102 protein-coding genes, 2 tRNA genes and 4 pseudogenes (1 of these 108 cut by a window edge) are annotated in these 114,645 nt (G+C 63.9%); 63 read left to right on the top strand and 45 right to left on the bottom strand.

What is annotated here, in order from left to right; genetic code table 11:
• Positions 1–483 carry the 5' portion of a bifunctional tRNA (5-methylaminomethyl-2-thiouridine)(34)-methyltransferase MnmD/FAD-dependent 5-carboxymethylaminomethyl-2-thiouridine(34) oxidoreductase MnmC gene (mnmC, locus tag OKW38_RS18845; protein WP_429362655.1) on the bottom strand. 1,485 nt of this gene lie to the left of the window's left edge, so only the first 483 of its 1,968 coding nucleotides appear in the window; the start codon lies at positions 481–483; its stop codon lies beyond the left edge, outside the window.
• 230 nt (positions 484–713) lie between these two features.
• On the opposite strand from mnmC, the gene OKW38_RS18840 reads away from it, so the two are divergent.
• On the top strand, positions 714–911 hold the full coding sequence (locus OKW38_RS18840) for a hypothetical protein (protein ID WP_090802341.1): 198 nt from the start codon (positions 714–716) through the stop codon (positions 909–911).
• Between the two features lie 18 nt (positions 912–929).
• Positions 930–1,208 carry an HU family DNA-binding protein gene (locus OKW38_RS18835; protein WP_018418891.1) on the top strand — a complete coding sequence of 93 codons (279 nt, stop codon included), beginning with the start codon at positions 930–932 and terminating at the stop codon, positions 1,206–1,208.
• A gap of 147 nt (positions 1,209–1,355) precedes the next feature.
• Here OKW38_RS18835 and OKW38_RS18830 read toward each other — a convergent pair whose 3' ends face one another.
• Complete coding sequence (locus OKW38_RS18830) at positions 1,356–2,654, bottom strand: GTP-binding protein (RefSeq protein ID WP_429362654.1); 1,299 nt, start codon at positions 2,652–2,654, stop codon at positions 1,356–1,358.
• Between the two features lie 145 nt (positions 2,655–2,799).
• Entirely contained in the window at positions 2,800–3,243 is a 444-nt protein-coding gene (locus OKW38_RS18825) for a lytic transglycosylase domain-containing protein (RefSeq protein WP_187612245.1), read from the bottom strand.
• 497 nt (positions 3,244–3,740) lie between these two features.
• Between OKW38_RS18825 and gspD the strand changes: the two genes are divergently transcribed.
• The 3 genes from gspD to gspF are packed head-to-tail and all read left to right on the top strand — an operon-like array spanning position 3,741 to position 8,870.
• On the top strand, positions 3,741–6,131 hold the full coding sequence (gene gspD / locus OKW38_RS18820) for a type II secretion system secretin GspD (RefSeq protein WP_429362652.1): 2,391 nt from the start codon (positions 3,741–3,743) through the stop codon (positions 6,129–6,131).
• Positions 6,128–7,648, top strand: a complete 1,521-nt coding sequence (gene gspE / locus OKW38_RS18815; RefSeq protein ID WP_429362650.1) for a type II secretion system ATPase GspE — start codon at positions 6,128–6,130, stop codon at positions 7,646–7,648. Before gspD ends, gspE begins: the two co-directional genes overlap by 4 nt.
• 4 nt (positions 7,649–7,652) lie before the next feature.
• Positions 7,653–8,870, top strand: coding sequence for a type II secretion system inner membrane protein GspF (gene gspF / locus OKW38_RS18810; protein WP_090802334.1), 1,218 nt, complete (start codon positions 7,653–7,655; stop codon positions 8,868–8,870).
• Positions 8,871–8,943: 73 nt separating this feature from the next.
• Here the strand turns inward: gspF and OKW38_RS18805 are convergent, their stop codons facing one another.
• On the bottom strand, positions 8,944–9,357 hold the full coding sequence (locus OKW38_RS18805) for a hypothetical protein (RefSeq protein WP_429335533.1): 414 nt from the start codon (positions 9,355–9,357) through the stop codon (positions 8,944–8,946).
• 134 nt (positions 9,358–9,491) lie between these two features.
• On the opposite strand from OKW38_RS18805, the gene gspG reads away from it, so the two are divergent.
• From gspG to OKW38_RS18765, 8 genes are all read left to right on the top strand, one after another.
• Positions 9,492–9,956, top strand: a complete 465-nt coding sequence (gene gspG / locus OKW38_RS18800; protein WP_429362648.1) for a type II secretion system major pseudopilin GspG — start codon at positions 9,492–9,494, stop codon at positions 9,954–9,956.
• Positions 9,957–10,145: 189 nt separating this feature from the next.
• On the top strand, positions 10,146–10,673 hold the full coding sequence (locus OKW38_RS18795) for a GspH/FimT family pseudopilin (RefSeq protein ID WP_409259081.1): 528 nt from the start codon (positions 10,146–10,148) through the stop codon (positions 10,671–10,673).
• Positions 10,674–10,725: 52 nt separating this feature from the next.
• Positions 10,726–11,118 (top strand): type II secretion system minor pseudopilin GspI, encoded by a 393-nt coding sequence (gene gspI, locus OKW38_RS18790; RefSeq protein ID WP_090805517.1) that lies wholly within the window; start codon positions 10,726–10,728, stop codon positions 11,116–11,118.
• Positions 11,096–11,770 (top strand): PulJ/GspJ family protein, encoded by a 675-nt coding sequence (locus OKW38_RS18785; RefSeq protein ID WP_429362646.1) that lies wholly within the window; start codon positions 11,096–11,098, stop codon positions 11,768–11,770. Before gspI ends, OKW38_RS18785 begins: the two co-directional genes overlap by 23 nt.
• A 1-nt stretch (position 11,771) precedes the next feature.
• On the top strand, positions 11,772–12,887 hold the full coding sequence (gene gspK / locus OKW38_RS18780) for a type II secretion system minor pseudopilin GspK (RefSeq protein ID WP_090802326.1): 1,116 nt from the start codon (positions 11,772–11,774) through the stop codon (positions 12,885–12,887).
• A 28-nt stretch (positions 12,888–12,915) separates the two neighbouring features.
• Positions 12,916–14,325: a type II secretion system protein GspL gene (gene gspL, locus OKW38_RS18775; protein ID WP_429362644.1), complete on the top strand. Its 1,410-nt coding sequence runs from the start codon at positions 12,916–12,918 to the stop codon at positions 14,323–14,325.
• The gene (locus tag OKW38_RS18770; protein WP_090802323.1) at positions 14,322–14,825 is read left to right on the top strand and encodes a type II secretion system protein M; all 504 of its coding nucleotides are present in this window, start codon (positions 14,322–14,324) and stop codon (positions 14,823–14,825) included. The genes gspL and OKW38_RS18770 overlap by 4 nt, the downstream gene beginning before the upstream one ends.
• A 28-nt stretch (positions 14,826–14,853) precedes the next feature.
• A complete protein-coding gene (locus OKW38_RS18765; protein WP_429335535.1) occupies positions 14,854–15,633 on the top strand; it encodes a type II secretion system protein N in 780 nt (259 codons plus the stop codon).
• Positions 15,634–15,771: 138 nt separating this feature from the next.
• On the opposite strand, the gene OKW38_RS18760 is transcribed toward OKW38_RS18765, so the two are convergent.
• Together OKW38_RS18760 and OKW38_RS18755 are read right to left on the bottom strand one after the other, a co-directional pair.
• On the bottom strand, positions 15,772–17,376 hold the full coding sequence (locus OKW38_RS18760) for an efflux transporter outer membrane subunit (RefSeq protein ID WP_429335536.1): 1,605 nt from the start codon (positions 17,374–17,376) through the stop codon (positions 15,772–15,774).
• A 277-nt stretch (positions 17,377–17,653) separates the two neighbouring features.
• Positions 17,654–18,052 carry a hypothetical protein gene (locus OKW38_RS18755; RefSeq protein WP_429362642.1) on the bottom strand — a complete coding sequence of 133 codons (399 nt, stop codon included), beginning with the start codon at positions 18,050–18,052 and terminating at the stop codon, positions 17,654–17,656.
• 258 nt (positions 18,053–18,310) lie between these two features.
• Between OKW38_RS18755 and OKW38_RS18750 the strand changes: the two genes are divergently transcribed.
• Together OKW38_RS18750 and OKW38_RS18745 are read left to right on the top strand one after the other, a co-directional pair.
• Positions 18,311–18,817 carry a MarR family winged helix-turn-helix transcriptional regulator gene (locus OKW38_RS18750; protein WP_018418907.1) on the top strand — a complete coding sequence of 169 codons (507 nt, stop codon included), beginning with the start codon at positions 18,311–18,313 and terminating at the stop codon, positions 18,815–18,817.
• Positions 18,818–19,028: 211 nt separating this feature from the next.
• Positions 19,029–20,591 (top strand): DHA2 family efflux MFS transporter permease subunit, encoded by a 1,563-nt coding sequence (locus tag OKW38_RS18745; RefSeq protein WP_429362641.1) that lies wholly within the window; start codon positions 19,029–19,031, stop codon positions 20,589–20,591.
• 51 nt (positions 20,592–20,642) lie between these two features.
• On the opposite strand, the gene OKW38_RS18740 is transcribed toward OKW38_RS18745, so the two are convergent.
• The 4 genes from OKW38_RS18740 to ada form a co-directional block, all read right to left on the bottom strand.
• On the bottom strand, positions 20,643–21,158 hold the full coding sequence (locus tag OKW38_RS18740) for a hypothetical protein (RefSeq protein WP_429335538.1): 516 nt from the start codon (positions 21,156–21,158) through the stop codon (positions 20,643–20,645).
• Positions 21,159–21,381: 223 nt separating this feature from the next.
• Positions 21,382–22,998, bottom strand: coding sequence for a glutamate--cysteine ligase (gene gshA / locus OKW38_RS18735; RefSeq protein ID WP_429362640.1), 1,617 nt, complete (start codon positions 22,996–22,998; stop codon positions 21,382–21,384).
• A 213-nt stretch (positions 22,999–23,211) separates the two neighbouring features.
• A complete protein-coding gene (locus OKW38_RS18730; protein WP_429362639.1) occupies positions 23,212–24,132 on the bottom strand; it encodes a DNA-3-methyladenine glycosylase family protein in 921 nt (306 codons plus the stop codon).
• Positions 24,129–25,319, bottom strand: coding sequence for a bifunctional DNA-binding transcriptional regulator/O6-methylguanine-DNA methyltransferase Ada (gene ada, locus OKW38_RS18725; protein ID WP_429362638.1), 1,191 nt, complete (start codon positions 25,317–25,319; stop codon positions 24,129–24,131). Before ada ends, OKW38_RS18730 begins: the two co-directional genes overlap by 4 nt.
• A 463-nt stretch (positions 25,320–25,782) precedes the next feature.
• Here ada and OKW38_RS18720 point away from each other — a divergent pair, with 463 nt between their 5' ends.
• Positions 25,783–26,208: a VOC family protein gene (locus OKW38_RS18720; RefSeq protein ID WP_018418913.1), complete on the top strand. Its 426-nt coding sequence runs from the start codon at positions 25,783–25,785 to the stop codon at positions 26,206–26,208.
• Positions 26,209–26,252: 44 nt separating this feature from the next.
• Here OKW38_RS18720 and OKW38_RS18715 read toward each other — a convergent pair whose 3' ends face one another.
• Both OKW38_RS18715 and OKW38_RS18710 read right to left on the bottom strand, forming a co-directional pair.
• Positions 26,253–26,807, bottom strand: a complete 555-nt coding sequence (locus tag OKW38_RS18715) for a YaeQ family protein (protein ID WP_429363785.1) — start codon at positions 26,805–26,807, stop codon at positions 26,253–26,255.
• Between the two features lie 142 nt (positions 26,808–26,949).
• Entirely contained in the window at positions 26,950–27,927 is a 978-nt protein-coding gene (locus tag OKW38_RS18710; RefSeq protein ID WP_090802307.1) for a LysR family transcriptional regulator, read from the bottom strand.
• A 170-nt stretch (positions 27,928–28,097) separates the two neighbouring features.
• On the opposite strand from OKW38_RS18710, the gene OKW38_RS18705 reads away from it, so the two are divergent.
• The 4 genes from OKW38_RS18705 to araH all read left to right on the top strand — a co-directional run bounded on the left by OKW38_RS18705 (position 28,098) and on the right by araH (position 33,442).
• Positions 28,098–29,546, top strand: a complete 1,449-nt coding sequence (locus OKW38_RS18705; RefSeq protein ID WP_429362636.1) for an aldehyde dehydrogenase family protein — start codon at positions 28,098–28,100, stop codon at positions 29,544–29,546.
• Between the two features lie 160 nt (positions 29,547–29,706).
• Positions 29,707–30,711 (top strand): arabinose ABC transporter substrate-binding protein, encoded by a 1,005-nt coding sequence (locus tag OKW38_RS18700; RefSeq protein ID WP_429335542.1) that lies wholly within the window; start codon positions 29,707–29,709, stop codon positions 30,709–30,711.
• Positions 30,712–30,803: 92 nt separating this feature from the next.
• Positions 30,804–32,363: an L-arabinose ABC transporter ATP-binding protein AraG gene (gene araG, locus OKW38_RS18695; RefSeq protein WP_429362634.1), complete on the top strand. Its 1,560-nt coding sequence runs from the start codon at positions 30,804–30,806 to the stop codon at positions 32,361–32,363.
• A gap of 74 nt (positions 32,364–32,437) precedes the next feature.
• A complete protein-coding gene (gene araH / locus OKW38_RS18690; RefSeq protein ID WP_429335544.1) occupies positions 32,438–33,442 on the top strand; it encodes an L-arabinose ABC transporter permease AraH in 1,005 nt (334 codons plus the stop codon).
• A 251-nt stretch (positions 33,443–33,693) separates the two neighbouring features.
• On the opposite strand, the gene sap1 is transcribed toward araH, so the two are convergent.
• Complete coding sequence (sap1, locus tag OKW38_RS18685; protein ID WP_018418921.1) at positions 33,694–34,032, bottom strand: surface attachment protein Sap1; 339 nt, start codon at positions 34,030–34,032, stop codon at positions 33,694–33,696.
• A 621-nt stretch (positions 34,033–34,653) separates the two neighbouring features.
• On the opposite strand from sap1, the gene OKW38_RS18680 reads away from it, so the two are divergent.
• A complete protein-coding gene (locus OKW38_RS18680) occupies positions 34,654–34,833 on the top strand; it encodes a hypothetical protein (RefSeq protein WP_090805511.1) in 180 nt (59 codons plus the stop codon).
• A 204-nt stretch (positions 34,834–35,037) separates the two neighbouring features.
• Here the strand turns inward: OKW38_RS18680 and OKW38_RS18675 are convergent, their stop codons facing one another.
• Both OKW38_RS18675 and OKW38_RS18670 read right to left on the bottom strand, forming a co-directional pair.
• On the bottom strand, positions 35,038–35,463 hold the full coding sequence (locus OKW38_RS18675; RefSeq protein ID WP_090805510.1) for an HIT family protein: 426 nt from the start codon (positions 35,461–35,463) through the stop codon (positions 35,038–35,040).
• Between the two features lie 102 nt (positions 35,464–35,565).
• Positions 35,566–36,501 carry a GlxA family transcriptional regulator gene (locus OKW38_RS18670; protein ID WP_090802301.1) on the bottom strand — a complete coding sequence of 312 codons (936 nt, stop codon included), beginning with the start codon at positions 36,499–36,501 and terminating at the stop codon, positions 35,566–35,568.
• Between the two features lie 175 nt (positions 36,502–36,676).
• Between OKW38_RS18670 and OKW38_RS18665 the strand changes: the two genes are divergently transcribed.
• Positions 36,677–37,516: an SDR family NAD(P)-dependent oxidoreductase gene (locus tag OKW38_RS18665; protein WP_429362632.1), complete on the top strand. Its 840-nt coding sequence runs from the start codon at positions 36,677–36,679 to the stop codon at positions 37,514–37,516.
• A gap of 29 nt (positions 37,517–37,545) precedes the next feature.
• Here the strand turns inward: OKW38_RS18665 and OKW38_RS18660 are convergent.
• Positions 37,546–38,650 (bottom strand): annotated as a pseudogene (locus OKW38_RS18660) (diguanylate cyclase).
• A 284-nt stretch (positions 38,651–38,934) separates the two neighbouring features.
• Here OKW38_RS18660 and OKW38_RS18655 point away from each other — a divergent pair.
• Complete coding sequence (locus tag OKW38_RS18655; protein ID WP_429362630.1) at positions 38,935–39,264, top strand: ecotin precursor; 330 nt, start codon at positions 38,935–38,937, stop codon at positions 39,262–39,264.
• A gap of 99 nt (positions 39,265–39,363) precedes the next feature.
• On the opposite strand, the gene OKW38_RS18650 is transcribed toward OKW38_RS18655, so the two are convergent.
• The 3 genes from OKW38_RS18650 to mnmE all read right to left on the bottom strand — a co-directional run bounded on the left by OKW38_RS18650 (position 39,364) and on the right by mnmE (position 42,539).
• Complete coding sequence (locus OKW38_RS18650) at positions 39,364–39,525, bottom strand: hypothetical protein (protein WP_167368611.1); 162 nt, start codon at positions 39,523–39,525, stop codon at positions 39,364–39,366.
• A 266-nt stretch (positions 39,526–39,791) separates the two neighbouring features.
• Complete coding sequence (locus tag OKW38_RS18645) at positions 39,792–40,961, bottom strand: tyrosine-type recombinase/integrase (protein ID WP_429362629.1); 1,170 nt, start codon at positions 40,959–40,961, stop codon at positions 39,792–39,794.
• 183 nt (positions 40,962–41,144) lie between these two features.
• A complete protein-coding gene (gene mnmE / locus OKW38_RS18640; protein ID WP_090802291.1) occupies positions 41,145–42,539 on the bottom strand; it encodes a tRNA uridine-5-carboxymethylaminomethyl(34) synthesis GTPase MnmE in 1,395 nt (464 codons plus the stop codon).
• 382 nt (positions 42,540–42,921) lie between these two features.
• Here mnmE and OKW38_RS18635 point away from each other — a divergent pair, with 382 nt between their 5' ends.
• Positions 42,922–43,329 carry a helix-turn-helix domain-containing protein gene (locus tag OKW38_RS18635; RefSeq protein WP_018418931.1) on the top strand — a complete coding sequence of 136 codons (408 nt, stop codon included), beginning with the start codon at positions 42,922–42,924 and terminating at the stop codon, positions 43,327–43,329.
• 137 nt (positions 43,330–43,466) lie between these two features.
• On the opposite strand, the gene yidC is transcribed toward OKW38_RS18635, so the two are convergent.
• The 4 genes from yidC to rpmH form a co-directional block, all read right to left on the bottom strand.
• A complete protein-coding gene (gene yidC / locus OKW38_RS18630) occupies positions 43,467–45,125 on the bottom strand; it encodes a membrane protein insertase YidC (RefSeq protein ID WP_429335550.1) in 1,659 nt (552 codons plus the stop codon).
• A 30-nt stretch (positions 45,126–45,155) separates the two neighbouring features.
• On the bottom strand, positions 45,156–45,386 hold the full coding sequence (gene yidD / locus OKW38_RS18625) for a membrane protein insertion efficiency factor YidD (protein ID WP_167050029.1): 231 nt from the start codon (positions 45,384–45,386) through the stop codon (positions 45,156–45,158).
• Between the two features lie 112 nt (positions 45,387–45,498).
• A complete protein-coding gene (locus OKW38_RS18620; protein ID WP_429362627.1) occupies positions 45,499–45,978 on the bottom strand; it encodes a ribonuclease P protein component in 480 nt (159 codons plus the stop codon).
• A gap of 19 nt (positions 45,979–45,997) precedes the next feature.
• On the bottom strand, positions 45,998–46,132 hold the full coding sequence (rpmH, locus tag OKW38_RS18615) for a 50S ribosomal protein L34 (RefSeq protein ID WP_004198824.1): 135 nt from the start codon (positions 46,130–46,132) through the stop codon (positions 45,998–46,000).
• Positions 46,133–46,515: 383 nt separating this feature from the next.
• On the opposite strand from rpmH, the pseudogene dnaA reads away from it, so the two are divergent.
• From dnaA to OKW38_RS18595, 4 genes and pseudogenes are all read left to right on the top strand, one after another.
• Positions 46,516–48,115 (top strand): annotated as a pseudogene (gene dnaA, locus OKW38_RS18610) (chromosomal replication initiator protein DnaA).
• Between the two features lie 530 nt (positions 48,116–48,645).
• A complete protein-coding gene (gene dnaN / locus OKW38_RS18605; RefSeq protein ID WP_090802283.1) occupies positions 48,646–49,749 on the top strand; it encodes a DNA polymerase III subunit beta in 1,104 nt (367 codons plus the stop codon).
• 114 nt (positions 49,750–49,863) lie between these two features.
• Complete coding sequence (gyrB, locus tag OKW38_RS18600) at positions 49,864–52,335, top strand: DNA topoisomerase (ATP-hydrolyzing) subunit B (RefSeq protein WP_090802282.1); 2,472 nt, start codon at positions 49,864–49,866, stop codon at positions 52,333–52,335.
• Between the two features lie 493 nt (positions 52,336–52,828).
• On the top strand, positions 52,829–53,824 hold the full coding sequence (locus OKW38_RS18595; RefSeq protein WP_429362626.1) for a dienelactone hydrolase family protein: 996 nt from the start codon (positions 52,829–52,831) through the stop codon (positions 53,822–53,824).
• Positions 53,825–54,280: 456 nt separating this feature from the next.
• Here OKW38_RS18595 and OKW38_RS18590 read toward each other — a convergent pair whose 3' ends face one another.
• A complete protein-coding gene (locus OKW38_RS18590; protein WP_429362624.1) occupies positions 54,281–55,162 on the bottom strand; it encodes an AraC family transcriptional regulator in 882 nt (293 codons plus the stop codon).
• Between the two features lie 328 nt (positions 55,163–55,490).
• Here OKW38_RS18590 and OKW38_RS18585 point away from each other — a divergent pair, with 328 nt between their 5' ends.
• Positions 55,491–56,885, top strand: coding sequence for an ethanolamine ammonia-lyase subunit EutB (locus OKW38_RS18585; protein ID WP_429362622.1), 1,395 nt, complete (start codon positions 55,491–55,493; stop codon positions 56,883–56,885).
• Positions 56,882–57,673, top strand: a complete 792-nt coding sequence (eutC, locus tag OKW38_RS18580; protein WP_429362621.1) for an ethanolamine ammonia-lyase subunit EutC — start codon at positions 56,882–56,884, stop codon at positions 57,671–57,673. Before OKW38_RS18585 ends, eutC begins: the two co-directional genes overlap by 4 nt.
• Before the next feature lie 31 nt (positions 57,674–57,704).
• Here the strand turns inward: eutC and OKW38_RS18575 are convergent, their stop codons facing one another.
• Positions 57,705–60,023 carry a heavy metal translocating P-type ATPase gene (locus tag OKW38_RS18575; RefSeq protein WP_429362620.1) on the bottom strand — a complete coding sequence of 773 codons (2,319 nt, stop codon included), beginning with the start codon at positions 60,021–60,023 and terminating at the stop codon, positions 57,705–57,707.
• An 81-nt stretch (positions 60,024–60,104) separates the two neighbouring features.
• On the opposite strand from OKW38_RS18575, the gene cadR reads away from it, so the two are divergent.
• The 6 genes and pseudogenes from cadR to OKW38_RS18545 all read left to right on the top strand — a co-directional run bounded on the left by cadR (position 60,105) and on the right by OKW38_RS18545 (position 65,471).
• The gene (gene cadR, locus OKW38_RS18570; protein WP_090802273.1) at positions 60,105–60,536 is read left to right on the top strand and encodes a Cd(II)/Pb(II)-responsive transcriptional regulator; all 432 of its coding nucleotides are present in this window, start codon (positions 60,105–60,107) and stop codon (positions 60,534–60,536) included.
• 122 nt (positions 60,537–60,658) lie between these two features.
• Positions 60,659–60,859 (top strand): hypothetical protein, encoded by a 201-nt coding sequence (locus tag OKW38_RS18565; RefSeq protein WP_429362619.1) that lies wholly within the window; start codon positions 60,659–60,661, stop codon positions 60,857–60,859.
• Positions 60,860–60,882: 23 nt separating this feature from the next.
• Positions 60,883–62,286, top strand: a complete 1,404-nt coding sequence (gene dbpA / locus OKW38_RS18560) for an ATP-dependent RNA helicase DbpA (protein ID WP_090802270.1) — start codon at positions 60,883–60,885, stop codon at positions 62,284–62,286.
• Positions 62,287–62,627: 341 nt separating this feature from the next.
• Positions 62,628–63,782, top strand: a complete 1,155-nt coding sequence (locus OKW38_RS18555; protein WP_429362618.1) for a pyridoxal phosphate-dependent aminotransferase — start codon at positions 62,628–62,630, stop codon at positions 63,780–63,782.
• A 64-nt stretch (positions 63,783–63,846) separates the two neighbouring features.
• Entirely contained in the window at positions 63,847–64,641 is a 795-nt protein-coding gene (locus OKW38_RS18550) for an ABC transporter substrate-binding protein (RefSeq protein WP_090802267.1), read from the top strand.
• A 141-nt stretch (positions 64,642–64,782) separates the two neighbouring features.
• Positions 64,783–65,471: pseudogene (locus OKW38_RS18545) on the top strand (AraC family transcriptional regulator).
• Positions 65,472–65,511: 40 nt separating this feature from the next.
• On the opposite strand, the gene OKW38_RS18540 reads toward OKW38_RS18545, so the two are convergent.
• Entirely contained in the window at positions 65,512–66,099 is a 588-nt protein-coding gene (locus OKW38_RS18540; RefSeq protein WP_090802265.1) for a LysE family translocator, read from the bottom strand.
• Between the two features lie 494 nt (positions 66,100–66,593).
• Here OKW38_RS18540 and OKW38_RS18535 point away from each other — a divergent pair, with 494 nt between their 5' ends.
• Positions 66,594–68,051 (top strand): sensor domain-containing diguanylate cyclase, encoded by a 1,458-nt coding sequence (locus tag OKW38_RS18535; RefSeq protein WP_429335560.1) that lies wholly within the window; start codon positions 66,594–66,596, stop codon positions 68,049–68,051.
• Positions 68,052–68,165: 114 nt separating this feature from the next.
• Here the strand turns inward: OKW38_RS18535 and traT are convergent, their stop codons facing one another.
• Entirely contained in the window at positions 68,166–68,453 is a 288-nt protein-coding gene (gene traT / locus OKW38_RS18530) for a complement resistance protein TraT (protein WP_429362617.1), read from the bottom strand.
• 121 nt (positions 68,454–68,574) lie between these two features.
• On the opposite strand from traT, the gene OKW38_RS18525 reads away from it, so the two are divergent.
• Genes OKW38_RS18525 through OKW38_RS18515 form a run of 3 tightly spaced genes read left to right on the top strand, consistent with a single transcriptional unit; the run spans position 68,575 to position 70,330 of the window.
• Positions 68,575–69,402: a TIGR04255 family protein gene (locus tag OKW38_RS18525; RefSeq protein ID WP_429362615.1), complete on the top strand. Its 828-nt coding sequence runs from the start codon at positions 68,575–68,577 to the stop codon at positions 69,400–69,402.
• On the top strand, positions 69,402–69,797 hold the full coding sequence (locus tag OKW38_RS18520) for a hypothetical protein (RefSeq protein WP_429362613.1): 396 nt from the start codon (positions 69,402–69,404) through the stop codon (positions 69,795–69,797). The genes OKW38_RS18525 and OKW38_RS18520 overlap by 1 nt, the downstream gene beginning before the upstream one ends.
• Positions 69,798–69,802: 5 nt before the next feature.
• Positions 69,803–70,330, top strand: a complete 528-nt coding sequence (locus OKW38_RS18515) for a hypothetical protein (RefSeq protein WP_429362612.1) — start codon at positions 69,803–69,805, stop codon at positions 70,328–70,330.
• 331 nt (positions 70,331–70,661) lie between these two features.
• Here the strand turns inward: OKW38_RS18515 and OKW38_RS18510 are convergent.
• A tRNA-Lys gene (locus OKW38_RS18510) sits at positions 70,662–70,737 on the bottom strand.
• Positions 70,738–70,938: 201 nt separating this feature from the next.
• Here OKW38_RS18510 and OKW38_RS18505 point away from each other — a divergent pair.
• Together OKW38_RS18505 and OKW38_RS18500 are read left to right on the top strand one after the other, a co-directional pair.
• Positions 70,939–71,343 carry a PaaI family thioesterase gene (locus OKW38_RS18505; protein ID WP_187612114.1) on the top strand — a complete coding sequence of 135 codons (405 nt, stop codon included), beginning with the start codon at positions 70,939–70,941 and terminating at the stop codon, positions 71,341–71,343.
• A gap of 75 nt (positions 71,344–71,418) precedes the next feature.
• Positions 71,419–72,297, top strand: a complete 879-nt coding sequence (locus tag OKW38_RS18500; protein WP_429362610.1) for a patatin-like phospholipase family protein — start codon at positions 71,419–71,421, stop codon at positions 72,295–72,297.
• 54 nt (positions 72,298–72,351) lie between these two features.
• On the opposite strand, the gene OKW38_RS18495 is transcribed toward OKW38_RS18500, so the two are convergent.
• The gene (locus OKW38_RS18495) at positions 72,352–73,365 is read right to left on the bottom strand and encodes a D-2-hydroxyacid dehydrogenase family protein (RefSeq protein ID WP_187612112.1); all 1,014 of its coding nucleotides are present in this window, start codon (positions 73,363–73,365) and stop codon (positions 72,352–72,354) included.
• 387 nt (positions 73,366–73,752) lie between these two features.
• Here OKW38_RS18495 and OKW38_RS18490 point away from each other — a divergent pair, with 387 nt between their 5' ends.
• On the top strand, positions 73,753–75,609 hold the full coding sequence (locus OKW38_RS18490; RefSeq protein WP_429362608.1) for a phosphoenolpyruvate carboxykinase (GTP): 1,857 nt from the start codon (positions 73,753–73,755) through the stop codon (positions 75,607–75,609).
• 12 nt (positions 75,610–75,621) lie between these two features.
• On the opposite strand, the gene OKW38_RS18485 is transcribed toward OKW38_RS18490, so the two are convergent.
• Complete coding sequence (locus tag OKW38_RS18485; RefSeq protein ID WP_429362606.1) at positions 75,622–75,891, bottom strand: hypothetical protein; 270 nt, start codon at positions 75,889–75,891, stop codon at positions 75,622–75,624.
• A gap of 60 nt (positions 75,892–75,951) precedes the next feature.
• On the opposite strand from OKW38_RS18485, the gene OKW38_RS18480 reads away from it, so the two are divergent.
• Positions 75,952–77,058 carry a LysR family transcriptional regulator gene (locus OKW38_RS18480; protein WP_090802249.1) on the top strand — a complete coding sequence of 369 codons (1,107 nt, stop codon included), beginning with the start codon at positions 75,952–75,954 and terminating at the stop codon, positions 77,056–77,058.
• Between the two features lie 195 nt (positions 77,059–77,253).
• Here the strand turns inward: OKW38_RS18480 and OKW38_RS18475 are convergent, their stop codons facing one another.
• From OKW38_RS18475 to dprA, 3 genes are all read right to left on the bottom strand, one after another.
• Positions 77,254–79,920: a DNA topoisomerase III gene (locus OKW38_RS18475; protein ID WP_090802248.1), complete on the bottom strand. Its 2,667-nt coding sequence runs from the start codon at positions 79,918–79,920 to the stop codon at positions 77,254–77,256.
• Between the two features lie 309 nt (positions 79,921–80,229).
• Positions 80,230–80,607 carry a thioredoxin family protein gene (locus OKW38_RS18470; protein ID WP_018418960.1) on the bottom strand — a complete coding sequence of 126 codons (378 nt, stop codon included), beginning with the start codon at positions 80,605–80,607 and terminating at the stop codon, positions 80,230–80,232.
• A 101-nt stretch (positions 80,608–80,708) separates the two neighbouring features.
• Entirely contained in the window at positions 80,709–81,938 is a 1,230-nt protein-coding gene (dprA, locus tag OKW38_RS18465) for a DNA-processing protein DprA (RefSeq protein ID WP_429362604.1), read from the bottom strand.
• Between the two features lie 277 nt (positions 81,939–82,215).
• On the opposite strand from dprA, the gene def reads away from it, so the two are divergent.
• From def to OKW38_RS18395, 14 genes are all read left to right on the top strand, one after another.
• A complete protein-coding gene (gene def / locus OKW38_RS18460) occupies positions 82,216–82,719 on the top strand; it encodes a peptide deformylase (RefSeq protein ID WP_090805503.1) in 504 nt (167 codons plus the stop codon).
• 30 nt (positions 82,720–82,749) lie between these two features.
• Entirely contained in the window at positions 82,750–83,745 is a 996-nt protein-coding gene (gene fmt, locus OKW38_RS18455) for a methionyl-tRNA formyltransferase (RefSeq protein WP_429362602.1), read from the top strand.
• A gap of 116 nt (positions 83,746–83,861) precedes the next feature.
• Complete coding sequence (locus OKW38_RS18450; protein ID WP_429335568.1) at positions 83,862–84,503, top strand: LysE family translocator; 642 nt, start codon at positions 83,862–83,864, stop codon at positions 84,501–84,503.
• A gap of 105 nt (positions 84,504–84,608) precedes the next feature.
• On the top strand, positions 84,609–85,466 hold the full coding sequence (gene htpX / locus OKW38_RS18445; RefSeq protein WP_018418965.1) for a zinc metalloprotease HtpX: 858 nt from the start codon (positions 84,609–84,611) through the stop codon (positions 85,464–85,466).
• A 199-nt stretch (positions 85,467–85,665) separates the two neighbouring features.
• A complete protein-coding gene (rsmB, locus tag OKW38_RS18440; RefSeq protein WP_429362600.1) occupies positions 85,666–87,105 on the top strand; it encodes a 16S rRNA (cytosine(967)-C(5))-methyltransferase RsmB in 1,440 nt (479 codons plus the stop codon).
• A complete protein-coding gene (locus OKW38_RS18435; protein WP_090802240.1) occupies positions 87,102–87,701 on the top strand; it encodes a DUF4390 domain-containing protein in 600 nt (199 codons plus the stop codon). Before rsmB ends, OKW38_RS18435 begins: the two co-directional genes overlap by 4 nt.
• Positions 87,691–90,117 (top strand): sensor histidine kinase, encoded by a 2,427-nt coding sequence (locus OKW38_RS18430; protein WP_187615131.1) that lies wholly within the window; start codon positions 87,691–87,693, stop codon positions 90,115–90,117. The genes OKW38_RS18435 and OKW38_RS18430 overlap by 11 nt, the downstream gene beginning before the upstream one ends.
• Positions 90,118–90,807, top strand: a complete 690-nt coding sequence (gene esaR / locus OKW38_RS18425) for a response regulator transcription factor EsaR (RefSeq protein ID WP_184051110.1) — start codon at positions 90,118–90,120, stop codon at positions 90,805–90,807.
• 93 nt (positions 90,808–90,900) lie between these two features.
• Positions 90,901–90,976 (top strand) — tRNA-Phe (locus tag OKW38_RS18420).
• A 395-nt stretch (positions 90,977–91,371) separates the two neighbouring features.
• Positions 91,372–92,103 (top strand): 7-cyano-7-deazaguanine synthase QueC, encoded by a 732-nt coding sequence (gene queC / locus OKW38_RS18415; protein WP_090802235.1) that lies wholly within the window; start codon positions 91,372–91,374, stop codon positions 92,101–92,103.
• Between the two features lie 64 nt (positions 92,104–92,167).
• A complete protein-coding gene (gene queE, locus OKW38_RS18410) occupies positions 92,168–92,800 on the top strand; it encodes a 7-carboxy-7-deazaguanine synthase (protein WP_184060905.1) in 633 nt (210 codons plus the stop codon).
• A gap of 9 nt (positions 92,801–92,809) precedes the next feature.
• Positions 92,810–93,265 carry a 6-carboxytetrahydropterin synthase QueD gene (gene queD, locus OKW38_RS18405; RefSeq protein ID WP_090805502.1) on the top strand — a complete coding sequence of 152 codons (456 nt, stop codon included), beginning with the start codon at positions 92,810–92,812 and terminating at the stop codon, positions 93,263–93,265.
• 191 nt (positions 93,266–93,456) lie between these two features.
• Positions 93,457–94,239: an HpcH/HpaI aldolase family protein gene (locus OKW38_RS18400; protein ID WP_090802233.1), complete on the top strand. Its 783-nt coding sequence runs from the start codon at positions 93,457–93,459 to the stop codon at positions 94,237–94,239.
• 29 nt (positions 94,240–94,268) lie between these two features.
• Entirely contained in the window at positions 94,269–94,970 is a 702-nt protein-coding gene (locus OKW38_RS18395; protein ID WP_429363784.1) for a tetratricopeptide repeat protein, read from the top strand.
• An 83-nt stretch (positions 94,971–95,053) separates the two neighbouring features.
• Here the strand turns inward: OKW38_RS18395 and rodA are convergent, their stop codons facing one another.
• From rodA to OKW38_RS18370, 5 genes and pseudogenes are all read right to left on the bottom strand, one after another.
• The gene (gene rodA, locus OKW38_RS18390; protein WP_429362598.1) at positions 95,054–96,202 is read right to left on the bottom strand and encodes a rod shape-determining protein RodA; all 1,149 of its coding nucleotides are present in this window, start codon (positions 96,200–96,202) and stop codon (positions 95,054–95,056) included.
• A gap of 10 nt (positions 96,203–96,212) precedes the next feature.
• The gene (gene mrdA, locus OKW38_RS18385) at positions 96,213–98,588 is read right to left on the bottom strand and encodes a penicillin-binding protein 2 (RefSeq protein ID WP_429362596.1); all 2,376 of its coding nucleotides are present in this window, start codon (positions 98,586–98,588) and stop codon (positions 96,213–96,215) included.
• Between the two features lie 79 nt (positions 98,589–98,667).
• On the bottom strand, positions 98,668–99,180 hold the full coding sequence (gene mreD / locus OKW38_RS18380; RefSeq protein ID WP_090802227.1) for a rod shape-determining protein MreD: 513 nt from the start codon (positions 99,178–99,180) through the stop codon (positions 98,668–98,670).
• On the bottom strand, positions 99,177–100,313 hold the full coding sequence (mreC, locus tag OKW38_RS18375) for a rod shape-determining protein MreC (RefSeq protein ID WP_187612099.1): 1,137 nt from the start codon (positions 100,311–100,313) through the stop codon (positions 99,177–99,179). Before mreC ends, mreD begins: the two co-directional genes overlap by 4 nt.
• 154 nt (positions 100,314–100,467) lie before the next feature.
• A pseudogene (locus tag OKW38_RS18370) lies at positions 100,468–101,512 on the bottom strand (rod shape-determining protein).
• A gap of 372 nt (positions 101,513–101,884) precedes the next feature.
• On the opposite strand from OKW38_RS18370, the gene gatC reads away from it, so the two are divergent.
• From gatC to OKW38_RS18345, 5 genes are all read left to right on the top strand, one after another.
• The gene (gene gatC, locus OKW38_RS18365; RefSeq protein WP_018419087.1) at positions 101,885–102,184 is read left to right on the top strand and encodes an Asp-tRNA(Asn)/Glu-tRNA(Gln) amidotransferase subunit GatC; all 300 of its coding nucleotides are present in this window, start codon (positions 101,885–101,887) and stop codon (positions 102,182–102,184) included.
• Between the two features lie 158 nt (positions 102,185–102,342).
• Entirely contained in the window at positions 102,343–103,830 is a 1,488-nt protein-coding gene (gatA, locus tag OKW38_RS18360; protein WP_187612098.1) for an Asp-tRNA(Asn)/Glu-tRNA(Gln) amidotransferase subunit GatA, read from the top strand.
• Positions 103,831–103,835: 5 nt separating this feature from the next.
• Entirely contained in the window at positions 103,836–105,311 is a 1,476-nt protein-coding gene (gatB, locus tag OKW38_RS18355; protein ID WP_429362594.1) for an Asp-tRNA(Asn)/Glu-tRNA(Gln) amidotransferase subunit GatB, read from the top strand.
• A 143-nt stretch (positions 105,312–105,454) separates the two neighbouring features.
• On the top strand, positions 105,455–106,294 hold the full coding sequence (locus OKW38_RS18350; RefSeq protein ID WP_429362592.1) for a PPK2 family polyphosphate kinase: 840 nt from the start codon (positions 105,455–105,457) through the stop codon (positions 106,292–106,294).
• A 52-nt stretch (positions 106,295–106,346) separates the two neighbouring features.
• Positions 106,347–107,126 carry an exodeoxyribonuclease III gene (locus OKW38_RS18345; RefSeq protein ID WP_090802219.1) on the top strand — a complete coding sequence of 260 codons (780 nt, stop codon included), beginning with the start codon at positions 106,347–106,349 and terminating at the stop codon, positions 107,124–107,126.
• Positions 107,127–107,185: 59 nt separating this feature from the next.
• Here the strand turns inward: OKW38_RS18345 and OKW38_RS18340 are convergent, their stop codons facing one another.
• From OKW38_RS18340 to argB, 7 genes are all read right to left on the bottom strand, one after another.
• Positions 107,186–108,505, bottom strand: coding sequence for a M48 family metallopeptidase (locus OKW38_RS18340; protein ID WP_429362590.1), 1,320 nt, complete (start codon positions 108,503–108,505; stop codon positions 107,186–107,188).
• Positions 108,487–109,881, bottom strand: coding sequence for an AmpG family muropeptide MFS transporter (locus OKW38_RS18335; RefSeq protein ID WP_429362588.1), 1,395 nt, complete (start codon positions 109,879–109,881; stop codon positions 108,487–108,489). Before OKW38_RS18335 ends, OKW38_RS18340 begins: the two co-directional genes overlap by 19 nt.
• 14 nt (positions 109,882–109,895) lie before the next feature.
• Positions 109,896–110,504 (bottom strand): methionine biosynthesis protein MetW, encoded by a 609-nt coding sequence (metW, locus tag OKW38_RS18330; protein ID WP_090802214.1) that lies wholly within the window; start codon positions 110,502–110,504, stop codon positions 109,896–109,898.
• Positions 110,501–111,646 carry a homoserine O-succinyltransferase MetX gene (metX, locus tag OKW38_RS18325; RefSeq protein ID WP_429335578.1) on the bottom strand — a complete coding sequence of 382 codons (1,146 nt, stop codon included), beginning with the start codon at positions 111,644–111,646 and terminating at the stop codon, positions 110,501–110,503. Before metX ends, metW begins: the two co-directional genes overlap by 4 nt.
• 321 nt (positions 111,647–111,967) lie before the next feature.
• A complete protein-coding gene (gene slmA / locus OKW38_RS18320) occupies positions 111,968–112,678 on the bottom strand; it encodes a nucleoid occlusion factor SlmA (protein WP_187628401.1) in 711 nt (236 codons plus the stop codon).
• Between the two features lie 41 nt (positions 112,679–112,719).
• A complete protein-coding gene (locus OKW38_RS18315; protein WP_429362586.1) occupies positions 112,720–113,487 on the bottom strand; it encodes a pyrimidine 5'-nucleotidase in 768 nt (255 codons plus the stop codon).
• Positions 113,488–113,644: 157 nt separating this feature from the next.
• On the bottom strand, positions 113,645–114,544 hold the full coding sequence (argB, locus tag OKW38_RS18310; RefSeq protein ID WP_018419098.1) for an acetylglutamate kinase: 900 nt from the start codon (positions 114,542–114,544) through the stop codon (positions 113,645–113,647).
• Between the last annotated feature and the right edge of the window lie 101 nt (positions 114,545–114,645).

The raw sequence follows: 114,645 nt of genomic DNA, 5'->3' as shown, positions 1-114,645 counted from the left end.
CAGCCGCAATGTGGGCAGGCTGTCGAGCGCATCGGCGAAGATCAACGTCAGCACGACGCGGCCGCCTTCGAATTCGACCCGGTGCGTGCCGGGCACGAGCATCGGCCAAGCGTTCGCGAGCGTGTCCGCGAGCCCGGCGATCAGCGGATCGGAGATCGTCGTTGCGTGAACGCGGCGCAGATCGGCGGCGCTAAACGGATGCTTTTCGGTCGACACGAAATGCAGCCGCTCGCAGCGAGCCGGATCGGCGCGCCATGTGGCCCACGTGACGAGAAAGTTGATGCCGATGCCAAAGCCGGTTTCGAGCACGGTGAACGTACGGCGGCTCTGCCATCTTTCGGGCAATTCGTTGCCGCGCAGAAAGACGTAGTGAGCCTGCTCGAGCGCGCCGACGGCGCTGTGATAGATGTCGTCGTAGTGTGGTGAAAAGGGGCTGCCGTTGTCGCGGAAAGCGAGGACGGCGGGGATCAGCGGATCGGTCATGCGCGACGGGAAAACTCGCTCAAAAGGTCGCTCGAAAGAGCGGGTTCGATGGTTCGAGCCGGCGCGCGCTGCGCGCGAGTCGCCGTAAAAGACCCATCAGGACGCATTTAGACGCTTTGCTGCGTTGGCAAAAACCAACGCTAACCCCCGCCAGGACTGGGTTTCAGCCCTCGTTTAGGGGGTGCTGAGGGGCAAAATTTCGATTTCCTTGCAAGAACGGCCCGAAAACCGTGCAATTCCTCGAAACCCTTATCCTGATTGGGTTTGCGCTGCGCTATCATAGCAAGCGCCGCGAAGGGAGCGGCAGCACGGCCGCCGAACAGGGTTTTGTCCGGCGCGGGAGATCGTCAGGATCAGGGCCGCAGCTGCTCGACGGCGCGGTGCGCGCACGTATAATCGGCGCGGTCGCGCTGTTCGTATCAACCTAAACTCAGAAAGGAACCTTAATGAACAAACAGGAACTGATCGACGCTGTCGCAGGACAGACGGGCGCCAGCAAGGCTCAAACCGGTGAAACGCTGGACACGTTGCTTGAAGTGATCAAGAAGTCTGTGTCGAAGGGTGAGGCGGTCCAGTTGATTGGCTTCGGTAGCTTTGGTTCGGGCAAGCGCGCAGCGCGTACGGGTCGTAATCCGAAGACCGGCGAAACTATCAAGATCCCGGCTGCCAAGACCGTCAAATTCACGGCAGGCAAGGCGTTCAAGGACTCGGTCAACAAGCGCTAGGCAGATTCCTGCCGGGCAGTTGACACCCGCGAGAAAAACCCGCCAGTGGCGGGTTTTTTTTCGTCCATGCATATGGTTCAAGCGCGGGACGTGCTTCGTTCAGTCATGACGATGCGCGTTCTCGCCGTGGTCATGTCCGCCATGTTCTCAGTCGTCGCCGTGCCCGTGATGATGACGGCCGCGATCATCATCATGATCGTGATCGTGGTCGTCGAACTCCCACGCCGGGAACGGATCAGGGAACTGCTGCCAGGCTTGCGCCCCGAGCGCGTATTCGTCGTCGGTGAGCAGACAGGCGTCGAACTTCGCGCGCCACATGGCGGGGTCGATATCCACGCCGATCAGCACGAACTCCTGACGACGATCGCCGATGCTGGGATCGTCCGGCGCGCCGTACCAGTCGTCGGCGATTTCGGCGGCCAGCTCGTCGTCGCCTGCCGGCCATTCGCTGCGATCCTGCGCGGCCCACCACATGCCCGCCGGACCGTGCCGGCAAGCGCCACCGGCCTGCGATAGCGAACCGCCGATATCGTTGCGCGTCGCGAGCCAGAAGAATCCCTTGCTACGCAGTATGCCCTTCCACTCCCGATGCAGCAGCTCCCACAGCCGCTGCGGATGAAACGGCCGGCGTGCGCGATAGACGAAATGGCCGACGCCGTATTCGTCGGCTTCGCTGCGATGCATGTGGCCGTGTTGACCGCCGTGCTCGTGCTCGAGTGCCGCGAGCCAGCCCGGCGCATTCGACGCTTCGTCGAAATCGAAGCGTCCGGTGTTCACGATCTGGTCGAGCGGCACGTCGGCGAAGCGGCTCACGAGCTGCACCGCGCGCGGGTTCAGGCGTGCGAGGATGCGCTGCAATCGCGCGAGTTCGTCGGCGCTGACGAGATCGATCTTGTTCACGACGAGCACGTCACAAAACTCGATCTGCTCGATCAGCAATTCGACGATCGTACGGTCGTCGTCTTCGTCGACCGTAATGCCGCGTTCGGCGAGCGCGTCGGCCGACGCGTAATCGCGCAGGAAGTTGAACACATCGACGACCGTGACCATCGTATCGAGCCGCGCGACGTCGCCGAGCGACGCGCCTTCGTGGCCCTCAAATGTAATGGTTTCGGCACTCGACATTGGCTCGGCGATGCCGCTCGATTCGATCACGAGCGCGTCGAAGCGATTTTCGCCGGCGAGGCGACGGATTTCGTTTTGCAGCTCGTCGCGCAGCGTGCAGCAGATACAGCCGTTCTTGAGTTCAACGACCTGCTCGTCGACGCTCGACAGGTCGGCCGCGTGGCGCACAACTGTCGGGTCGATATTGACCGCGGCGAGATCGTCGACGATCGCGGCGACGCGCAAACCGGCGCGATTCGCAAGGATGTGATTCAGGAGCGTGGTCTTGCCGGCGCCCAGAAAACCGGAGAGCACGGTGATGGGCAATAGCGGCTGGTTCATCGCGGTACGGAATACGGGAGGATTGAAAGGCGTGTCGGGAGCGGGGCCAAATGGTCGGCGTCGCTGCGACGGCGCGACAGCAGCATGAAGCCGCATTGTGCATTAAAACGGGCGCAGCCTGCGCAAGCGACAGCGCTGGACAAGCCTACTGCGCGGGCATCAACTTCCATCTGCGCAGAATCGCGGCGATCTGTTGCGAGTATTTGTCCCGCAACGCCGGCGTCTCAGAGTGGTATGCTCCGACCGCCTGCCAGGTATTGCCGTACTTGTTCATCTGGCGGCGCAGATGCCACGCCGCGATATAAACGTTCTTGCACGGCTCCATCAGCGTGCCCTGCGAGATCCCGTACTGGGCGAGCACCGGCAGATGCACCGAATTGATCTGCATCACACCGTAGTCGGTCGAGCCGTTCGCGTTCTTGTGCTGCGCATCCGGCCGGTTGTGCGACTCCTGCCACGCGATAGCCCGTAAAATCAATGGGTTGACCTTCTGATACTTCGCCGCTTCGTCGAAGCAGTCGGCGCGCGCGGAGCCGGCTGCGACGAGCAGCGCGAGCGTGGCGGCGACGGTGACGAGCGGACGTTTCATCGGTCAACAGGACAGGATAAACCCGAGGTAAGAATCGGTAAGGCAGTTTGCCGGCCGCATTTTGGCCGCAACGGCAAGCTGGCCGGGCATTTGTCGAGCATCGGGGAAAACCCGCGTCAGCAAACACATAGCAGTGAGTCGAACGGCTCGTATCATACCGGCAGTCCGACCTTCGTCAAGTTGGCTAACCGACATAAGACCGTACAAAGCCGGGTAATGGCGTCCAGGTACGGTGCCGGTTAGCTTTCAATTTAGTAACCAGCCTGCGATTCCGTAAGGATTCGCATGAGGCCCCTTGTTTTGTTTCAAATCCGACATGAAAAGCTGTTACTGTTCGTTTTTTTCGGGCGTCGGGACGCTGGAGCTCCAAGCGAAACTCGCTTTTGGGGCCGGCTCACAGACCGACCGGGCGGTAGCTTGCTGCCAGGTCCGCATCGCTTGACCGTCGGTGGCAGAGGCTGCCGGCATCGATATCACATTCCATGAGAAGAAATTGTATGGCTTTGCGTCGCGTGGCAACGGCGCTGCTGGTGGCTGGACTGATCACCGCGCAGACAGCACAGGCAGAGGTGACACTCAACTTCGTCAACGCCGACATCGACCAGGTCGCCAAGGCGATCGGCGCGGCGACCGGCAAGACGATCATCGTCGATCCGCGGGTGAAGGGGCAACTGAACCTCGTGTCCGAAAACGCGGTACCCGAGGATCAGGCGCTCAAAACCCTGGAGTCCGCGCTGCGCATGCAGGGCTTCGCGCTCGTGCAGGATCACGGCGTGCTGAAAGTGGTGCCCGAGGCCGACGCCAAGCTGCAAGGCGTGCCGACCTACGTCGGCAACGCACCGACGGCGCGCGGCGACCAGGTCGTCACGCAGGTCTTCACGCTGAGGAACGAATCGGCCAACAACCTGCTGCCGGTACTGCGTCCGCTGATTTCGCCGAACAACACCGTCGCGGCCTACCCCGCCAACAATACGATCGTCGTCACCGACTACGCCGACAACGTGCGGCGCATCGCGCAGATCATCGCGGGCATCGATAACGCGGCAGGCCAGTCGGTGGCGGTCGTGCCGCTGAAGAATGCGAATGCGATCGACATCGCGCAGCAGATGAACAAGATGCTCGATCCGGGCTCGATAGGCAGTACGGACGCGACGCTGAAGGTGTCGATCGCGTCGGATCCGCGCACCAACTCGCTACTGATGCGCGCGTCGAACACCGCACGTCTCGCGGCGGCAAAGGAGCTCGCGAAACAGCTCGACGTGCCGACCACGATGCCGGGCAACATGCACGTCGTGCCGCTGCGCAACGCGGACGCGACGAAGCTCGCGCGCACGCTGCGCAACATGCTCGGCAAGGGCGGCGGCGAAGGCTCGTCGGGCGGCTCGAACGAGGCGAACTCGTTCAACCAGAACAGCAGTGGTGGTGGCGGCGGCGGTCTGTCGAACGCCAGCAATTCGACGGGCACGTCGGGCACGCCACCGTTGCCGTCAGGCGGACTCGGCGGCAGCTCGATGAACTCGCCGATGGGCGGCGGCGCCTCGGGCTCGAATAGTAATAGTGGCGGCTTTCTCGGCGGAGAAAAGGAGAAGAGCGAAGACCAGGGCGGCGGCATGATCACGGCCGATCCCGCAACCAACTCGCTGATCATCACGGCGCCCGATGCGACGTACCGCAACTTGCGCGCGGTGATCGACCAGCTCGATGCACGTCGCGCGCAGGTGTATATCGAGGCGCTGATCGTCGAGCTGAACTCGAATACGAGCGGCAACCTCGGGATTCAGTGGCAGGTCGCGAACGGTAACCTGTATGCCGGTACCAACCTGTCGACTGGCTCGGGCAACAGCATCATCAACCTGACGGCGGCCGCGGCCGCTGCCGGCTCGACCGGCGGTCTCGCTACGGCACTGGGCGCCCAGAACTTGCAACAGGGCCTGAACGTTGGCTGGATCCACAACATTTTCGGCGTGCAGGGTCTCGGCGCGCTGCTGCAGGCGCTGTCGCAGACCGCCGACGCGAACGTGCTGTCCACGCCGAACCTGATCACGCTCGACAACGAAGAAGCGAAGATTATCGTCGGTACCAACGTGCCGATCCAGACCGGTTCGTACTCGAACCTGACGAGCGGCACGACGAGCGCGGCGTTCAACACGTACGACCGTGTCGACGTCGGTCTGACGCTGCACGTGAAGCCGCAGATTACCGACGGCGGCATCCTGAAGCTGCAGCTCTACACGGAAGATTCCGCGATCGTGAACGGTACGAACAACGCGGCGACGAACCCGGCGGGCCCGGAATTCACGAAGCGTTCGATCCAGTCGACCGTGCTGTGCGATACCGGCGAGATCATCGTGCTCGGCGGCCTGATGCAGGACAACTACCAGGTCAGCAACAGCAAGGTGCCGCTGCTCGGCGACATTCCGTGGCTGGGCCAGCTGTTCCGCTCCGAGCAAAAGACGCGCGACAAGACTAACCTGATGGTATTCCTGCGCCCGGTCATTCTCGCCGATCGCGACACCACCCAGGCCGTCACGGCGAACCGCTACGACTACATCCAGGGCGTGCAGGGTGCGTACCGTTCGGACAACAACATCATGAAGGATCGCGACGATCCGGTCGTGCCGCCGATGCCGCTCGGCCCGAGCCAGGGCGGTGTGCCGGCGCTGAACCTGTTCGATCTGAACCAGATGCGCCGCAAGCAGATGATGCCGCAGCAGGCACCGCAACAGGTGCCTCAACAGGTACCGCCGCGGGCCGTGCCGCAAGCCAACGCGCAGCCCACGACGCAACCTGTGCCGCAATCGATGCCGCAAACCGTGCCGCAACCGGCGGTCGTCGATCCGGCCAGCGGAGTGGTGCCGAGTACGGTATCGCCGGGAGCGCGTCCGTGACGCAGACGTCCGCGCAAACCGCGCCATTGCAAGGTCGGTTGAACGGCGACGCCGCCGGCGAGCGCGCGGCGCCCTCGCCGCTCGCCGCCCGGCTCGTGCCGTACGGTTTCGCGCGCAGCGGCCAGATCCTGGTCGCGCATCAGTATGCCGATAGCCTCGAAGTCTGGATCAGCGAGCGCACGAGCGAAGCCGCGCTTGCCGAAATCGCGCGCAACTACGGCACGGTATCGGTGGTGCGCGTGCCCGCCGACGATCTCGCGCAGGCGATCAACCAGGCCTATGCGCGCCAGGACGGCAGCGCCGCGCAGGTGGTCGGTGAAGTGGAAGGCGAAGTCGATCTGTCGCGTCTGATGCAGGACATTCCCGAGGTCGAGGATTTGCTCGAATCGGAAGACGACGCGCCGATCATCCGCATGATCAACGCGCTGCTCACGCAAGCGGCGCGCGAACAAGCGTCGGATATTCATATCGAGCCGTTCGAGAATGCGTCCGTGGTGCGCTTTCGCGTCGACGGCACGCTGCGCGACGTGGTGCGGCCGAAAAAAGCGCTGCACGGCGCGCTGATCTCGCGGATCAAGATCATGGCGCAGCTCGACATCGCGGAGAAACGTCTGCCGCAGGACGGCCGCATTACGCTGCGCGTCGGCGGTCGTCCGGTCGACGTGCGCGTATCGACGCTGCCCACCGGCCACGGCGAGCGCGCGGTGCTGCGGCTGCTTGAAAAAGACGCGGCGCGACTGAATCTCGAAGCGCTGGGCATGGCATCCGACACGCTCGGTAAGTTCGACAAGCTGATCGGCAAGCCGCACGGCATCGTGCTCGTGACGGGCCCGACCGGCTCCGGCAAGACCACGACGCTGTATGCGTCGATGTCGCGACTGGAGACGGCGACCACCAACATCATGACGGTGGAAGACCCGATCGAATACGACCTGTCCGGCATCGGCCAGACCCAGGTCAACGAGCGGATCGGCATGAGCTTTGCGCGCGCGTTGCGCTCGATTCTGCGTCAGGATCCGGACATCATCATGATCGGTGAAATCCGCGACCTCGAAACCGCGCAGATCGCGGTGCAGGCGTCGCTGACCGGCCACCTGGTGCTCGCGACGCTGCACACGAACGACGCGGCATCCGCGGTCACGCGTCTGACCGACATGGGCGTCGAGCCGTATCTGCTCGCTTCGTCGCTGCTCGGCGTGCTCGCGCAGCGGCTCGTGCGGCGGCTGTGCCCGGTGTGTCGCGAAGAGCGCACGGAAGAGGACGGCAGCAAGCGCTGGCATCCGGTCGGCTGCGACCGTTGTGGCCAATCCGGTTACGCGGGACGGCGCGGCGTCTACGAGCTGCTGCTGATCGATGAGACGATCCGTGCGCTGATCCACCGCAACGCGGCGGACGCCGAAATTCTCGAAGCGGGCCGCGCGCACGGCATGCGCACGCTGCGCGAGGATTCGGAGCGCTGGCTCGCATCGGGACTGACGTCGCTCGAAGAAGTGATTCGCGTGACGGGCGGAGCATAAGCGCATGCCGGCATTCCGTTTCGAAGCGATCGACGCGGCGGGCAAGGCACAAAAAGGCGTGCTCGACGCCGACAGTGCACGCGGCGCGCGCACCAACCTGCGCTCGCAGGGACTCACCCCGCTCGTCGTCGAACCGGCGGCGTCGCGCACCCGCGGCGAGCGCAATCAGCGGCTTGCGCTCGGGCGTCGTCTGTCGCAGCGCGAGCAGGCCATTCTGACGCGGCAGCTCGCGAGTCTGCTGATCGCGGGTCTGCCGCTCGACGAAGCGCTCGCGGTGCTCACCGAGCAGTCGGAGCGCGACTACATCCGCGAGCTGATGGCGGCGATTCGCGCCGAAGTGCTCGGCGGTCATTCGCTCGCGAATGCGCTGCAGCAGCATCCGAAGGACTTCCCCGAGATCTACCGGGCGCTCGTCGCGGCCGGCGAACACACGGGCAAGCTCGGCCTGGTGCTGTCGCGGCTCGCCGACTACATCGAGCAGCGCAATGCACTGAAGCAGAAGATCGTGTTGGCGTTCACGTATCCGACGATCGTCACGATCATCGCGTTCGGCATCGTCACGTTCCTGCTCAGCTATGTGGTGCCGCAGGTCGTCAACGTGTTCGCGAGCACCAAGCAGCAACTGCCGTTTCTGACGATCGTGATGATGGCGCTGTCCGGCTTCGTGCGGCACTGGTGGTGGGCGATGCTGATCGGCGCGATCGTGGTCGTCTATCTGGTGCGCGCGACCCTCAGGCAACCGGGCCCACGGCTCGCCTTCGACCGCTGGCTGCTGACCGCGCCGCTGATCGGCAAGCTCGTGCGCGGCTATAACACGGTCCGCTTCGCCAGCACGCTCGGCATTCTGACCGCGGCGGGCGTGCCGATTCTGCGCGCGCTGCAAGCCGCGGCCGAAACGCTCAGCAACAATGCGATGCGCGAGAACATCGACGACGCGATCGTGCGAGTGCGCGAAGGTACGTCGCTGTCGCGCGCGCTCGGCAACACGAAGACGTTCCCGCCGGTGCTCGTGCACCTGATCCGCTCGGGCGAAGCGACCGGCGACGTGACGACGATGCTCGATCGCGCGGCCGATGGCGAAGCGGGCGAGCTGGAGCGTCGCACGATGTTCCTGACGAGCCTGCTGGAGCCGCTGCTGATCCTGGCGATGGGGGGCGTGGTGCTGGTGATCGTGCTCGCGGTGATGCTGCCGATCATCGAACTGAACAACCTCGTGCAGTAGTAGTCGTAGCGCGAGGAAGGAAGAGAAAGGATTTGCGCGGCATGCGGTATCAGCCGCGCAACCGCTTCGGGTTTCAGCGCACGTAAATGGTGGGACCGCTGGAGTAGGCGGGGAGGAAGATTTCCGAGTGGGCGCCATTGCGGTCGATGATGATCGAGCGGGCGCGGACTTCGGAGAGCCTGGTGCCTTGCATCAGCGCGCTGCCGAGCGACACCGCGCGCGGCGGTTCGCCACCGACGCTGACGATCGCCGCGGCGCCTTCGCTCAACGCGAGGATGCCGAAGAGATGGATGTCCTGATTGACGTTGCGCGTGAGCTGTCCGCCGAACAGCGTCGCGGCCTGATCGGTCGAGACCTGCGCATGCGCCGCCGCAGCCGGCAACGGCGCGCCGGCCATCGTGATGAGCGTGATGACCCAGTAGGTCAGCGTCGCGCAGAAAGCGGCGAACAGCGCGAGCGACAGGAGGCGGATTTGGATGGCGTTCATGCGCACATTGTACGGACTATTGTGAAAATTGCGGTGGGTTGAAGCCCTTCAACTGCATGACATTAAAATGACGGCCCGGCGGTTCAATCTGATAAGCCGGGCCGAAAATTTCACCTGAAAAGAGGTAGCAACCTATGCAACTGTCGACCATTCGCCGCGCTGACAACGCGGGTTCGCGCGGCCGTCGTCAACGCGGTTTCACGCTGATCGAAATCATGGTCGTGATCGCCATTCTCGGCATTCTCGCCGCGCTGATCGTGCCGAAGATCATGAGCCGTCCGGACGAAGCGCGGCGCGTTGCCGCGAAGCAGGACATCGGCACCGTGATGCAGGCGTTGAAGCTCTATCGCCTCGACAACGGCCGCTATCCGACCCAGGAGCAAGGCCTGCACGCACTGATCGAAAAGCCGTCCACCGACCCGGTGCCGAACAACTGGAAGGAAGGCGGCTATCTCGAGCGTCTGCCGAACGATCCGTGGGGCAATGCGTACCAGTACCTGAATCCCGGCGTGCACGGCGAGGTCGATGTGTTCAGCTACGGCGCCGATGGCAAACCGGGCGGCGAAGGCAACGACGCCGACGTCGGGTCCTGGCAATGAACAGGCTGAACGTGGCATCCCGGCAGACTCGATGATGTTCATGCACGCGCCCTCCTTGCCACCGGTTCGGCCGCTTGTTTCGCCAGGCGCCCTGCCCGCCACGCCGTTATGTTCGCGGCGCGTGCAAGCGTGCGTGCTTCACCGATGCATTGCTGTATGAATTTCCGTTGATCGTCGATGGCCGGCACTATGCGCACGTCCGCTTGCAAGTCCCGTGTGGACACTCCGTGTACCGCTTCGCGGCCGCGCTCCCGCCTGCGCCGCCGCCGCGCGGCAGGCTTCACGCTGCTCGAAATGATGGTCGTGCTCGTGATCGCGGGCCTGCTCGTGTCGCTGACCGCGGTCACGATGACCCGCAATCCGCGCACCGATCTGAACGAGGAAGCGCAGCGTCTCGCGCTGCTGTTCGAATCGGCTGGCGATGAAGCGCAGGTGCGCGCGCGGCCGATCGCGTGGCAGCCGTTCGAGGGCGGCTTCCGTTTCGATCAGCGCACCCAGGACGGCTGGCGTCCGCTGCGCGACGATCTGCTCGGACCGCGTCAGTGGGAAGGCGGCGTGACCAGTGTCGCGATCAGTTACCCGGGCTCGGATTCGCACGCCGATCGCATCGTGTTCGGTACCGAGGCGATCGACGTGCCGGTGCAGGTCACGCTGTTTTCGGCGGCCGGCCAGGCGACGATCGTCGGTACCGGCAATGGCCGCTACGAGGTGCGCTGAGATGCGGATGCTTCGCTATGGCAGGTCGGTCCGTGCCCCTTCCCTCTTCACGATGCGCGATGTCGGGTGCCGCGAGGAGCGTGGCTTCACGATGATCGAGGTGCTGGTCGCGCTCGCCATCATCGCGGTCGCGCTTGCCGCGTCGCTGCGCGCGGTCGGCAGTCTCGCGAGCGGCGAAGCCGAGCTGCACCGGCGTCTGCTCGCCGGCTGGAGCGCGGACAACGCGCTCGCGGACCTTCATCTGAAGCATGCATGGCCCAACATCGGCTCAACGAGCTTCGATTGCTCGCAAGGCAATCTGCAACTGCGCTGTACCGAGCATGTGACGGCGACGCCGAATCCGGTGTTTCGCCGTGTCGAAGTGATGGTGACGATGCCTGGGCAGTCCGGCAATCTCGCGCAGATGGTCACGGTGGTCGCGAATGAAAACAACCGCTCGCTGTGAGCGCCGCCGCCGTTATGGCGCGCGCGGCTTCACGCTGATCGAACTGCTGGTCGCGATCGCGATCCTCGCGGTGATCGCCGTGCTGTCATGGCGCGGGCTCGATCAGATCATCCGCGGCCGCACGACGATCACGAACGCGATGGAAGACGAACGGGTGTTCGCGCAGCTGTTCGACCAGATGCGTATCGACGCACGCCAGGCCGCCAGCGATGACGAATCGGGCCAGGCCGCGGTCTCGGTGTCCGGCAACGCGCTGCAGATCGTGCGGCACATGATGCTGCCGGCCACCGCGCCGCGTCTGCAGGTGGTGCGCTATCAGATCTCGAACGGCCGCGTGGTGCGCTACGCGTCGCCGCCACTCGGCAACGTCGGCGAATTGCGGCGCGCGTTGCACGGCAGCGACGAAGGCTGGAGCGCGGTGCCGCTGATGGGTGGCGTGGGCTCGATCTCGGCGCGCATGTACGTGCCGAAGCTCGGCTGGACCATACGGATGAACGACGTACAGACCGCGATGACCGAGGCCGTCAACAACCTGAAGGTGCCGCAGCTCGGCAACGCGCCGATGCCACGCTCGGTGACGGGGCTCGAGGTCAGCATCGGCGCAACATCGCTCGCGCGGCCGGTCACGCGCGTTTTTCTGGTCGGAGAATGACATGACGTTCTCCTCGTCGTCGTCGAAAAAGTCGGCATCCGGTTCGCGCGTGGCCGGCGCGCGCGAGCGCGGTGTGGCCATCATCAGCGCGCTGCTCGTCGTCGCGCTGTCGGCGATCCTCGTGTCCGGCATGTTGTGGCGCCAGCAGGTGCAAATCCGGCGCATCGAGAATCAGCGGCTGTTGTCGCAGGCGCAATGGGTCGCGCGCGGCGCGCTCGACTGGACCCGGCTGATTCTGCGCTCCGAAGGCGATACGTCGGCTGGCATCACGTATCTGGGCGGCGTGTGGGGCGTGCCGATCGCGAAAACCCGGCTGTCGGATTTTCTCGGCCAGATTGGCGAGGTACGCGCTGAGCAAGGCGCGGCCACCTACCTGTCGGGCTCGATCGAGGACGCGCAGTCCCGATTCAATCTGCGCAATCTGGTCGCAAGTCCGGCGCCCGGCGTGACGCAAATCAGCGCCGAGCAGATGGCCGCGTATCAGCGCCTGCTGGTGTCGCTCGGCCTGAGCGGGCAGCTCGCCAAAGTGACCGCGCTGCACGTGCGCGCGGGGCTGTCGCAATCGGCGACGCGCTTTCAGACCGGCACGTCGATCAGCAGCACGCCGCAGGTGGGCGGCGGCGGCGGTATGACGGGCGGCAACTTCACGAACCAGCCCGGCATCGAGGACGGTGACGACAACGTGGCGGTCGCGCCGCTGCTGATGACGAGCGTCGATTCGCTGCTCGACATTCCGGGCTACACGCCGGAGATCGTCGCGAAGCTGCGGCCGTTCGTCACCGTGCTGCCTACGACCACCGCGATCAACATGAACACCGCGTCGGCCGAAGTGATCGCGGCGATGGTGCCGGGCATGACCGTGTCGCAGGCGCAAGCACTCGTCGCGCGGCGCCAGACCGTGTTTTTCCGCAACGTCGGCGACGTCCAGCTCGCGCTGACCGCCGCCGGTGTGCAATCGGTGTCGATCGATCCGAATCAGTTCGACGTCAATTCGAGCTACTTTTTAGTCCACGGCAGTGTGCAGCACGAGCGCGCCGAAGTGGATCGCACGACGCTCGTCTATCGCGATCCATTGACTCACACCACGCGTATCGTGCGGGTACAAGACCAACTGTGAACAACGCAATCCATAGAGAGAGTGGCCTTTGAGCACGCTGATCGTCCTATTGCCACCGCGTGATCCGGCGGTGCCCTCGCAGGAATGGCAACTGCCCGAGCTGCCGTTCGTGCTGCTCGACAAGACGGGGCGCACGCAGCGCGCCGGCCGCTCGGCGCTCGCGCTGCTGCCACGCGCCGGCACGACGGTGCTGATGCTCGCCGCGCGCGACCTGCTGCTGATGCCCGCGACGCTGCCGCCGCTGCGTGGCCCGAAGCTGCGCCAGGCGCTGCCCAATATCGTCGAGGATCAACTGATCCAGGACCCGCAGACCTGCCATATCGCGGTCGATCCGCAGGGGCTTGGTGAAGGTCGGCACCTGCTCGCGATCATTGATCGCGGCTGGTTCCGTTTCATCTATGAGGCGTTCACGACGGCCGGTCATCGCAGTCTGCGCGCGGTGCCGGTCACGCGTTGCCTGCCGCTGGCGCCGGTGACCGAAGTTGCCGCGAACGACGATGAAACAGCCGAAGTGCGCGAGCCGGCGATGGCCGGCGCGGCGAGCGTCGCGACGTCGCTACCGGGCATCGCGCCGGTGGTCGCGCCCGAAGCGCCGTCCATCGTGCCGATGGTGGCCGCGGTGCTCGGTGCGGTCGTGCAGACCGCACCCGCGCTGCTCGTCGAGGGCGCGCTCGACAGCGGCGTGCCGCGCGTCGAACTGGCGATTGCACGCGGTGTCCAGGGCGAGGGTTTCGCGGCGCCGGCCGATGCGGTGAACGCGACGCTGTCCGCGCTAGCGGGTGCGGCGCCGGTGTCGCTGTACATGCTGACCGAGGTGCCCGGCAACGAGCCGAACCAATCCACGACGAGTCCCGCGCGGCTCGCCTCGCACATTCACGGCGCGAGTCCGCTGCCGTTCGAGCAGCTCGCGCGACGCGCGCTCGAATGCCGCTTCGACCTGTGCCAGTTCGAATTCGCGTTGCAGCCGTGGCGCCTCGATCGCGCGACGCTGCGGCGTCTGCGTCTGCCGATCGTGCTCGCGGTCGGCGCGCTCGTCGTCGCGATCATCGGCGCGAACGTGCAGTGGCTGATGCTTGCGCGTCAGCGTGACGCGATCAACACGCAGATGACGGAGCTGCTGCTCAATACGTTTCCGAAGACGACCGTCGTACTCGACGCGCCCGATCAGATGGCGCGTCAGGTGCAACAGCTGCGCGTGGCGGCGGGCGAGCTGTCGCCGGAGGATTTCCTGTCGCTCGCCGACGGCCTCGCGCGCTCGCTGTCGCCGCTGCCGGTCAACGGCATTGCCGCGCTCGACTATCACGAGCACCGCCTCGACGTGACCTTCAAACCCGCGGTCAAGGTCGACCCCGACTTCGCCAAGCGCCTCGCGCGCAACGGCCTTACCGGCGCGATCGACAGCAGTACCGGCAAGTGGACCATCAGGAACGGACAATGAAAGCTGAACTCGCTCAAACATGGGCTGGCTTCTGGGACCAGCGCACCGATCGTGAAAAGGCGCTGCTGACGTGGGGCGGCGCCGCGCTCGCCGTGGCGATTGCGTGGTCGGTGCTGTGGGCGCCCGCGCAGGAAGGCCGCGCGCACCTGCGTGAATCGCTGCCCAGCCTGCAGCGGCAGCTTGCGCAGATGACCGCGCAGTCGAACGAGGCGCGCTCGCTGTCGGCGGCCGCGCAAGGTGTCGCGCCGACCGGCGCGGCGCTGAAGGACGCGCTTTCCGCATCGCTCGGCGAACATGGCCTCGCCGCGACGCAGGTGCAGTTCGTCGGCAACGCGGTGCAGGTGCAAATGAAAAACGTGGCGTTTCCGGCCTGGACCGCGTGGGTCGATGACGTGCGCAAGCAGTTCAAGGTGCAGGTCTCCGAGGCGCACATCACCGCGTTGAAAGACGACGGCCAGGTCGATCTGACGGTCGCGCTGCAACCGTCGACCGCGAAATAACCACGCGCCGCTCGCTACAGGATCTCGCATGAATTACTGGATGTGGCGCCTGCGTGCGGCGCTGCCGTGGCTGGTGGTCGCCGTTTTGTCGGTGGCGGTCGTGACGCTCGCGTTACTGCCGGCCGCCTGGATTACGCCGCAGTTCGCGCGGCAAACGCACGGGCACGTCAATCTCGTCGACGCCGAGGGCTCGCTGTGGCACGGCTCGGCGACCCTGATGCTGGCCGCCGGCGCCGATATGAGCGCGGCGACGCTGCTGCCTGGTCGGATCGAATGGCGCACGGCGTTCTGGCCGCTTTTCACCGGACGCGTGCGCATGGTCATGCGCCATAGCGAGGCGATGCCCGACCCGGTCACGGTCGAAGCGACGCCGCGCGGCGCAACCGTCACGCCGGGCGTGCTCACGGTGCCGGCGTCGCTGCTCGCGGGGCTTGGCGCGCCATTCAACACGCTCGATCTGCAGGGCAACGTGCAGCTGTCGTGGTCCGAGTGGCGCAGTTTCAACGGCGAAGCGTTCGGCCAGCTGACGATGATGCTCGACGACGTCAGCTCCCGGGTGTCGCTCGTGAAGCCGCTCGGGTCGTACCGGGTCAGGTTTCAGGCGCAGGGCACGTCGTCGGCGCTCGATCTGAGCACGATCAAGGGTCCGTTGACGCTGACCGGCAGCGGCACGGTGTCGGCCGCATCGACGTCGTTTCATGGCACGGCGAGCGCCGCGCCGGAACAGCACGATAACCTCGCCGGCCTGCTGAATCTGCTTGGCCGGCCTAGCGGGCCGGATACGGTGGCGCTGACGTTCGTGCACTGAGTTGGGGCTGACGTGCGCTGATGTGTGCCGAGGCGCGTGTTTCGCGCGCGTGGCGCGATGAAAAAAGAGGCATGGCCGCGAGTTGCGGCCATGCCTCTTCTGTTTTGTGGCGTTGCTGCGCGGCGAGCGCAGCGGACATTATTTGCTCTGCACCCGCGCTTGCGGCGCGTCTGTGCCCGACGCGGTGCTCTGTGCGATGGACGGCGCGCCGACTGACGTGGCCGCAGCTCTCGGCGCCGATGCCGGCAGCGGCGCGGGCGCCGCGACATCGCCGGTCTCGCGATTCATCTGCGACGCGTCCCAGCCGCCGCCGAGCGCCTTCACGAGCCCCACCGACGACACCATCCGCTGCCCGGCGATATTCTCGAGCTTCTGTTCGGCCGTGAAAGCCGTGGTCTGCGCGGTCAGCACATTGACGAAGCCGACCGTACCCGCCTTGTACTCGTTCGTCACGATGGCGAGCGCCTGGCGCGCCGAGTCGACCGCCTGCCGCTGCACGACGATTTCCTGTTCGAGGATGCGCAGCGACGCGAGGTTGTCCTCGACGTCCTGGAACGCGGCGAGCACCGTCTGCCGATAGGTCGCGACATCCGCGTCATAGGTGGCACGCGCGGCCTCGGTTTGCGCTTTGCGCAGGCCGGCGTCGAAGATCGTCCCGGCCAGTTGCGGGCCGAGCGTCCAGAAGCGCGACGGCAACGTCAACAATTGCGAGAACACCGAGTTCTCGAAGCCGCCGGTCGCCGACAGCGTCAGCGACGGGAAGAAGGCGGCGATCGCCACGCCGATCTGCTCGTTCGCCGCCGCGGCCTTGCGTTCCGCCGATGCGATATCCGGCCTGCGTTCGAGCAGCGCGGAGGGCATCTGCGCAGGCACGGCGGGCGGCGTCGCGGTGAGCGGCATCGGCGGCAGGGAGAACATCGACGCGGGCACGCCGACCAGCACCGCGATCGCGTGCTCGTCCTGCGCGCGCTGGATGCCGTTGTCGATCGCGGCGGCCTGCGCCGATTGCAGCTGCGTTTGCGCCTGGATCACGTCCGAGCGCGCGGCGACGCCGGCCGCGTACTGATTCTGCGTGAGTTGCAGCGAGCGCTGATAGGCGATCACGGTGTCGTCGAGCAGCTTCTGCGTGGAGTCGAGCGCGCGCAGCAGGAAGTAGGTCTGCGCGAGCGTGGCCTGGGCGGACAGGCGCGCGTTCGCGAGGTCGGCGGCCGCGCCCTGCTGGCCGGCTTTCTGCGCGTTGACCGAGCGCGTGACCGAGCCCCACAGGTCGGGCTCCCAGCTCGCCGTCATCTGCACGTTGAAGCTGTTGGTGATGCCCTCGCGACTGGTCGCCGTAGTCGCATTGCCACTGGTTTGCGTGCCGTTGCCCGAGCGCGTCGCGCCCGCCGACGCACCGATCGTCGGGAAGTACGCTGCCCGCGCTTCGCCGACGAGCGCGCGCGCCTGCCGGTAGCTCGCGGCGAATTGCGCGATGGTCTGGTTCGCGGTGTTGAGCTTGGCTTCGAGTTCGTTGAGCTTCGGGTCTTCGTAGATCGCCCACCAGTCGCCGCGGTCGTGTTGATCGGCGGGTTCGGCGACTTTCCAGCCGGGCGCGGCTTCCTTGAACGACGCGGGGATCTCGGTGGCCGGCCGCTGATAGTTCGGACCGACCGCGCAGGCGGCCAGGAGCGTCGCGCAGGCCGCGCTCACGGCAAGGGACAGGACGCGCGGCGCAAGCGCCCGCGACATTCGATCAGACTGCATGCAATGAATTCCTTCTGGACGCCGCAATACGGCCGGGAATGGCGCCACCGGCCGGGCGAGATCGTGGTCTGCCGGAATGTTAGCGTATGAGCCCGCGCGAGCGCGGGAAACTGAAAGCCGAAAGGTTAATGCGAGGCGGTCCGCAGGTGTGTTACTTGCGGTGACGCGCTGGTTACGCGTTGTTACCGGCGGCGCGAGGGGCTGCGGGTTCGCGGTGGTTCAGATGGCTAGACGAAGCGAAACTGTGCCGAAAAGCGCGCTGCGAATCGGTGCACCTTCAGAGCCGCGATTCCGTGGATTGGGTCTGCTGGCGTTGACGCTGACACACGAGCTTGCCAGCGGAGGCCCGGCACGACGCACCGCCAGGCGCGAGGCAAGCGTTACCGCTGTTGGCCGTCGCGGGGACGACGTTTCCCGCCTTTATCACGAAGCTTTCCTTCGGCAGCACGATCTCGCTGGATTCCGCGCCCACAACGCTGCCTTTGCTCGCCCGCTTCGTGCCCCTTCGATGCTCGGCCCACGCGAGCAACGCGACACCCACCGACCCACCCGGCAGCACGAACAGTCCCGCAAACAGCGCGAGCTTCCACCAGCGGTGTCGGCCCTGGAAGGTATGGAGTGCGGAATCGGTGAGTGAGCGGCTGAGGCCGCCAAGCGTGTTTTTGAGGTACAGCATCGGGGAAATCCTTTGGCGCGCGTCGCGAGGCGGGCGGCGTGCGGTCGATCGGTCAGAACATGGTCTCGAATGGCGCAGGACGCGCGAAACTCATTGCTTGTCATAATATTGACTATGCAATCAAATTTCAAGATACTGTGCGGCGCCATTGATTCGACTGTTGTATTTCGGTTGGCCTCGTTGCGCACCGCAAAATGCGATTTGACTTGTCTGCTTAGGCAGCTAAACTTCGTCTTGCCTGGATGTTGCGGATACCCCATGACTGATGGCCCCTACAAAGCGGACGAGGTCGAGCTCACGAGCAGTCTCGGCTACTACCTGACGAAAGCGCGCAACGTGCTGGTCGAGCGCACGGACCGTGCGGTCAAGCCGCTCGGGCTCACCGCGCAGCAGATCGGCGTGATTCTGATGCTGTCGTCGCGGCGCGCGAGCACGCCATTCGAGCTGTCGCGCGCGATGTCGTACGACAGCGGCTCGATGACGCGTCTGCTCGACCGACTGGAAAAGAAGGGCTTCGTCGTGCGCACCCGCAGCAGCGACGACCGACGCATGGTGAAACTTGAGCTGACGCAGCAGGGCCACGAGGCCGCGCGCCAGTTGCCGAACCTCGGCGCAACTGTGCTGAACGACCAGTTGCGCGGCTTTACCGCCGAGGAGCACGCGACGCTGATTCACCTGCTCGCCCGTTTCATCGCAAACGGTCCCGAGGGAGACGCCGACGTGGGTTGCGGACCGGCGCCACCGCCGGACGAGCCGCCGGGATGAGCCGAAGCATGCGTCAAACAACGGTCGTCGTCGGATGGCGGCGGCGCGTCATCACGAAGTACTAGCAGGACAATCACGAGGCGCGTTTCCAAGGCGTCATTGTCATCAGATATCTGTCTGGGCAGAGGGTGATGCGGCATGCAAGCATCGTATCTGAAACACCCGATAAGGCTGCCGCGACAAGCTTTCGCCGCCTGAGGAGAACAAACCTATGGATGCCACGGCTTCCAACGCCACGCTGCCCGCAGCAGAACTCGCCCCGCTCCAGGGCGGCACGCTCGCGCTGCTGACCGTCGGCCTTGCGCTCGGCACCTTCATGGAGGTGCTCGACACCTCGATCGCGAACGTCGCGGTGCCGACCATTTCCGGCAGCCTCGGCGTCGCCGCAAGCCAGGGCACCTGGGTGATCTCGTCGTACTCGGTCGCCTCGGCGATCGCTGTGCCGCTGACCGGCTGGCTCGCGCGACGCGTCGGCGAGGTACGACTCTTCACGCTGTCCGTGCTGCTGTTCACGATCGCGTCGGCGGCCTGCGGTTTCGCGCACAACTTCGAATCGCTGATCGCATTCCGGCTCGTGCAAGGGCTCGTGTCCGGGCCGATGGTGCCGCTGTCGCAGACGATCCTGATGCGCTCCTACCCGCCCGCCAAACGTGGACTCGCGCTCGGCTTATGGGCGATGACCGTGATCTGCGCGCCGATCTTCGGCCCGGTGATGGGCGGCTACATCACCGATAACTTCACGTGGCCGTGGATCTTCTACATCAACGTGCCGATCGGCCTGTTCTCGGCGTTCTGCGCGTATCTGCTGCTGCGTGGCCGCGAGACGCAGACGACGCGCCAGCGCATCGACGCGGTGGGCCTCGTGCTGCTCGTGACCGGCGTGTCGTGTCTGCAGATGATGCTCGACCTCGGCAAGGACCGCGACTGGTTCAACTCGACGTTCATCGTGGCGCTCGCCGTGATCGCGCTCGTGTCGATCGCGTTCCTGCTCGTGTGGGAGTTGACCGAGAAGGAGCCGATCGTCGACCTGTCGCTGTTCAAGGATCGCAACTTCGCGCTCGGCGTCGTGATCGTCTCGTTCGGCTTCATGGCGTTCTTCGGCTCGGTGGTGATCTTCCCGCTATGGCTGCAAACGGTGATGGGCTATACGGCCGGCCTCGCGGGTCTCGCCACGGCACCGGTCGGATTGCTCGCGCTGTTTCTGTCGCCGATGATCGGCAAGAACATGCATCGGCTGAATCTGCGCATGGTCGCGAGCTTCGCGTTCATCGTGTTCGCGATCGTATCGTTCTGGAACTCGACGTTCACGCTCGACGTGCCGTTCGGCCACGTGATCCTGCCGCGGCTCGTGCAGGGGATCGGTGTCGCCTGCTTCTTCGTGCCGATGACGACGATCACGCTGTCGAGCGTGTCCGACGAGCGTCTTGCAAGCGCGTCGGGTTTGTCGAATTTTTTCCGCACGTTGTCGGGCGCGATCGGCACCGCGATCAGCACGACGTTCTGGGAAAACGACACGATCTATCACCACGCGATGCTTGCAGATACGGTCAGCACGTATTCGGCGAACACCAACGCCTATACGAATGCGCTGGCGGGCGTCGGGCTCTCCGGCGACAGCCTGACCGCGCAGCTGAACCAGGTGGTGACGAGTCAGGCGTACATGATGGCCACCAACGACTTCTTCCGCATCTCGGGCGCGGCGTTTATCGTGCTGGCGGTGCTCGTGTGGATCACGAAGCCGCGCAAAGGCACCGGGCCTTCATTAGGACACTGAAGCAAACGCGTGGCAGCGGCGAACGCATCGCCGCTGCGGCCACCGCTCGATCTATTGCGACATCGCCTCGCCATTCGGCAGCCTGGTCGTGTTACGGGGCGTCGTCTCCGGATGCGTCGCATCGGGCGCGTTCTGCGATGGCGTCGCGCTGCCTTGCGGCGCGCTGGCGGCTGTGCCCGTGGTGCCTCTCACATACTGCTTGAAATCCGCACCGGCTTCCCACGGATTCGGCTTGCAGCCGAGCGAGCTGTCGCAATGCGCCGAAAAGCCGATCGTGGTGGTGCCATCGGGACCTGCGGCGCGCGTGATCTCAAACGCGAGCGCGCGCTTGCCGCCGTCCGGGCCGGCGGTCTGGATCAGCGAGTCGTTAGCGGTCTCGATCTTGTACTTCGAATGACTCGCGACCCACGTTTGCGCCCGTTGCCACCAGAGGTCGCATTCGGCCTTGTTCGAACACGTCAACGGCCTGGTCGCGATCTGCATGACATCGGGATCGACCTGACCCTGGGTCGAGCATGCCGTCGTCGCCAAGAGACACAGCGCGGCCACCAGAGCTTTGTTCTTCACGTCGATACCTCCCCTGTGGAGCATGTCATAAGATTTTGGACTACCCCATCGAAGCGGTGTTTCACCCAGATCAGAGAATCGCGACGTCGCGCGGAGTATTTGCCGATTCCGCGGACGCCTGAAGAGCGCAATCCGTAGAGGTTACCTGCGCGTTACTCGGGGCAAAGAAAAAGCGGCCACGTGGGCCGCTTGAAGCACTTCCGGGATGCTGTGGTCCGAACGCTCAGACGCTGAAGCGATTGAGCGTATAGGCCCGATACGCAGCGACGAACGCATCGAACGAACCAACCTCGTCGCGTTCGAGCTTCGCCTGTTCGTCGAGCGATCGCACCGCGAGGTCGGCAAACGCCTTGGACTGCGCGGCATCGAGCGGACGCGCACGGAAGTACGCGGCGTGCGCTTCGCTTTGCGCGAGGCCGAACGCGAGGAAGCTTTGCTGCTGGTCGCGCATCGTTTGCAGCACGCGCGCCGATGGCGTCAGCGACACGTCCGCGAGCTTCGCGCGTTGCGCGGCGACCGCGCGCGCGTGTTCGTCACCGCCCTTCAGGCTGTCGAGCACGGCCGCCGCGGCGTCGATTTTCACGAGCAGTTCGTCGGCCCAGTCGATCATCGCGACCGGCTTGCCGTCGCGAACCAGTTCGAGGCCTGGCTTGCGGCCTTCCATCGTCACGCGGCCGAAGTTCCGGTTCGCTTCGGTGTACGCGAGCGGAGGCAGGGACGCGCTGTCGTCGAGCGCGCACACGAGCAGGTACGCGTCGAGAAAGCGCGACGTTTCGAGCGAAATGCCGGCCGGCTCGAACGGATCGATGTCCATGCAACGCACTTCGACGTATTGCACGCCGCGCGCGGCGAGCGCATGCAACGGCCGCTCACCCGGATACGTGACGCGCTTCGGACGGATCGTCGAATAGAACTCGTTTTCGATCTGCAGCACGTTGGTGTTGATCTGCACCCACTCGCCGTCGCGTTGCGTGCCGATCTGCTCGTAGGCGGGATACGGCTGGCTCACGGCTTTCGCGAGCGCGTCGAGATAGCCGGGCAGCGTGTCGTAGTCGGCGTGCAGCGCGGCTTGCGCGGCCGTGTTCGAATAGCCGAGATCGCTCATGCGCAGGCTGGTCGCGTACGGGCGGTACAGGGTGTCGGCGTCGAACGTATCGAGCGTGTGTTTGCGATCGCGGAGAAAGCGCCGATCGAGCGCCGGCGACGCGCCGAACAGATACATCAGCAGCCAGTTCGTGCGGCGGAAATTGCGGATCAGCGCGAGGTAGCGGTCGGACTGGAAGTCGACGGCGTTCGCGGTGGATTGCTGATCGGCGTGCAGCAGGCGCCACAGGTCTTCGCTCAGCGAATAGTTGTAGTGGATGCCCGCGATGCACTGCATCGTGCGGCCATAGCGCAGCGCGAGGCCGACGCGGTACACGTACTTCAGCTTGCCGATGTTCGAGGTGCCGTAGTGCGCGATCGGAATGCCATCGTCGGTGGCGGGCAACAGTCCCGGCATCGAGTTGTTCCACAGGATCTCGTCGCCGAGCTCCGCGTAGACGAAACGATGCAGCACGTCGAGTTGCGCGAGGGTTTCGGCGGCGTCCTGCTCAGCCGGCGTGATCAGCTCGAGCAGCGCCTCGGAGTAGTCGGTCGTCAGCGACGGGTGCGTGAGCGCCGAGCCGAGCGCGCGCGGATGCGGCGTCATCGCGAGCTGGCCGTTGCGCGTCACGCGCAGGCTTTCCCTTTCGATGCCGCGCAGGCCGCGTATCAGCACATCGTGCTGCGGGCTCGAGTCGAGCACGGACAGGCGGTGCGAAAGCGCGTCGGTCGGGCAGGAAGGTGTGGTGTTTGGCATTGATGCAAGTCGGGCGTTGCCGGTCGCCGTGTATCGCCAGACGATTCACAGACGGTATAGCGGCTGACAACGTTCGGCGGAATTTTCGGTAGCGGGCACTTTAACATCTCGCCAGAACCGCTGCTTGCGGCCGCTTCGGCGGAGTTTCAGCGAGCAGGTCGAGGTCGCGCTGAACTACGCCATCGGCATCGGCACGTCGCGACGACGCTCAGCTCATCCCCCGCGCGCAGCGCCCGCCCGATCCGCCACCTCGTTCCACAGATGCATCGCGGCATACGCGCGATACGGCCGCCACGCGTCGGTGCGGCTGCGCTGCTGCGCGGGCCGTACGAGCGAAGGATCGCGCGCGCAGATCGATTGCATCAGCACGAGATCCGCCTCGGGCCATGCATCGGGATCGCGCCATGCACGCATCGCGACGTATTCGACGGTCCATGGGCCGATGCCCGCGAGCGCGAGCAATGCGGCACGCAGGCTCGCGGCATCGACGGTGTCGCTGCTGTCGAGCGGCACGTCGCCGCTCGCGACCGCACGCGCGAAGCCCTGCAACGCGGCGACGCGTTTGCCCGGCATGCCGATCTGCGCGAGATCGACTTCGGCGAGCGCGGCCGGCGTCGGAAAACGCCACGCGGTGTTTTCGTGCGGATGCCCGTCGATGCGTTCGCCCGCTCGCTGCACGAGCCGTCCGATGATGGTCGTCGCGGCCTTCACGCTGACCTGCTGACCGACGATCGCGCGCACCACCAGTTCGAAGCCGGACCACGCGCCCGGCACGCGCAGGCCGGGCACCGCGGCGACGAGCGGCGCGAGCCACGGGTCCGCCGCGAGTCCGGCGGCGATCTTCTTTGGATCGGCGCACAGATCGAACATTCTTGCGATTGGCGCGGCGAGTGCGTCGGCGTGGCGGCTCGCCGGCCCTTCGATGCTCGCGACGATGCAGCGCTTGCGCGGATGCAGCCGCACGCTGAGTGTGCCGCTGTCGCCGTTCCAGTCGATCGCGCGACGATACGCGCCGTCCTCGACGGCTTCGACGCCGGGCGTCGCGCGGCCGCTGAAAAAGCGCAGCAGCCGCGGCCAGTCGAACGGTGCCTTGAACGGTAATTCGAGAGTTGCAACCTCGTGAAGCGTGCTCAAGCGGCGTGATCCAGTTGGGAGTTGTGGGAGTCGGCATCTGTGCGGCTTGCGTCGCGGCGGGGCGCGTCGCTGGTTGAAACGCCGCCTGCGTGCTGCGCCTCATTGTCGAGCAAGGCGGCCTTGCGCGGCAGCCCCCAGCGATAGCCGGCGAGCGCCCCGCCCTTCTGCACGACGCGATGGCAAGGAATCGCGAGCGCGACCGGGTTGGTCGCGCATGCGCTCGCGACGGCGCGCACCGCCCGCGGCGAGCCGACCGCCTCGGCGATCTGCGAATAGCTGCGTGTCTCGCCGTACGGGATCCGCCGCAGCGCATCCCACACGCGCTGCTTGAATGCGGTCGACGCGATATCGAGCGGCAACTCGAAGGCCTGGCGCGTGCCGCGCAGATACGCGTCGATCTGCGCGATGAACGGCGCGAGCCGGCCGGCGTCTTCGCGCAGCTCGGCATTCGCGAACTCGCCGCGCAACTCGTCGATCAGCAGCGCGGTGTCGTCGCCGAAACCGATCTTGCAGATGCCCTTGTCAGTCGCGGCGACCAGCACGAAGCCGAGCGAGGTCGGCGCGCTCGCATAGTGCACCGTCAGGCCCGCGCCCTTGCGGCGATACGCGGACGGCGCCATGCCGAGCTCGGCCGGCGCGCTGTCGTACATTCGCGATGGCGAGCCGAAACCGGCGTCGAGCGTCGCGCGCGTGACGTCGGCGCCGCCCTGCAGCGCATCGCGCAACGCGGCGCCGCGTTGCGCGGCCTGGTACTGACGCGGCGAGACGCCGACCACGCGCTTGAACAGGCGCTGCAAATGGAACGGGCTCACGTGCACGGCATCGCTCAGTTGCGCGAGCGTGAGGCGCTGCTGCGGATCGGCGTCGAGCGCGGCGCACGCCCTGGCGACGATGTCGAGCTCGCGCGGCAGGCCACCGGGCTGGCAGCGCTTGCAATCGCGAAAGCCCGCGGCGCGCGCGGCGGCGGCATCGGTGAAGAAAGCGACGTTTTCGCGGCGCGGCTGGCGCGACGCGCACGACGGCCGGCAGAACACGCCGGTCGTCCTGACCGCGTAGAAGAATGCGCCGTCGGCATCGCGGTCGCGGTGGGTGACGGCGTCCCAGCGTTCGTCGTCGGTGCGCCACTGGGTGGTGTCGACGTCGGCGGCGGCGCGCATGGGGGCGGAATGGCGAGTGGTGGCGTTCATGATGTCATGGGGCCCGGATGGGCAGGCAGTGTCGATGCTCATCAATCTAGGCCCGAACGCTACACAGTACGCGCCGGATCTTGCTCTGTGATTCGGACGCGCTTGTCCGTACCCGTAGTGGGGTCAAACCCGGCAAATTGCAATCCGAAGCGCCTTGGAATGCCCTGCGGCCGGACGTTTTGCCTCAAACTGCGGCAATTTCGCACGATATCGGGTTTTCCCTTAAAAAGTTATTGCGTCGCACCAAGCCGATGTGTATATTAGTGCTTGTCTCCTCCATGTCTCCTCCTGATATGGATTCAGCCCGCTCCACTTGAGCGGGCTTTTTTTTGCCTGCGTTTTCTGTCCGCGCCTGGCCCGCATTTGGTCCGGTTCGCCCACGACTTCCCGCCGACCCACCCCGCCCTTTCCTTTCTCCTACACTTCCTAATCGGTTCTCCGAACTAGCGAAAGGGCGTTCGACATGAAAATCCACATTCGCGAGATCGACCACGTCGTGATCCGGGCGACGCACGTCGAAACCCTCGCGCGCTTTTACTGCGACGTACTCGGTTGCAGCGTTGAAAAGGAGCAGCGCGAACTCGGCCTCACGCAACTGCGCGCGGGCCGATCGCTGATCGATCTGCTGCAGGTCGGCGCGAAGCTCGATCGCGCGGAAAACGGCGCGGCGGGCACGGGGCGCAACATGGACCACCTGTGTCTGCGCGTCGAGTCGTTCGACGCCGACGCGTTGAAGGCGCATTTGAGCGCGCATGGCGCGCGGCTCGGCGAACAGGGAGTGCGTTATGGCGCGGACGGATTCGGGCCGTCGCTGTATCTGTTCGACCCGGAGGGCAATATGGTCGAGCTGAAGGGGGCGCCGGAAGCGGCGCGGGTCACGTCGCTCTGAATGCGAGAACGAAGCGGCGCAAAAACTGGTTCAGACCTGAGCCGTCACGCGTCGGCGGGCGCCTTCAGTACGGTCCAGTCGATCTTCACCGCGTCGGCTTCGGCGCTGCCGAGCCATGCTTCGCCGTCCTGCACCGTGCATTGCAGCCGCATCGTGCGTTCGGCAAGCGAGCCGAGCGATGCCGCGACGACTTCGCCGAGCGTCCAGACCGTCACGTTGCGCAGGCGCTCGACCTTGTTGCGCACGCCCTGCCACCAGATTTCCGAAGTACGCCCGCCATACGCGATCACGACCACGTGATTCGCCCGCCCGCTCGCCTTGGCGATGCGGCGCTCATCGGGCTGGCCGACCTCGATCCACGTGTCGATCGCGCCGGTCAGATCCTTCGCCCACAGATCCGGTTCGTCGACATCCGACAAACCTTTGCAGAACTCCAGCCGTTCCTGCGCGAACAGCGCGAACGCGGCGACGCGGACCATCATCCGTTCGTCGGTTTCGGAGGGGTGACGGGCGATCGTCAGCGAATGGTCGGCGTAATAGTGCCGGTCCATGTCAGCGATCTGCAGTTCCGCCTTGTATATCGTCGATTTGAGAGCCATGCCGTTGCTAAACCAGGCGCTCGCTCCACCGGAGCGCAGCGAAAATGAATCGTCGACGGCGCGTTGCCGTTTCTTGTGTTTGCTGTACATCGTATGTTCCTCACGCGCCGTCAGCCGGTGCCTATGACACAGAAGGAAGCATTTACCGGGCCACCGCGGGTTCCGTGGCCGTCCCGTACACATCGCGAGCCGCATCTCGCAGCGCGTCGAGCACGACGGCGGCCGCCGGCGACAACAGGTGCGACTGGCGCGTGATGATACCGAATGTATCCATCCTGCAAGGCAAATCGATCGGGACGCGCTTCAATACCCCGTACTGTTGGTACTGACGCGCCACTTCATCGGGCAATACCGCCAACATGTCGCTTTGCAGCAGCAGGCTCGAAATCGCGAGGAAGTTGTTCGTATTGACGACGTTCTGCGGCGGATTCAGGCCGATCTGCGAAAACATCAGATCGAAGCGATGGCGCAGCACGCTGCCCGGCGGATGCAGCACCCAGCTCGCATTGACGATGCCACGCAGCGTCAATCCCGTTTCATTTTCGAGCGGATGGCCCGGACGCGCGACCACGCACAGCGGTTCGTCGGCGAGCGGTTCGTAGCGCACGTCGGTCTTGAACTGGTTCTGCCTTTCGAGCACGCGGCCGATCATGATGTCGAGATCGCCTTCGGCGAGCCGCGGCAGCATCACGTCGGAGGTCTCGACCTCGGTCCAGATCTGCAACTGCGGATAACGCGCCTTCACGCTCGCGATCGCGCGCGGCACCATCGTCGCGGCGGCCGCGGCGATCACGCCGATACGCACCTGACCCGCGAGCCCCGAGCGCAGCGCCGAGATTTCGTCGTGCGCCTGGCTCAGGTTCGACAGCACCATGCGCGCGTGGCGGATCATCACCTCGCCGTACAGCGTCGCATGCATACCGTGCGGCGTGCGGTCGAACAGGCTCACGCCGAGCATGTCCTCGAGCTCTTTCAACAGGCGCGACGCGGCCGGCTGCGTCATGCCGAGCACGTCAGCCGCGCGGCGCACGTTGCCCTCCTCCTCCATCGCGGCAAGCAGCAGCAACTGGCGCGTCTTCAGCCGCGCGCGCACGAACCAGTTCGAATAGCTACGCGTCATCGCAGGGTCTCCTGGTTTTTACGAGCGATTTTTGTACGTTCTTCCTCTGAAGCTCCATGATGCCATATCGAAACTGATATCGGAGAAGCCTAAAAAGGGATTGGAAAGTTATTGAGCCGGCTCATACCATTCGTGGACTTTTGTGAACTTACGGTGCGCCTTTTTCGCCGATGAACCGCGATCCGCTCGTCCCCCTCGTTGCCAGCCCGTTTCGCCATTACATCAATGGCGGATGGGAGACTGGCGCGACCACGGGCGTGTCGCTCAATCCGTCGGATCTCGACGAGCCGGTCGGCGAATACGTGCGCGCGGACGTGCGGCAGACCGACAGCGCGATCGAGGCTGCGCACGAGGCGTTTCGCGACTGGTCGCTCGCCTCCGCACAGCGCCGCGCCGACGCGCTCGACGCGATCGGCAGCGAAATGCTCGCGCGCCGCGAGGAGCTGGCCCGGCTGCTCGCGCGTGAAGTCGGCAAGGTGCTGCCCGAGGCGCTCGCCGAAGCGACACGCGCGGGCCAACTGTTCAAGCTGTTCGCGGCCGAGGCGCTGCGCGCGTTCGTCGAGCCGCACGCGTCGGCGCGTGCCGGCGTCGAAATCGACGTGACGCGCGAGCCGCTCGGGGTGGTCGGCATCATCGCGCCGTGGAGCGCGCCGCTCGCGATCGCCGCGGCGAAGATCGGCGCCGCGCTCGCGCACGGCAACTGCGTCGTCTACAAGCCGGCCGAATCGGCGCCGGCCTGCGCGGCGGCGCTCGCGTCGATCGTCAGTCGCGCGGGCTTGCCGGCCGGCGTGTTCAACCTCGTGATGGGCAGCGGACGCAAGGTCGGTGCGCGCATCGTCGCACATCCGCTCGTCGCGGCGATCAGCTTCACCGGTTCGTCCGATACCGGCACGCGCGTGCTGCAGGCCGCCGCGACGCGCCAGGCGCGCGTGCAGCTCGAGATGGGCGGCAAGAATCCGTTCGTCGTGCTGGCCGACGCCGATCTCGACGGCGCGGTCGACGCGGCGCTCACCGGTGCCTTCAGCGCGACCGGCCAGCGCAGCACGGCTGCCGCGCGGCTGATCGTCGAACGCGCGGTGTTCGCGCCGTTCGTCGACGCGTTGCAGGCAAAGCTCGCGAAACTCACCGTCGATCACGCGTTGAAGCACGGCACCGATATCGGCCCGGTGGCGAACGCCGCGCAGCTCGAACGCAATCTCGACTACGTGCGCGTCGGCGAGCAGGAAGGCGCGCAGTTGTTGCGCGGCGGGCGGCGACTGGAGCGCGCGACGCGCGGCTATTTTTTCGAGCCGGCGCTGTTTATCGGCGAATCGGAGCATCGCATCGCGCGTGAAGAGATTTTCGGGCCGCTCGCGGTCGTGCTGCGCGCGGACGATTACGAACACGCGCTACATCTCGCGAACGACACCGCCTACGGACTGTGCGCCGGCATCTGTACGCGCTCGCTCGAACGCGCGCGGCATTTTCGCCGCCACGTGCAGAGCGGTCTCGTCACGATCAATCTGCCGACCACGACCGTCGAGCATCATGGACCCGGCGGCGGGCGCAAGGCGTCGGCCTATGGCGCGAGCGATGCCGCGTTCTGGACCGCCGTGAAAACGGCGTACCTGGCGAGCTAGAAGCAATGAGCCGCGCCACCGTTTTCACCGCGACTTGCGCGAACCGCCCGGCGTACCGCGCGCAGATCCGCCCCGATTCGCGCGACGGCTGACGCCGCCCGCGTTACCCCGCTGCGACTACACGACATCAATGCAGCTTTTCACCCTCAGGAGACAGTAGATGACCAGCAAGCTTCGCCGTTTGACCCTGACCGCGATGGCCGCCGCCGCCCTCGCCGCCCCGTTCGCCGCACAACTGTCCGCCCACGCGGATGAGCCGCTCAAAGTCGGCTTCCTCGTGAAGATGCCCGAACAGGCGTGGTTCATCAACGAACAGAAAGCCGCGACCGCGCTCGGTAAGAAGGACGGCTTCTCGGTCGTCAACATCGGCACGCCCGACGGCGAAAAAGTGCTGGCCGCGATCGACAACCTCGGCGCGCAAGGCGCGAAGGGCTTCGTGATTTGCGCGCCCGACGTGCGTCTCGGACCGGCGATTCAGGCGCGCGCGAAGCGCTACAACATGAAGTTCGTGACCGTCGACGACCAGCTGGTCGATTCGACCGGCAAGCCGCTGGCGAACGTGCCGCACCTCGGCATGTCGGCCTTCAAGATCGGCAACCAGGTGGGCCAGGCGATCACCGACGAAATGAAGCGCCGCGGCTGGAAGCCTGAGGAAGTCGGCGCGCTGCGTATCACGGACTATGAGCTGCCGACCGCGAAGCTGCGCACCGACGGCGCGACGCAGTCGCTGCTCGCCGGCGGCTTCAAGAAGGAAAACGTCTTCGACGCGCCGCAGAAAACCACCGACGACGAAGGCGGCTTCAACGCGGTGTCGCCGGTGCTCGCGCAGCATCCGAATATCAAGAAGTGGGTGATCTTCGCGCTCAACGAGGAAAGCGTGCTCGGCGGCGTGCGCGCGACCGAACAGCTGCATATTCCGGCCGCGGACGTGATCGGCGTCGGCATCAACGGCGCGGGCGAGGCGTTCGCCGAGTTCCAGAAGAAGGAACCGACGGGCTTCTACGGCACGATCGCGGTCAGCTCGACGAACCACGGCAAGGAAAGCACCGAGAACCTTATCGAGTGGATCAAGGACGGCAAGCAGCCGCCCGCCGACACGCAAACCACCGGCAAGCTGATGGTGCGCGGCAACTGGCAGGACGTGCGCAAGGAACTGGGTATTTAAGCGAGGTTCTCGCAGCAGACGGCGGGCCGCCTCGTGCCTCGCGTTTAGCGCGAGCGCGGCCCGCTCAGCTTTCATCCGTTCGAGGTTTTTCGATGACGTCCTTATTCACCGGGTCTCATGCCGGCGAGGCGGTGCGCACGCCCTCGCCTGCATCGACGCCTGCATCCGACGCCCCCTATCTCCGGCTCGACGGCATCACCGTGCGCTTTCCGGGCGTGCTCGCGCTCGACCAGGTCTCGCTCGAAGTGCGCCGCGGCGAGGTGCACGGCCTGATGGGCGAAAACGGCGCCGGCAAATCGACGCTGCTGAAGGTGCTGTCCGGCGTCAATCATCCTGTCTCGGGCACGTTGTCGCTCGACGGCGTCGAGCAGCAGTTCGCGACGACCAAGGCGGCGATCGCCGCGGGCATCGCGATCATCTATCAGGAACTGCATCTGGTGCCGGAGCTGACGGTCGCCGAGAATCTGATGCTCGGCGCCCTGCCGAATCGCTTCGGCGTACTGGACGAAAAGGCTTTGGTCGCGCGTGCGATGCGCGAGCTCGAACGGCTCGGCGAAAAGCTCGATCCGTCGCAGCAGGTCAAGCATCTGTCGATCGGTCAGCGGCAGATGATCGAAATCGGCAAGGCGCTGATGCGTGACGCGCGCGTGATCGCGTTCGACGAACCGACCAGCTCGCTGTCGTCGCGCGAAACCACGCAACTGTTCCGCATCATCCGCGCGCTGAAGGCCGAAGGCCACGCGATCATCTACGTCACGCACCGGATGGATGAAGTCTACGAACTGTGCGATCGCGTCACCGTGTTTCGCGACGGCCGCCGCATCGATACCTTCGAGGCCGGCGCGGGACTCGACCGCGATCGGCTGATCCGCTGCATGGTGGGGCGCTCGATCACCGATGTGTACGGCTATCGCGCGCGCGAGCACGGCGACGTGCAGCTTCAGGTCGAGGGCCTGTTGGGACCGGGCCTGCGCGAACCGGCATCGTTTTCGGCGCGCAAGGGCGAGATCGTCGGCTTCTTCGGGCTCGTCGGCGCGGGCCGCTCCGAGCTGATGAAGCTGATCTACGGCGCGCTCAAGCCGAGCGCCGGCGAGGTCGCGCTGAAGGGCAAGCGCGTGCAGTTCGCCACGCCGCGCGACGCGGTGCGTGCCGGCGTCGCGCTGTGTCCCGAGGATCGCAAGCAGGAAGGCATCGTGTCGATCGCGTCGGTGTCGGACAACCTGAACATCAGCTGCCGCCGCCACTTCAGCCGCTTCAACGTGCTCAACGGCCGCAAGGAAGCGCAGACCACGCGTGAATTCATCGGCAAGCTCGCGATCAAGACGCGCAACGGCGACACGCCGATCGGCACGCTGTCCGGCGGCAATCAGCAGAAGGTGATCCTGTCGCGCTGGCTCGCCGAAGAGATCGACGTGTTCCTGATGGACGAGCCGACGCGCGGCATCGACGTCGGGGCGCGCAGCGAGATCTATGGGCTGCTGTATGGGCTCGCCGAGGCGGGCCGCACGGTCATCGTCGTGTCGAGCGATCTCGCCGAGGTGATCGGCGTGACCGATCGCGTGATCGTGATGAAGGAAGGCCGCATCGTCGGCGATCTGCCGAAGGCGCAGGCCACGCCGGATGCGCTGATCAAGCTGGCATTGCCGCGCTGATCGCCCAACGGATCGCGCCACCAGACCTCTTACCGAATATCGCAACGAAAACGGCATTGAATGGAACAGACATCATGAATACACCTTCCACCGATTCCTCGACCCCCGCCGTCGCCTCCGTGGGCTTGACCGCGCGCGCCGCGCGCACCTGGGACCTGATCAACAAATCCGGCATCGTGATGGTGTTCATCGTCCTGTTCGCGGTGCTGTCGTTCACGGTCCCAGACTTTCTGAGCACGCGCAATATCCAGGGCCTGCTGCTGTCGGTCACGCTGATTGGCTCGATCTCCGTCACGATGATGTTCGTGCTCGCGCTCGGGGAGGTGGACCTGTCGGTGGCGTCGATCGTCGCGTTTTCGGGCGTGGTGGCTTCCGTGCTGATCACCGCGACGCACAGCGTGTTAGTCGGCATCACGGCCGGCGTGCTCGCGGGCGGCGCGGTCGGGCTCGTCAACGGCACGCTGGTCGCGCGCTACAAGATCAACTCGCTGATCGTCACGCTCGCGATGATGGAGGTCGTGCGCGGCCTCGCGTACATCACGTCGAACGGCGACGCGGTGATGATCTCCGAGGAGCGCTTCTTCGAGCTCGGCGGCGGCTCGTTCCTCGGCATTTCTTATCCGATCTGGAGCAACATCGTCGGCTTCGTTCTGTTCGGCTTCCTGCTGAAAAAGACCGTGTTCGGCAAGAACGTGCTGGCCGTCGGCGGCAATAGCGAAGCCGCTGTGCTCGCGGGGCTGCCCGTCACGCGGATCAAGATCACCGTGTTCGTGCTGCAAGGCCTCGTGACCGGCTTCGCGGGCGTGATGCTCGCGTCGCGCATGAGCCTCGGCGATCCGAAGACGTCGGTCGGGCTCGAGCTCGGCGTGATTTCCGCGTGCGTGCTGGGTGGTGTATCGCTGACGGGCGGTGTCGCGACGATCTCCGGCGTGCTGGTCGGCGTGCTGATCATGGGCTCGGTTCAGGACGCCATGAGCCTGCTGAACGTACCGACGTTCTATCAGTATCTGATTCGCGGCGGCATCCTGCTGCTCGCGGTTCTGTTCGACCAGTACCGCCGCAGCAAGCGCGTGCACTGACGCGCCGTTGCTCGTGGCCGGTTTCCTGCGCTTTGCGAGAAGGCGTACTACCGATGCGGGTCGATAAAACCCGCATCGGCTTTTTTATTGCAGGTGAAGGCTGGCAAGTATCAAAAGCAATAAAAAACGGCTTGGCATCGGAATGCCCAAGCCGTCTCTTTTAGCTCACGCGTTTACGCCTACGACTTCTAAAGCCGCAGCGGATACGCATGCGACCGTATTCCGGCTTTTGCCGGAATGCCGGTGTGTACTTATTGCTTGATGAATCGGTCGTTCGCCCAGAGTCCCTCGGTGTCGCTATTGGCTGAATTCACGAACTCGACGTCGTGGCCGACCACGCGCACCACGCGGAAACTCGAGTCGGTCGGAGTCGACACGCATTGATATCCGGAGAAGAATTCCTGCATCTGCTGCTGTTCACCGGCTTGCGCGTGGTGATCGGCGGCATCGAGCTTGTCCTTCGATACGCAGCCATAGGCATTGGCCTTGAACTGGATCGTTTGCTGCGGCTTGATCACGACGTCTTGCGCCTGAACGCTAGCGGCAGCCAAACCCGCGATGGCGAAAACAACGGCAATTCGAGTTTTCATTCGTTCCTCCGGGGCGGGCCGAAAACATCTCGGTTAGCTATGTATTTAACTTTAACGGTGGACCCGCATCTTGTACTTTAGGAGAACCGATGAGAACGACAAGCACATCTTGTGTGCGATCGCAATAGTGGCGAATTGTCGCACCTGCTGTCGAAGCTGATTAAAGCTTGAGCACACGCCCGACCGAATGGCAATGAAATGAATAACTAAAAATCCACTCTCGAACACGCCTTAGCTGGTAAAGCTTTGCGCGCGCATTCACGTAAACGCGTAGCGTCAATTAAGCGATTTAATACAATTTAATCAATGGGTTTGTGCATTGCACACAAAGTCATTCCACAGGCAAAAGCGGCGATGCGCAATAACGAGGCAAGTGCAGAAAATAAACAGTGCCAGCCGTCTCTCAGGGCCTTGATGAAACGCTTGCAACGCGCCATTGCCGAAAACGCATGAAAAAAAGCCGCGCGGCGCAAAGCCGCGTGGACAGGCGAGGAGGGCGCGATCGCAGTGCGATGTACCCTTCGCGTGCGGCCTGAATCCAGGTGGATCTTCGTCGAGCCGGTATGCGGGTACAGGCGGTGCTCTACAATGAAAACGAATCTCCTGCACCCGGAGGCTATCGTGAACGAGCACGTCATACTCGGGATTTTTCTGGTCGTTCCGCTGCTGATCGTCATGTTTCTTTTTTCCGACGAACTGTGGCAGGAGCATCGAGACCTGCACGACGGACGGCCGTTGCGAGCGCGTCGCCGACGCATCGACTGGCGGCATCCGCTACGCCGTTCGCGCGAGCGGCTCTGAGATTGCGAAGCGGATCCCTAAAGAAAAAAAGCCTGCCACAGGGGCAGGCTGAAAAAAGAGATCCACACTCAATGCCTTGAACACAAGGCAATAGCAGTCTAGTCGCGACGCGCCAATCGGTGGTTTCAACGGCTTTTACAGTTGTTACCGGGCGTGACCGTAATGCGGGGCGCGACGTTGCGTCGGCAGCCCTCGCGTCGCGCTTCAATGGGCGCGCCAGTGCGCGCGAATCCGTTTGGCGAGCGCTTCGAGCGTGTCCGGATCGGCGACCTCGCGCGCATGCAGCTTCAGCGGTTGGCCTTCCCAGCGCGGAATCACGTGGAAATGGACGTGCGGCACTGTCTGTCCCGCCGCCGCGCCGTTGAACTGGCCGATGAACACGCCGTCAGGACGCAGTGCCGCGCGCACCGCGATCGCGAGCTTTTGCGCCATGCGCGTCGACGCGACGAGCGCCGCATCCGATAGATCGAAAATTTCGGCGACCGCTTCCTTCGGCACGACGAGCAGATGGCCGTCGGCCTGCGGCATCAAGTCCATGAAAGCCAGCGCCTGGTCGTTTTCGGCCACCTTGATGCACGGTAGTTCGCCGCGCAAGATTTTGGCGAACGGGTTGCTGTCGTTGTAGCTCATCGCGTTTCCTTTCATTTGGGCTGGGTTCGATTCACGGGTCGAGCGGGATACTTTTTTTTGCGTAGCTTCGCACCGCGGGTTTCCTATTCTCTACCCGAACGCTTACGCCACGCGTGCGGCACGCCGGATCGCTTGAGGTGGCTGGCCGAACGCGCGCAAAAACGCGCGCCGCATCCGCTCGGGGTCGATGAAGCCAGTGTCGGCTGCGACGGTTTCGATCGAATGACGGCCGGTTTCGAGCATCGTGCGAGCCGCTTCGACACGCAGCGCCTCGATCGCGCGGGCCGGCGACTGGCGCGTCTCGTCGCGAAACGCGCGGCTGAACTGGCGCGGGCTCAGATGCGCGACGTCGGCGAGCTGCTCGACGGTCAGCGGCTCGCGCAGATGACTCTTCGCATACGACAGCGCGTTCTGGATCCGATCGGATTTCGGTTCGAGATCGAGCATCGCGGAGTACTGCGATTGGCCGCCGGTGCGCCGGTGATAGACCACGAGCTTCTTCGCGATCGCGCGCGAAACCGCGATGCCGAGGTCGTTCTCGACGAGCGCGAGGCACAGATCGATACACGCGGTCATGCCGGCCGACGTCCACACCGAGCCGTCGACGATGAAGATGCGGTCCTCGTCGACCCGCGCGCGCGGAAAGCGCCGTTGCAAATCGCGCGCATGCGCCCAGTGCGTAGTCGCGTGGCGGCCGTCGAGGATGCCGGCTTCGGCGAGCACGAACGCGCCGGTGCAGATGCTCGCGGTGCGGCGCGAGGCGGCGAGGGCGTCGTTCAGAAACGCGAGCAGCCCCGGCGACGACGGCGCGATCTCCATCGCGCCGGTGACGATCACCGTGTCGTAGGCGGGATCGCCGAACGGGCGCGTCGCGACCTCGACGCCCGCCGAGCTGCGCACCATGCCGCCGTGCTCGGAGATCACCGCGACGTCGTACGCGGGCTCGCCGGTGTCCTGATTGGCGAGTTCGAAAATCGATACCGCGACCATGTCGAGGATCTGAAAGCCCGGAAAGACCGCCACGCCGATGCGTTTCATTTACGATGTCCGGAAACGAGGGAAATATGACATTTGAGACAAAACAGTACGCGCCTAAACTTAGCTCGTCAACCCCGCCGTATCAGCGCAAAAGCCGCCAGGCGGCGAGTTCACGGATGTTCCCATTCACCGGACAGGGCGGCCGCATCATGCGCAGCCCGCAAGGAGAGCTTCAATGGCAACGCAGGCAAACAAGGGCGCACAAGGCAATTCGAACGAAGGCAAGGGTACGGCGGTGGTCACGGGCGCATCGTCGGGTATCGGCGCGGTCTACGCGGACCGGCTCGCGCGACGCGGCTACGACCTGCTGCTGATCGCGCGCGACGGCGCACGCCTGAGCAGCCTCGCCGACCGGCTGACGAAGGAAACCGGCCGCCGCGTGAGCACCGTCAGCGCCGATCTGACCAACAAGGCCGACGTGCGCCGCATCGAGAACCAGTTGCGCGCCGAGCGCGGCATCACGATGCTGATCAACAACGCGGGCGTCGGCGCGACCGCGACGCTGGTCGACTCCGACATCGATGAACTCGAGCAGATGATCGAGCTGAACGTGACCTCGCTCACGCGCCTGACGGCGGCGGTGTTGCCGGGCTTCATCGCGCGCGGCGCCGGTACGGTGATCAATATCTCGTCGATCGTCGCGCTGGCGCCGGAATTGTTGAACGGCACCTATAGCGGCACCAAGGCCTACGTGTTGAATCTCACGCAGTCGCTGCATCACGAGGTGGGCGGCAAGGGCGTGCGGCTGCAAGCGGTGCTGCCGGGCGCGACGAGCACCGCGTTCTGGGATCGCGCGGGTCTCGCGGTCGAGAACCTGCCTTCGCAGATCGTGATGAGCGCCGAGGACATGGTCGACGCGGCGCTTGCCGGTCTCGATCAGGGCGAACTGGTGACGATCCCGTCGTTGCCCGATGCCGCCGACTGGGAGCGTCTGAACAGCGCGCGTTTGCATCTGCAGCCGAATCTGTCGCGCAGCGCGCCGGCCGAGCGCTATACGCGCGCCGTGGCCGCGTAAGCCGAAGGTTGAGGAGGGCGACGCCAGACTCAGCCGCTCACGGCCACCTGATTCTTGCCGTCGTGTTTCGCGCGATACAGGCCGACGCCGGCGGCCTCGATCAGCGTCGTGACCGGTTCGGCGGCCGACGGCACCACCATCGCCGCGCCGATGCTGATCGTGACGACGCCCTCTGCCGAGCCCGCATGTGTGATCGCGCGGTCTTCGACCGCGATGCGGATTTTCTCCGCGAGCAGGCGCAAGCCGCCCGCCGACGTGTCCGGCACGACCACCGCGAACTCCTCGCCGCCGAAGCGCGCGGCGAGATCCAGTGAATGGCCGAGGCACGCTTCGATCGTATGCGCGACGCTCTTCAGCACTTCGTCGCCGGCGACGTGCCCATAGGTGTCGTTGTAGGCCTTGAAGTGATCGACGTCGATCATCAGGAGGCCGAGGCGGGTCTTGTCGCGGGTGCCGCGGTGCCATTCGGCCGCCAGATACTGGTCGAGGTAGCGGCGGTTCGACAGGCCGGTCAGACCGTCCGAATGCGTGAGCCGCTGCAACTCCAGATTCGTCGCCAGCAGTTGCCGCTGAGATTGCCGCAGCGCGCGGTACGCCTCGTCGCGTTGCAGCAGGTGTAGATACGAGCGCGAGTGATAGCGGATGCGCGCTATCAGCTCGATGCGTCACGAGGTAGTCGCTCGAACCGGCCGCGAACGCCGCGCTTTTGACGAGCGGCTCTTCGTTGGTCGACAGCACGACGATCGGGATGTCGCGAGTGGCGGCATTCAGCCGGTATTGCCGCACCAGCGTCAGACCGTCGGTGCCCGGCATCACGAGATCTTGCAGGATCACCGTCGCGCGCGTTTCCTCGGCGCAGCGCACCGCGTCTTCCCATGACGCGCAGTTGCGAAAGTCGATGCCCGGCTCGTCGGCGAGCGCCTCGCGCACCCCCTCGGCGATGACCGCCTGGTCGCCGACCAGCAGCACCATGATCGGGCACTCGGCCGCCGGCGGGGCGGCGAGGATGCGCGCGAGCGCGTCGTCGCTGGCGAGATTGGGCGCATCCTCAGCGACGAGCGCGTGCGCCTGCGGGCTCCCGTCGTCTGCGGGATGCAGCGTTGCGGCATTCTGGGGCGGTTTAGAGGTATCCATGTGGTTCGGCCAGGATGAAGTTCAGGGAGGGCACGTCAGCTTTCGGGGAGGCGAGACGCTCGTTGACCACTGCCCTTGGTCAGATAATAGTCGGCGCCCGCATCAAGGCCAGCGCGGCGATCTTCCCCCGATGCCTGGATGAAAAGCAGCGCAATGCCCTGCGTGGGTTAACGCGTCCAACGTTATGCACCTGTTACAGAGTAAATCTCTGGTTACCAACTGCAGCATCTATTTCCGCGCGCGCCGGCGACAATTCGTCCATGCCTGAACGGCGGGAGCTCAATATGAAAAAGATCGCAGTGGCGTTGGTAATGGCGGGTAGTTTGACGGTGGCGGGCCAGGCGTCCGCGCACGGACACGGCGGTGATGTGGTAGGTTCGCTGATTGGCGGCGCGGTGCTGGGCGCGGTGGTCACCTCGGCGTTGACGCCGGCGCCGGTGGTCGCGTATCCGCAGCCGGTCTATGCCGAGCCCGCGTACCAGCCCGCGCCGGCTTACGTGGCACCGCCGCCCGGATATTGCTACGACCAGTATCAGCGCGCCTATGTCGCGTGCGGCGCACCGCCGCCCGGACAGTACGGCTATGCGCAACCGCAACCCGAGCCGCAGTGGTGAGCGCGGCAAGGCTCTGATGCGCGGATGATTCAGCCGAACAACGCGCAGACAAAAAGGCCGTCGCCCAATGCGACGGCCTTTTTCCATTTGAGGCACGGCTTAATGCTTGTGATGCAGCCACTCCGCGTAATGCGTGTCGAGCCAGCGCTCGAGCTTGGGCGGCCTGGACGGGTCGCGGTGACGCGACATCATCCAGATGGCAAGGCCGACCACCAGCATGACGGCGGGCCCCATCAGATAAGCGAGCATTGATTCAGGCATCGGAACCTCCGTATCGGCTTGCATCCATCTCTCAGTGTAGGCGAAGGAAGCGGGGAAAGAACGACGATTCAAACGGTCCAGAGAAGCGAAAAAAGGCGCATTTGCGCCCGCTTTGGAAACCTGTTTTTTTGATGGTTTTTCCTTTATTTGCTTAGCGTCTGGGCGAGGTCCCATTAGCCTGTGTACCATCCTGTTACCGGCCTGACGGCAAGCGTCACATGGCGCCAAAACCCATGACAATGCCGTCAAGCCGTCCCGTTCGCCGTCTACCGCGCGACTTCCATCTGGCTATCGACAAAGTCCGCCCAACTCTGAAGCATGCGACCCTGCCACGCCGCTTCGTCGGTTGCTTCACGCTTCGCGATGTCGCCCCCCGCAGCTGTTTGCTGTTCCATGTCGCGCAGATGCGACGACGCGGTGCGACGAAAGTCATGCAGCACGAAATGCTCCACGTCGAGCCCCAATGCCTTGACTGCCTGGTTCAGCGTGCTTTTCGCGATCGGCCGATCGTCGCCCCTGACGCTCGGGAACACGAACGTCTCGCTGGTGCGCCCGCGCTGCAGCTCGCGCAGCAGCGCAACCGCCTGACGCGGCAGACGGACGACGCGGTCCTCGCGCGCGTTCAGGCGCGCGGCGGGGATCGTCCACAGCGCGTCGTCGAGATCGAACTCGGCCCATGTCGATTCGACGAGGTCCGCTTTGCGTGCCATCGTCAGCACCAGCAGATGCAGCGCGAGCTTCAGCGGACGGCGGATATTGGATGTGTCGATCGTGCGCAGCATGACACCGATCTCGGCGCCGGACAGCACGCGGGTGCGGCTGTCGAAGGTCGCGATCGAGCGCGCCGGTACGACTTCCGCGGGATTGCTGGTCGCGAGCTGGCGCGCGATCAGATATGCGTACAGGCGCTTCACGACGTTGCGCGTGTGCAGCGCCATTTTCGGCGAGCCGCGGCTTTTGATGCGCTCGCAGATCGCGACGACGTCGTCAGCGGTGACCGCGCCGATCGCCTTGTTGCCGATCGCGGGCAGCACGTCCTTGTCGAGCGCGCGCCGCGTGGTGCGGCGATATTCATCCGACTTGCCGGCCAGCGCCGTCGCGAGATAAAGCTCGGCCGCTTCACGCAGCACCTCGGCCTTGCTCTCGGCACCGCGGTCGCGCCGCGCGGTGGCGACCGGCGAGATGCCCTGCGCGACGAGCGCCGCGTACCTCTGCGCCTTCGCGCGCGCGACGCGCAGCGAAATCATCCGGTAATCGCCGATGGTCGCGAGCGGCTGACGCTTGCCGTTCAACGTATAGCGGAAGCGCCAGACCTTGGTGCCGGTCGTCATGACCTCGATCACGAGGCCGTTGCCGTCGGCGACGCAGTAGCGGGTCGCGCGCGGTTCGAGCGCGCGGATCCCGGATTCGGTGAGCGGGGTGGCGAGGCGGGGCATGCTTTGGGGACGCTGTACGTTTAGGCTCGGACAGCTGGATTCTAAACCTTTGCACGGTTGTGTACCAAAAATCCGGTGGCTTTTTGGCCGACGGAGTGCGATTTTCGCGTGTGCGGCAGCGGCGCCGATTCGGCCGAGAGAGCCTATATGACGGCCGCATTGCGGCGACGTACAAGTTCGGCGTTACTTGCCGATACAGAATCGGCTGAAAATCACGCCGAGCAGATCGTCCGAACTGAACTCACCGGTGATCGAGTTCAGTTGATCCTGCGCGAGCCGCAATTCCTCGGCGAACAGATCGAGCGCCTGCGCGTTCTGCTCCGCATGCACGGCGGCGGTCGCCAGATGCTCGTCGGCCGCGCGCAACGCGATCAGGTGCCGCTCGCGCGCGAGATAGACGCTCTCCGCGCCCGCCTGCCAGCCGGCAATCCGCAGCAGTTCATCGCGCAGCAGCGCGACGCCGTCACCCTTCTTCGCCGACAGCCGCACCTCGCTAAGTTCGAGGTCGGCGTCGAGCGCCTGCGTCGCGGGCGCGAGCCCTGTCAGGTCGGTCTTGTTCAGCACGCGGACGACGGGCACGCCGCGCGGAAAGCGTCCGGCGATCGTTTCGTCGCCGGCCGTCATTCCGGCGCGCGCGTCGAGCAGATGCAGCACCACGTCCGCGCGCTCGATCTCGCCCCACGTGCGCTCGATGCCGATCTTCTCGACCTCGTCCTCGGTCTCGCGCAGGCCGGCCGTGTCGATCACGTGCAGCGGGATGCCTTCGATCTGGATCGTCTGCGCGACCTTGTCGCGCGTCGTGCCGGCGATCGGCGTGACGATCGCGAGTTCGGCGCCGGCGAGCGCATTCAGCAACGACGACTTGCCGACGTTCGGCTGCCCCGCCAGCACGACCGACAAACCTTCGCGCAGCAACGCGCCCTGGCGCGCCTCGCTCAGCACGTGCGCGAGACGCTCGCGTATGCGCACGAGCTTGCCGCGCGCGTCGGCGGCTTCGAGGAAGTCGATTTCCTCTTCCGGGAAGTCGAGCGTCGCTTCGACCAGCATCCGCAGCGTGATCACCTCTTCGACTAGCGCGTGGATGTCGCGCGAGAACGCGCCGTCGAGCGAGCGGCCGGCCGAACGCGCGGCGGCCTCGGTGCTTGCCTCGATCAGATCGGCGACGGCCTCGGCCTGCGCGAGGTCGAGCTTGTCGTTCAGAAACGCGCGACGCGTGAATTCGCCGGGCTCGGCGAGCCGTAGACCGAACGCGCGGCCGGCGTCGATGCAGCGCTGCAGGACCAATTGCAGCACGACCGGGCCGCCATGGCCTTGCAGTTCAAGCACGTGCTCGCCGGTGTACGAGTGCGGCGCCGGAAAGTACAGCGCGATGCCGCGATCGAGCGGATTGCCGCTCGCGTCGAGAAACGGCACGTAGCTCGCGTGACGCGCCGCGAGCGTCTGGCCGGTGAGGGCCTGCATCAACGGCTGGGCCGCCGCCGCGCCAGCGCGGCCGAACGAAATCCGCACGACGCCGATGCCTCCCCGGCCGGGCGCGGTAGCAATGGCAACGATGGGATCGGAGTCGGTCGTGAGCATGTGAAGTCGGCTGAAACGGGAGGGGAGGAGCAGGGCCGCGTCGGTCGAGCCGGCGCGAGGCATTGTAACGCGCGCGCCTCGCACGGAAGGGCTGGCGACAAGGACGCGAAGCGGATGACGCGCCCGTTCGCCCCTATCGTTTGAACAACTCAGATTTATCTCAATTAAGCTAGGATTGTTACCGCGCTACTTAGGAATTGTTGAGACTCGGCAGGAACTGTGGTTCAGGCAAAGCCAAGCCTGGCAATCGAGAGATGAAAAAAATCAAATTCGTGCAACGCGTTACGGGGCGCGCGCTACAAGCTAAAACTATCTCAAATAAGAGAAAACAAAGCTTGATCGGTTGTCAACTGGCTGAACTCCGAATTGCACAATCTGGCCCATGCCGACCGACAAAGAAAAAGCCGCCTTCGCCAAGAGGCTGAAGGATCTGCTCGAGCCGCTGAAAATCCGCGGTGGGACCAAACTCGCCGAGCAATTCAATCTTCGCTATTACGGCGAGCGGCCCGTGACGCCCCAGACCGCACACAAATGGCTGACGGGCACGACGATCCCGAAGCCGGACAAGTTGCGCACGCTCGCCGAATGGTTGAACGTCAAGGAGCACTGGCTCCATTACGGACCGCCGCCCGGCGCCAGCGCACGACCGATGGCACGTGGCGAAAAATATCCGCCGACACCCGAAACGATCGAACTCGCTTCGAAGATCGCATCGTTGACCCCGAAGGACCGGAATCTGGTCGAGGAAATGATCGTGCGTTTTTACGGCGAAGATTCCGACGAAGAGTGAACGACGAAACTCAAGCGCAGCCGCCCGCCGCATTTCCTTCAACCGCACCATAAAAAAAGCCGCCCGGTTCGCACCGGGCGGCTTTTCGTTTTGAGCTTGCGTCACGGCGGCCCTGCGGGCTGCCACCGGACGGAACCTCAGGCCGGCTTCGCCTTCGAGCTGCCCATCATCCGCGTGATGTAGTACTGCTGCGCGATCGACAGCACGTTGTTCACGACGTAGTACAACACGAGACCTGCGGGGAAGAAGAAGAACATCACCGAGAACGCGATCGGCATGAACATCATCATCTTCGCCTGGACTGGGTCCGGCGGCGTCGGGTTCAAGCGGGTCTGCAGGAACATCGACACGGCCATCAGGATCGGCAGGATGAAGTACGGGTCCTGCTGTGACAGATCATGGATCCATAGAATCCACGGCGCGCCGCGCATTTCCACCGACGACAGCAACACCCAGTACAGCGAGATGAACACCGGGATCTGGATCACGACCGGCAGACAGCCGCCGAACGGATTGACCTTCTCGGTCTTGTACAGCTCCATCAGCGCCGCGTTCATCTTCTGCGGATCGCCCTTGAAACGCTCGCGCAGCGCCTGCATGCGCGGCGTGATCGCCTTCATGCGCGCCATCGACTTGTAGCTCGCGGCCGACAGCGGGAAGAACACCGCCTTGATCAGCACCGTGAGCAGCACGATCGACCAGCCCCAGTTGCCGACATAGCCGTGGATCTTCGACAGCAGCCAGAACAGCGGCTTCGCGATGATCGTGACCCAGCCGTAGTCCTTCACCAGATCGAGACCCGGCGCGATACCTGCGAGCATCTTTTCTTCTTCCGGACCGGCGAACAGACGCGCGGACACGCTGACGGTCTGGCCCGGCTGGATGGTCGGCATCGCCTCCTTCATGCCGACGCGATACAGCGACGGATCGATCTTCTCGGCGTAGAACTCGCGCTTCACGCCTTCCTGCGGAATCCAGGCCGACGCGAAGTAGTGCTGGACCATCGCGACCCAGCCGTCGTTGGCCGACGTTGCGAAGTTTTGCTTGTTCTTGTCGAGATCGCTGAACGTCATCTTCTGGAAGTGATGCTCGTTCGTGTAGACAGCCGGTCCGATGAACGTGTGCGAGAAGCGCGGCGTTTCGACCGGCTGGTCGTCGCGCACGAGTTCCATATAGAGCTGCGGCGTCACCGGCGTGGTGCCGACGTTCTGGACCTTCGTCTCGACGCCGATCACATAGCTGCCGCGCGTGAACGTATACGTCTTGATGACCCGGAGGCCGCCCTTTTCCGGCGACTCGAAGCTCATCTGGAACGAGTTCTGGCCGTCGGCCAGATGGGTCGGCTGATTCGGCATCAGCGTAAAGATGTCGTTGTGATTCGGGAAGTCACCGCCGAGCAGGCCAGTGCGCGCCAGATACGTGTGATTGTTCGTTTTGTCGAACAGCGTGATCACGAGATCCGGCTGCTTGCCGTCGCCCTGCTTGACGAGCGACAGGCGCGACAAGGTGGCACCGCGGGTGTCGATTTCGCCGCTATAGACGTCGGTGCCGAACTTCACGAGCTGCGATTGTTCGGCCGCTGGCGCGTTGCCCGGCGCGGCCGCGTTGGTTGTCGCCAGATCGGCTTGCTGGGTGCCCGGTGTCGTGGTGCCCGGCGCGGCGCTGCCGGCGGTCTGGGTCGGCGTCGTGCTCGGGAAGAACATCGACGGGCGTCCGTGGTCGCGTTGCCAGTTGTCGAACAGCATGACAGCTGACATGAAAAAGATGACCCATAGGACGGTGCGTTTGATATCCATGCGTTGTCTCAGTGTCGATGGAACGGCGCGTCAGCGCTTTTCAGAAGTGGGTGGCGGGACGAGATCGATGCCGCCCGCGGAAAACGGGTGGCAGCGGCAAACACGCCTCACGGCGAGATAAGTCCCGCGCGCGGCGCCATGATACTGGATTGCCTCGCGCGCGTAATCAGAGCAGGAAGGGTAAAAACGGCACCGGTTGCCGAGCATGGGGCTCACGGCAAGCTTGTAAAAGCGCAATAAAGCGAAGAGTACCGTTTGCATGGCAGGTGCGGCCGTACGGCGCCGGGCAACGTGAAGTACAGGACGACGCCCGCGCTCTGAAGCTGCCGGCGCAACGCCCATTGCGGCGACCATGGTGCGGGCGGTCACTGCGTCATTCCGTCTTGGGCGCCTCCGCGGGCGGCGCCTGACGACGGGTAATTTCGCGCGCTGCCTTGTCGAGCAGCGCCTCGATTTCGCTGCGGCACAGCGCCTTCAACGGCGGCGACGACGCGCTCGGCAAAGCTTTTTTGTCGAAACGCGTGTGTAGACGCAGCAGCACATCCCAACCGCCGAATTCCGCGCGACGCAGCCGGAAGGCTTCGCGCGCGATCCGGCGCACCAGATTCCGCGTGGCCGCGCGCGGCGCATACTTCTTACCGATCACGAGGCCAAGACGCGCCTCGTTGCCGGTGGGCCGGCCGTACACGACAAAGTGTGCGGTACGGCGCCACGGCCGCAAACGAAAAACGGATGAAAATTCATCCGTTTTTAGCAGCCTTGCGGCTTTGGGGAAGGCGGCTTGCGCTCGCAACGGAACCGAGCCCGGTTGCTGCGCCCCGGCCGCTCCCGATTCGCCGCGGGTTTCGGTCACAGCGCGCAATCCGCTTGCCTTAGATCGCGAGGCGCTTGCGGCCCTTCGCGCGACGTGCGTTGATGACCTTGCGGCCGCCAGCGGTCTTCATGCGAACGCGGAAGCCATGGGTGCGCTTGCGACGGGTAACGGAAGGTTGGTAAGTACGTTTCATGTTGCTCTCACTTGATCGAAAAAAACCGCGCGATCATCGCTGAAAGCGCAATGGCCGGTGGTTTACTGAAATTGGTTTTCGCGGAACCCGCTATTTAAACTGGTTTTCCGTTGGCCGTCAATAGCTTAGCCGTCGTCTGGCGCAGCCGGGGGTTGCCGGACCAAGCGATCGGTCCCTGTGGATAACTCACTTTCGGGTTCGTTTTGGCGTTAGAATCTCGCCTTACTTCCCAAAAATGTTGCACGCCGCTCCGGCACGCTTGTCCCGCAGACCCTTGTGGCACAGGCGCCTGGGGCCGTTACGCCTGGCTGCTCAGGGCCTTGTTGCGCGTGCGCGACAGGGGCAGCGGCGACCGCCGTGCACACCATAACGATAGCAACTTGATGAACGAATTCTGGCAACACTGTTCCGCATTGCTGGAGCGTGAGCTTACGCCCCAGCAGTACGTGACGTGGATCAAACCCTTGGCCCCGGTCGCCTTCGACGCCGATGCGAACACGTTGAGCATTGCCGCGCCGAACCGCTTCAAGCTCGACTGGGTCAAGAGCCAGTTCTCCGGCCGCATCGCGGATATGGCCCGCGATTTCTGGCATGCGCCGGTGGACGTGCAATTCGTATTGGATCCGAAGGCAGGCATGCGTAGCCCAACGGCCGCGGCGCCGGCTCCGTCGTCGGCACGCCCGGCTTCGGCCGCGCCGCAGGGCGGTAATGCCGGCGGCGTCGCGGCCGTCGATGCGGCTGTCGGCGCCGTGCACGCCGCGCATGCCGCGCGCGCGAATCCCGCAGCCGCGGCTGCGGCGCTCGCAGCGCAAAAACGCGAATTCGCGCAGCGCCGCCGAAGACGTCGCAGACCTCGATCTGCCGAGCCTGGACGCGAACGAAGCCGCCGCCGGACGTCGCACGTGGCGCCCAGGCCAAGGCGTGGGCGCGACGGCATCCAGCGAGAGCGACTCGATGTACGAGCGCTCGAAGCTGAACCCCGTGCTGACCTTCGACAACTTCGTGACCGGTAAGGCGAATCAGCTCGCGCGCGCCGCGGCGATCCAGGTCGCCGACAACCCCGGCATTTCGTATAACCCGCTGTTCCTGTACGGTGGCGTGGGCCTCGGCAAGACACACCTGATCCATGCTATTGGAAATCAGTTGCTGATGGACAAACCCGGCGCGCGGATTCGCTACATCCATGCGGAACAGTACGTGTCCGATGTCGTGAAGGCGTACCAGCGCAAGGCGTTCGACGACTTCAAGCGCTACTACCACTCGCTCGACCTGCTGCTGATCGACGATATTCAGTTCTTCTCGGGCAAGTCGCGCACGCAGGAGGAATTCTTCTACGCTTTTGAGGCGCTGGTCGCCAACAAGGCGCAAGTGATCATCACGAGCGATACGTATCCGAAGGAAATCTCGGGTATCGACGATCGCCTGATCTCGCGCTTCGACTCCGGCCTGACGGTGGCGATCGAGCCGCCCGAACTCGAAATGCGCGTCGCGATTCTGATGCGCAAGGCGCAATCGGAGTTCGTGAGCCTGAATGAGGATGTCGCGTTCTTCGTCGCGAAGCATCTCCGCTCGAACGTGCGCGAGCTCGAGGGCGCGCTGCGCAAGATCCTCGCGTATTCGAAGTTCCACGGCCGCGAAATCACGATCGAACTGACCAAGGAAGCGCTGAAAGACCTGCTGACGGTGCAGAACCGGCAGATTTCGGTGGAAAACATCCAGAAAACGGTCGCCGACTTCTACAGCATCAAGGTCGCGGACATGTATTCGAAGAAGCGTCCGGCGAACATCGCGCGGCCGCGGCAGATCGCGATGTACCTGGCGAAGGAATTGACGCAGAAGAGTCTGCCGGAAATCGGCGAGCTTTTCGGCGGGCGTGACCACACGACGGTGCTGCACGCGGTGCGCAAGATCGCCGACGAGCGCAGCAAGGACGCGCAGCTGAATCACGAACTGCACGTGCTGGAGCAGACGCTGAAGGGCTAAACGGGCTGGCCGCACGCGACCGTGAAACGGACGTCGGCGGCAGGAAACGCTGGAAGCGGCTACGCAGTGGTTTGAATGAGGCCGCGAAAACGCTGTAAATCGAGAAACGGGCAGGGGACTCACAACCCGGCGGCGCTGTCGGGTCCGAACGGGAAATGACAAGGAACGCGACGGTAAGCGGGCAGAAGCGACGTAAAAGGCGCGGCAAACCCGTGACGAATTTGCGGCGCAACCGGCCAGAAGTGGCGGAACAACGAGCCTGCGAACCGGTAGCGCCGCGCAGCGGCGCGACAAGTCGGCGGCAGCCCGGACCACGCCCTACAAAATCGACCTGTTTATTCCCGAACTCGCCCCCAATTTAGTGAGGCGGTCCCGTTTTCAGGCACAATACAGGTTTAACCGCCCGGCGGCGACGGGCGGATTTCACGCCGTGTCGGGCGCTTTTCAGGGCGCCGGCGGGGAGCCGTGGCTGCGCGCTGAAACGCTTGTCCCGTAAGGCGTGCAGGCCGTTATACCAACGAAGGAACCCTATGCAACTGGTCAAGACCGAACGCGACAACCTCCTCAGGCCGCTGCAAACCGTGAGCGGCATCGTCGAACGCCGCCATACGTTGCCGATCCTCGCCAATTTGCTGATCACCAAGAACGGTCCTGACGTATCGTTCCTGTCGACCGACCTGGAGTTGCAGATCACCACGCGCGCCGATTTCGGCGTGGGCGGCGATTCGGTCGCGACCACGGTGGCAGCGCGCAAGCTCCTCGACATTCTGCGCGCGATGCCTGACGGCCAGGTCACGCTGACGCTGAACGACAAGCGTCTGACCGTGCAATCCGGCAAGAGCCGCTTTGCGCTGCAGACGCTCGCCGCGGACGAATTCCCGACCGTCGCTCAGGCCAAAGACTACGGCGCGAGCCTGGTGGTTCCTCAAAAGACGTTCCGCCAGTTGCTCGGCATGGTCCATTTCTCGATGGCCCAGCAGGACATCCGCTACTACCTGAACGGCATGCTGCTGGTGGTGGACGGCGATCAGCTGATGGCGGTCGCGACCGACGGTCACCGTCTCGCGTTCTCGTCGATGAAGATCGAGGGCTCCTTCGCGCGCCACGAAGTGATCATTCCGCGCAAGACGATTCTCGAACTGCAGCGCCTGCTCGAAGACATCGACGACACGCTGAAGATCGACATCGCGCAGACGCAGGTCAAGTTCACGTTCGGTCAGGTTGAACTCGTGTCGAAGCTCGTGGAAGGCAAGTTCCCCGACTTCCAGCGCGTGATTCCGAAGTCGCACAAGAACAAATTCCAGATTGGCCGCGAAGAACTGCAGCGTTCGCTGCAACGCGCGGCGATTCTGACGTCGGATAAGTTCAAGGGCGTGCGCTGCATCGTCGAGCCGGGCCAGTTGAAGATCATGTCGACCAACGCCGATCAGGAAGAGGCGCAGGAAGAACTGGAAATCGCATACGACGGCGACAGCGTCGATATCGGGTTCAACGTCACGTATCTGCTCGACGTGCTCGCGAATTTGAAGGTCGACATGCTGCAGGTGAGCCTGGGTGATGCCAGCTCCAGCGCGTTGATCACGATTCCCGAGAACGACGAATTCAAGTACGTGGTGATGCCGATGCGCATCTGACGCGTCCAACATCAAGAAGAACACCAAGGGGCGCAGCGCCCCTTTGGCGTTTTTATGGCGTTTTGAAAAGTCCAGAGCAGCAACCTTGCAGTAACGCAGAACCGGAAAAAATCCATGACTGAAACGAACAATACGCAGCCCGATAACAGCTACGGCGCCTCGTCCATCCAGATCCTCGAAGGTCTGGAAGCCGTGCGCAAGCGGCCTGGGATGTACATCGGGGATACATCGGATGGCACCGGTTTGCACCACCTCGTGTTCGAAGTGCTCGACAACTCGATCGACGAAGCGCTCGCCGGGCATTGCAACGACATCCAGGTGATCATCCACGCGGACAACTCGATCTCGATCACCGACAACGGCCGCGGCGTGCCGACCGGCCTCAAGATGGACGACAAGCACGATCCGAAGCGCAGCGCCGCCGAAATCGTGATGACCGAGCTGCACGCCGGCGGCAAGTTCGACCAGAACAGCTACAAGGTGTCGGGCGGCCTGCACGGCGTGGGCGTGTCGTGCGTGAACGCGCTGTCGGCGTGGTTGCGCCTCACCGTGCGCCGCGACGGCAAGAAGCACTTCATGGAATTCCACCGTGGTGTGCCGCAGAACCGCGTGCTCGAAGAGATCGACGGCGTGACCACGTCGCCGATACAGGTGATCGGCGACACCGAAAACCGCGGCACCGAAGTGCATTTCATGGCCGATGAAAAGATTTTCGGCAATGTTGAATACCACTACGACATTCTCGCGAAGCGGATTCGTGAGCTTTCGTTCCTCAATAACGGCGTGCGGATTCGATTGGTGGATCAGCGCTCGGGTAAGGAAGAGGATTTCGCGTTCGTCGGCGGCGTGAAGGGTTTTGTCGAGTACATCAACAAGAACAAGTCCGTGCTGCACCCGAACATCTTCCACATCATCGGCGAGAAGGATGGTGTGGGCGTCGAAGTGGCGATGCAGTGGAACGACAGCTACAACGAAAACGTGCTGTGCTTCACGAACAACATTCCGCAGCGCGATGGCGGCACGCACCTTACCGGTCTGCGTGCGGCGATGACGCGCGTGCTGAACAAGTACATCGCCGATCACGAAGTCGCGAAGAAGGCGAAGGTCGAAACGTCGGGCGATGACATGCGTGAAGGGCTGTCGTGCGTGCTGTCGGTGAAGGTGCCGGAGCCGAAGTTCAGCTCGCAGACGAAGGACAAGCTGGTGTCGTCGGAAGTGCGCGCGCCGGTGGAAGAAGTGGTCGCAAAGGCGCTCGAGGAATTCCTGCTCGAGACGCCGGGCGACGCGAAGATCATCTGCGGCAAGATCGTCGATGCGGCGCGTGCGCGCGACGCGGCGCGCAAGGCGCGTGAGATGACGCGCCGTAAGGGCGTGCTCGATGGCGTCGGTTTGCCCGGCAAGCTCGCCGATTGCCAGGAGAAGGATCCGGCGAAGTCGGAGATTTATATCGTCGAGGGTGACTCGGCGGGTGGGTCGGCGAAGCAGGGGCGTGATCGGAAGTTTCAGGCTATCTTGCCGCTGCGCGGCAAGGTGCTGAACGTCGAGAAGGCGCGCTACGACAAGCTGCTTTCTTCCGAGCAGATCGTTACGCTGATTACCGCGCTTGGCTGCGGGATCGGCAAGGAAGATTACAACCTCGACAAGCTGCGCTATCACCGCATCATCATCATGACCGATGCTGACGTCGATGGCGCGCACATCCGGACGCTGTTGTTGACGTTCTTCTATCGGCAGATGCCGGAGATGATCGAGCGCGGGTATATCTATATCGCGCAGCCGCCGCTTTACAAGATCAAGGCGGGGAAGGATGAGCGGTATCTGAAGGATGAGTCGGAAGTCAACGCTCATATTCTTCGGCTCGCGTTGCAGGGGTCGGAGTTGGTGGCTTCTGAAGGTGCGACTCCGATTACCGGGGATGCGTTGGGTGAGTTGGCTCGGGCTTATCTGTTGGCGCAGGCAGTGGTTGACCGGTTGAGCCGGCTGTATGACGCGGGTGCGCTCGAGGCCGTGATGGATGGCGTCGTTATCGACCTCTCCAGCGAGCAGGCGGCCGAAGCTTCGGCTCGCGCGCTTGAGGCGAAGCTGCGGGATGATGCGCTGAAGCCGGAAGTGCGCGTTACGACGATGTATGACCCGGTGCGGGAGCTGCGCTCGCTGCGCGTCGCGCGGACGCATCATGGGAATCAGAAGATTTCTGTGATCGATGAAGAGTTTCAGTTGACTGCGGATTATCAGCAGCTTGTGACGACCGCTAATACGTTCAAGGGGTTGATTGGCTCTGGCGCTGTGATCAAGCGTGGGGAGCGGAGTATGGCTGTCACCGACTTTAAGAGTGCGATGAAGTGGCTGCTGGCTGATGCTGAGAGGAATATGTCCAAGCAGCGCTATAAAGGCCTCGGGGAGATGAATCCGGAGCAGCTTTGGGAGACGACTATGGATCCTGCGGTGCGGCGTCTTCTTCGGGTGCAGATCGAGGATGCTATTGCTGCTGATGGCATCTTTACTACGCTCATGGGGGATGATGTGGAGCCGCGCAGGGCTTTTATTGAGTCGAATGCGTTGAGGGCGGGGAATATCGACGTTTGAGGGTGTATGTAGGTAGACGCATAACCTGAGAAAACGGGCCCGTAAGTTGAGAAACTTATGGGTCTTTTTATTAATAGTCAGGCTGATGAACAATACGTCGACGTGCTGATACTGCTTGAGCTTTTCTTCCTGCTCGCGGAGTCGACATTCAGGCCAAACAGCTGTTGGTGGCTTTCTTCGAGTTTTTGCTCCTCTCCCGTTCAGGAATCAACCTGGGGGCGGCGAAGTGAAATGGGCGCTACGCTCGCGCGTCGACCGCGCTCGGCGGTTCCGGACGGCTAAAGCGACTCGAATCCTCGACTTTCTGGACATGCGCGACCCGGCGAATCGATAAAGTGCCTGCCGTCTGCCGTCTGCCGTCTGCCGTCTGCCGTCTGCCGTCTGCCGTCACTGTCTGTCGTATCACGACAATTCTGTCATTTGCATTGCATTCCTGCCCGGACCGCCTATAACGCTGCATAAATAACTCTGTCCGTACTCATGGGAGACGGCCATGTTCGCAAGTGTGAGAGGCTTGCCGTTCCTTTTGCTAGTCCTTGTGCTCCTTTGCATTCCGCGCGTCCCCTACGCGCAGGTGGCGCGAATCGAAGTCATTCCATTCGAGTCGATGACGCTCACAGACGAGCAATTTCTGGCCGGAAGCGAAGACGGCAAGCGCGTGACGATAGCCGGTGAATTGCGGCTGCCTCGACCCGGGACCGACAGGCTGCCCGCCGTCATACTGCTGCACCCGTCTGGGGGTATCGGCGGCCAGATAGCGGACTGGGAGCAGTGGTTCCTGTCCTTGGGCGTTGCCACTTTCGTTGTCGACAGTTTCACGAGCCGAGGCATAGAAAACACAATCAATGACCAGAGTCAGCTTGGCAGACTCGCTCAGACAGAAGACGCGTATCGCGCGCTCAGCCTTATTTCCAAAAACCCTCATGTCGACGCGAGCCGCGTGATGCTAATGGGCTTTTCCCGTGGAGGGCAAGACACGCTCTACGCGAGCATGGTGCGCTTCCAGAAAGCGCATGCCGATGCGTCGAGTCCAGGATTTGCAGCCTATGTTCCGCTTTACCCAGACTGCAGTGCCCACTACCTCGATGACGACAACGTATCAAAGGCTCCCATTCGCATATTCCATGGAAGCGCAGACAACTATGACCCGGTCGCGCCTTGCAAGGCCTATGTGGAACGGCTGAAAGCCAAGGGGGCGGACGTAGAGCTGACCGAGTTTGCCGGGGTTAATCATATTTTCGATGCGCGCGCCTTCGCACATCCAACCTCCCTGCCGAAAGCGCAAACAGTGCGCAATTGTGCATGGGAAGAACACAGTGCGGGACATTTGCTTAACGTCAGAAGCAACCTGCCGTTCTCATATGCGGACCCCTGTGTCGAACGGGGCGTGACAATCGGGTACGACGAGAGCGCGACGGAGCAAACGAAGAAGGCAATAGCCAACCTGGTTACCACTACGCTTAAGCCGACACCGACACGTGCCCCGTGATTCCGTCGAGACTGGCGGGAACAGCATTGCTTTGGGCTGTTACGTAAAACGCGCGGAGATTTGCTTTCTGCGAGATCTTCAAAAAATGGCCTTCCACCCGAGGCCACTTATCCACATCCCCCTTTGGAAAACTTTTGTAGAAACAGCCGAACACATTGTGGGCGAAACCTTGATAAATGCGCCGCGTTAACCGGTCGGCTAAAACTTTTCCCTGGCTCCGTTAACCTGTCCGCCCGCGCTCCCAAGGGTTATCGATTCTGCAGCGCGTTGATCCGTAAACGAACTTCCACGTTATCCACAGCCGAACGCCCCACTTGTTAACTATTACTACGTATACATATACAAAGACTATAAAAACCGGAGAAGCACGCCGAAACACGCGCAACGTATACGCACATAACGACAGCAACATCGCAGGACGCAGAACCAGCGAGCACCAACCCAGCCACCCACACCTCACCCCAACGGCAAACAAATCTCCGTAACCAACTCCGCAGGCGCAGTCTCCTTGGGACTGTTCAAATACTCCTCAAACACCGGCGCATCCGCTGCCTCCCTCCCAGACTGCACGAGCCAGGTCCCATACAACCACTCATAAGCCGCTCGCATATCGCTATACGGCCCCACATGCCGCAACACCGCATATTCCCCACCGCGTATACGCGTGGCAGAAACCGCCCCACCCATCCCAACAGCCGAAGCCACTTCAGCCATCACAGGCCCCGGCAACAACACAGCCGCCTTCGACCGCAACGCCTTCTCCTCGACCACTCCCGGATCATCGAAGTAAACCCCGATCATCCGCATCTGCGCCTCCAGCAGATTATGTTTCGCAAGCCACCCCAACAAAGCATCAAAAGCCTTTCCGATCTGCATATAAGGTCCGACATGATCGACCGACAAAATTTCCATCGGCTCCACATAGCGAATCACGACCTCACGAATCATCGTCATCTGATCGTCTCCTGAAAGCGCCGGACGAAACCGGCTATGCGTGCCTTGCCTGCGATACTGCGCCGGCGGCACACCAAACACCGCGCGAAACGTCCGCGAAAAAGACTGCAAACTGCTATACCCCGAACGCTCGGCAATCTGAGCAATCGGCATCGAACTACTCGCAAGAAAACCCGCTGCGCGATGCAACCGTAAACGCCGCACGGTCGTCGCGACCGTCTCGCCATACATCGCCTGATAAATCCGGTGCCAGTGATACGGCGACAGACACGCAATCTCCGCAAGCCGTCCTATATCGAGCGGTTCGTCGAGGTGATCGTAGATATGGTCGAGCACGCGTGCGAGTCGCGTCTCGTATCGAGCCCGATGGTCTGATTCGTTCATGACTGGACCGCAGAAAATTGGCGCGAGAGGATGCGAACAAAGTATCACGTCAGCGAGTGTCGGCCGTTTACCAAATCCTGCGGATTTCAAGTGGTGCGCACAAAGGCGATTGAGCGCCTGTTGACCGCGCCCCGTGGACGCGAGCAGGAGCGCCAAACACAGCATCGGCAAACAGCCCCCATCTCCGCAACGTGACGCTGCCGCCGTTTGGCGCTATCGTGTAGTGAGCGGCACCAGCACCAGCACCAGCACCAGCAGCAAGCAACCTGCAGCATGTAACCGCCGTTCCCATTCCTACCCGCGTTCGCGAGGCGATGGAGCCGCAAACATGAGCTACACCGAGTCGATCGGCAGTCGCACGTACCGCTTCGCCGACCTGAAGACCCTGCTCGCGAAAGCGAGCCCGCAACGCTCGGGCGACCAGCTCGCAAGCATCGCGGCAGCGAGCGAAGAAGAGCGGGTCGCCGCCAAAATGGCGCTCGCCGAGGTGCCGCTACGCACGTTCCTGAACGAACCGCTGATCCCCTACGAAACCGACGAAGTCACCCGCCTGATCATCGACGATCACTCGCCAGCAGCCTTCGCCGAAATCTCGCATCTGACGGTAGGCGACTTCCGCAATTGGCTACTCAGCACCACAACCGACACCGACGCACTCACCCGCATCACCGAGGGCCTAACACCAGAAATGGTCGCCGCCGTCTCAAAGCTGATGCGCAACCAGGACCTGATCACCGCCGCCCGTAAACGCCCGGTCATCACACGCTTTCGCAACACGGTCGGTTTACCGGGCCGCATGTCCGTACGCCTGCAACCGAACCATCCAACCGACGACGTCAAAGGCATCGCCGCCTCGATGCTCGACGGCCTGATGTACGGCTGCGGCGACGCGCTGATCGGCATCAACCCCGCGAGCGACAACCTCGCCGCGATCACGAAGCTGCTGCAGATGATCGACGACTTCCGCCAGCGCTATCAGGTACCGACGCAGTCGTGCGTACTCACGCACGTGACGAGCACGATCGCCGCGATGGAAAAAGGCGCGCCGGTCGATCTCGTATTCCAGTCGATCGCCGGTACCGAAAAAGCGAACGCGAGCTTTGGCATTTCGCTCGCGCTGCTGCAGGAAGCGTACGAGGCGGGGCTGTCGCTCCAACGCGGCACCGTCGGCAGCAATCTGATGTACTTCGAAACGGGGCAGGGCAGCGCGTTGTCGGCGGATGCGCATTTCGGCGTTGACCAGCAGACCTGCGAGGCGCGCGCCTATGCGGTCGCGCGCAAGTTCAGGCCGTTTCTGGTGAACACGGTAGTCGGGTTCATCGGCCCCGAGTATTTGTACGATGGCAAACAGATCACGCGCGCGGGTCTCGAGGATCACTTCTGCGGCAAGCTGCTCGGCGTGCCGATGGGTTGCGACATCTGCTACACGAACCACACCGAAGCGGACCAGGACGACATGGACAATCTGCTGACGCTGCTCGGCGTAGCGGGCATCAATTTCATCATGGGCGTACCTGGCGCGGACGACGTCATGCTCAACTATCAGAGCACGTCCTTTCACGACGCGCTGTACGTGCGCGACGTGCTCGGTTTGCGCCGCGCGCCGGAATTCGAGGAATGGCTGGAGTCGATGCAGATCATCGACGCACGCGGCGCGTTGATCGGCCCATCGGCGCGGCAACCGCTGCTCGAAGGTGCGCGCGACTGGATGGGGATTGCATGAGCGAGAACGACGCACTCGACAAGGACCCGTGGAGCGCACTGCGTCGGTTTACGCAGGCACGCATCGCGTTGGGCCGAGCGGGCAACAGCCTGCCGACCGCGCCATTGCTCGCGTTCAATCTCGCGCATGCGCAGGCGCGCGACGCCGTGCACCATCCGCTCGACGTGCGCCCGCTGCACGCACAACTGCGCGCGCAAGGTCTCAACACGCTCGACGTGCATAGCGCCGCGCCGGATCGCGAGCATTATTTGCGGCGCCCTGATCTTGGGCGGCGTCTGTCGGAGGAGAGTCGCGCGACGCTTGCCCGACTGCCATCGCAATCAAGCGATGTGCTGTTTGTGATCGGCGATGGTCTATCGGCGTTCGCCGCATCGAAGCAGGCTGTACCGTTGCTGCAAGCTATACATCCAAAGCTCGCGGGTTGGACCATCGGTCCCGTAGTGGTCGCGCGTCAGGCACGCGTCGCACTCGGCGACGAGATCGGCGAATTGCTCGACGCGAAAATCGTCGTGATGCTGATCGGCGAGCGGCCGGGTTTGAGTTCACCGGATAGCCTCGGCATCTACGTCACGTACGCGCCGAAAACGGGGTGCAGCGACGCCCAGCGCAACTGCATTTCCAACGTGCGCCCGCAAGGCCTCGACTATCCGCAGGCCGCGCACAAGCTGCACTATCTGCTCACGCGGGCGAGGAAGCTGAGACTGACAGGGGTGGGCTTGAAAGACGACAGCGATGAGCTACTAGCCAGCGCTCCGACGCATCCTGCCGTGAACGACGGTTCAGCGTAGGAAGCAACGAGCGTAAATCTCGCACGCCCACTCACTTGCGCAACAACCTCAACCCATTGCCCACTACCAGCAAACTCGCACCGACATCTGCGCACACCGCCATCCACATCGTGCCGAAGCCCATCAACGTCAGCACGAGGAACACGCTCTTGATGCCAAGCGCGAGCGCGATGTTCTGCACCAGCACCCCGTACGTCGCCTTTGACAACCGGATAAACGCCGGAATCTTCCGCAGATCGTCGTCCATCAACGCGACGTCGGCGGTTTCGATCGCGGTGTCGGTACCCATCGCACCCATCGCGAAGCCGATGTCAGCGCGCGCGAGCGCGGGCGCATCGTTGATGCCGTCGCCGACCATGCCGACCGTCGCGCCATCGCTCGACCATTGCGTGAGCGCGTCGAGCTTGTCCTCGGGCAACTGATCGCCGCGCGCTTCATCGACGCCGACCTGCTGCGCGATCGCCGCGGCGGTATGACGGTTGTCGCCGGTCAGCATCGTGGTGCCGACGCCGAGCCGCCGCAATTCGGCGACGGCGGCGCGGCTCGTTTCTTTCACCGTGTCAGCGACCGCAAACAGCGCGAGCACGCGCTGCGCATCGGCGAGCATCACGACGGTTTTGCCGTGCTGTTCGAGCGCATCGAGACGCGCTTCGAGTTGCGGCGAGCAGCGGCCCAACTCTTCGACCAGGCGATGATTGCCGAGCCAGTACGCGATACCGTCGATATCGCCGCGCACGCCGCGTCCAGCGATCGCCTGGAACGCATCGACGTGCAGGTGTTCGACGCCGTCGTCATTGGCGGCAGCAGCGATCGCCATCGAAACAGGGTGGTCGGAGCGGCCCCCGAGGCTTGCCGCGAGCGTGCGGTATCGGAACGTTTCACGCGCGTCACCAACCACCTCAAACTCCGTCTGGACTGGCTTCCCGTGCGTAATCGTCCCGGTCTTATCGAGCGCCAACCGGGTCAGCTTGCGACCCTGTTCGAGATAAACGCCACCCTTGATCAGAATCCCCTTGCGCGCCGCGGCCGCGAGCCCGCTGACGATCGTCACCGGCGTCGAAATGACGAGCGCGCACGGACACGCGATCACGAGCAGCACCAGCGCCTTGTACACCCACGCGTGCCACGCTCCACCGAACACGAGTGGTGGGACCAGAGCGACGGCGAGCGCAATCGCGAACACGATCGGCGTATAAACGCGCGCGAATTCATCGACGAAGCGCTGCGTCGGCGCCTTCGTGCCCTGCGCCTCCTCGACCGCGTGGATGATCCGCGCGAGCGTCGTGTTGCCCGCGGCCGCCGTCACTTGATAATCGAACGAGCCCGCCTGGTTGATCGTGCCGGCGAATACGGCGTCGCCGATCGCCTTGTCGACGGGCAGGCTCTCGCCGGTGATCGGCGCCTGATCGACGCTCGAGCGGCCCGCGACGATTTCGCCATCGAGCGCGATCCGCTCGCCCGGCTTCACGCGCACGAGCGTCCCGGGCACGATCGCGTCGACGCGGACGGGCTGCCACGCTCCATCGGGCTGCTGCACGCTGGCCTGTTCGGGCGTGAGCCGCAGGAGCCCTTCGATCGCGTTGCGCGCGCGGTCGAGCGAGCGCACCTCGATCAGCTCGGCGATCGTGAAGAGCACCATCACCATTGCGGCTTCGGGCCACTGGCCGAGCAGCGCCGCGCCGGTCACGGCGATGCTCATCAGCGCATTGATGTTCAAGTTGCCGTTGCGCAGCGCGACCCAGCCCTTGCGATATGTCGTGAGGCCACAGGAGGCAATCGCGACGACCGCCATACCCGCCACCACCCAGGCCGGCGCGCCGAGCCAGCTAGCGGCTTCTGAGGCTCCCGCGACGATGCCGGCGAGGATCAGGGGCCACCACGGCTTACGCATTGCGTCAGTGGCTGCTTGGGGCACCGCGTCGGCGTTCCCACCCTTTCCGGCGTCGCTTGCCAGTTCGGGCGTGAAGTCGAGCGAGCGCAGGGCGGCGAGGACCGACTCGAGCGCCTCCGGCGCGTGGACGACAGTCAGCACGCGCTGCATCAGGTTGAAGTCCATGCTACGCACGACCGGCATACGGCCGAGTTTCTTGCGGATCAGCGCTTCCTCGGTCGGGCAGTCCATCTGCAGGATGCGGATTGCGGTGCGAAGGTCGTCGTCGAGGGCTTCGGACGGAGGCAGGCGCAGCGACGCAGGCGCAAAAGCGCTAGCGGCGCAGCAAGCGACAGCAGCGTGATCATCGGCGCGGCCGTGATCATGGTCGCGCCGCGCATCAACGTCGCCGCAACCCCCGTGCATACAGGCTTCGTCCAGTTCCGGACGATCGGTGGCAATACGGCTGCTGTCAGGCATTGGTGGCTTCCTCGTGCGATTTGTGGTCTAGTAAACACCCTGAAGCCACTACAAGGTCAAGGCCGCGTGGAGGAAGGGTCCATGAAAATCGGCGAACTGGCGAAAATCGCCCATTGCACGACGGAAACCATCCGTTTCTACGAGAAAGAGCGCCTGCTGCCCGAGGCGGAGCGCACCGAAGCCAATTACCGCAGTTACACGGCAAAGCATGTCGAGCGCCTGCGCTTTATCCGCAATTGCCGCGCGCTCGACATGACTCACGACGAAATCCGCGCATTGCTGCGTCTGACCGACGCGCCGGCGAACGGCTGCGGCGGCATGCATACGCTGGTCGACGAGCACATCGCGCACGTCGACACGCGTATCGAAGAACTGCAGCAGCTGAAGGCGCAACTGACGACGCTGCGCGACCAATGCCACGGCGAGCATCCGGTCGAAGACTGCGGCATCGTGCACGGCCTGACCGACATGGATGTGGCCGTGCCGCGTCCGCGGCATACGCATCTCGGCTGACGCCATGCCTGCCGTCGAGCGCTATCGCGTCACGACGCAGCGCCGGCGCGGCAACCCCATACACGGCAAGGCCGCATATGCGACCTTGCCGATCGATCATCGAATCCAGTTGGAGAATCAACGTGTTCACCTGTAGAAATCAGTCCTGCGGCGCGCAGTGGGAGCAATCCGACGTCGTCATCAAGAACGAAGGCCAGGGGCTGCTGTTCCGCTGCCCGCTGTGCGGCGCGCGCAATTACGTCGAGCGTTTCGACGGCGACAACGGCGCGGTGCTGTACGAGCAGTTGCCGGGCCGCCCCGATCAGGGCCCGATTGCCGAGTAATCTCGATTCCTACAGACGATCCTATGAACAGTCCAACCCCCGCCGGCGCCGCATTCAGCGAGCTGCCGCTACCGCCCGCCACGCTCGCGAACCTGACGCAGCTCGGCTACGTAGAGATGACGCCGATCCAGGCCGCGAGCCTGCCGATCGCGCTCGCCGGTCAAGATCTGATCGCGCAGGCGAAAACCGGTAGCGGCAAGACCGCGGCGTTTTCGCTGGCGCTGCTCGCGCGCCTCGATGTACGCAAATTCGGCACGCAGGCAATGGTGCTGTGCCCGACGCGCGAACTCGCCGATCAGGTCACGCAGGAAATCCGCCGTCTCGCGCGCGCGGAAGAAAACATCAAGGTGCTGACCTTGTGCGGCGGCACACCGATGCGTCCGCAGACGGCGAGCCTCGAACATGGCGCGCACGTCGTGGTCGGCACGCCCGGCCGCATCATGGATCACCTCGAACGCGGCAGCCTCGATCTGCAATCGCTGAACACGCTCGTGCTCGACGAAGCCGACCGCATGCTCGACATGGGTTTCTTCGACGACATCGCGAAGGTCGCCAGGCAATGCCCGAAAGAGCGCCAAACGCTGCTGTTTTCGGCGACGTACCCCGAGGGCATCGCGAAGCTGAGCCAGCAATTCCTGCGAAACCCGAAGGAAGTCAAACTTGCCGAGCGGCACCACGACAGCAAGATCCGTCAGCGCTTCTACGAAGTGACCGAAGACGAGCGTCTGCACGCGGTCGGTCTGCTGTTGAATCACTATCGTCCGGTCAGCACGATCGCGTTCTGCAACACGAAGCAGCAGTGCCGCGATCTGCTCGACGTGCTGCGCGCGCAGGGCTTCCATGCGCTTGCGCTGCACGGCGAACTCGATCAGCGCGAGCGCGATCAGGTGCTGATCCAGTTCGCGAACCGCAGCTGCTCGGTGCTCGTCGCAACCGACGTCGCCGCGCGCGGCCTCGACATCGCGCAACTCGAAGCGGTGATCAACGTCGACGTGACGCCGGACCCGGAAGTGCACACGCATCGCATCGGCCGCACGGGCCGCGCCGATCAGGAAGGCTGGGCGCTGAGTCTCGCGACAATGAACGAGATGGGGCGCGTCGGTGGGATCGAGCAGGCGCACAAGCGCGACGTCGAATGGCACAAGCTGGCCGAGCTGAAGGCGGGCAACAACGAACCGCTGCTGCCGCCGATGGAAACGCTGCAGATCCTCGGCGGCCGCAAGGACAAGATCCGTCCCGGCGACGTGCTCGGCGCGCTGACCGGCGACGCCGGCTTCGCGGGCTCGCAGATCGGCAAGATCAACGTGACCGACATGTCGACCTATGTCGCGGTGGAGCGCAGCATCGCGCGCGAGGCGGTGCGCCGGCTCAGCGCGGGCAAGCTGAAGGGGCGCAAGGTCAAGGTTCGTTTGATGGATGAAGCCTGATTCACCCGAAGCTCCGGCTTTCATTGAAAGTCCAATAACTCGAAAAACGGCCGCGTCAGCGGCCGTTTTCGCGACCGGGCCGCTCAGCATCACATTCCTTCATACCTGCGCAGTTACCCACATTCCCCGAAATCCACACCGCGTCCCCGTAAACCATGAACCCGCCGGCTTAGGCCTGCGTCGAGCGGCTTCGCGCGAGCCATGAAGAAAACGCATGCCGCGCATGACAAAGTTTCGATTGTGAGCGTTCTTTGGCTGATGCCTAATCACCCCACCGGAAGGAACGCCCCGCCGCCGCCATTCGCGCGGCCGCCGGCGGGTGTAGATAGGGAGAAAGTCTTATGCAGAGCGCCATGCAAGCCCGCTCGAAACTGCCGGACGTCGGCACCACCATTTTTACCGTGATCGGCCAACTGGCCGCGCAACACGATGCGTTGAACCTGTCGCAGGGCGCGCCGAATTTCGCGCCGGACCCGAATCTCGTCGACGGCGTCGCGCAGGCGATGCGCGCCGGCCACAACCAGTACGCGCCGATGGCCGGCATCGGCGCGCTGCGCGAAGCGCTCGCCGACAAGGTCGAAACGCTGTACGGCGTGCGCTACGACCCCGCCAGCGAGGTGACCGTGCTCGCGAGCGCGAGCGAAGGTCTTTATTCGACGATCAGCGCGCTCGTGCATCCGGGCGACGAAGTGATCTACTTCGAGCCGTCGTTCGACAGCTACGGTCCGATCGTGCGCCTGCAGGGCGCGAAGCCGGTCGCGATCAAGCTGTCGCTCGATCACTTCCGCGTGAACTGGGATGAAGTCGCCGCCGCGATCACGCCGAAGACGCGCATGATCATCGTCAACACACCGCACAATCCGACCGCGACGATTTTTAGCGACGCCGATATCGAGCGGCTGAAGGCGCTCACGCGCAACACCGACATCGTGATTCTGTCCGACGAGGTCTACGAACACGTCGTGTTCGACGGCGCGAAGCATCAGAGCATGGCGCGCCATCACGAACTCGCCGAGCGCAGCGTGATCGTGTCGTCGTTCGGCAAGTCGTACCACGTGACCGGCTGGCGCGTCGGCTACTGCCTCGCGCCCGCCGCGCTGATGGACGAGATCCGCAAGGTCCATCAGTTCATGGTGTTCTCCGCCGATACGCCGATGCAACACGCGTTCGTCGACGCGCTCGCCAATCGCGACAGCTACCTCGGCCTGTCCGACTTCTATCAGAAGAAACGCGATCTGCTCGCGCATGCGCTGCGCGAATCGCGCTTCGAGCTGTTGCCGAGCGAAGGCAGTTTCTTTATGCTCGCCCGGTTCCGCGGCTTCTCCGATGAAAGCGACAGCGATTTCGTGCTGCGCCTGATCCGCGATGCGCGCGTCGCGACGATTCCGTTGTCGGCGTTCTACACCGACGGCACGGATTCGGGGCTGATTCGCCTGAGTTTCTCGAAGGACGACGCAACGCTGCTCGAAGGCGCGCGGCGTTTGTGTGAAATCTGAGCGGGCGAGAGCACACTCAAAGTATCGAAGTCGTCAAAGTATTCGAAGAATGAAGGGAGATGTCATGAAGTTGCTCAAGTGCTTGTTGGCGCTGGCCTGTGCCGGCGCGTCGCTCGCAACATCGTCGGCGGCAAGCGCCGCCGATACCGCGACGCTGCGTTTCGGCGTCGAAGCGCAGTACCCGCCGTTCGAGTCGAAAGGACCGAACGGCGAACTGCAAGGGCTCGATATCGACGTGGGCAACGCGGTCTGCGCTGCCGCGCACATGACGTGCAAGTGGGTCGAAACCTCGTTCGACGGCCTGATTCCGGCGCTGCAAGGCCGCAAGTTCGACGCGATCAATTCAGCGATGAACGCGACCGAGCAGCGCCGCCAGGCGATCGATTTCACGACCGTCGTCTATCGCGTGCCGTCGCAGCTGATCGCGCGCAGCGACAGCGGTTTGCAGCCGACGCCCGAGTCGCTGAAGGGCAAGCGCATCGGCGTACTGCAAGGCTCGATTCAGGAGACCTTCGCTAAGGTGCATTGGGAACCGGCCGGCGTGATCGTGCTGCCGTATCAGGATCAGAACCAGGTCTATGCCGATCTGACGGCTGGCCGTCTCGACGGCACGCTCGTGCTCGCACCGGCCGGACAAACGGGCTTTCTGTCGAAGCCCGAAGGTAAGGGCTACGCGTTCGTCGGTCAGCCTGTGCGTGACGACAAGATTCTCGGCAGCGGCATCGCATACGGCATTCGCAAGGGTGATACCGCGCTGCGCGATCAGTTGAACGCCGCGATCGCGAAGGTGCAAGCCGACGGCACGGTGAAGACGCTCGCCGCGAAATATCTCGGCAATATCGACGTCAGCGCGAAGTAATCGCGTAGCGTTCGGGCGGCGGCGCCGTTTGCGAGCGGCGCCGCGCGTTCGCTTGTTGGCCATGCGTTTGACGGCTACGATACGTAGGCTTCGCGAAGTCGGAGACAACGGCGAAGTCGGCGGATCAACCGGAGAGCGCGCATGAGCGAGACGATCGAAGCGGCAAGCGCTGCGAACACCGCACGCGCAAAAGGCGCAGACGCGCCGCGCTTCTGGCGCAGCGCGGCGCTGCCGTTCATCGAGGCGCGTTCCATCGACGATGGCCGCAAGGTCTGCTACGCCAAACATTCGCACGAAACGTTTTCGATCGGCGCGGTGACGGGAGGCCGCAGCGTGTACCTGAACCGCCACGCGCGGGAATGGGTCGGCGCGGGCGCCGTCGTGATGATGAACCCCGACGATGTGCACGCGTGCAACCCGGTTGCCGGTGAGCGGTGGTCGTATCGGATGCTGCACGTCGACGTTGCATGGTTCACGAAACTGCAGCACGAGCTGGGCTTCAACGAGAATCATGCGTTCCGCGCGTTTTCGCAGATCATGACGCTCGACGCCGCGCTGTTCGACGGCGTGCGCTGAAACTCGACGATGTGTGCGAAGCCGCCGGGCTGTCCGCGTCGCACCTGATACGCGCGTTTAAGCTGCGCTACGGCATGACGCCCCACGCGTATCTGATCAACCGACGCATCCAGTACAGTCGCGCGCAACTGCGGCGCGGGGCACTGATCGCCGATGTCGCGCTCGATGCCGGCTTCGCCGATCAGGCGCATTTGCAGCGCACCTTCAAGCGGCTGGTGGCGGCGACGCCGGGCCAATATCGCAGCGGAGCGTGACGCGGCATGAAGCCGCCTCAGGAATCAGGCGCGGCTCGCGTCACTCCACGAGCAGATACATCGCACTGAGCGCGAGCAGCGCCGCCATCACGCGATTGAACGCCCGGACCCGCTTCGCTTCACGCAGATGCCTGCGCAAAAACGTGCCGGCATACGCCCAGCTCGCGATCGATAGATAGCAGATCACGAAGTACAGCGTCGTGAATTGCCAGACGAGCCCGCCGTCGCCGCCTGCCGCATACGCGCCCATGCCGGCCAGCGACGCGAGCCACGCCTTCGGATTGAGCCATTGCATGGCCGCGCCTTGCGCGAACGACGGCCCGCGCGCCGGCTTGTCCGCGCCGAGCTGGCCGTCATCGATGGTGAGCTTGTAGGCCATATAGAGCAGAAAGCCCACGCCCGCCCATTTGACGATCTCGATCAGATTGGGAAAGCGCGCGAGCAATTCGTGCAGGCCGAGGCCGATCAACAGAAGCAGCAACGTGAAACCGACCGTCGCGCCAGTGACGTGCCGCAGACTCGCGGCGAGCCCGTGCTGCGCGCCGGCGCTCAGCGCGACGACGTTGACCGGGCCGGGAGAAATGGAACTGGCGAGCGCGAACGCGGCCATCGAGAGTAATGCGGTCATCGGATGCCTCGAACGTGAGTGTGCGAATGGATTGCGACGCTCAACGGTAACGAGGCGGCGAGGGCATGTATTGAAGGAAATTGCCCAATCGATAAGAAGGTAAAACCGCTGCGGCTTCAACGGTTCACAAAAACATTAGGCGATGACGCGATGATTCGATAACAAACACGCGTCTGAATTTAGAAAAGAAATACGCGCAAACGTTACCGAGGAACAACGATTTTTGAATTATCAGGTAAATTCTATTTATCGAAACTTATGATATGCCCCTATGTAGCGGGCGATTATTCGGCCCGATAAACAGTCCGAAGCCTCGAAAATGCGTGATTCCACTTGCGGATGGATTCGCTATCTGCTGGTGCTCTGTCTCAACAAACCGGAAGCGTAGTGAGCACTTCGACAAACTGAGTCCCGCCGTTGGAAACGCAGAGCACATGATCCACAAAAGAAAGGCCCGGTTTCGCGTCCTGATCGCACGGGCGCGCAGATGGCGGATGCCACGCGATGGCGTCATCTACGCGGGATGCGGTGTGGTGCTCGCAATGCTCGCGCTGTGTGGCTACGCGCTGTATCAGAGCCGCGAGGATGCGATTGCGCGCGCACTCGATTCGACGCGCGATGTCGCGACGATCACCGAGCGCGACATCGCGCGCAATTTCGAGCTGTACGCGCTGTCGCTGCAGGCCGTCGCCGATGGCCTCGGGCGTCCGGGCGTGCTCGATTCGCCGCGTTTGCGGCGCGAGATCCTGTTCGATCGCGCGGCGACCGGGCAATACGTCGGCGCGATGGTGGTGATCGACGCACTGGGCAACGTCGTGATCGATTCGGATAGCGACGTGCCGCGCGGGGGAAACCTCTCGGACCGTCCGTACTTCACGATTCATCGTGAAGATCCGGATCTCGGGCTCGATGTCAGCGCGCCGTACAACTCGAGACTCAGATCCGGTTCGCGCAGCATCGCGCTGAGCCGGCGACTGTCCCGGCCTGACGGATCGTTTGCGGGAATCGTCGCGCTCGGTATCGATCAGGAGTATTTCACGAGCCTGTTCGCGGATCTGCGGATCGGGCAGCATGGCTCGGTGTCGATCGTCAGAACGGACGGCACGATCATCGTGCGACGGCCCGACGATCGACACGTGACGGGCAGCGACATTAGCAAGACGGCGTTCTTCCAGCACCTGCTCGCGAAAGACGAGGGCAGCTTAATCGCGTCTTCGCCGCTCGATGGCGCCGAGCGGCTTTACTCGTTCAGACGGATTCCGCAATTGCCGCTGATCGTGCTGGTCGCCGAGGCGACCGACGATATCTATGCGGGCTGGTGGGGGCGCGCGCTGACGATCGGTTCGCTGATGCTGATCTTCGGGATCGGCGTGATCGTGTTGGCGGCGTGGCTCGGCGCCGAGTTGCGGCGGCGGCAGCGGGTGGAGCACGAGCTCGAACGGCTTGCCGGCACGGACGGACTCACCGGCCTGCCCAATCGCCGCGCGCTGTGTGAAACGCTCGAGCGCGAATGGCTGCGCGCGCGCCGCACGGGCAGCGTGTTGTCGCTACTGTTCGTCGATATCGATCACTTCAAAGCCTATAACGATACGTATGGTCATCAGGCCGGCGACGTCGCGCTGACCGCGGTCGCGCGCTGCATCCGCAGGGTGATCCAGCGGCCGGGCGATTGCGTCGGTCGATACGGCGGCGAGGAGTTTGTCGTGGTGCTGCCGGATACCGACGCCGCCGGTGCCGGGGTGGTCGGCGAGAACATCCGCGTGGCGATCGGCGAGTTGGGCATCGCGCACCAGGGCGGCGAGTTCGGTCGCGTGACGGTCAGCATCGGCGCGACCACGTCGCGCTCGGATCGGGTGACGGATGTCAGCGTCGTCGTTCGGGCTGCCGATGAGGCGTTGTATACGGCAAAGGCCGGTGGCAGGAATAGGGTCGCGCAGATGGGAGTTGGGTGACCGGTCGCTCCTGATTTTTCTGCGCCGGAAATGAAGAAGGGTTGCGACGCTTTCGCGTGCAACCCTTCTTCATTTCCGCGACGTGCTACCTCGCGCCGGTTGTCGATGCCTGGATTAGAACGAGCCAGCGATAACGCGCACCAGCCCACTGCACAGCGGCGGCGCTGCTTCAGCGAACTCGAGATTCACCTTGTTGGCGACGCTCAAGATGCGGGTCTGATACGTACGATAGTTCGTATCTTCGCTGTAGGTCACTGTTGTGCCGCCACTGTTGCCTTGGTGCAGGTTGTGTGTGGAGTTTTCGTGGCTCGCTACGCCACTGTGCTGGCGCTCCTTGATTTGCACGTCGGTAATGGCGGTGTCCTCGTGAAGCTTGCGGCGGTAAGCCTGGTTGAGATTCAAGACGCACCCGCATCTCAGCGAACCGGCCTGCATTTGTGCCTGGCGTTAGTAACAATATTGTGCTATTTTTTTGGCAGAAAGCAAACGCTGCTTTACTACAAACTCGTCACGAAGACAACCAGTGAGCACTGAACAAAAGGACTCCATGCGGGCTCCCGTGAAGTTCTCGCGACCGCCCGTCTACGAGGTCGCCTGCGGTGTGCTCTTTTCTGCGACTCCTCCCCTTTTGACCGCGCACATTGGCGCGTATTGGGAACGGATTCGAAAGGAGTTCCCAAACGCAAAGGATGCGCCGCCGCTGCTCAACGTCGCCGAGCCTCAAGGCGATATGCCTTTAGTCAGTTTTGAGTTCGCCACTCTGCCACCTCTACGTCGAGCATGGTTTCACAGTGCGGACGAGCAGAATCTTATTCAGATACAACAGGATCGCTTCCTTTTCAATTGGAAGCGTGCTTCAGAGAGCGACGCATACCCCAGCTATGACGTGGTAATCGAGCGCTTTGAGAATCAACTGGAAGGGTTTCGTACGTTTTGTCGCGAGGTTGGAGCAGGCGAACTGTCCTTCCGGCAATTCGAGCTGACGTACGTGAATCACATTATGGACTCAAACGGCCTTGACGTGACCGGGCTAACTGATCTCTTTGTGGACCATCAAAGGGTATCCGGCAGCCGTTTTCTGCCGCCCCCAGAGGGCATTAACTGGACCTCGGTTTATGAACTGCCCGCTAACGCCGGGCGTTTGCAGATATTGGCGCAAAGCGCGTTCCGACTTCCGTCCAAGGAAAAGCTTGTGCGCCTTGACCTCACAGCGCGTGGGCTTCCCGCAGACAAATCGGACGCTGGGCGCCGAGCTTGGTTCAATTTGGCCCACGAATGGATTACCCGAGGGTTTGCCGATGTCACGAACCCCGTTCTCCATTCCGAAAAATATTGGCAGAGGACTTCCTAATGAACTGCATTGCTACTGCCGTGCCTTACCCAGACACGATTGCGGCGTTTGGGAACTCCGACGTAACCGAAGACGTGCCGGTTGCTGCTCGTCACTTGGGGTATATCTCAATTCAACTTTCTCGCGCCCAAGTGAGGGCTTGGGAAATCCAGGAACGAGACAGGCTGTCAGTTGTACAGTTCTTGGATTTGGAGGAATCGATGGCCACTGCGCCCGACAACGAAATCGAGCCGGCGGTGAGCGCATTTGCGGTTGCGTCAGCGCTGGTCAGCGACGACGCTGAGGAGCGGGAGCATGCCTACAAGCATATCCCGTTAAAGGCGGCGTTTTCCGTGCAGGCAACTTACAAGCACGTAGGCAGACTCAAACCGCGGAAGTTCTCGTTCGACGAGTAAGCCAAATGTCAACGCCGTTCTGGATCATGGTCAAGGGCTCAGGTTTGGCCCAAGGGGATTTGCTTCACAAGTGTCTGATCCCTAAATTTGGCGAAGACTTTGGCGCAAGCGGCGAAGGTGCGAGCGAGAGTGTGCCCGTAGGTGAAGCCGATCTCATCATCGTCACGCAAAGTTGTGATTTGGAGAACGGCAAGGTCGATCTGGTGGCTCTGTGCCCTGTCTATACGCTGGAGGAGTTCGAAGGAGAAAACGAAGAGTTTAAGGCGAAGGGGAAGTGGGAGGCGGTCCGCAAAGGGAGGGTCGAAGGGCTGCATCTGCTAGGGAGCCCAAGAGATCCGACGGATAACCGCGGTAGCTTGGTTGTCGACTTCGGCCAGATCTTCAGCCTCCCACCGGCGTATTTGTCGAAACTTGCAGAGGCGTGTGGAGAACACTGGCGTCTTGATTCGCCGTTTCTTGAACATTTCTCGCAGGCGTTCGCCAGGTATTTCATGCGCGTGGGCTTGCCATCGCAAATCCCTGCATTCAAGTGAGAAAGGCGCTCCAGCTCCACTTCGAGCTTTATGGTGCGCACTTGGTACACAAAACCCCGGAACTATAGCTTCACCACACGCAGCAAACCTCCGCACAGTCGCTAGGTGTTTGCATCGGCCGGCAGGCTTGACGGGTTTCGCGGAATGGCGCGGATGGCAAAGACTGGACCGAACCGGGAAATGAGCGAAGCGGAAGTAAGCGCGCCGCGCGGGCGTGAATAACGAGTAGCACAGCCGGCCGTGATAGCCGAAATCCGGTTACACGGGGGTTACATGGCGCGTAAACGAAAAAGGGTTGCGACGCTTTCGCGTGCAACCCTTTGAATTTCTTTGGTGGGGCGTGAGTGACTCGAACACTCGACCTACGGATTAAGAGTCCGCTGCTCTACCAACTGAGCTAACGCCCCCAACAGAAGCGAAATTATGCAGGATCTTTTTGAGATTGCCAAGCCCTTTTCGCAGTGTTATTAAAAAGATCGCATCGCCCGAACTTGAGCGTTCCCTCGACAAAGCCGCCATCCCGAAAATATCGACGCGTCCAACGCTGCCGGTATCATGTCGCGGACACCTCCCGCACGCAGCATCGCGACTTTCGCCCGGGGATTCCCATGAATGACAAAGAGATTACCGAGCTGCTCGACCGAGTTCTCGCCCCATGGGTCCGGGCGCTCACGTTGACGCCGATCAAGGTCGACGAGGAAAGTGCCACGCTGCGTCTGCCGTTCTCTGGCGAGTGGCGACACTCGGGCGGCATGATCAGCGGCCAGGTATTCATGGCGGCCGCGGATACGGCGATGGTCGTCGCCATCACCGCCGCGCTCGGCGGCTTCAAGCCGATGAGCACGGTGTCGCTGAACATCAACTTCATGCGCGCGGTCCGCAAGGGCGATGTGCTGATCAAGGCGCGCGTGCTGCGCATGGGCCGCAATCTCGTGTTTGGCGAAGTCGAACTGTTCGACGAAGGCGGCAACATGGCGGTTCAAGCCACTACGACTTACGCGCTGCTCGAGTGAATGCGCGTCGGACCCGAGGGGGCCGCCAACACAATCTGCGCGCAGCAAGAGCAAAGGAAAGCAAGGAAAAGCAGCATGTTCGATCAGGTCGTATTCGCGGGCGGCGGCAACCGCTGCTGGTGGCAGGCGGGTTTCTGGGACGTCGTGCAGCCGCAGCTCGACATCCGTCCGCGCGTGATCACCGGCATTTCGGCCGGCGCCGCAACCGCGTGCATGATTTACACGCGCGGCGACGCCGACTGGGTTATGCGCTATTACGAAGACGCGCTGCGCCACAACACGCGCAACGCATACTGGGGCAATCTGCTGCGCGGCGAGTCGGTGTTCCCGCATTACCGGATCTACCGTCAGGCGCTGCTCGATATCTATGGCGACAAGTTTTCCAGGCTCGCGCAGGCGCCGGAAATCCGCATCGGCGTGTCGCATCTGCCGCGCTGGCTCGGCGCGAGAAGTGCGGTCGCGGCAGGGCTGGTCGCGTACAACATCGAAAAATACGTGCGCAAGACGCTGCATCCGACGCTCGGTCGGACGCTTGGCTTTCATCCGGAATTCGTGCGCGCGCAGGATTGCGCGAGCGTCGACGAGTTGGCCGACCTGATCCTGCAATCGTCGAGTACACCGCCGTTCACGCCGGTTCTGCGGCGCAACGGCCGGCCGGTGCTGGACGGCGGCATGGTCGACAACGTGCCGGTCGGCGCGCTAGATGCCGACGCGCCGGGCAACGTGCTCGTGATGGTCACGCGTCTTTATCCGCGGCCGCAGATGTTCGTCGTGCCACACGGCGTGCAGCAGCGGCTTTACGTGCAACCGTCGCGCAAGGTGCCGATTTCGAGTTGGGATTACACGAGTCCGTCGCAGATGGTGCACGCCTATAACCTTGGCCGTGCCGACGGTGAGGTCTTCCTTGAACGCATCCCTGCAGTGATGGCGGCGGGAGCGCACGAAGCGCGATGAGCGACGCGGCGGGGCGGGCACACAGCTGATCCGCCGGCCGGCCACGCCCACCAATCACCGCCGGCGCCCGCCCTGCAACGCCTCCGGATTCGCGACACTGGCGGTATCGCCGGCATCGAACGCGAGGATGTTGTTGAACGCCGCCGAAAAATACAGCTCGTAGCTCTCGCGCTCCACGTAGCCGATGTGCGGCGTGCAGATCACGTTCTCCATGCGCAGCAGGCTGTAGCCTTGCAGGATCGGCTCGCTTTCGTAGACGTCGATCGCGACCATCCCCGGACGGTTGTGCGACAGCGCGTTCACCAGCGCACTCTCTTCGAGCAGCTCGGCGCGGCTCGTGTTCACGAGCAGCGCGGTCGGTTTCATGCGCATCAAATCGTCCTGCTTGACGATGCCACGCGTGTCGTCGTGCAGACGCAGATGCAGGGACAGCACATCGCTGGTCTCGAACAGTTCCTCACGACTCGCCGCGACGCTGTAGCCGTCGGCGCGAGCGGCTTCGCGCGAGTGCTCGCGGCCCCAGATCAGCACGTTCATGCCGAACGCCTTGCCGTAGCCGGCGAGGAGTCGGCCGATCTTGCCGTAGCCCCAGATCCCTAGCGTCTGTCCGCGCAGCACTTGCCCCAAACCGAAGTTCGGCGGCAGCGCCGACGTCTTCAGCCCCGACTGCTGCCAGGCGCCCTGTTTAAGGTTTGCCACGTATTGCGGAATACGCCGTTGGGCGGCCATGATGAGTGCCCACGTCAGTTCGGCCGGCGCGACCGGCGAACCGCTGCCCTCGAGCACGGCAATGCCGCGCTCGGTACAGGCCGCTAGATCGATGTGGCTCGACACTTTGCCAGTCTGACTGATCATGCGCAAACGCGGCAGCTTGTCGAGTAGTTGCGACGTGACGCGGGTACGTTCGCGAATCAGGACGAGGGCGTCGACTTCCGCAAGACGGCTCGCAAGTTGTCCGAGACCGCGCACGGTATTGTTGAATACTTTGACTTCCTGGTCGGCCAGCAATTGAAAGCAGTCGAGCTTGCGAACGGCGTCCTGGTAATCGTCGAGGATGGCAATCTTCATGGTATGTAATTTGCGGCGCACCTCATTGGTGCGAACCGAATGTTATGCTGACTGTCCCACCATGTGACTTAGGTCACACGTTAGTCTGGCTAGATGCCCTACCGTAGAAGCTGTCGCACACAAAAGAACGGCAACGCTACGTGAGGGCGAATTGAGAACGTTTTTAGCAGTTTGTTGCGTGTTGAGGCAAGCCGCTTTACACAAGGTTGCAGAAGCCTTGTAGGAAGCGCGCCTCCGCCTGGCAAGCTGTGTGGCCCAGGACGATCTGCGCAATCATGCGCCGCCAGTGGAAAATTGACACGTCGGCGCGATGAATTCAATGCCACTCGCATGCAGCGTCCCGCGGGCTTGTACCGTTTTTCTATTGCTTCAAACGGAGACAAGTCGATGAATCATCCCTCGTTCGAAGGCCAGCCCACTATCGAGGCGCCCACATGGATCAAACACCGCAAGCTGATCGACTGGGTCCAGCGCATCGCCGCGCTGACCAAGCCTGAAAAAGTGGTCTGGTGCGACGGCTCGCAGGAAGAATATGACCGCCTGTGCGCGCAGATGGTCGAAGCCGGAACGCTGAAGAAACTCAACCCCGCCAAGCGTCCCAATTCCTATCTCGCCTGGTCCGATCCGTCCGACGTCGCGCGCGTCGAGGATCGCACCTTCATCTGCTCGCAGCGCGCCGAGGACGCCGGCCCCACCAACAACTGGATCGCCCCGGCCGAAATGCGCTCGACGCTCGACGGCCTGTTCGATGGCGCGATGCGCGGCCGCACGATGTACGTGGTGCCGTTCTCGATGGGCCCGCTCGGCTCGCCGATCGCGCATATCGGCGTCGAGTTGAGCGACAGCCCGTACGTCGCGACCAATATGCGCATCATGACGCGCATGGGCCGCAAGGTGTATGACGTGCTCGGCGAGGACGGCGAGTTCGTGCCATGCGTGCATTCGGTCGGCGCGCCGCTCGCGGCGGGCGAGCAGGACGTGTCGTGGCCTTGCAACAAGACCAAGTACATCGTGCATTTCCCCGAATCGCGCGAAATCTGGAGCTTTGGCTCGGGCTATGGCGGCAATGCGCTGCTCGGCAAGAAGTGCTTCGCGCTGCGCATCGCATCGACGATGGGTCGCGACAAGGGCTGGCTCGCCGAACACATGCTGATTCTCGGCGTCACCTCGCCGGAAGGGCACAAGCATCACGTGGCGGCGGCGTTCCCGTCGGCGTGCGGCAAGACCAACTTTGCGATGCTGATCCCGCCGGCGGGCCTGAACGGCTGGAAAATCTCGACGATCGGCGACGACATCGCGTGGATCAAACCGGGCAAGGACGGCCGCCTGTACGCGATCAATCCGGAAGCCGGCTACTTCGGCGTCGCGCCGGGCACGAGCGAAAAGACCAACTACAACGCGCTCGCCACGTTGAAGGAAAACGTGATCTTCACGAACGTCGCGTTGACCGACGACGGCGACGTCTGGTGGGAAGGCATGACCGACGACCCGCCGGCGCATCTGATCGACTGGCAGGGCAAGGACTGGACGCCGGCCGAGGCAAAGGAAACCGGCCGCAAGGCGGCGCATCCGAACGCGCGCTTCACGGCGCCGGCTTCGCAGTGCCCGTCGATCGACGCGGACTGGGAAAACCCGGCCGGCGTCGCAATCGACGCATTCATCTTCGGTGGCCGCCGCTCGACCACCGTGCCGCTCGTCACCGAAGCGCGCAACTGGGTCGAGGGCGTCTACATGGCGGCGACGATGGGCTCTGAAACCACCGCCGCGGCGGCTGGACAGCAGGGCGTGGTGCGCCGCGATCCGTTCGCGATGCTGCCGTTCTGCGGCTACAACATGAGCGACTATTTCACTCATTGGCTGAAGACCGGCGAGCGTCTGCAGCAGTTGAGCGCGAAGCTGCCGAAAATCTTCTGCGTGAACTGGTTCCGCAAGGGCGCGGACGGCAAGTTCGTGTGGCCTGGCTTCGGCGAGAACATGCGCGTGCTGAGCTGGATGGTCGGCCGCATCGAAGGCACCGCGCAGGGCGAAGAGCATGCGTTCGGCATTTCGCCGCACTATGAGGACATCGACTGGAGCGGGCTGAACTTCAGCCGCGAGCAGTTCGAGCAGGTGATTTCCGTCGATGACGCTGCATGGCGCGACGAGCTCGTGTTGCACGCGAAGCTGTTTGACACGCTGCAACACGGTCTGCCGCCGGCACTGACTGAGGCGAAGCGCGCGCTCGAGGAAAAACTCACAGCTTGATTATGTGAGTGCTCACTCAGCATAAAAGCCGCCCTCGGGCGGTTTTTTCGTTTGGGCGCCCGGTTTATTTCCGTTTTTTCGAGTTCCGCAACGGCCGAACGACCGTTGCGTCTGTTCGAACAAAAAAGACACAGCAAGATGCAGCGCAGCAGATCGTTTTTGATTTGGGAATAATCGCTGGTCGGACCCCGGTTTTATCGACACAGTCATACCAAAATTGACAATATTTCCTATTTTGCGGGCAACTTCTGCACGATTTTGCGAGTCGTAGGAGAATTCCAAGTTCGCTTCACTGGTTTTCACCAATTGTCAGGAAGCAGTAACAAGGCAGGGAGTTGTCCTATGGATCATTTGCAGTCGATGCGAGTTTTCGTCAAGGTGGCGGATCTCGGCAGTTTTGCCCGCGCCGCGAGCGCCATGGATATTTCCAACGCGGTCGCCACCCGTCACGTTGCCGACCTCGAGGGCCGTCTTGGTACGCGGCTGCTCAATCGCACGACCCGCAGCTTGTCGCTGACCGAATCCGGTCAGGTCTACCTCGAGCGCGCCCGTCAGATTCTCGACGAACTGGAAGACGTCGAACAGATGGTGGTCGCTCGCAATCACGAACCCGTCGGCACGCTACGCATCGTCGCGCCCGTCGTGTTCGGGCTGCATAACCTCGCGCCCGTGCTGCAAACGTACGCGGAGCGCTATCCGAAAGTCATTCCCGACGTCACGCTGGTCGATCGTCAGGTGGACCTCGTCGAGGAGGGCTTCGACGTCGGCGTCGTGATCGCGCGGCAAATGCGCAGCGCGAGTATCGTTACGCGGCGTCTGACCACGGGCTGCATGACCGTCTGCGCGACGCCGGCTTATCTGGAAAAGCATGGCATGCCGACGCGTCCCGAACATCTGCTCGAGCACCCGTGCCTGAGCCTGCCATCCGAATACTGGGGCGATGAACGCGTGTTTACGGGGCCGGAAGGAGAAGTGCGCGTGCGGCCGTCGAACGTGATCGTCGCGAACAACACGGAGATGCTGAGACAGTTTGCGCTGCTCGGCATGGGCACCGCGATTCTGCCGAGCTATCTGATCGGTCGCGACATGACGCGCGGCCGGCTCGTGCGTTTGCTCGGCGATTACCGTTTGCCGCAGGTCGAGATCAATATTGCGTACCCAAGCCGCCGTCACCTGCCGGCCAAGGTGCGCACGTTCATCGACCATCTGGTCGAGCACTTCAACCAGACGCCGAACAGCGTGCTCGGCGAGCAGTGGATCAAGGACGGTCTGGAGCGTCCGGCGACGTCGGCCGCGTTCGAGACTGCCGAGTCGCGCGCACCGGAAGCGTTCGATGGCGCCGAGCCGCTGTCGCGGCTTCTCGATAGCGAGCTGTCGCCGGCCGTGCCGAAGCCGATGACGAAGTCGTCCAATCGCAGTCCACGCCCGACTGCGTTATCGCCGCTGTAAATCTCTGAATGTCGAAGCCCGCAGCGATGCGGGCCGGCATTAAAAAGGCGCAGTCACCTCAAGTGACTGCGCCTTTTTTCTTTTTTCATGGACAGATGCGGACTACACCGCGGGCTGTGCACGGATCGCCGACTGCGGTGGCTAATGTAGCTATTCCTGCTACCACCGCGAGCCGCCGATCCGAATCTCGCCCTACTAGCCGGTTTTTCGCGCCGCGGCCTTTTTCGCCGGTGCCTTCTTGGCCGCCGCGGTCTTGGCGGCGGGCGCCTTCTTCGCCGCCACCTTCTTTTCCGCCGGCTCGGCCTTCACGGCGACCGCGGTATCACCTTCGTCCGCTTCCGGCATCGCCTTGGCCGCGGAACGAGCACCCGAAGTCTTCGCCGCTGCGGTCTTCGCCGCCGCCGGCTCCTTCTTCTCGAATTCGAAGCCGATCTTGCCGTCGTTCTGCTTGACGAGGAAAGCTTTGAAGTTACGGCCGGTACGCGACGACTTGAAGTTCGTCAGCAGATCGGTGCGACCCTCCTCGAGCAGTTTGGCCATCTGCTCGCGGGCGATTTCCTGCTGCAGGATCACCTTGCCGGAACGGAAGTCGCACGACTTCGGATTCGCCACCGAGTTTTCGCAGACGTAGCTCATGCCATGCTCGAAAACGCGGCCTTGGCACTTCGGACACGCGCCGACCGGCTGCTGATCGGAGAAGTCGGGCGGCTCGCCGTCTTCGCCGGCCGCGTCCTGGCCGAAGTCGAACTCGAGCTTGTAATTCTTGATCTCGTCGTCGAGCGACAGTTTCAGGATCGCCGAGAACGGCCGCCCCATCTTGCTGCGGAAGCCCGACAGCGGCCCGATCGTCTTGTTCTGCAGCAGTTCTTCGACTTCGGCGATCTCGAACTGACGGCCGCCCGGAATCTTCGAGATCGAGAACTCGCACTTCGAGCACGCGAAACGCCGGTAGTTTTCCTTCACCTGGCCACCGCAATTCGGGCAAGGTGTCTGCAATGTCGCGTAATCGCCCGGGATCGTGTCGGAATCGTATTCCTTCGCGCGCTTGACGATAGTCTGCGTCATGCGCGCGATTTCCTGCATGAATGCGTCGCGTGGCAGGTTGCCGCGCTCCATCTGCGACAGCTTGTATTCCCATTCGCCGGTTAGCTCCGGCGCAGTCAGCTCCTTCACGCCGAGGCCGCGCAGCAGCGTCATCAGCTGGAAGGCCTTGGCGGTCGGAATCAGATCACGGCCTTCGCGGATCAGGTACTTTTCGGTGAGCAGACCTTCGATGATCGCCGCGCGCGTTGCCGGCGTGCCGAGCCCCTTGGCCGCCATCGCTTCGCGCAATTCGTCGTCTTCGACCAGTTTTCCCGCACCTTCCATCGCCGACAGCAGCGTCGCTTCGTTGTAGCGTGCGGGCGGCTTCGTGATCAGTTGCTGCGCGGCGATCTTGTCGGTCTTGACCTTTTCGTCCTTCTGCACCGGCACGAGGTTCGCGTCATCGCCGCTGGTTTCACGGCCGTAGATCTGCAGCCAACCCGGCTCGACGAGCACCTTGCCCTCGGTCTTGAAGTGATGGCCGACCACCTCGGTGATACGCGTCGTCACTCGGGATTCGGCGGCAGGGAAGAACACGGCGAGGAAGCGCTTCACGACGAGGTCGTAGAGCTTCTGCTCCGGCTCGGACAGATTCTTCGGCGCCTGCAGCGTCGGGATGATTGCGAAGTGGTCGCTGATCTTCGAGTTGTCGAAGATGCGCTTGTTCGGTTTCACCCAGCCCTTGTCGAGCACCTGCTTCGCGAACGGCAGGTAGTTGTTGCTCTCCTTGAGCATGCCGAGCGTCTGCTTGACCGTGTCCAGATAGTCTTCCGGCAGCGCGCGCGCGTCGGTACGCGGATAGGTCAGAACCTTGTGCTTTTCGTACAGCGCCTGAGCGAGACCCAGCGTGTTCTTCGCCGAAAAGCCGAAGCGGCCGTTGGCTTCTCGCTGCAGACTGGTCAGGTCGAAGAGCGCGGGCGACAGCTGTGTCGACGGTTTCGACTCCTCGGTCACCGTGCCGAGCTGGCCGCGGCAAGCCGCGACAATCGTCTCTGCCGCTGGCAACGCCCAGAGGCGCGAATCGCGCTTCTCCGGATCGAACTCGTCGCGCTTGAATTTCGGATCGAACCAGCGGCCTTCGTAGAAGCCGCCCGCGCAGACGAACTCCGCCTTCACTTCCCAGTAGTCGCGCGGCACGAAGCGTCGAATCTTCTCTTCGCGCTCGACGACGATCGAAAGCGTCGGCGTCTGCACGCGCCCGACCGTGGTCAGGAAAAAGCCGCCGCCCTTGCTGTTGAACGCGGTCATCGCGCGCGTGCCGTTGATGCCGACGAGCCAGTCCGCCTCCGAGCGGCAGCGCGCCGCGTCGGCGAGCGGCTGCATCTCTTCGTCGCTGCGCAGACGCGCGAAACCGTCGCGGATCGAGCCGGCCGTCATCGACTGCAGCCACAGCCGTTGCACCGGCTGTTTGGCTTTCGCGTGCTGCGCGATCAGGCGGAAAATCAGTTCGCCCTCGCGCCCCGCGTCGCATGCGTTGATCAGACGGTCGATGTCCTTACGCTTCATCAGCCTGGTCAGCACCTTCAGGCGCGACTCGCTCTTCGCGATCGGATTCAGATCGAAATGCGGAGGAATGACGGGCAGATTGGCAAAGCTCCACTTGCCGCGCTTGACTTCGTAGTCGTCGGGCGCGGCGATTTCCAGCAGGTGGCCCACTGCCGACGAAAGGACGTAGTCGTCGCTTTCGTAGTACTCGTCATGCTTGGTAAAGCCGCCCAAAGCGCGCGCGATGTCGTTCGCGACAGAAGGCTTTTCGGCGATGATCAGTGCTTTGGACATGACTCGATGTGAGGTTGGTAGATCCGGGTTGGTGGCCTTGAGCGCCAACATAGCGCGCGGCGCTCGCTTTGAGACCTCTTTCGACCCAATAACGACCGCTTTATAGCACAAGGTGCGAACCCAACGGGCCAAGTGCCATAAAAGCGCGTCATCATAATTGCGCGTCCAGCGGTTGATCAACTGCGGCAAACGCCGCGTGCGGACCGCGATGCCAGCCGCGATGCTGTCCCAAATGATCGGCGGGGGCCTGTGCCGCAAGCCGCGCGTCGCGAGGCTTTCCGTTTGACCGGGCGGCGCGCGAGGCCGCCTTCAGGCGACCGCCAGCGCCGGTCGCAGCTTCGGCGCACCGGTTACGCCGGGCAGCGCGGTCAGATCCGACAGCATCCGCTCGACGATCGACACCTGTGGCAAAACCGTACCGAAAAACCGTGTCGTCACCGAGTCTTCGATCAGGACGGTCGGGAAATTCTCGACGTCCAGATCGTCGAACCGATCCGCATGAGTTTCGATGTCGATCCATGCGAAACAGACTTCCGGGTGCCGCTCGGCCAGTTGGTTGAAGGAGTCCCGGTACTCGCGACACGTTCCGCACCACTCCGCGCACAGGCATGCAACGAACAGCGTGTCGGGTTCGTTGACGCGCTCGGCGATCCGGTCCTGGTCGGTGTCGAGGTTCAGCGCGGGCATGAAGTGATTTCCTTGTGCGTTTTGTCGGGTGCTTTGGCGCGAATGTAGCATGGCCGGTCGCGAAAAGTTGCCAATCTGCATTGACGCCGGTCAGTCTCGGCTCAGTCATGATGGGCTCGCATGAAGCGGCCGCCGGGCAGCAGCGTGACCTCGCCGGCGAGTTCGAGCCGGAGCAAGGCGGCGTGCAGGGCGGCATTCTCCATCTCGGTACGGGCGGCGAGAATTTCAAGCGTGGTCGGCGAATGGCCGAGCGCGGCGAGCAGACGCTGTGCGTCAGGGGCGAGCGCCGGCTGCGGGGCCGGCCCGGACGCCGGTGAGTCGGCGAAGGCTGCGGTCGTAGCGGGCAAAGCGGTCCCACCCGACGAAACGTGCAAACCCGCATGCTCCAGCGGCACGGCCCGCTTCGCCGAGCGTCTCGCATCGCCCGCCGGCCGCCGGGCAAAACCGAGCTCCTCCAGCACCTCGTCAGGCGTTTCCACGAGCCGCGCTCCCTGCTTGATCATCCGATGACAGCCGCGCGACAACGGCGCGTAAATCGATCCGGGCAACGCGAACACGTCGCGCCCCATCTCATTGGCAAGCCGCGCGGTAATGAGCGAACCGGAACGCATAGCCGCCTCGACGATCACGACTCCGCTGACCAACCCAGCGATCAGCCGGTTGCGCTGTGGGAAGTTGGCGGCGCGTGCCGGCGTGCCGAGCGGCCACTCCGAGAGAATCGCACCCTGCGCCGCGATCTGCCGCGCGAGCGCTTGATGCGCGGCGGGATAGACGAGGTCCGCGCCGGTGCCGACCACCGCGACCGTTCCGCCGACACCTTCCAACCCGCCCCGATGCGCGGCGCCGTCGATGCCGAGTGCGAGCCCCGATACGACCGTCACGCCCGCCGCCGACAGCTCTCGCGCGAACCGCCGCGCATCCTCGATGCCCTGCGGCGTCGCGCTGCGGCTGCCTACCAGCGCGACCGCGCGCGTATGCAGCAGATCAAGCCGGCCCTTTATATATAGGAGCGGTGGCGGATCGGGCAACGTCAGCAGCGCGGGCGGATAGGCGGGATCGTCGAGCGTGACGATCTGGTTGCCCGGCTGCTCGCGCCATGCGAGCACCGCATCGAGCTGGCCGTCGAACGCTGGACCGGGCGGCGCCAGCACCGCGCGCGCCGCGGCGTCACCGGCGACCTCCGCGAGCGTCTCCGGCGACTGCGCGAACAGCGCCTGCGGCAGCCCGAATGCGCCCAGCAACAGGCGCAACGCCGCGGGTTTTAGGCCCGGCGCAAGTGACAACCGCAGCCAGGCGGCAAGTTCGATACGGGTCGCGGGCAAGGTCTGCATGCGGGTCGCTCCTCTGGCGGGGCCTGCGGGCAGGCGGGCGCCATGCTAAAATTTTCATCATCCGAAATAAAAACGCGGAAATAAAACGGCAATGAGCCGCGAATAATCGCGGCGCCGCGCTTACCGGCGCGGGTTCGTCGTCGGGCGCACGAGGCGCGTTGAATCGAACCGGTTCGACATCATCTATCCTCTGCGTATTACGACGGGCTCACAACCTGGCCAAATGGCCAACGCGAGCCTCCAACGGTTGGCGGCGTCTCAAATCACACTCGAAATCATGGCTTTACTGAGCATCCTCAATTACCCGGACAAACGGCTGCACAAGGTGGCGAAGCCGGTCCCGGAGGTCAACGACCGTATCCGCCGTCTCGTCGCGGACATGGCCGAAACGATGTACGCGGCGCCCGGCGTCGGCCTCGCCGCCACCCAGGTGGACGTGCACGAACGCGTGATCGTGATCGACGTGTCGGAAACGCACGACGAACTGCTCGCGTTCATCAATCCGGAAATCGTCTGGTCGAGCGATGAGAGGAAGTTGTCGGAAGAGGGCTGCCTGTCAGTGCCCGGGATCTACGACAACGTCGAGCGTGCCGAGAAAGTGCGCGTGCGTGCGCTCAACGAGAAGGGCGAAACGTTCGAGCTCGATTGCGAGGGGCTGCTCGCCGTGTGCATTCAGCACGAAATGGATCACCTGATGGGCCACGTGTTCGTCGAGTATCTGTCGCCGCTGAAGCAAACGCGCATCAAGAGCAAGATGAAGAAGCTCGCCCACGCGATGTAACGCGCTTTCAACTTGCCTACCGCCCCATTCATGAGTCATTCGTTGCGCGTCATCTTTGCCGGCACACCGGAATTCGCCGCGGCCGCGCTGGCCGCGATTCATGGCGCCGGGTTTGCCGTGCCGCTCGTCTTGACGCAGCCGGACCGGCCCGCGGGTCGCGGCATGAAGCTGCAGGCGAGTCCGGTCAAGCGCTACGCGCAGGAGCACGGCCTCGCGGTTGCGCAGCCCACGTCGCTGCGCCGCGCTGGCAAATATCCACAGGAAGCCGCCGCCGGCATCGAGCAACTGCGCGCGACGCCGCACGACGTGATGGTTGTCGCCGCCTACGGACTGATCCTGCCGCAGGAAGTGCTCGACATTCCGCGCTTCGGCTGCATCAACATCCACGCGTCGCTGCTGCCACGCTGGCGCGGCGCGGCGCCGATTCATCGCGCGATCGAGGCGGGCGACGCGCAAACCGGCATCACGCTGATGCAGATGGACGCTGGTCTCGACACCGGCGCGATGATTTCCGAAGTACGCACCCCCATCTCCGCCGACGACACCACCGCCACGCTGCACGACCGCCTCGCCGCGGACGGCGCGCAACTGATCGTCGACGCACTGATCGAGCTCGAGCGCAGCGGCAAGCTGACGTCGATCCCGCAACCGGCCGACGGCGTGACCTACGCCGAGAAAATCGCCAAGCACGAAGCGGCGCTCGACTGGCGCCGGCCGGCCGAGGCGCTTGCGCGTCAGGTGCGCGCGTTCGACCCGTTCCCCGGCGGCGCCGGCACGCTCGACGACGGCAGCACCGTCAAGATCTGGGCCGCCACCGCCGTGGCCTCGCCGGCGTCGGGCAGCAACAAGGCGCCAGGCACCATCGTCGAGGTTGCGCCCGACGGCGTGCTGGTCGCTTGCGGCGAAGGTGCACTGCGTCTGACGCAATTGCAGAAGCCCGGCGGCAAGCGCCTGCCGGTGCGCGAATTCCTTGCTGGCTCGCCGCTCGCCGCAGGCCAGCGCTTCCAGCTTCCCAAGGCGCAATAAGCGCGTGTCGCACGCCGGAGCATCGTCCATTCGGCCGGTGTTCTCCGCGCCCGCCGCGAGCGCGACGCGCGTTAGAATCCTCCATGCAGCAGACCGGGTTTTCGAGGGTGCATCACATGTTCGGCATCGTCCATTTCGAGTTTTTCATCGTCGCGGTTTTTCTCCTGAACATCACGCCGGGGCCGGATACCGCTTATATCGTCGGGCGCAGCGTCGCCCAGGGCCGCGGCGCTGGGCTGATGTCGGCGCTCGGCATTTCGGCGGGCTGCTGCATTCACTCGCTTGCCTGCGCGTTTGGGCTGACCGCGCTGCTGGCCGCGTCGGCCACGGCGTTCACCATCGTCAAATTCGTCGGCGCGATTTATCTGATCTATCTGGGGGTGCGCCTGATCTTCGCGAAGCCGGCCGCTGATGCGCCGGTCGGCGATGCGCGCGCGTCGTCCACGCCGAAGTCGCTGCGGCAGTTGTTCCTGCAAGGCTTCTGGACCAACGTTCTGAACCCGAAAGTCGTGCTGTTCTTCGTGTCGTTCTTCCCGCAATTCGTCACGACGGGCAGCGAACACAAGACCTTCGCGTTTCTCACGCTCGGCGCGGTCTTCGTGCTGATGAGCATGGTCTGGAACAGCTTCGTCGCGTGGATCGCGGGAAGCGTCACGCAGCGTTTCTCGGGCAAACCGGCGGTCAAGCGCTGGCTCGATCGCGGCGTCGGCAGCGCGTTCGTCGGCCTGGGCATCAAACTCGCGAGCGCCTCGCGATGATTGAATTTTCCCGCATCGCCCATATCTAACATTTCGCTTACAATCTGGCGCCGCAATCGCGCGGCACGGAGATGAAGGCCACGCTCGGGGCAAGGAGTTGCAGACATGTTTAACTGGGTGAAAACCGCGATGTTGATGGCCGCGATTACGGCCCTTTTCATCGTGATCGGCGGGATGATCGGCGGGTCGCGCGGCATGATGGTCGCGCTCGTGATCGCTCTTGGGATGAATTTCTTCTCGTACTGGTTCTCCGACAAGATGGTCCTGCGCATGTACAACGCGCAGGAAGTCGACGAAAACAGCGCGCCGCAGTTCTATCGGATGGTGCGCGATCTCGCCACGCGCGCGAACCTGCCGATGCCGCGCGTCTACCTGATCAACGAAGACGCGCCGAACGCGTTCGCCACCGGCCGCAACCCGGAGCACGCGGCAGTCGCGGCGACCACCGGCATTCTGCGCGTACTGTCCGAGCGCGAAATGCGCGGCGTAATGGCGCACGAACTCGCGCACGTGAAGCATCGCGACATTCTGATCTCGACGATTTCGGCGACCATGGCCGGCGCGATTTCCGCGTTGGCGAACTTCGCGATGTTCTTCGGCGGCCGCGACGAAAACGGCCGTCCCGCGAACCCGATCGCGAGCATCGCGGTTGCGCTGCTCGCGCCGATTGCGGGTGCGTTGATCCAGATGGCGATTTCGCGTGCGCGCGAATTCGAAGCCGACCGGGGCGGCGCGCAGATTTCGGGCGACCCGCAGGCACTGGCGTCGGCGCTCGACAAGATCCATCGCTATGCGAGCGGCATTCCGTTCCCGACGGCCGAGGCGCATCCGGCCACCGCGCAGATGATGATCATGAATCCGCTGTCGGGCGGCGGTATCGCGAGTCTGTTCTCGACGCACCCGGCGACCGAGGAACGCATCGCGCGTTTGATGGAAATGGCGCGCACCGGGCGCTTCGACTGAGGCGCCGCGTCGCTCGGCGCGTCGAGCCTGAAGTACTGAAGAGCGGGCCCGCGAGGCCCGCTTTTTTTCACACTGTTCGTCGCCACTGCACGACAGCGTCTGCGGCCACCACCCACGCATGGCGGCGCCCCACCGGCGCCACGCTACAATGTGCGCTGATTGCGCCGCGCGCACCGTGCGGCTTGCCCTTGCTCCCTTCATGACTCCAAAGCCTTCTTCGCGTTCTGCTTCCTCGTCGGCGCGTTCGCGCGAATCCCGTTTGTCGACGCTGCAACTGTCGCCCGAATCGCTCGGGTTCGCACTCGATTGCGCGGCCCAGGCCGTTGGCGCCGTGCGTCTCGGCGCGGCCTTGCCCGCGGCGCTGCAAAGCGTTTTCGTGGCGGTGCCCGAGGACAACGCCGCAGCGGCGCGCGGCGCGGTGCAGGATATCGCCTATCGCACGCTGCGCCGTCTCGCAACCGCCGAGTGGCTGATCGCGAAGCTGGTGAAGAAGGCGCCTCCGCCGCACGTCGCGCATGTGCTCGCGTGCGCGCTCGCGCTGCTCGTCGACGACGAAGCGAGCGCTGCCTACACGCCGTTCACGGTCGTCGACCAGGCGGTCAGGGTGATTGGCGCGCGTCGCGAGTTCGCGTTCGCGAAGGGGCTCGTCAACGCGGTGCTGCGCAACTTCTTGCGCGAGCGCGACACGTTGCTCGCCTCCGTGCAAGCCGATGAAGTAGCGCGCTGGAACTATCCGGCCTGGTGGATCGACGCGGTGAAGCGCGCATGGCCCGAGGCGTGGCAATCGGTGCTGGCCGCCGGCAACACGCAAGGTCCGCTGACGTTGCGCGTGAACGCGCGCCATTCGACGGTCGACGCCTATCTGCAAGTGCTGCAACGCCAGCAGATCGCCGCAAGCAAGGCTGGCGAGTACGCGGTCACGCTCGCGACGCCAATGCCGGTCGAGCGCATTCCGGGCTTCAGCGAAGGTGTCGTGTCCGTGCAGGACGCAGGGGCGCAACTCGCCGCGCAATTGCTCGGCGTGCGCGACGGCATGCGCGTGCTCGACGCATGCGCGGCCCCTGGCGGCAAGACCGGGCATCTGCTCGAACTCGCCAACATTCAAATGGTCGCGCTCGAAAGCGATGCGTCTCGCGCGCGCCGCATCGGCGAAAACCTGCGGCGTCTGAAGCTCGAAGCGGAAGTGCGCATCGGCGACGCGGGCAACCCCGCGCAATGGCACGACGACCTCGACCAGCCGTTCGACCGCATCCTCGCCGACGTGCCGTGCTCGGCGTCGGGCATCGTGCGGCGTCATCCGGATATTCGCTGGCTGCGTCGTCAGTCCGATATCGCCGCGCTCGTCGCCGAGCAGCGCCGCATTCTCGACGCGCTGTGGCCGCTCGTGAAACCGGGCGGCGAGTTGCTTTACGTCACCTGTTCGATCTTCCCCGAAGAGGGCGAGTTGCAGGCACAGTGGTTTGGAAACCAGCACCAGGATGCGGTACGATTGGACGCGCCGGGGCAGCTTTTACCCTCAGTTGCCCGCGCGCCCGCCGACCCATCGGCCGGTTCTCATGCTGGACGACCCGCTGAATTCAGCTCCGGCACGAACTCAGACCACGACGGATTTTTCTACGCGCGCTTTCAGAAACGGTGACCATAAAACGCTTCTTCCCGCTTCGGCTCGCTGCCGTGCTCTGGATCGCGCTGGCCGTCTGGCTTGCAGCGCCGGGCGCGGCGCACGCTGACTCGATCGCGGTGCAGCGGGCGTCGCTGCAGGCCGACAACGGCGGCTGGAGTCTCGACGCGCATTTCGAATTCGAGCTGAACAGCAATCTCGAAGACGCGGTCAACAAAGGCATTCCGCTTTATTTCACGACCGATTTCGAACTGAGCCGGCCGCGCTGGTACTGGTTCGACGAGCAGCCGGTCAGCGTGTCGCAAAGTTTGCGGCTGTCGTTCCAGCCACTCACGCGCGAATATCGCGTGTCGAGCGTGCAGTCGGGCGGCTTGCAGCTCGGCTTTTCCACGCTCAACGATGCGCTCGCGGTGATCAAACACGTGACGTCGTGGCACGTGATCGACCGCAATCAGGTGCGGGTCGGTGAAACCTATAACGCGTCCGTGCGCATGCAACTCGACATCGGGCTGATGCCCAAGCCGTTCCAGATCGACGCGGTGAACAACCGCGACTGGAACCTCGCCTCCGATTGGAAGCGCTTCACTTTCACGGCCGCCGATCGTGCTAAATAAAGTGCGCTCATCTTCCACCAGTGTCAGCAGCATCGTCGTGCGCGTGCTCGTGTCGACGGTCGCGGTGACGGCCGTGTTGCTGCTCGTGTTGCTGGCCGCCGCCAGCGCGAACACCGAATTCTTCGACCGCTATTACCAGTGGCTGTATGCGGCCAACGTCGCGGTCGCGTTGATCTTTCTGCTGGTGGTGGCGACGCTCGTCGTCATCATCATCGTGCGATTACGCACGGGCAAATTCGGCACACGGCTGCTCGCGAAGCTCGCGTTCTTCATGGCGCTGGTCGGTGTGGTGCCGGGCGGCATCATCTACATCGTGTCGTATCAGTTCGTGTCGCGCAGCATCGAGTCGTGGTTCGACGTGAACGTCGAAACCGCGCTCGCGTCCGGCCTCAACCTCGGGCGCGGCATGCTCGACGCGTCGCTGTCCGATCTGCAGACGAAGGCGCGTCTGATGTCCGAGCAGCTCGCGAGCGCGGATGCGGCCGGCACCACGTTGACGCTGCTGCGTTTGCGCGACCAGTTCGGTGTGCAGGACGCGACGATCGTCGAGCCGACCCGCAGCATGTCTGGCGCGACGCCGGACATGCACGTGGTCGCGCAGGCGTCCGGCAACTACGCGATGCTGCTGCCGAACGATCTGCCGACACCGCTGATGATCGAGCAGGCGCGTGGCCACGGCTATGCAGCGATCGAAGGCGAAGTGGACGGCGATCCGAATGCGCACGGCGGCAAGGGAGCGCTGCGTCTGCGCGTGGTGCAGCGTATTCCCGATGCGAACGCGTCGCTATTGCAGCCCGCCGAGCGCTTCCTGCAACTGACGCAGCCGGTCTCGACGACACTCGCGCGCAATGCCGACTCGGTGCAGCGCGCGTATCGCGAGTATCAGGAGAAGGCGCTCGGCCGCACCGGCTTGCGCAAGATGTACATCGGCACGCTGACCCTGTCGCTGTTTCTCGCGACCTTCATCGCGATGATGCTCGCGCTGGCGCTCGGCAATCAGCTCGCGCGGCCGCTATTCCTGCTCGCGCAGGGCACGAAGGAAATCACCGAGGGCGACTACACGCCAAAGCGCGAGATCAAGTCGCGCGACGAACTCGGTTTCCTCACGCAGTCGTTCAATGCGATGACGCGGCAGTTGTCGGAAGCGCGCGGGGCGGTCGAGAAAAATCGTATCGCGCTCGAGCATTCGAAGGCGTATCTCGAGAGCATCCTCGCGAACCTGACCGCGGGTGTGTTCGTGTTCGACCGGCAATTCCGGCTGACCACCGCGAATCGAGGCGCCGAGCGGATTTTCCGTCAGCCGTTCCAGACGGTGCTCGGCTCGTCGCTCGATCAGATCGGCGTGCTCGGCGAATTCGGCGCGATGGTGCGCAAGGCATTCGCCGATCGCGAAGCGGCGAGTGAAGACGGCCATGACGACAACGGCCATTGGCAGCAGCAGTTCTCGGTGCCGGTGCCCGGCGAAACCGAGCCGCTCACGCTGCTCGTGCGCGGCGCGCGCCTCCTCGCGGCGAACGAGCGCGACGCTGAAGGCATGCAGACCGCGGGCTACGTGATCGTGTTCGACGACATCTCCGACGTGATCTCCGCGCAGCGTTCGATCGCATGGGGCGAAGTCGCGCGGCGCCTCGCGCACGAGATCAAGAATCCGCTCACGCCGATTCAACTGTCGGCCGAACGGTTGCAGATGAAGCTCGCCGACAAGCTTGCGCCGTCGGATGCGGACGTGCTGAAGCGAGGCGCGACGACGATCGTCAATCAGGTCGCCGCGATGAAGCAGATGGTCGACGATTTCCGCGACTACGCGCGCACACCGCCCGCGGTACTCGCGCATCTGCAATTGAATGGTCTGGTCAGCGAGGTGCTCACGCTGTACGGTATCGAAGAAGGCAAGGGCGCGATCCAGGTCGAGCTGGCGGCCTTGCCCGCGATACGCGGCGACGCGACGCAGTTGCGTCAGGTGATCCACAACCTGCTGCAGAACGCGCAGGACGCGGTCGCCGAAGTCGCGCATCCGCGTGTTTTGCTCGAGACGAGGACAGTAGAATACGGAGACCCCGACGCGCAAGGCAAGGCGCGCGTCGCGGTCCGTCTGACAGTGTCGGACAACGGACCAGGCTTCCCCGCGCGTATCCTCACGCGCGCGTTCGAGCCGTACGTGACGACCAAGGCCAAGGGTACGGGTCTAGGGCTTGCGATGGTCAAGAAGATCGTCGACGAACATGGCGCGCGCATCGACATTCGCAATCGCATGAAGGCCGGCGACGTGATCGAAGGCGCGCAGATTTCGATTCTCTTCCTTCAACTGGCGGACGACCCCGCGCAGCCGGGTGCACCTGGTTCGGGTGCCCATCCGGCGCACGGCGGCGCGTCGCAGGGAACGACAAAAGCAACAGTGCAGACAAGGGCAGCATAAATGGCAACCATCCTGGTGGTAGATGATGAAATGGGCATCCGGGAACTGCTCTCGGAGATCCTCAGCGACGAGGGACACGTCGTGGAGGCCGCTGAAAACGCGCAGGAGGCGCGCGAGTTCCGTCTGCGTCAGGCGCCGGACCTCGTGCTGCTCGACATCTGGATGCCGGACACCGACGGCGTGACGCTGCTCAAGGAATGGGCCGCGCAAGGTCAATTGACGATGCCCGTGATCATGATGTCCGGTCACGCGACGATCGACACCGCGGTCGAGGCCACCAAGATCGGCGCGCTCAACTTCCTCGAAAAGCCGATCGCGTTGCAGAAGCTACTAAAGGCGGTCGAGCAGGGACTCGCACGTGGTAACGCGGCGGCCGTGCCTGGCGGCGTGGCTGCGAAGCCGGCGTTGCCGGTCAGCGCATCGTCAGTCGCGTCGGCGGCCGCGTTGCCGATACTGTCGTCCGATGGCGTCGGCGGCGGCACGCTCGTCGCGCAAACCGCGTCGATCTCGTTCGACATTCCGCTGCGCGATGCGCGCGATGCGTTCGAGCGCGCGTACTTCGAATATCACCTCGCGCGCGAGAACGGCAGCATGACGCGTGTCGCGGAGAAGACCGGTCTCGAGCGCACGCATCTTTATCGCAAGCTGAAGCAACTCGGCGTCGATCTCGGCAAGAACAAAGGGGAGTGAGCGTTACGTATTGCATGCGAACGCGGCCCGGCAGATTATTTATGAAAGGGCTTGCTGAACTGCGGATCGCTTGATATAGTTTCGTTCTTCGTTGGCCCGGTAGCTCAGTTGGTAGAGCAGCGGATTGAAAATCCGCGTGTCGGTGGTTCGATTCCGCCCCAGGCCACCAGGATTCAGCCCCAGGAAATCGCAAGATTCCCTGGGGCTTTTCCGTTTGGCGGACAAGTCGTCACTTCGGCTTGCCATGCAGTTGAAGCCGCGCGGGTGGGACAGCTGGCGTCGGCGACATTCGGTGTCGCGTGATAAAATCGCGCCAGTTCAAGGACTTGCATGCAGGCATCGCAAGCGGTCGTGCACCGCGCGAATGCAGTGCCGAGCATGTCGCACCGAAGCACCCAATCCTTCGCCCGACGATCGGCGGTATAAGCGCCCAGCCACGTTCCCGCGCAACGCGCGACCTATACTGCTTTGGGCCGGCACAGTGCCGGCACACGTCGCGCCGCGTTGCTTGCATGGCGCACCTCGCGCAGCGCGACGTGGCACTCTCATTCACGGAGTATCACGGTGATCCGCAAAGACGCTAAGCGTAGCGCGCTCGTGCTGTTTTCCGGCGGCCAGGATTCCGCCACGTGTCTTGCGTGGGCGCTCGACCGTTACGACACGGTCGAAACGGTCGGCTTCGATTATGGTCAGCGTCATCGTGTCGAACTCGAATGCCGCGAAGGATTCCGTCAGGCCGTCGTGCGTGCGTTTCCGGCGTGGGCCGATCGTCTCGGCGACGATCACACGATCGACCTGTCGCTGCTCGGCGCGATCAGCGACACCGCGATGACGCGCGAGATCGAAATCGAAGCCACGGCCAATGGCTTGCCGAACACGTTCGTGCCGGGCCGCAATCTGATGTTCATGACGATCGCCGCGGCCATCGCGTATCGGCGAGGTTTGCAGGTGCTGGTCGGCGGGATGTGCGAGACGGACTTCTCGGGCTACCCCGATTGCCGCGACGACACGATGAAGGCGCTGCAGGTCGCGCTGAATCTCGGCATGGACGCGCGTTTCGCGCTGGAGACGCCGCTGATGTGGCTCGACAAGGCCGACACGTGGCGCCTCGCGCGCGCGCTCGGCGGCGACGCATTGGTGGAACTGGTGCGCGTCGAGACGCATACCTGCTACGTCGGCGAACGGGCCGAGTTGCACTCATGGGGCTTCGGCTGCGGCGAATGCCCGGCATGCCGGTTGCGCAAACGTGGCTATGAGGCCTACCTCGCCGGCGAAAAAGTCACCGAGCCGGTCTGACGGCTCGCGCGAGAGCGCCCATCATTGAGCATCGTTGATTCAGGAACACAGGACAGAAAGCAGCATGACGTACGCGGTCAAGGAAATTTTCTACACGTTGCAGGGCGAGGGCGCGAATGCCGGGCGGCCGGCCGTGTTCTGCCGTTTCGCGGGCTGCAATCTGTGGTCCGGCCGCGAAGAGGATCGCGCGGACGCCGTCTGCCGTTTCTGCGACACCGACTTCGTCGGCACCGACGGCGAGAACGGCGGCAAGTACCGCACACCTGACGAACTGGTCGCGATGATCGCGTCGCAATGGCCGCAAGGCGAGGGCGAACGCTTCGTCGTGTGCACTGGCGGCGAGCCGATGCTGCAGCTCGATCAGCCGCTCGTCGACGCGCTGCACGCGGCCGGCTTCGAGATCGCGATCGAGACCAACGGCTCGCTGCCGGTGCTCGACACGATCGACTGGATCTGCGTGAGCCCGAAGGCCGACGCGCCGCTCGTCGTGACGAAGGGCAACGAACTGAAGGTCGTGATCCCGCAGGACAACCAGCGCCTCGACGACTACGCCAAGCTCGACTTCGAGTATTTCCTCGTCCAGCCGATGGACGGCCCGTCGCGCGACATCAACACGAAGCTCGCGATCGACTGGTGCAAACGTCATCCGCAGTGGCGCCTGTCGATGCAGACTCACAAGTATCTGAACATTCCCTGATTTGCCGTGCTGACGATTACCCGAAAACTCGAATTCGACGCGGGCCACCGCATTCCCGATCACCGCAGCCAGTGCCGTAATCTGCACGGCCATCGCTACGTGCTCGAAATCACGCTGCTAGGCGATCTGGTCGACACCGAAGGCGCGCCCGATCGCGGCATGGTGATGGACTTTGCCGACGTGAAGTCGCTCGCCAACGAGCACCTGGTCGACAAGTGGGACCACGCGTTTCTCGTCTACGAAGGCGACACGCAGGTGCGTGGCTTCCTCGACAGCATGGCGGATCACAAGACGGTCGTGATCGATCGCATTCCGACCGTCGAAAACCTCGCCGCGGTTGCGTTCGACATTCTCGCGAACGTCTACGACGCGCACTACGGCGTGAACCTGCGCCTGCACAAAGTGCGTCTGTACGAGACGCCGAATTGCTGGGCCGAGGTGGTCCGCGACTCGCTTCCCACCTGAATCCACGCCCCGCCGCGCGAACGAACTCTCGCGTTATTGTCACGGTATGATCGTTCCGACCAACACACGGAGCGAGACATGCCGGTCACCGCATCGCGTCGCAGCAGGCAACGAGGCCGTCAGCGCCCCGGTGCCTGTCTGATCCACTATCTGGCCCCGCTTCGCATTGCAAACTTGCGCGAGGCCAGCCGATGAGCACCTTCACCAACTCCCTCAAACAACGTCTGAAGGACAACGCGCCGCTGATCGGGCTGTGGTTGTCGCTCGGCAGCGAGGCCGCCGCGGAAGCACTCGCGCACGCCGGCTTCGACTGGCTGCTGATCGACATGGAGCACGCGCCCAACGATAGCGGCGGCGTCGAGTCGCAATTGCGCGCGATTGCCGCCGCCCATCTGCCGAGCGAGCCGGTGGTGCGGGTGCCCGCGAGCGAGCCGTGGCTCGTCAAGCGCGTGCTCGACGCCGGCGCGCGCACGCTGATGTTCCCGAACATCGAATCCGCTGAAGACGCGGCACGCGCCGTGCGGCTCACCCAATATCCGACCGCCGAGGCGCTCGACGGCCTGCGCGGCGTCGCGGGCGTCGTGCGCGCGGCCGGTTACGGCATGCGGCGTGATTACGTGCAGACGGCCAACGCACAGATCGCGACGATTGTGCAGATCGAATCGGCGCGCGGCTTGCGGGAGGTCGAGCAGATCGCGGCGACGCCGGGCGTCGATTGCCTGTTCGTCGGGCCGGCCGATCTGGCCGCGAGCCTTGGTCATCTCGGCGACGCGAAACACGCGGACGTGCAGGCGGCGATGGCGCGTATCGTCAGCGCGGCGGACAAAGCCGGCATTGCCGCCGGCATCTTCGCGATGGACGTGGCGAGCGCGCGGCAGCATCGCGACGCCGGTTTTCGCTTCGTCGCGCTAGCCGCCGACGTGATCTGGATGTTGCGCGCGACGCGCCAGGCATTACAGGAGGTGAGGTCATGAACGGCAGAGTGCAGAGGGACGCCGGGCGGATGATCCCGCGAGTGACCGCGCAAGTGACCATGGCGGTGGCGCTGCTCGCGACTGGCGCGTGGAACGCCGCGTATGCACAGGATCACGTCGCCAAGGCGAACGATCCGCAGACGCAATCCGCGGTGGCCGACTACAACGCCGGCAATCTTGGCGCGGCGCTGAGCGAATTCCGCCAGGCCGCCGAGCGCGGCAGCCGGCTCGCGCAGTTCAACTACGCGATGATGCTGCTCAACGGCGAAGGCACGCCGGTCAACGTCGACGAAGGCAAGAAGTGGCTGCGTAAGGCCGCCGACGCGAACATGTCGCACGCGCAATACGTGTACGGCAAGATGTACGACGATGGCGAGTTCGTCGAGCGCGATCCGGTGGAGGCGCATCGCTGGTTCATGAAGGCGGCCGCGCAGGGCCATGTGCAGGCGGAGCTCGCGCTCGCGAATCAGTTCCTCGACGGACGCGGTACCGAGCGTGACAACAAGCAGGCGTTCGTCTGGTACAAGAAAGCGGCGCAGGGCGGCGACATGACCGCGCAGTATGTGACCGGCTCGTTCTACGAGCGTGGCGGCGATGGCGTCGACCGGAATCTGAATGTGGCGCGCGCATATTACGCGGCCGCGGCGGCGCAGGGCGATCCGGCCGCGCGCCTGAAGTATCAGCAGTTGAGCGCGCAGCTGCGCGATCAGAAGGAAGTGAAGCCGCAGTAATGAAGCAGCAATAAAGCAAAAGGGCGCTCGCAACGAGCGCCCTTTTTTGCATTGTCGTTTGCTAGCGTGCCGCTAGCTACGGGTTAGCTCTGCATCAACCGCTTCTGTCGCGCGACGCTCATGATCAGCCCGATCGCGACGCCCAATGTAGTCAGCGCGGTGCCACCGTAACTCATGAACGGCAACGGCACGCCGACCACCGGCAGAATCCCGCTCACCATGCCGATATTGACGAACGCGTACGTGAAGAACGCCATCGTCAACGAGCCGGCCAATAATCGCCCGAACAATGTCGCGCCGTTGGCCGCGATGTAGAGCCCGCGCGCGATCAATAGCATGTACAGCGTGAGCAGCACGATTCCGCCTGCCAAACCGAACTCTTCCGAAAACACCGCGAAGATGAAGTCGGTGTGCTTCTCGGGGATGAACTCCAGATGCGCCTGCGTACCCTTCAGCCAACCCTTGCCGAGCGGGCCGCCCGAGCCGATCGCGATCACCGCTTGAATCGTGTGGAAGCCTTTGCCGAGCGGGTCCGAGGTCGGATCGAGCAGCGTGCAGATGCGGTGCTTCTGGTAGTCGTGCATCAGCGGCCACTGCACTTCGGGCTGACAGATCTTGTCCTGGAACGCCGAGATCGACGCAACCGCAATCACGGCCGCGATCAGCACCGGCACGATCAGCTTGAAGCTCAGCCCCGCGAAGTAAATCACGAACAGGCCGGCCGCGAACACGAGCACGGCCGTGCCGAGGTCGGGCTGCTTCGCGATCAGGCCGACCGGCACGATCAGGATCACGAAGCCGACCAGGTAGTCGTACCAGCGCATCACGCCTTCGCGGCGCTGGTAGTACCAGGCGAGCATCAGCGGTGTGGCGATCTTCATGATTTCCGATGGCTGGATCACCACGCCGACGTTGATCCAGCGCTTCGCGCCCTTGCGCGTAAGGCCGAACATAGCGACCGCGACCAGTAGCGCGATCCCGAACGCGTAGAGCGGGACCGCGAAGCGCATCAGCGTATTGGGCGGCACATTGGCGAGTCCCCACATCAGCACGAAGGTGAGCAGGATGTTGCGCAACTGGTCTTCGACACGGCCCGGCATATCGAGCGTCGCGCTGTACAGCGTGACGATGCCGACGCACAGCAGCAGAAACACGATCAGTGCGAGCGGACGGTCGAAGCCTACGAACATCCGCTTGATGCGCTCGAGCCAGGCGCGCTTGTCGAATTGCATGCCTTTCTCCTTATTCGTCGATGCCGCCGGCGGCCGGCTGGCGCGGCGACGCGCCTTGGAAGCTGTCCTCGCGCGATGGTGCCGCGACGCTCGGCGCCGGCTCGCTTGCCGGACGGGGCTGGTGCGGGGCGCCGGACGTACGCGACGCGGATTTCTTTGCCGCGGACGAAGCCGATGCCGGCTTCGCCGCCGAGGCCGCGCGCGCTGCGGTGGCCGAAGCCGCTGCCGGCGCGCTGGCCGGCACCGTTGCCGCCGCGCCAGCCGACGCCGTCACCGGCGCAGACGCGCCATTCGCGCCCGAAGCCGCAACAGCCGCCGACGCACCGGAGGCCATCGCGGCAGCCGCCGCCCCTGGCATCGGCAGTGCCTTGAAGCCCGCCGCAATCTTGAGCGGCTGAGCGCCATCATGCGATGCAGGCGTATCGCCGACCTGCGGCGCGGATGCTTCGAGCGTGGTCGATGCCGCTACCGCGACCGCCGCTTCTTCCGCACCGGGCTTGTTCTTGCCGACCAGGTAATAGTCGAGCACCCTGCGCGCGATCGGACCGGCCGCCTCCGCGCCCCAACCGCCGTTTTCGACGACCAGCGCGAGTGCGATCTTCGGTTGATCGGCCGGCGCGAAGGCGATGAACAGCGCGTGATCGCGCAAATTCTCCGCAACCGCGTGACCTTTGTAGTTCGCGCCTTGCAGCGAGTACACCTGCGCGGTACCGGTCTTGCCGGCCGCCTGATATGGCGCGCCCGCGAATACTTTGGCCGCCGTGCCGTTCGTGACCACGCCTTCCATCGCGCGCTTGATGAAGTCGATGTCCTGCTGCTTGACCGCGATCTTGTCGCTCGGATCGCGCACCACCGGCCGCGTGTCCTTCGTGATCGGATTCTCGATGTCGCGCACGAGGTGCGGCTTCATCACGACGCCGTTGTTCGCGAGCGTTGCGGTGGCATGGGCGAGCTGCAGGATCGTGAACGAGTTGTAGCCCTGGCCGATGCCGAGGCTGACCGTTTCGCCTTCGTACCACTTCTGCTGCTCGGGGCGGCGGTACGCGTGGCGCTTCCAGTCGGTCGACGGCAGGATGCCCTTCGCTTCGCCAGCGATGTCGATGCCGGTGATCTGCCCGAAGCCCCACGGCTTCATGAAGTTCGCGATGTTGTTGACGCCGAGATCGTGAGCGAGCATGTAGAAGTACGTGTCGTTCGACACGACGATCGCGCGGTTCATGTCGATCCAGCCTTGGCCCGAGCGCACGTCGTTGCGGAACGTGTGGCCGCCGAACGTGTAGTAACCGGGGTCCTGGAAGCCCCAGCTCGGCGTGCGCTTGTGCAGCGTCAGCGCGGCGAGCGCCATGAACGGCTTGTAGGTCGAGCCCGGCGGATAGGTGCCGTGCAGCGGCCGGTTCAGGAGCGGATGGTCGGGCGAGTTGTTCAGCTCGTCCCAGCTCTGCTGGTCGATGCCGTCGACGAAGGAATTCGGATCGAAGCTCGGCGCCGACACGAATGCGAGCACGTCGCCGGTGGACGGCTCGATCGCGACGAGCGCGCCGCGGTGTCCGGCGAACGCCTGCTCGGCGACCTGCTGAAGGCCGATGTCGAGCGACAGCACGAGGTTGTTGCCCGGGGTCGCCTGGGTGCGCGACAGCGTACGCACCGGGCGGCCGCCCGCCGTCACCTCGACTTCCTCGAAACCGGTCTGGCCGTGCAGCTCGGTCTCGTAGCTCTGCTCGACGCCGATCTTGCCGATGTAATCGGTGCCCTTGTAGTTGTTCGCGTCAAGACGCGGATCGTAGTGATCCGGATCGCTGTCATTCTGATCGCTGGCGTCGTCGATGCGGTCCTGGTCGCGTTGCGAAATCCGTCCGATGTAGCCGATCACGTGCGCGGCGGTCGGCCCGAGCGGGTACTGGCGGAACAGCCGCGCGCGCACTTCGACGCCAGGGAAGCGGAAGCGCTGCGCGGTGAAGCGCGCGACTTCGTCGTCGGTCAGGCGCGTGCGGATCGGCAGACTTTCGAAGTTCTTCGAGTCTTCCTGCAGCTTCTTGAAGCGGCGACGGTCGCGCGCATCGATCGACACGACGGTGGCGAGGTTGTCGATCACGTTATCGAGCGTGTCGTTCAGCTTCGACGGGGTGATTTCAAGCGTATAGGCCGAGTAGTTCTTCGCGAGCACGACGCCGTTCCGGTCGGTGATGATGCCGCGGTTCGGCACGATCGGCGCGACGGAGATGCGGTTTTCATCGGCTTGCAGCGAGTACTTGCTGTAGTGCCAGACCTGCAGGAACAGGAAGCGGAAGCCGATCAGCCCGAAGCAGACAAACACGAACAGGCCCGCCGCCGCGACGCGCAGGCGGAATTTCGTGAGCTGCTGTTGAGTGTCCTTGAATTCGGTCATGCGATTCTGCAAAAGGCCGGCATGCGGCCATCAAGAGTGTGCGCCCAAACTGGCCGCGGCCGGTGGGCCCGATGCGGGATCAAATGGGGCGAGTATCGTCCGGGTCGGCGGGGCGGCGCTGCGGCATCAGCAGCAAGATGCTGGCGACCGGCCATAGCGCCGCTTCGACGAAACCGTCGATCAGATAACTCCAGCCCGGAAACGCCGCGCCGGTCAACAACCGGATCACGAACGGCACCAGTTGCGCGACGACGAGCAGCGGCATCACCGCGAACATTTGCACGCCGAGCGACATCCACAGCACGCGGCGGTGAATCGTGATCGCGCCGTACGAGAGCAGCGTGTAGGCGAGCGCGTGCTCGCCGAGCAGGCTCGCGTTGTGCACGTCCATCAGCAGACCGAGCAGAAACGCGATGCCCATGCCCACCTTGCGCGGCTGATGGACATTCCAGAACAGCAGCACGAGTGCGACGAAATCGGGCACGCCGGCGAGACGCCCCCACGGCATCAGGTTCAGCAGGAACGCGGAAGCGAGGCTGAACGCGATGAAGTACGGGTTGACAGGCTGCAGGATGTATTGCGGGCGATTCATGGCTGAGCCCCCGGCTCGGCTTGCGGCTTCACATTCTTCGCGGCGGCCGGCTTTTCGGCTTTCCTGTCGGCTGCGGGCTTGTCGGACTTCTTGTCGGCCGCAGCTTTGCCCGGCGCCTTTTCCACGGATTTGGCTGCGGGCTTTTCGGTCGCCGCTTTGTCGGCGGCGTTCCTGTCGGCTGGCCTGGCGGCGGATTTGTCCGCCGCGCCCTTGCCGTCCGCTGCTTTGGCGCCCTTCTTCGCTTTCGCTTCCTTCGCGACGGTTGCCGCGTCGGGTTCGTCCGCCGGGCGCGGCGGCGCGTTGTTCTGGACGTGCAGCACGAGCACCTGACGCGCACCGCGCACCGCGGCGACCGGCAGACTGACTACGCGCGCAAACGCGGTGTCGGCCTGCTTGTCGACGCGCACGACCTTCGCGACCGGCAGCCCCGGCGGATACACGCCGTCGAGGCCGCTCGTGACGAGCTCGTCGCCGGTCTGGACGTCGGCGCTGATCGGCACGAAGCGCAGATCGAGCGTGTCGCCCTTCGGCGTACCGTAGATCACGCTGCGCAAGCCGGTGCGCAGAATTTCGACCGGCACCGCCTGGTCCTTGTCCGTCAGCAGCGTGACTTCGGCCTGCAGCGGGAACACCCGTGTGACCTGGCCGATCACGCCATCTTCGTCGACGACCGGCGAGCCGTTCTGGATGCCTTGCTGCGCGCCGCGTCCGATCACGACCTTCTGCGTGAACGGATCGCGCGTGTCGTACTGGATTTCGGCGGGCAGCGATTGCGTGGTGAGGCTCTGCGACAGTTGCATCAGCGCGCGCAGATGGCCATTTTCGGCGGCGAGCGACGCGGCCAGATTGGCCTGCTGCGACAGCCGCAGATCCTTCGCGCGCAGCTTCGCGTTCTCGTCGCGCAGCGTGGCGCTCGTCACGGCGAGGTCGGCGGCGCCCATGAAGATGTCGCGCGGCACGAGCGCTGCGCGCTGCAAAGGATAAAGACCCGCGCCGAGCACGCCGCGGACGATTTCGAGCGTCTGGAAGCGGGCATCGGAGATCAGCAGGGCGAGCGCCAGCACGACGAAGAACACCAGTCGGGCCAGAGCGGAGGGGCCTTGCTTGAACAGGGGCGGCGGACTGTATTCCATGGTCGGCGCCGGGGGCGTGAGCGGTTGGGTGAGACGGCGACGCGCAAGGCGCGCGCGGTCAGCGAGCGGAGGCTGGTCGGCCCAGCCAACGACAAAGCGGCCCGCAAGGGGCCGTGTGCCAGATCCGCGCTACTGACATGGGAGGAAGGCTCGCTTACTCGTACGAGAAGATGCTGCCGAGCTTGTCCATGCGTTCGAGCGCCATGCCCGAGCCGCGCACGACGCAGGTCAGCGGGTCTTCGGCGACGAGCACCGGCAGGCCGGTTTCTTCGGCGAGCAGGCGATCGAGGTCGCGCAGCAGCGCGCCACCGCCGGTCAGCATCATGCCGCGCTCGGCGATGTCCGCGCCGAGTTCCGGCGGCGTCTGTTCCAGTGCGATCTTCACCGACGACACGATCTGGTTCAGCGGATCGGTCAGCGCTTCGAGGATTTCGTTGCTGGAGATCGTGAAGCTGCGCGGAATGCCTTCCGACAGATTGCGGCCCTTCACTTCCATTTCCTTGACCTCGGAGCCCGGGAACGCGGAGCCGATTTCCTTCTTGATGGCTTCGGCGGTCTGTTCGCCGATCAGCATGCCGTAGTTGCGGCGGATGTAGTTGACGATCGCTTCGTCGAACTTGTCGCCCGCCGACGCGCACCGAGCCCTTGTACACGATGCCGCCGAGCGAGATCACGCCGACTTCTGTCGTGCCGCCGCCGATGTCGACGACCATCGAACCCGTTGCTTCCGACACCGGCAGGCCCGCGCCGATCGCGGCAGCCATCGGTTCTTCGATCAGATACACCTGCGAGGCGCCCGCGCCGTGCGCGGCTTCCTTGATCGCGCGACGCTCGACCTGGGTCGAACCGCACGGCACGCAGATGATGATCCGAGGCGACGGCGAGAACATGCGCGATTCGTGAGCAGTCTTGATGAACTGCTTGATCATCTGCTCGGTGACGGTGAAGTCGGCGATCACGCCATCTTTCATCGGGCGGATCGCCTCGATGTTGCCCGGCACCTTGCCGAGCATCTGCTTGGCTTCCTTGCCGACTGCCTGAATGGTCTTCTTGCCGTTGGGGCCGCCTTCCTGGCGGATCGACACGACCGACGGTTCGTCGAGAACGATGCCCTTGCCGCGCATGTAGATAAGGGTGTTGGCGGTGCCGAGGTCAATCGCCAGATCGTTAGAGAAGTAGCTGCGCAAAAAACCGAACATTCAAAATCCTGTCTCGCTGGGGGCCGGGCCTCGCACCGTATGCGTAGGGCGGCAGCGGAAAAATAACAGCTTCAACCGGGCGGTAGCGACGCCACATGAACTTGAAGCCGCGGGGGAGTCTACCGGAGGCCGTTGCAAAGCCAGGGCGGAAAGCGCCGGACGTTCTTGGAATTGTCCGCAAGGCCTTGGTAAGTCGGTCCGGGTTTGGGTCGAACGCGTAATGATACCTTATAATTTTGGATGTTTTGAAGGAAACGGAGCGCACATTTTGTCATTGCCGCTCCTTTTTCAGGATTGTCCTATCTTGTCGTAACCCGCTGTTACAACGCGACTTTTTAACTGTTGTGACATTCCACCCTTTCCGGTGACTGCATGGCTCTGACCCTGACCGATGTAAAACGCATCGCGCATCTCGCGCGACTCGAACTGGCCGATGCCGACGCCGAGCACACGCGTGCCCAGCTCAATGATTTTTTCGGCCTCGTCGAGCAGATGCAGGCGGTCGATACCACCGGCATCGCGCCGCTTGCCCACCCGATCGAGCAGATCGAAGACGTCGCGCTGCGTCTGCGTGACGACGCCGTCACGGAGACGGTCGAGCGCGAGGCTTTCCAGCGCCCCGCGCCGGCCGTTCAGGACGGCCTGTACCTCGTGCCGAAGGTGATCGAATAAGACCCGCCGGGCAGACCCCGGGTCTGGCGTCGGCGCGAGCCTCCGTGGTCCAGACGCGCGTCCTCGCCGCGAACCTTGCCGGACCGGTCTGCCGACGGGCAACCGAAGGCCTCCACGGCGGCGTGACCACGCTGCCGCGCTTTCCAGGATAAAACGCAATGCATGAAAAAAGTTTGAGCGAACTGCGCGCCGCGCTCGCGGCCAAGGAATGCTCCGCAGTCGAACTGGCGCAGCTGTACCTGAAGCGGATCGACGCGGCCAATAGCCTGAACGCGTTCATTCAGGTCGATCCGGAACTGACGCTCGCGCAGGCGAAAGCCGCCGACGCGCTGCTGCACACGGGCCATGCGGGCCCGCTGGTCGGCCTGCCGATCGCGCACAAGGATGTGTTCGTCACGAAGGGCTGGCGCTCCACGGCCGGCTCGAAGATGCTCGCGAACTACGAAAGCCCGTTCGACGCGACCGTGGTCGCGCGTCTGCAGAACGCCGGCATGGTGTGCGTGGGCAAGACCAACATGGACGAGTTCGCGATGGGTTCGTCCAACGAGAATTCGTATTTCGGCGCCGTGCAGAATCCGTGGGACCGCAAGGCCGTGCCGGGCGGTTCGTCGGGCGGCTCGGCTGCCGCCGTGGCCGCGCGTCTCGCGCCCGCCGCGACCGGCACCGACACCGGCGGCTCGATCCGCCAGCCGGCGTCGTTCTCGGGCATCACCGGCATCAAGCCGACGTACGGCCGGGTGTCGCGCTACGGCATGATCGCGTTCGCGTCGTCGCTCGACCAGGGCGGCCCGATGGCGCAAAGCGCCGCGGACTGCGCGACGCTGCTCAACGCGATGGCCGGCTTCGACGAGCGCGATTCGACGAGCCTCTCGCACGAGCGCGAGGACTACACGCGCTATCTCGGCAAGTCGTGGCAGGACGGCGGCACGGACAAGCCGCTCGCCGGTCTGCGCATCGGCCTGCCGAAGGAGTATTTCGGCCCCGGTCTCGCCGACGACGTGCGCGCGTCGATCGACGCCGCCTTGAAGCAGTACGAAGCGCTCGGCGCGACGCTCGTCGAGGTGTCGCTGCCGAAGACCGAACTGTCGATCCCGGTCTACTACGTGATCGCGCCGGCCGAAGCATCGTCGAACCTGTCGCGTTTCGATGGCGTGCGGTTTGGCCATCGCGCGGCCGAGTACCGCGATCTGCTCGACATGTACAAGAAGTCGCGCGCCGAAGGCTTCGGCCCGGAAGTGAAGCGCCGCATTCTGGTCGGCACCTACGTGCTGTCGCACGGCTACTACGACGCGTACTACCTGCAGGCGCAGAAGATCCGCCGCATCATCGCGCAGGACTTCCAGCAAGCGTTCAAGCAGTGCGACGTGATCATGGGACCGGTCGCGCCGTCGGTGGCGTGGGACATCGGCGCGAAGGGCGACGATCCGGTGCAGATGTATCTGGCCGACATCTATACGCTGTCGGTGAGCCTCGCCGGCCTGCCTGGCATGAGCGTGCCGTGCGGTTTCGGCGCGGGCGCGAATGCGCAGCGTCCGGTCGGTCTGCAGATCATCGGCAACTATTTCAACGAAGCCCGGATGCTGCAGGTGGCCGACGCGTTCCAGCGCGCGACCGACTGGCACCGTCAGGCACCGGCAGGAGTGTGAGCACCATGACCAAACAATGGGAAGTCGTGATCGGTCTGGAGACCCACACGCAGTTGTCGACGCATTCGAAAATCTTCTCGGGCACCGCGACCCAATTCGGCGCCGCGCCGAACACGCAGGCCAGCCCCGTCGATCTGGCCTTGCCGGGCACGCTGCCGGTGATGAACCGCGGCGCGGTCGAACGCGCCATTCAGTTCGGCCTCGCGATCGGCGCAACGGTGGCGCCGCGCAGCATCTTCGCGCGCAAGAATTATTTCTACCCGGACCTGCCGAAGGGCTACCAGATCAGCCAGTACGAAATTCCCGTCGTGCAGGGCGGTCAGGTGACGATCCAGGTGCCGGCCAATGAAAAGGCGGGCAAGGAAGCGTACGAGAAAACCGTCAACCTGACGCGCGCCCACCTCGAGGAAGACGCGGGCAAGTCGCTGCACGAAGACTTCGCGGGCATGACCGGCATCGACCTGAATCGCGCCGGCACGCCGCTGCTCGAAATCGTCACCGAGCCGGAAATGCGCAGCGCGGCCGAGGCCGTTGCCTACGCGAAGTCGCTGCACACGCTCGTCGTGTGGCTTGGCATCTGCGACGGCAACATGCAGGAAGGCTCGTTTCGCTGCGACGCGAACGTGTCGGTGCGTCCGGTCGGCCAGAAGGAATTCGGCACGCGCACCGAGACCAAGAACCTGAACTCGTTCCGCTTCCTCGAAGAAGCGATCCAGTACGAAGTGCGTCGCCAGATCGAGCTGATCGAAGACGGCGGCACGGTGGTGCAGGAAACGCGTCTGTACGATCCGGACAAGCGCGAGACGCGTTCGATGCGCAGCAAGGAAGACGCGCATGACTACCGCTATTTCCCCGACCCCGACCTGATGCCGCTCGTGATCGACGCCGCGTGGGTCGAGCGCGTGAAGAGCGAGATGCCGGAACTGCCGGAAGCGATCCAGCGGCGCTTCGTGTCGCAGTACGGACTCACGCCGTACGACGCGAACCTGCTGACCTCGAGCAAGGCGACGGCCGCTTACTACGAAGCGGTAGTCGCCAAGTTCGGTGCGGCCAACGCGAAGGTCGCGGCGAACTGGGTGATGGGTGAAGTGTCGTCGCAGCTCAACCGCGAAGGCCTCGACATTGCCGCGTGCCCGGTCTCGGCCGCGCAGCTGGCGCTGGTTCTGCAACGTATTGCCGACGGTACGATCTCGAACAAGATCGCGAAGGAAATCTTCCTCGCGATCTGGGAAGAGAAGGCCACCGACGAAGCCGCCGCCGACCGCATCATCGAGGCGAAAGGCTTGAAGCAGATTTCGGACACCGGCGCGCTCGAAGCGATCATCGACGAAGTGCTCGCCGCGAACCAGAAGTCGGTCGACGAATATAGCGCCGGCAAGGAAAAGGCGTTCAACGCGCTGATCGGCCAGGCGATGAAAGCAACCAAGGGTAAGGCCAACCCTGCTCAGGTCAATGAATTGCTCAAGAAGAAGTTGTCCTGAGTTGAAGTGCCGCGGGCCGGGCGTGATCGCGCCCGTGTCACCACGGGCCGTTGCCGGATCGAAGCAGGGCAACGGCCCGTTTTATTTTGCGGACTCGCTTCAGCCGGTTAAGCGTAGGTAAGCGTAGACCTTGGAGTGTATGCATGACAAAGCAACCCGATCTCGACGATTTCCGCGTGCCGTATTTCGACGACGGCAAGAAAAAAAACCACTTCTCGCTCGACCATTTCGATCCGAAGGCGAAGCCGTTTTCGAGCGGCTCGAAAGACGCTGACCGCGCGCGTCTGTCGGAAGTAGGCCTGCTGCTCGACAACCTGCAGGAGCGGCTGCACGCGCAGCGCAAGCGCCGCGTTCTGCTAGTGCTGCAAGGCATGGACACGAGCGGCAAGGACGGCACGATCCGCGCGGTATTTCACGAAGTCGATCCGCTCGGCTTGCGCATCGTGCCGTTCAGGGCGCCGACGCCCGTCGAACTCGCGCACGACTTCCTGTGGCGCGTGCATTCGCAGGCACCCGCGGCCGGCGAGCTGACGATCTTCAACCGCAGTCACTACGAAGACCTGCTCGTGCCGACCGTGCTGGGCGCGCTCGACGCCGCGGCGTTCCAGCAGCGGTGCCGCCACATCCGTCAGTTCGAGGAGATGCTCGCCGACAGCGGCGCGACGATTCTCAAGTGCATGCTGCACATTTCAAGGGACGAGCAGCGTGTGCGTTTGCAGGAGCGCATCGACGATCCGCTGAAGCATTGGAAATTCGACGTGTCGGATCTCGAAGCGCGCAAGCAGTGGGACGCGTATCAGTCCGCGTATCGCGACACACTGGCCGCGACGTCGACCGAATACGCGCCGTGGTACGTGATTCCGGCCGACTCGAAGACGCATCGCAACGTGATGGTCGCCGAACTGCTGCTGCGCACGCTCGACGCGCTAAAGCTCGAATATCCGCCGGCCAAGGAATCGCTGAAGGGCGTCAAGGTCGAGTGAACGCGGCCTTGCCCCTTGGCTTCAGAAACGAATCGAACAAAAGAGGAAAGACATGTTGCGTGTGATTACCGCCAACCTCAACGGCATCCGCTCGGCGGCGAAGAAGGGCTTTTTCGACTGGTTCGGCGAACAGGGCGCCGACGTGCTTTGCGTGCAGGAAATCAAATGCTCGCAGGACGACATGACGCCGGAGTTCATGGCGCCGCACGATTTCACCGGCTATTTCCAGCATGCGGTAAAAAAGGGTTATAGCGGCGCGGGCGTCTATACGCGGCATGAGCCGGACGAAGTGGTCATCGGCTTCGGCAGCGAGGAGTTCGACCCGGAAGGGCGCTATGTCGAGTTGCGTTTCGGCAAGCTGTCGGTGGTCTCGGTGTATGTGCCGTCGGGGTCGAGCGGCGACGAGCGCCAGCAGGCCAAGTTCCGTTTCATGGACGAGTTCATGCCGCATCTCGCCGAGCTGGCGAAGGAGCGCGAGGTGATCGTGTGCGGCGACGTGAACATCGTGCACAAGGAAATCGACATCAAGAACTGGAAGAGCAACCAGAAGAATTCGGGCTGCCTGCCCGAAGAGCGCGCATGGCTCGACAAACTGTTCGACGAAGTCGGTTATGTGGACGTGTTCCGCACACTCGACCAGCGGCCCGAGCAGTACACGTGGTGGAGCAATCGCGGTCAGGCGTATGCGAAGAACGTCGGGTGGCGGATCGATTACCAGATCGCGACGCCGGGCATCGCAAGCAAGGCGAAGCGCACCGACGTGTTCCGCGACATCAAGTTCAGCGACCATGCGCCGCTGACCGTCGACTACGACCATAAGGTCAAAAAGTAAGCCCACCGGCCGCGACGCGTGCAGCGCCGTGGCCCGCCGGCAGTCGTAGAACCGGGGTATCAGTCGCGCGCAGGCTTGCGGGTCGGCCGACCGATGCCTGCATAATCGGGCAACTCGTCGACGCTCTTGCCGATTGCCTTCGCGTACAGCGGCAGCATGTCCGGCAGCCGCTTCATGATGTCGTCGCGGCGCGCCGGCGTGTACGGGTGCACGTAGATGAAGCCCTGCTTGCGACTGCCGCGCGTCGCCTGCGCGAGCTTATCCCACAGCGTGACCGCCGCGCGCGGATCGAAGCCGGCGCGCGACGCGATATCGCTGCCAATCACGTCGGCTTCGGTTTCGTCGGTGCTCTCGTACTTCATTTCCAGCAGACGCGAACCGATGCCGAGCGGCGCCATGCCCAGATCGGCGAGGCCGAACAGTTGCGGAATCGTGCCGGACGAATCGAGCTGGCTCGCCTGCAACTGACCGAGCCGCATGCGCGCGTGCTCGCGCAACGCGTGCGCGATCTCATGGCCGATCAGCATGCCGACCTCGTCGTCGTTCAGGCGGACGCGATCGAGAATCCCGCTATAGACGACGATCTTGCCGCCCGGCAGGCAGTACATGCGGATGTCGTTCGAGCGCACCACCGCGACTTCCCACTTCCAGAGCTTGGCTCGCTCGTTCCATTTCAACGAGTACGGAATCATCCGGTCGATGATCGAGCGCACGCGCGTCACGCGCGCGTCCGTCTCGCCGTACAGGCGGTTCGCGTGGCTGGCGCCGTAGACGATCTGGTTGAACTCCTCGGCGGCCTGCGCCTCGAGCATCGACGACGGGATCAGGTTGCGGAACACCATGTAGCCACCGTAGCGCAGTTGCGGGCTCACGTAGTAGGGCGGCGGGACGGCCGCGGGGGCCGATGCCGCGGCGGGCGCTTTGGCGGTGGCGGGGGCGTGCGCGGGCTGCGGCGCGGAGCCGGAAGTAGCGGCGCCCGGAGCGCTACCGCTAGCGCTGGGCGTGCCCGGGGCACCGGCGTTGGCACCGGTGCTGTTATTCGCGCCAGGATTGGCACCGCCGGCGCTGTTGTTGCCGCTGTTGCCGGCTGCAGCCGAAGTCGCGTTTTCCGCGGCGCTGGTGCCGCTGGTCGCGGACCTGGCCGCAGGCATCGGGGCTGGGTTGGGCGTCGCACCGCTGGTGGTCGCGGCGGCGGCGGCGGCCGGCGCGGGCGCTTGCGCGCCGCTCACCGGGCTGGCGCCAATCGCCGGCGTGCCGGCCGCATAGGCGCCCGCCGGCATCGCCAGCGCGACGCTCGCGCAACCGAGGACGCTTACGGCGCCGAGTGCGGTGCGGCGCGCGCGGGTCGGAAGCGGTACCTTCACGACCGGTCCCTCCACGGCGCGATACGCACCAGTAGCAGCATGCCGGGCACCGCGAGCGCGGTGCAGAGGATGAAGTAGTCGAACCAGCCCATCCGCGCGACCACATAGCCGCTCGCCGCCGACGCGAGCGTGCGCGGCACCGACGCGAGGCTCGTGAACAGCGCGAACTGCGTCGCGGTGTAGCGCGGATCGGTGGTGCTCGCGATATACGCGGTGAACGCGGCCATCGTGAGACCGGTGGCGAAGGTCTCGAAGCCGTACACGAGCGCGAGCGCGACCGAGCGTGGATCGAGCTGCACGCTCCAGTCGATGCCGACGAACGACAGCAGCTTCGTCGTCCCCTGGCTCAGTGCGACGGCAATGTTGTAAATCGCGGCAAGTCCGGGCGAGTCCGGGCCGAGATGCGCGAGCCACGCGAAGCCGAGCGTCGACACGATCTGCAGCAAACCGAAGATCCACAAGCCGCGGCCGATGCCGATCTTCATCAGCCAGATCCCGCCGACGATGCCGCCCGCGAGACTCGCGCCGAACGCCGTGGTCTTGGCGATCACGCCGATCTGCGTGCGCGAAAAACCGATGTCGAGGAAGAACGACGTGGACAGCGTGGTCGCCATCGTATCGCCGAGCTTGTACAGGAAGATGAAGCCGAGCACGAAAAGGGCAGTGCGCCAGCCGTCGCGCTGAATGAATTCCCTGAACGGCTCGACGATCGCCTCGCGCAGATTCTTCGGCGGCTCGCCGTGCACCTCGGGCTCGCGCACGACCAGCGTCATCAGAACGCCCGGCAGCATGAACGCGGCCGTCACGATGAAGACGGTGCTCCACGGCAGATGATCGGACAAAATCAGCGCGAGCGAACCGGGCACGAGCGCCGCGATCTTGTACGCGTTCACGTGCACCGCGTTGCCGAGGCCCTGCTGCGTGTCGCTGAGCAATTCACGCCGGTACGCGTCGATCACGATGTCGGAGCTCGCGCCGAAGAACGCGACCAGAGCGGTCAGCGCGGCGACGGTCCAGATCGATTCGCGTGGCGACACGAAACCGAGCGTCGCCATCGCGCCGGCCACGAGCAATTGCGTGACGAGCATCCAGCCGCGCCGTCTGCCGGGCCGCCAACCGGGCACGCGCGGTACGTAGCGGTCCATCAGCGGTGCCCAGACGAATTTCCAGGTGTACGGAAACTGGATCAGCGCGAAGAGGCCGATTTCCTTCAGATTGACGCCTTCCGAGCGCAGCCACGCCTGCACGAGGTAGACGAGCGTAAACAGCGGCAATCCCGACGTGAAGCCGAGAAAGACGCAAATCAGCATGCGCGTATTCAAAAACGCGCGCCAGCCGGGATGTTCTTCGTGAGCGGTAAGTGCGGGCGCCTCGTGCGGCGGGTTCGACATGTGGATAAGTGACGTTAGCTTTTCTTGACGCGATAGACCGCAAGACTACCACGCCAGTTCACGCCCCAACGCACCACCTGTCCGTCATGCAGCACGACGCGATCGAGAATCTCGATGCCGACTTCGGGCGCGAGCGCTTCGAAGTCCTTGATCGTCAGCACACGCACGTTCGGCGTGTTGTGCCATTGATAAGGCAGCGACTTCGACACCGGCATACGCCCCTGCAATACCGACAGCCGATGCGCCCAATAGCCGAAATTCGGAAACGACACGATGCATTGCTTGCCGACGCGCACCGTCTCGCGCAGGATCGCCGCGGTCTGATGAATCGTCTGCAGCGTCTGCGACAGCACCGCGAAATCGAAGCTGCCGTCTTCGAACAGGCGCAGGCCGTCTTCGAGATTCTGCTGGATCACGTTGACGCCCTTCTGCGTCGCGGCGAGCACGCCGGCGTCGTTGATCTCGATGCCGTAGCCCTGCACGTCCAGTTCTTCGTTCAGCAGCGACAGCAACGAGCCGTCCGCGCAGCCGAGATCGAGCACGGTCGCGCGCGGTTCGACCCAGCGGGCGATCGCGCGGAAGTCCGGGCGCAATGCCAGGTAATCAAGTGCTCGCTGGTTCATGCGTTGACCTCGTTTGCAATGCGTTCGTAGTAGGCGCGCAGCAGGTTGTGATAGCGCGCATCGTCGAGCAGGAAGGCGTCGTGGCCGTGCGGCGCGTCGATCTCCGCATAGGTGACCGTGCGCTTGTGGTCGAGCAGCGCCTTCACCAGTTCGCGCGAGCGTGCCGGCGCGAAACGCCAGTCGGTCGAGAAGCTCGCGATCAGATACTTCGCGGTGGTGTGCGCTAGCGCGGCGGTCAGATCGCCGTCGAAGGCCTTGGCCGGATCGAAGTAGTCGAGCGCGCGCGTGATCAGCAGGTAGGTGTTCGCGTCGAAGTAGTCGGCGAACTTGTCGCCCTGATAGCGCAGATACGATTCCACTTCGAATTCGACGTCGAAGCTGAAGTTGTAGTCATCGAGCGCGCCTTCCGCGCGACGCAGCGAGCGGCCGAATTTTTCGGCCATGTCGTCGTCCGACAGATACGTGATGTGGCCGATCATCCGCGCGACGCGAAGGCCGCGCTTCGGTTTCACGCCGTGCGCGTAGTAGTTGCCGCCGTGGAAGTCGGGGTCTGACAGGATCGCCGAGCGTGCGACCTCGTTGAACGCGATGTTCTGCGCGGACAGTTTCGGCGTCGATGCGACCACGATGCAATGCGCGACCCGCTCCGGATACATCATGCTCCACGCGAGCGCCTGCATGCCGCCGAGACTGCCGCCCATCACGGCGGCGAAGCGCGTGATGGCCAACCCGTCGGCGACGCGCGCCTGAGCGTTGACCCAGTCTTCGACGGTGACGACCGGAAAGGTCGCGCCATACGGCTTGCCGGTCGCGGGGTCGATGCTCATCGGCCCGGTCGAGCCGAAGCACGAGCCGAGGTTGTTCACGCCGATCACGAAAAATTTGTCGGTATCGAGCGGCTTGCCCGGGCCGACCATGTTGTCCCACCAGCCGATGTCCTTCGGATCGTCGGCGTACACGCCCGCCACGTGATGCGATGCGTTCAGCGCGTGGCACACGAGCACCGCATTGCTGCGCGCGGCATTGAGCGTGCCGTAGGTCTCGACCATCAGGTCGTAGCCTGCGAGCGAGCTGCCGTTGCGCAATGGCAGCGGCTCGGTGAAATGCATTTTTTGGGGAGCGACGATGCCGATGGATTCCATTCATTCCGCCATTGAGTCAACAGGGCGGCTAAACGGCGTCGGCGAAGCACGAAGAGAAGGACGGTGTGCGCAGCTGACGACCTCTTTAGCCGCATTTATAGTGAACCGCGGGCCTGGGGCCAAGGGTTCGCGCGCCCGCAATCGAGTCAGCAAATCGGCGCGTGAAGGGGTGTGAAACCGGGTGCAACGTGTTTCGGGATGCCTTGGCGCGGTCCGTTATGCATCGGAAGGCCGCGGCAACATCAGGCGCAAAGTATAGCGGAAAATTCCGCGCGGCAGCGGCACGGGCGATGCCGCGCGAAGGGTGCGAGTCCTCGCGGACTACTGAAGAATCAGCAGCAATTGCTCGTCCGCGTGTTCGGCAGGCGGCCGCGCGAAACCGCTGCGCACATAGCGATGCCAGCGGCCGATCACATAGCTCACCACCAGGCTCGCGCGAATGGCGGGATCGTAGTCGGCAGGCAACGCAGTGGATTGCGGTGCGGTCTGCGGGCCGGCGTTGCCTGTGACGTCGTTATCCGCACGGGCAAGCGCTTCGGTCTGCGCGAGCCGCAAGCACTGCTTCAGCGATGCCTCGACGCGCTCGAGCATCTGGTTCACGCGCTCGGTGAGTCGCTCGTGCTCGCCGATCAGCGCCTCGCAGGTCAGCACGCGCGTCATGCCGGGATTTTTCGCGGGAAAGTTGAGCAGCATCAGCGCGATCGCGCGCGCCTGCAGCACGCCGTTGTTTTCGTGATTGGTGATCTGGTTGATGAGGCCGAACAGCGTCTGCTCGATGAACTCGATCAGCCCTTCGAACATCTGCGCCTTGCTGGCGAAATGGCGATACAGCGCGGCTTCCGACACACCGAGCCGGGCGGCGAGCGCCGCCGTGGTGACCTTCTCGCGCTTCGGCGCCTCGAGCATGCTGGCAAGCGTCTGCAGGATGTGCACGCGACGCTCGCCCGGCTTCGGACGCGGCGAGCGTGTGGCGGCCGGCGCCGCGGGGGAGGCTGCGGCTGAGGTTTCGTCAGGCTTGTCGATCGGCTGCATGGCTGTGGTCCCCCGGCTGATGTCGTTGGCGGCTTTCGTCCCTACTGTCCCGGCTTGCGTCCCTTCCATCGAACCGAGCGCGTGCCCAGTCGTAGCGATTTTAGCGAACGAATGCTGCGGTCGACATAATGCGGCCGGCCGGTGCCCGGCAGGCGCGTCGGTACACCGTCCGCGTGCGGCTTGCGCGGCAGGTGCCCGGTGATCCACACGGTGCGGATGCCGAGCCGTCGATAGTTTTTCAGGTGCGAACGCGTGTCCTCGACGAGGATCGCGTCTTTCAGCGACACGTGCGCGTCGCGCATCGCGCGGCGCAGCATCGCGTGATCGGGCTTCGCGCGCCATCGGCGGCGATCGCGCATGTGCTCGATCGCGATCACGCGCTCAAATAGCCGCTCGATGCGCAACTCGGCGAGCACTGCGCGCGCGTAGGTTTCGGGCGCGTTGGTCAGCACGATCTTGCGGCCCGGCAGCGCCGCGATCAGACGCGCAACGCCGCGCTCGTGGCGGATCATCGAGCAGAGGTCGGGGAACGTGTGCACGACCTTCAGGAAGTCGTGCGCGTCGAGCGGATGGTGGCGCGTGAGACCGAGCAGTGCTGCGCCGTAGCGCAGCGTGTAGCCGGTGCGCAGACGGTTGGCTTCGTCGATGTCGACTTGCAGCGCGTCGATGATGTACTGGGTCATGCCGCGATTGATCGCGGGGAAAATGGCATGTGACGCGCGGTGCAGCGTGTTGTCGAGATCGAACAGCCAGACGGGCTTGCCGCCTGCGAGGTCAGGACGGCGGCGCAGCGAAGAGGGGGTGCGCATGGTGGATTTCTTCACCCGCTGACGGGCGTTTCATGCTGCGGATGCGCAGAGATTGCCGCATCAACGCTCGGGGGCGCGCATGGACTGCCGGCCGCGAGGTGGGGCACAGGCGTCGCGCCGCTCGGACGCAACCCCTGTGCCGGGGATGCCGCAACGATCAATGCGAGCGGATCATCGTGCCGAACGGCTGTTCGGTCAGAATTTCGAGCAGCACCGAGTGCTCGATGCGGCCGTCGATGATGTGCACCGAGCGCACGCCGCTCTTCGCCGCATCGAGCGCGGACGAGATCTTCGGCAGCATGCCGCCGGAGATCGTGCCGTCTTCGAACAGACCGTCGATTTCGCGCGCCGACAGGTCGGTCAGCAGATTGCCTTCCTTGTCCATCACGCCGGGGATGTTGGTCATCATGACGAGCTTTTCGGCGTTCAGCACGACCGCCAGCTTGCCCGCGACGAGATCCGCGTTGATGTTGTACGACAGGCCGTCTTCGCCGAAGCCGATCGGCGAGATGACCGGAATGAACGCGTCGTCCTGCAACGCCTTCACGACCGCCGGGTTGATCGACTCGACTTCGCCGACCTGGCCGATGTCGACGTACTGGCCCGGAGTTTCGCGATCCGGCATCAGCATCTTGCGCGCGTGGATCAGGCCGCCATCCTTGCCGGTCAGGCCGACCGCGTGGCCGCCGAAGTGGTTGATCAGCATCACGATGTCCTGCTGCACCTCGCCCCCGAGCACCCATTCGACGACTTCCATCGTCTCTTCGTCGGTGACGCGCATGCCCTGGATGAACGTGCCCTGTTTGCCGATTTTCTTAAGCGCCTGGTCGATTTGCGGACCGCCGCCGTGCACGATGACCGGGTTGATGCCGACCAGCTTCAGCAGAATCACGTCGCGCGCGAAGCCCTGCTTCAGACGCTCTTCGGTCATGGCGTTGCCGCCGTATTTGATGACCACGGTCTTGCCGTGATACTGACGGATGTAAGGCAGCGCCTCGGCCAGAATTTCGGCTTTCAGGGTGGGCGCAATCTGCGAGAGGTCGGGAAGCTCGGACATGGCGGCAGGCTCGGGCACGGAACAGTTAAAACAGCGCGAATTGTACAGGACTGGCGCGCTGCAACAGGGTTTTCGGCCGCGGCGCGAGCGACGGGCGGTGC

Source organism: Paraburkholderia sp. MM5496-R1 (assembly GCF_050436205.1).
In the GTDB taxonomy this organism is placed as follows: Bacteria; Pseudomonadota; Gammaproteobacteria; order Burkholderiales; family Burkholderiaceae; genus Paraburkholderia; species Paraburkholderia tuberum.
Note: the sequence above shows the minus strand (reverse complement) of the source record. Positions and strands in the feature narration are given on the sequence as shown.

Bases quoted from the DNA above. Each gene is read 5' to 3' on its own strand.
- OKW38_RS18835 (WP_018418891.1), top strand. From the start codon at position 930: ATGAACAAACAGGAACTGATCGACGCTGTCGCAGGACAGACGGGCGCC.
- OKW38_RS18830 (WP_429362654.1), bottom strand. From the start codon at position 2,654: ATGAACCAGCCGCTATTGCCCATCACCGTGCTCTCCGGTTTTCTGGGC.
- OKW38_RS18825 (WP_187612245.1), bottom strand. From the start codon at position 3,243: ATGAAACGTCCGCTCGTCACCGTCGCCGCCACGCTCGCGCTGCTCGTC.
- gspD (WP_429362652.1), top strand. From the start codon at position 3,741: ATGGCTTTGCGTCGCGTGGCAACGGCGCTGCTGGTGGCTGGACTGATC.
- gspF (WP_090802334.1), top strand. From the start codon at position 7,653: ATGCCGGCATTCCGTTTCGAAGCGATCGACGCGGCGGGCAAGGCACAA.
- OKW38_RS18805 (WP_429335533.1), bottom strand. From the start codon at position 9,357: ATGAACGCCATCCAAATCCGCCTCCTGTCGCTCGCGCTGTTCGCCGCT.
- gspG (WP_429362648.1), top strand. From the start codon at position 9,492: ATGCAACTGTCGACCATTCGCCGCGCTGACAACGCGGGTTCGCGCGGC.
- OKW38_RS18795 (WP_409259081.1), top strand. From the start codon at position 10,146: ATGCGCACGTCCGCTTGCAAGTCCCGTGTGGACACTCCGTGTACCGCT.
- gspI (WP_090805517.1), top strand. From the start codon at position 10,726: ATGCGCGATGTCGGGTGCCGCGAGGAGCGTGGCTTCACGATGATCGAG.
- OKW38_RS18785 (WP_429362646.1), top strand. From the start codon at position 11,096: ATGAAAACAACCGCTCGCTGTGAGCGCCGCCGCCGTTATGGCGCGCGC.
- gspK (WP_090802326.1), top strand. From the start codon at position 11,772: ATGACGTTCTCCTCGTCGTCGTCGAAAAAGTCGGCATCCGGTTCGCGC.
- OKW38_RS18770 (WP_090802323.1), top strand. From the start codon at position 14,322: ATGAAAGCTGAACTCGCTCAAACATGGGCTGGCTTCTGGGACCAGCGC.
- OKW38_RS18765 (WP_429335535.1), top strand. From the start codon at position 14,854: ATGAATTACTGGATGTGGCGCCTGCGTGCGGCGCTGCCGTGGCTGGTG.
- OKW38_RS18760 (WP_429335536.1), bottom strand. From the start codon at position 17,376: ATGCAGTCTGATCGAATGTCGCGGGCGCTTGCGCCGCGCGTCCTGTCC.
- OKW38_RS18755 (WP_429362642.1), bottom strand. From the start codon at position 18,052: ATGCTGTACCTCAAAAACACGCTTGGCGGCCTCAGCCGCTCACTCACC.
- OKW38_RS18750 (WP_018418907.1), top strand. From the start codon at position 18,311: ATGACTGATGGCCCCTACAAAGCGGACGAGGTCGAGCTCACGAGCAGT.
- OKW38_RS18745 (WP_429362641.1), top strand. From the start codon at position 19,029: ATGGATGCCACGGCTTCCAACGCCACGCTGCCCGCAGCAGAACTCGCC.
- gshA (WP_429362640.1), bottom strand. From the start codon at position 22,998: ATGCCAAACACCACACCTTCCTGCCCGACCGACGCGCTTTCGCACCGC.
- ada (WP_429362638.1), bottom strand. From the start codon at position 25,319: ATGAACGCCACCACTCGCCATTCCGCCCCCATGCGCGCCGCCGCCGAC.
- OKW38_RS18720 (WP_018418913.1), top strand. From the start codon at position 25,783: ATGAAAATCCACATTCGCGAGATCGACCACGTCGTGATCCGGGCGACG.
- OKW38_RS18715 (WP_429363785.1), bottom strand. From the start codon at position 26,807: ATGGCTCTCAAATCGACGATATACAAGGCGGAACTGCAGATCGCTGAC.
- OKW38_RS18710 (WP_090802307.1), bottom strand. From the start codon at position 27,927: ATGACGCGTAGCTATTCGAACTGGTTCGTGCGCGCGCGGCTGAAGACG.
- OKW38_RS18705 (WP_429362636.1), top strand. From the start codon at position 28,098: ATGAACCGCGATCCGCTCGTCCCCCTCGTTGCCAGCCCGTTTCGCCAT.
- OKW38_RS18700 (WP_429335542.1), top strand. From the start codon at position 29,707: ATGACCAGCAAGCTTCGCCGTTTGACCCTGACCGCGATGGCCGCCGCC.
- araG (WP_429362634.1), top strand. From the start codon at position 30,804: ATGACGTCCTTATTCACCGGGTCTCATGCCGGCGAGGCGGTGCGCACG.
- araH (WP_429335544.1), top strand. From the start codon at position 32,438: ATGAATACACCTTCCACCGATTCCTCGACCCCCGCCGTCGCCTCCGTG.
- sap1 (WP_018418921.1), bottom strand. From the start codon at position 34,032: ATGAAAACTCGAATTGCCGTTGTTTTCGCCATCGCGGGTTTGGCTGCC.
- OKW38_RS18675 (WP_090805510.1), bottom strand. From the start codon at position 35,463: ATGAGCTACAACGACAGCAACCCGTTCGCCAAAATCTTGCGCGGCGAA.
- OKW38_RS18670 (WP_090802301.1), bottom strand. From the start codon at position 36,501: ATGAAACGCATCGGCGTGGCGGTCTTTCCGGGCTTTCAGATCCTCGAC.
- OKW38_RS18665 (WP_429362632.1), top strand. From the start codon at position 36,677: ATGGCAACGCAGGCAAACAAGGGCGCACAAGGCAATTCGAACGAAGGC.
- OKW38_RS18655 (WP_429362630.1), top strand. From the start codon at position 38,935: ATGAAAAAGATCGCAGTGGCGTTGGTAATGGCGGGTAGTTTGACGGTG.
- OKW38_RS18650 (WP_167368611.1), bottom strand. From the start codon at position 39,525: ATGCCTGAATCAATGCTCGCTTATCTGATGGGGCCCGCCGTCATGCTG.
- OKW38_RS18645 (WP_429362629.1), bottom strand. From the start codon at position 40,961: ATGCCCCGCCTCGCCACCCCGCTCACCGAATCCGGGATCCGCGCGCTC.
- mnmE (WP_090802291.1), bottom strand. From the start codon at position 42,539: ATGCTCACGACCGACTCCGATCCCATCGTTGCCATTGCTACCGCGCCC.
- OKW38_RS18635 (WP_018418931.1), top strand. From the start codon at position 42,922: ATGCCGACCGACAAAGAAAAAGCCGCCTTCGCCAAGAGGCTGAAGGAT.
- yidC (WP_429335550.1), bottom strand. From the start codon at position 45,125: ATGGATATCAAACGCACCGTCCTATGGGTCATCTTTTTCATGTCAGCT.
- yidD (WP_167050029.1), bottom strand. From the start codon at position 45,386: ATGCAAACGGTACTCTTCGCTTTATTGCGCTTTTACAAGCTTGCCGTG.
- rpmH (WP_004198824.1), bottom strand. From the start codon at position 46,132: ATGAAACGTACTTACCAACCTTCCGTTACCCGTCGCAAGCGCACCCAT.
- dnaN (WP_090802283.1), top strand. From the start codon at position 48,646: ATGCAACTGGTCAAGACCGAACGCGACAACCTCCTCAGGCCGCTGCAA.
- gyrB (WP_090802282.1), top strand. From the start codon at position 49,864: ATGACTGAAACGAACAATACGCAGCCCGATAACAGCTACGGCGCCTCG.
- OKW38_RS18595 (WP_429362626.1), top strand. From the start codon at position 52,829: ATGTTCGCAAGTGTGAGAGGCTTGCCGTTCCTTTTGCTAGTCCTTGTG.
- OKW38_RS18590 (WP_429362624.1), bottom strand. From the start codon at position 55,162: ATGAACGAATCAGACCATCGGGCTCGATACGAGACGCGACTCGCACGC.
- OKW38_RS18585 (WP_429362622.1), top strand. From the start codon at position 55,491: ATGAGCTACACCGAGTCGATCGGCAGTCGCACGTACCGCTTCGCCGAC.
- eutC (WP_429362621.1), top strand. From the start codon at position 56,882: ATGAGCGAGAACGACGCACTCGACAAGGACCCGTGGAGCGCACTGCGT.
- OKW38_RS18575 (WP_429362620.1), bottom strand. From the start codon at position 60,023: ATGCCTGACAGCAGCCGTATTGCCACCGATCGTCCGGAACTGGACGAA.
- cadR (WP_090802273.1), top strand. From the start codon at position 60,105: ATGAAAATCGGCGAACTGGCGAAAATCGCCCATTGCACGACGGAAACC.
- dbpA (WP_090802270.1), top strand. From the start codon at position 60,883: ATGAACAGTCCAACCCCCGCCGGCGCCGCATTCAGCGAGCTGCCGCTA.
- OKW38_RS18555 (WP_429362618.1), top strand. From the start codon at position 62,628: ATGCAGAGCGCCATGCAAGCCCGCTCGAAACTGCCGGACGTCGGCACC.
- OKW38_RS18550 (WP_090802267.1), top strand. From the start codon at position 63,847: ATGAAGTTGCTCAAGTGCTTGTTGGCGCTGGCCTGTGCCGGCGCGTCG.
- OKW38_RS18540 (WP_090802265.1), bottom strand. From the start codon at position 66,099: ATGACCGCATTACTCTCGATGGCCGCGTTCGCGCTCGCCAGTTCCATT.
- OKW38_RS18535 (WP_429335560.1), top strand. From the start codon at position 66,594: ATGCCACGCGATGGCGTCATCTACGCGGGATGCGGTGTGGTGCTCGCA.
- OKW38_RS18520 (WP_429362613.1), top strand. From the start codon at position 69,402: ATGAACTGCATTGCTACTGCCGTGCCTTACCCAGACACGATTGCGGCG.
- OKW38_RS18515 (WP_429362612.1), top strand. From the start codon at position 69,803: ATGTCAACGCCGTTCTGGATCATGGTCAAGGGCTCAGGTTTGGCCCAA.
- OKW38_RS18505 (WP_187612114.1), top strand. From the start codon at position 70,939: ATGAATGACAAAGAGATTACCGAGCTGCTCGACCGAGTTCTCGCCCCA.
- OKW38_RS18500 (WP_429362610.1), top strand. From the start codon at position 71,419: ATGTTCGATCAGGTCGTATTCGCGGGCGGCGGCAACCGCTGCTGGTGG.
- OKW38_RS18495 (WP_187612112.1), bottom strand. From the start codon at position 73,365: ATGAAGATTGCCATCCTCGACGATTACCAGGACGCCGTTCGCAAGCTC.
- OKW38_RS18490 (WP_429362608.1), top strand. From the start codon at position 73,753: ATGAATCATCCCTCGTTCGAAGGCCAGCCCACTATCGAGGCGCCCACA.
- OKW38_RS18480 (WP_090802249.1), top strand. From the start codon at position 75,952: ATGGATCATTTGCAGTCGATGCGAGTTTTCGTCAAGGTGGCGGATCTC.
- OKW38_RS18475 (WP_090802248.1), bottom strand. From the start codon at position 79,920: ATGTCCAAAGCACTGATCATCGCCGAAAAGCCTTCTGTCGCGAACGAC.
- OKW38_RS18470 (WP_018418960.1), bottom strand. From the start codon at position 80,607: ATGCCCGCGCTGAACCTCGACACCGACCAGGACCGGATCGCCGAGCGC.
- dprA (WP_429362604.1), bottom strand. From the start codon at position 81,938: ATGCAGACCTTGCCCGCGACCCGTATCGAACTTGCCGCCTGGCTGCGG.
- def (WP_090805503.1), top strand. From the start codon at position 82,216: ATGGCTTTACTGAGCATCCTCAATTACCCGGACAAACGGCTGCACAAG.
- fmt (WP_429362602.1), top strand. From the start codon at position 82,750: ATGAGTCATTCGTTGCGCGTCATCTTTGCCGGCACACCGGAATTCGCC.
- OKW38_RS18450 (WP_429335568.1), top strand. From the start codon at position 83,862: ATGTTCGGCATCGTCCATTTCGAGTTTTTCATCGTCGCGGTTTTTCTC.
- htpX (WP_018418965.1), top strand. From the start codon at position 84,609: ATGTTTAACTGGGTGAAAACCGCGATGTTGATGGCCGCGATTACGGCC.
- rsmB (WP_429362600.1), top strand. From the start codon at position 85,666: ATGACTCCAAAGCCTTCTTCGCGTTCTGCTTCCTCGTCGGCGCGTTCG.
- esaR (WP_184051110.1), top strand. From the start codon at position 90,118: ATGGCAACCATCCTGGTGGTAGATGATGAAATGGGCATCCGGGAACTG.
- queE (WP_184060905.1), top strand. From the start codon at position 92,168: ATGACGTACGCGGTCAAGGAAATTTTCTACACGTTGCAGGGCGAGGGC.
- OKW38_RS18400 (WP_090802233.1), top strand. From the start codon at position 93,457: ATGAGCACCTTCACCAACTCCCTCAAACAACGTCTGAAGGACAACGCG.
- OKW38_RS18395 (WP_429363784.1), top strand. From the start codon at position 94,269: ATGATCCCGCGAGTGACCGCGCAAGTGACCATGGCGGTGGCGCTGCTC.
- rodA (WP_429362598.1), bottom strand. From the start codon at position 96,202: ATGCAATTCGACAAGCGCGCCTGGCTCGAGCGCATCAAGCGGATGTTC.
- mrdA (WP_429362596.1), bottom strand. From the start codon at position 98,588: ATGACCGAATTCAAGGACACTCAACAGCAGCTCACGAAATTCCGCCTG.
- mreD (WP_090802227.1), bottom strand. From the start codon at position 99,180: ATGAATCGCCCGCAATACATCCTGCAGCCTGTCAACCCGTACTTCATC.
- mreC (WP_187612099.1), bottom strand. From the start codon at position 100,313: ATGGAATACAGTCCGCCGCCCCTGTTCAAGCAAGGCCCCTCCGCTCTG.
- gatC (WP_018419087.1), top strand. From the start codon at position 101,885: ATGGCTCTGACCCTGACCGATGTAAAACGCATCGCGCATCTCGCGCGA.
- gatA (WP_187612098.1), top strand. From the start codon at position 102,343: ATGCATGAAAAAAGTTTGAGCGAACTGCGCGCCGCGCTCGCGGCCAAG.
- gatB (WP_429362594.1), top strand. From the start codon at position 103,836: ATGACCAAACAATGGGAAGTCGTGATCGGTCTGGAGACCCACACGCAG.
- OKW38_RS18350 (WP_429362592.1), top strand. From the start codon at position 105,455: ATGACAAAGCAACCCGATCTCGACGATTTCCGCGTGCCGTATTTCGAC.
- OKW38_RS18345 (WP_090802219.1), top strand. From the start codon at position 106,347: ATGTTGCGTGTGATTACCGCCAACCTCAACGGCATCCGCTCGGCGGCG.
- OKW38_RS18335 (WP_429362588.1), bottom strand. From the start codon at position 109,881: ATGTCGAACCCGCCGCACGAGGCGCCCGCACTTACCGCTCACGAAGAA.
- metW (WP_090802214.1), bottom strand. From the start codon at position 110,504: ATGAACCAGCGAGCACTTGATTACCTGGCATTGCGCCCGGACTTCCGC.
- metX (WP_429335578.1), bottom strand. From the start codon at position 111,646: ATGGAATCCATCGGCATCGTCGCTCCCCAAAAAATGCATTTCACCGAG.
- slmA (WP_187628401.1), bottom strand. From the start codon at position 112,678: ATGCAGCCGATCGACAAGCCTGACGAAACCTCAGCCGCAGCCTCCCCC.
- OKW38_RS18315 (WP_429362586.1), bottom strand. From the start codon at position 113,487: ATGCGCACCCCCTCTTCGCTGCGCCGCCGTCCTGACCTCGCAGGCGGC.
- argB (WP_018419098.1), bottom strand. From the start codon at position 114,544: ATGTCCGAGCTTCCCGACCTCTCGCAGATTGCGCCCACCCTGAAAGCC.